Source organism: Acidovorax sp. 100, from assembly GCF_003688355.1.
GTDB classification, from domain to species: domain Bacteria; phylum Pseudomonadota; class Gammaproteobacteria; order Burkholderiales; family Burkholderiaceae_C; genus Acidovorax; species Acidovorax delafieldii.
This window is the reverse complement of the sequence record NZ_REFD01000001.1, coordinates 286,643-397,947: the sequence shown is the minus strand read 5'-3', so window position 1 is coordinate 397,947 and position 111,305 is coordinate 286,643. Positions and strand designations below refer to the sequence as shown.

The following is a 111,305-nucleotide window of genomic DNA, read 5'->3' as shown; positions in this document are numbered from 1 at the left end:
TGATTTCTTGAAAGGCTTGGGTGCTCAATGCGCGCATCCGCCTTCAAGCATCAGGACAAGGTATGCCTGCTGTCAATCTGCCCGCGCCTCGCGCAGCTGCCAGGCGGCCACCAGCGCCAGCCCGCACAGAAAAGTCAGCATCAAAAAGGTTTCACCGAATGCTGCGATGCGCGCCGGGTTGCTTGCTCCGGCCGTCAACGAGGCACCATGTGCGCCGAGTCGCCATTCGAGCACGATGCCGCACAGGCTGACCCCGGCGGCACCGCCCAGCATGCGCAAGAAACCGATGGCGCTGGAGCCTTGCGAGATCAGCGACTTGTCCAGCGGGCGCATGGAGCCCAGATTCAGCGAGGGCAGAATGAAGCCGAGTCCGATGCGTCCCAGGATCGCAAAAGCGACGAGCATCCACAGCGACGAGCCAAGGCCCACAAATACCATCAGCCCGAACGACAGGGCCAGCAAACCGAGCCCGGTGCTGACCAACAAATGGGTGGGCTGCCGGTCCGCCAATCGGCCCACCATGGCGATGGTGGCGGCCAGAACGAACCCTGCCGGCAGCATGAGGGTGCCCACGTGCGATGCCGACAGCTCCAGCCCCAGTTGCATGAACACCGGCAACAGATAGGTAGAGCCGAACAAGGCGGTGCCGTAGATGAATGCCACCACACTGCCCATGGCGAACTGCCGGTATTGGAAGAGGCGCAGGTCCATGAGCGGCTTGCGCCCGGTGCGCAGCAGCCTGCGCTGCCAGGCAATGAAACAGGCGACGGCCACCACAGCACCCATCAGCAAGCCCATCGCCTCTACGTGAGAGCCGCCATGCAGCGACACCAGGCCGTTCAGCAGGCACAGCGTTCCCACCGTGCCCAGCAGAAGGCCTCGCCAGTCCAGCGCCTGGCCTTGCCGATTGGCCTCAACCCCTCCAGGGGCGGTGACCGGTACAAACTTGTACGCCAGCCAGATGGAGGCCAGGCAGAGTGGCACCACCATGAAAAAAATGGAGCGCCAGCCAAACCAATCCACCAGCAAACCGCCCATGCTCGGACCGATGGCCGGCGCCAGCACGACACCCATGCCAAAGATGCCGCTGGCGCGCCCCTGCTCGTGGGGCTGGAAGGCATACAGGATGATGACGGCCGGGATGGGCTGCACCACACCCGCTGCCAGCCCCTCGGCGACGCGTGCTGCCAGCACCAGGCCAAAGTCGCGCGCCAGACCGCCCCCCACGCCGCCAACGAGCAGCAGCAACATCGCGCCCACATAGGTCGCGCGGTAACCGTACCGCGACAACAGCCAGGGGGTGGTGAGCATGGACACGGTGGTGGCCACCATGAACCCGGAGGTGACCCACTGGGCGCGCTCCTGGCCCAGTGCAAAGTAGTGGCTCATGTCCGGTATCGCCACGTTGACGATGGTGGAGGACATGATGGAGGCCATGGTGCCGACCATCACGGACAGCAACAACAGCCACCGGTAGCGCTCGCCATAACGCTCGCGCAATACGGCCAGAGACCCCGAAGCGGTGCTCATAAAGCGATCCAGCAGAGAGGCGATACCACGGGGTCAGTGACGGAGGGAGGCTGCACCACTCAGGATGTGCGCTCCAGCCAGAGCTTGCCGCCTGTGGCCCAGTTTTCGCGCTTCACGTCCGTAATCAGGATGTCCACCGACTCGGGCGAGCCGCCCAGGATCTCGACGGATACGCGGGTGATCTCTTCCACCAGCTTCTTCTTTTGCTCGACCGTGCGGCCTTCCATCATTTCGATGTGGTACGTGGGCATGTCTTGTTCCTTCGCGCGCTGTAAAGACAGCGAAAAACGCAAATCATATCGGCGAAGGTGGGTGGCCTGCGGCGGAGGGTTGCTGTGCGTCTGGTGCCGGCGCGCCGCAAGCCGCGCAGATACACACCTTGCCGCGTGCCTCCTGTGGCAAAGCGGCCAAGGCCGCAGGGTCGATGGTCTGCGTCATGCACCAGCAGCTTTCTGCTGGGCGACCCGCTGCGATAGCGCACTGATTGGGCTGCCCGCACAGCGGGCAGGCAGACGGAGCGGGGTGGGTAGGTGGTGCTGCAGGCATAGGAGTGAGCGCGTGGGCGTCGGTGCCAGTGTACGGCGCAGCTTGCCCCAAACGCGGTCGCCGCTTCTCACACAAGTGAACAAGGTGAGCCGGAGTACTGCCTGACATAAAAATAGCTGCTAGCGCACATGTTGATTGCGCTAGCAGCTATCAAAAGTGGAGCGGTCAGCGCCGTGAATACGGCACTGCCTGCAATCGGGAATCAGGCCGCTTGTGCTGCCTTCAGCTTCAGGCGCCAGGCGTGCAGCAGTGGCTCGGTGTAGCCGCTGGGCTGTTCCATGCCCTTGAAGACCAGGTCACACGCTGCCTTGTAGGCCATGCTGGTGTCAAAGTGTCCGGCCATGGGCTGGTACAGCGGGTCACCCGCGTTTTGCTGGTCAACCACGGCGGCCATGCGCTCGAAGGTCTCGCGCACCTGGGCTTCGGTCACCACGCCATGGTGCAGCCAGTTGGCCATGTGCTGGCTGCTGATGCGCAGCGTGGCGCGGTCTTCCATCAGGCCCACGTTGTGGATGTCAGGCACCTTGGAGCAGCCCACGCCCTGGTCCACCCAGCGCACCACGTAGCCCAGAATGCCCTGGGCGTTGTTGTCCAGCTCCTGCTGCTTCTCGGCGTCGCTCCAGTTCGGGGCGGCGGCCACGGGCACGGTGAGCAGGCCGGTCAGCAGGTTGTCACGCTCGGCGTTCACATCGGTCTTTTCCAGCTCGATCTGGATGTCGCTCACCTTCACCTGGTGGTAGTGCAGCGCGTGCAGCGTAGCGCCCGTGGGGCTGGGCACCCAGGCGGTGTTGGCACCGGCCTTGGGGTGGGCGATCTTCTGCTTGAGCATCTCGGCCATCAGGTCGGGCATGGCCCACATGCCCTTGCCGATCTGCGCCTTGCCGCGCAGGCCGCACGACAGGCCCACGAGCACGTTGTTCTTCTCGTACGACTGGATCCAGGCGCTGGTCTTCATGTCGCCCTTGCGCACCATAGGACCAGCGTGCATGGCGGTGTGCATTTCGTCGCCGGTGCGGTCCAGAAAGCCGGTGTTGATGAACGCCACGCGGCTCGATGCAGCGGCAATACAGGCCTTGAGGTTGACGGACGTGCGGCGCTCCTCGTCCATGATGCCCAGCTTCACGGTGCTGTCGGGAAGGCCCAGCAGCTTCTCGACGCGGCCGAAGAGTTCAGCGGCAAAGCCGACTTCGGCCGGGCCGTGCATCTTGGGCTTGACGATGTAGACGCTGCCCTTGCGGGAGTTGCGGATGCCGTTGGCGCCGTGCCCTTGCAGATCGTGCAGCGCGATGGCCGTGGTCACTACCGCGTCCATGATGCCTTCGGGGATCTCGCGCTGTGTGCCCTGCGCGTCGGTCCACAGGATGGCCGGGTTGGTCATCAGGTGGCCCACATTGCGCAGGAACATCAGCGAGCGGCCATGCAGGCGCACTTCGCCGCCTTGGGGGGCCGTGTAAACACGGTCAGGGTTCAGCCCGCGCGTGAAGGTCTTGCCGCCCTTGGCGACCTGCTCGGTCAGCGTGGCCTGGATGATGCCCAGCCAGTTGCTGTAGCCCAGCACCTTGTCTTCGGCGTCCACGGCGGCCACGGAGTCTTCCAGGTCCAGGATGGTGGACAGGGCCGCTTCCAGCACCAGATCGCTCACGCCTGCGGCATCGGACTGGCCGATGGGCGTGCTGCGGTCGATCTGGATATCGAGGTGCAGGCCGTTGTGCTGCAGCAGCACCGACGACGGCGCGGCGGCATTGCCCTGGTAGCCCTTGAACTGCGACGCGTCCTTCAGGCTTGTGGTGCTGCCGTTGGCGAGTGACACCACCAGCTGGCCGCCTTCCACTTTGTAGCCCGTCGAATCCTTGTGCGAGCCCGAGGCCAAAGGCGCCGTGTCGTCCAGCACCTGGCGCGCAAAGGCGATCACCTTGGCGCCGCGCACGGGGTTGTAGCCCTTGCCCTTTTCGGCGCCATCGGTTTCGGGGATGGCGTCCGTGCCATACAGCGCGTCATACAGGCTGCCCCAGCGCGCGTTGGCGGCGTTGAGTGCATAACGTGCGTTCAGGATGGGCACCACCAGTTGCGGGCCGGCCTGCGTGGCCAGCTCGTCGTCCACGTTGGTGGTGGTGGCCTCCACGTCGGCAGGCTGGGGCACCAGGTAGCCGATCTTTTCGAGAAAGCCGCGGTAGGCCACCATGTTCTGGATGGGGCCGGGGTTGGCCTTGTGCCAGGTGTCCAGCTCGGTCTGCAGGCGGTCGCGCTCGGCCAGCAGGGCGATGTTGCGCGGGGCCAGGTCGGACACGATGGCGTCAAAACCTTTCCAGAAGGCGGTGGCGTCCACCCCCGTGCCGGGCAGCACCTTGTCTTCGACAAAGCGGTACAGGGAAGTGGCCACTTGCAGGCCGTGGACTTGGGTGCGTTCGGTCATGGGGTGCCTCAAGAAGAGTGGTGAAAACGGAGATCAATGAAAAACGGTGCCCGCAACAGCAGGCCATGGACAGACTGTATTGCAAATGTTTGCCCACATAAATACGCTGAAAATCTCTAAACCAGTGACTTTTACGCAAAACTGGTGACAGTCCGTAGTCACCCTGAATGGTGCTTTCGCCCGTTACCCACTACGCTGCGCGCACAACAAACCCACCGGGAGACAAACCCATGCAGGCACCCCTGGACGCCAGCGCGCTCAACGCGGCCCACAAGAACAAGATCGTGAGCGCCGCCGATGCCGTGCAGCTCATCCACGATGGCGACACCGTGGCCACGGGCGGCTTTGTGGGCATCGGCTTTGCCGAGAGCATTGCCGTGGCGCTGGCCCAGCGCTGGGAAACGACCCAAACCCCGCGCGACCTCACGCTGGTCTACGCCGCAGGCCAGGGCGACGGCAAGCAGCGGGGCCTCAACCACCTGGGCCACGCCGGCCTGCTCAAGCGCGTGATCGGCGGGCACTGGAGCCTGGTGCCCCGCATCCAGAAGCTGGCGGTGGACAACCAGATCGAGGCCTGGAACCTGCCCCAGGGCGTGATCACGCATTTGTTCCGCGACATCGCTGCGGGCAAGCCCGGCACGCTCACGCGCGTGGGCCTGGACACCTTTGTGGACCCGCGCCACGGCGGCGGCAAGCTCAATGCGCGCACCACCGAAGACCTGGTGCGCATCCTGCCCATCGACGGGCAGGACTACCTGTTCTACAAGGCCTTTCCGATCCACGTGGGCATCATCCGCGCGACCACGGCCGACGCCGACGGCAACCTCACCATGGAGCGCGAGGCGCTCACGCTCGAAGCGCTGGCGATTGCCATGGCCGCGCGCAACTCGGGCGGCGTGGTCATCGCGCAGGTCGAGCGCATTGCCGAGCGCGGCACGCTCAACCCCCGGCAGGTGAAGGTGCCCGGCGTGCTGGTCGACGCCGTGGTGCTGGCCACCGAGCCCGCGCACCACCACCAGACCTTTGCCGAGCCCTACAGCGCCGCGTTTGCGGGCGAGCTGCGCGTGCCCATGGACACGCTGGAGGCCATGCCGCTCACCGAGCGCAAGATCATCGCCCGCCGCGCGGCACTGGAGCTGCGCCCGCACCAGGTGGTCAACCTGGGGATAGGCATGCCCGAGGGGGTGGCCAACGTGGCGGCCGAAGAGCGCATCATCGACCTCGTCACGCTCACGGCCGAGCCCGGCGTGATCGGCGGCATCCCCGCCGGCGGGCTGAACTTTGGCGCGGCCGTGAACCCGCAGGCCATCATCGACCAGCCCAACCAGTTCGACTTCTACGACGGCGGTGGCCTCGACATCGCCATCCTGGGCCTGGCGCAGGCCGACCAGCACGGCAACCTCAACGTGAGCAAGTTCGGGCCGCGCCTGGCGGGTGCGGGCGGCTTCATCAACATCAGCCAGAACGCCAAGACCGTGGTGTTTGTCGGCACCTTCACGGCCGGCGCGCTGCAGGTGGAGGCGGTGGACGGCCACCTGCACATCCTGCACGAAGGCGGCGCGCGCAAGCTGGTGCGCGAAGTCGAGCACCGCACCTTCAGCGGCGCCGAAGCCCTGCGGCGCGGCCAGCGCGTGTTGTATGTCACCGAGCGCTGCGTGTTCCGCCTGGTGCCCTCGGGCGAGGCGGATGGCGGCGGCGCGCTGGAACTCATCGAGCTGGCGCCCGGCATCGACCTGCACCGCGACGTGCTGGCCCACATGGCATTCACGCCACGTATCAGCCCCGGCCTGCAGACCATGGACCTGCGCCTGTTCGAGCCCGGCCCGCTGGGCCTGCGCGAGCAGCTGCTCAACCGCCCGCTGGTGCAGCGCTTTGAGCTGGACGCCGCGCGCCAGCTGCTGCACATCGACTTCTCGGGGCTGCAGATCAACACCGCCAGCACCATCGACGCCATCGAGCAGGAGGTGCGCCGCCTGCTCGCCCCGCTCGCCGCACAGGGCGAGCGCGTGGGCGTGATCGTGAACTACGACCACTTCACCATCGCCCCCGACCTGGCCGACGCCTACACCGCCATGGTGCAGGGCCTCACGCGCGACCTCTACACCGAGGTCAAGCGCTATGGCACCGTGGGGTTCCTCAAGTCGCGCCTGGTGTGAAGTGGGGGTGATGCTGGTTCACTATCATTTATGTAGCTGCTCAAGCATATTCCACTAGCGCATGCGGCCTGTTTGGCTTCAAAACCGATCACAGGCCGTGCCCAAGTCCGTCACCAGGCCCTTCTCCGCTTTATCCGCATAATCAGCGCCCATGGACAAACTCAAGGCCTTCGAATCGTTTGTGTCGGTGGCAACACGCGGCAGCCTCACCGCTGCGGCCAAGGCCGAGGGCGTGGCGCCGGCCATCATGGGGCGGCGGCTCGATGCGCTGGAAGAACACCTGGGCGTGAAACTGCTGGTGCGCACCACGCGCCGCATCAGCCTCACGCACGAGGGCAGTGCGTTTCTGGAAGACTGCCAGCGCCTGCTGTCCGACGTGGCCAATGCCGAGGCCAGCGTGTCCGAAGGGGGCGTCAAGGCCACGGGCCATTTGCGCATCACCGCACCGGCCGGCTTTGGCCGCCGCCATGTGGCGCCGTTGGTGCCACGTTTTCGCACCGCCCACCCGGACGTGACCATCTCGCTCAACCTCAGCGACCGCGTGGTGGACCTGGCGGGCGAGGGTTATGACTGCGCCGTGCGCGTGGGCGACCTGCCCGACTCGTCGCTGGTGAGCGTGCGCATTGCCGACAACCGCCGTCTGTGCGTGGCCACGCCCACCTACCTGCAGCGTCACGGCACGCCGCGCCACCCCAGCGAGCTGGTGCAGCACGACTGCCTCACGCTGTCGAGCGAGGCCTCGCAAACACGGGGCTGGGCGTTCCGCATGCCGGTCGAAGGCGGTGGCACCGAGGTCATCCACCTCAAGCCCGGCGGCCCTCTCGATTGCTCGGACGGGCAGGTGCTGCACGACTGGTGCCTGGCGGGCTACGGCATTGCCTGGCGCAGCACCTGGGAGGTGGAGGCCGAGATCGCGGCAGGCCGGCTGGTGGAGGTGCTGCACGATTTTGCGGCGCCGCCCAACGGCATCTATGTGGTGTTTCCGCAGCGCAAGCACATGCCGCTGCGGGTGCGGCTGTGGATCGAACACCTCAAGCACCAGTACGCACAGCCCGCGTTCTGGAAAGGCCCGCAGGCCGGCGGCTGATGGCCCCCGTGGCAGACTGCACAACACTCCATGTCCACCGCGCCCACACTCCTCGTTGCTGACGACCACCCGCTGTTCCGTGCGGCTGTGCTGCACGTGCTGCGCGAGCGGCTGCCGCAGTTCCGCACGCTGGAGGCGGCCAGCGCCGCCACGCTGGGCCAGGCGCTGCAGGACCACCCCGAAGTCGAGCTGGTGCTGCTGGACCTGAGCATGCCCGGCACGCGCGGCTTCTCGGCCCTGCTGCATGTGCGCGGCGAATACCCCGAGCTGCCCGTGGTCATCATCTCGTCCAACGACCACCCCCGCGTCATCCGCCGCGCCCAGCAGTTTGGTGCTGCGGGCTTCATCCCCAAGTCCGCGCCCGCCGACGCCATGGGCGACGCCATCCAGGCCGTGCTCGACGGCGGCAGCTGGTTCCCGCCCATGGCGGCCGAACGCTCCGAGGCCGACGCCGAGCTGGCCGCGCGGCTCGCGCAGCTCACGCCCCAGCAATTCCGCGTGCTGCTGTGTTTGGCCGATGGCCTGCTGAACAAGCAGATTGCGAGCGCGCTGGGCCTGGCCGAGAACACGGTGAAGGTGCATGTCACCGCCATCCTGAAAAAGCTCGCGTGCTACAGCCGCACGCAGGCGGCGGTGCTGGTGAAAAGCCTGGAGACGGAAGACGGCGTGTCTTCCTGAGGTGGAGCTCAGCATCAAAACGGCCGCTGTCGCTTATTCAACAAGCCCTGGCAGCTGCTAAAAGCGTAGCGACGAGCGCAGCCTCTCCAACCGGGCGCAGCACCCTGCGCGAGGCGCCGTGCAAGGGCCGCCCCGCCGCCCCGCCGCGCAGCGGCTCAGGGGGATGCTCCCTGTCTCAGCAGCGTCTGGCTCACCAGCGCCCGCAGCGCAGGGGCGCGCACCGGCTTGGCCAGAAAGCCCCAGCCGCGTTCGGCGGCCTGGCGGCGCAGGGTGGCATCGCGTTCGGCGGTGACCAGGATCACGGCGGGTGTCTGGCCCCAGCGCTGGCACAGCTGCGCGAACACTTCAGGGCCGTGGAGGCCGGCGCCCAGGTGCACGTCCAGCAGCACCAGCTGCGGCGCCTGGCCGGGCTGGGCGGCGGCCAGGGCCTCGGGCGCGCCAGCGGCCAGTGGCACCGTGCAGCCCCAGCGCTGCAGCAGGGCCTGCGTGGCGGCGCAGGTAGGGCCGTCGTCATCAATGACCCAGGCGCTGCTGCCTTGCAGGGGGGCGTCGTCGGCGGGTTGCTGCGTGGTGGCGGGGGGCGCAGCCTGCTGCGCGGCGACGGGGTTGCCCAGCGGCACACACACCCAGAACAGGCTGCCGCGCCCCAGTTGCGAGCGCAGGCCAATCTCGTGCCCCAGCAAGCGGCCCAGGCGTTCGACGATGGCCAGGCCCAGGCCTGCGCCCCGGTCGTCGGCGCGGCCTTCGTCCAGGCGGCGGAATTCTTCAAAGATCTCGCGCTGCAATGCCTCGGGGATGCCGGGGCCCTGGTCGTGCACCTCGATGCGCAGGTGGTGGTCGCCCACCCTGCGGCAGCCCACCACGATGCGCCCGCGCCGGCTGTAGCGGATGGCGTTGGAGACAAAGTTCTGCAAGATGCGGCGCAGCAGGTTGTCGTCGGTGCGGACCACGGCGCGCGTGGGCACGCAGCGCAGTTGCAGGCCCTGGCTTTCGGCCAGCACGCCAAAGTTGTGGCCCAGCACCTGTAGCAGCGGGCCCAGCGCCACGTCGTGGATGTGCACGTCGAACTGGCCCGACTCCATGCGCGAGATGTCGAGCAGGCTGTTGAGGATGGCGTCCTGCGCTGCCAGGGCGCCGTCGATGCTGTCCACGGCGTGCCGTTCGGCGTCGCCCGGCAGATGGCTGCGCAGCAGCGAGGTGAACATGCGCGCGGCGTTCAGGGGCTGCAGCAGGTCGTGCACGGCGGCGGCCACAAAGCGGGTTTTGGAGCGGTTGGCCTGCTCGGCCTCGCGCCGCGCGGCATCCAGGTCGCGGGTGCGGTCGGCCACGCGCTGCTCCAGCGCGTCGGCCAGCGATCGCAGCTCGCGTGCGGCGTTCTTGTAGCTGGTGATGTCGGCGTAGCTGGTCACAAAGCCGCCCTCGGGCAGCGGGTTTCCCCGGATCTCCAGCACCGTGCCGTCGTCCTTGGCGCTTTCGTGCAGATGGGGGGTGCCACTGCGCAGGTGGGCCAGGCGGCGTTCGATGGCTTCTTCCACCGGGCCCGGGCCCAGCAGGCCCCGGCGTGCGTTGTGGCGCATCAGGTCTTCAATGGGGCGGCCCACCTGCATCAGGTCGGCGGGGTAGCGGAACAGCTGCACATAGCGCGAGTTCCACGCCACCAGCTTCAGGTCGGCGTCGATGATGACCACCCCCTGGGGCAGGTGTTCCAGACTGCGGGAGAGGCCCATGTCGGCCTGCTGCGCCGCCTGCACGATGCCGTCCTGCGCGGTGCGCAACTCCTGCGCGTGCTGTTGCAGCACGGTCTCCAGCTCCTGGCGGCTGCGCTGGCGCAGGCGGGCCAGGCGCTGGCGCTGCCGCACAAACAGCACCAGCAGCGACAGAGCCAGCCAGCCGCCGCCCCCGGCTGCGGCCGCCCAGCGGCTGTCGGCAATGCTGCTGTGGGTGGTGTGCACCAGGTGCAGTTGCCAGGGCGTGCCGGGCAGGGGCTGGGTCAGCCACAGCATGCGGCCGGGCGGGGCGGGCATGTCGGCGGACGGTTGCACGCGCACCAGCCGCCCGCCGTTGTCCAGGCGGTCGTCCACGCGGACGTCGAGCGGGCGCAGCGGCTGGTCGGAGTACTGCCGGGTGGCGTTCAGCTCGCGGCGCTCTTCGTCGTCGAGCGGCTCCAGCAGGCGGTAGCGCCAGGCGTCCTGGCTGGCGAGAAAGACCACACCATGCGCGTCCGACGCGAGCACGATGTCGGGTGTCTGCAGCCATTCGCGCTCCAGCTCCTGCAGCGCAATCTTGATGGCCACCAGCCCCAGGATGTGGCCGCTGTCGTCACGGATGGCCTGCGACAGGAAGTAGCCCGGCTCGCCCGTGGTCACGCCAATGCCGTAGAAGCTGCCGCGCCCCTGGGCCAGCGCCTGCTGCACGTAGGGGCGAAAACTGTAGTCCACGCCCACGTTGCTGGTGACCGTGCGCCAGTTGCTGGCGGCCACGGCTAGGCCGTCGCGGTTGAGCAAGGTGAGGGTGGAGGACTGGCTGGCGCCGTTGGCCTGCTCCAGCTTGCGGTTGAGTTGTGCTACCTCGTCGGTGCTCAGGGTGCGGCGCAGGGCGTCCTGCAGTTGCGCGTCCAGGGCCAGCACCTCGGGCAGGGTGCGGTAGCGGTCGATGCGCTGGGCCAGCGTCTGCCCGTACAGGGCCAGCTGGCGCTGCACGCTCTCGCTTTCGTCCAGCAAGGACCGGTGCCAGGCCCACTGGCCGGCCGCGAACATGCTGGCCACCGTGCCTGCTAGCAGGATGAGCAGCGTCCAGAACTGGCGAAGGCGGGGTGTGGGCATGGGAATCCAGTGGGGTGGTTGTGCGGCACCAAGGCCAATTGGGTGCGGGTGGGAGTGTGCTGCACCAGGCTGGGGACTAAGTAGTTACCCTGATTTGGTGCACGCGTTCTCCTATGAAGCCGCTCTCGACTAATACCAATAGGTTATCGGCTGAAACAAAGTGCAGCGGTACAAACGGCACCCTTGACGCGCGCCGGAGGCACCCCGGTGGTGCAGACCCGTGACCCCAGGAGACCCGTTCCATGCACAACCATTCCGCTCCCGCAGCCTCGACCTTGAAGCTGCCTTTCTATCGGCAACTGTACTTCCAGGTGGTGTTCGCCATCGTCCTGGGCGTTCTGCTGGGCCATTTCGAGCCGTCCTACGGCGAGGCGCTCAAGCCGCTGGGTGACGCGTTCATCAAGCTGGTCAAGATGATCATCGCTCCGGTGATCTTCCTGACCATCGTGACCGGCATCGCTGGCATGTCGCAGCTCTCCACCGTGGGCCGCGTGTTCGGCAAGGCCATGGCGTACTTCCTGTTCTTCTCAACGCTGGCCCTGGTGGTCGGCCTGGTGGTGGCCAACGTGGTGCAGCCCGGCGCGGGCATGAACATCAATGTGGCCGACCTGGACCAGACGGCTGTGAAGGGCTACGTGGCCAAGTCGCATGAGATGACGCTCACGGGCTTTGCGATGGACATCATCCCCAAGACGCTGGTGAGCCCGTTCGTGGGCGACAACATCTTGCAGGTGCTGCTGGTGGCCGTGCTGTTCGGCATTGGCCTGGCGATGGTGGGTGAGGCAGGCCGTCCGGTGCTGAACTTTCTGGACGCGCTGACTACGCCCGTGTTCAAGGTGGTGGGCATCGTGATGAAGGCCGCGCCCCTGGGGGCGTTTGGCGCCATGGCGTTCACCATTGGCAAGTTTGGTCTGGGCTCGCTGGTCAATCTGGCGTGGCTGGTGGGCTCGTTCTATGTCACCTCGCTGCTGTTTGTGGTGGTGATCCTGGGCTTGGTGGCGCGCCTGTGTGGCTTCTCGGTGTTCAAGCTGATCCGCTACCTCAAGGCCGAGCTGATGCTGGTGCTGGGCACTTCGTCGTCCGAATCCGCCCTGCCATCGCTGATGGAAAAGATGGAAAAGGCCGGTTGCAGCAAGTCGGTGGTGGGCCTTGTGGTGCCCACGGGCTACTCGTTCAACCTGGACGGCACCAACATCTATATGACGCTGGCCGCACTGTTCATTGCCCAGGCTACGAACACCGAACTGACGCTGGGCCACCAGGTGGCGCTGCTGCTCGTCGCCATGCTGTCGTCCAAGGGCGCGGCGGGTGTTACGGGCGCGGGCTTCATCACCTTGGCCGCCACCCTGGCGGTGGTGCCCGAAGTGCCCGTGGCTGGCATGGCGCTGATTCTGGGTGTGGACCGTTTCATGAGCGAATGCCGTTCGCTGACCAACTTCATCGGCAATGCCGTGGCCACCGTGGTGGTGTCCCGCTGGGAGAACGCGCTGGACCAGGACCGCCTGGACGCGGCGATGAACGGCCATCCGCTGCCGCTCGCAGCGCCTGCGGCCTCGGCCCCCGTGGTGCCGGTGGATGTGCCTGTGGCGACGGTGGCGCGCACCGTGGCCTGATCGCTGGCACCTGCTGCAACAGCGCTCTCTGCGGCGCGGGCTTTCGGGCCCGCGCCGTTTTTCTTTGAGCGCGTTGAGCCCACGCCATCGCGCACAATGGTGGCCCTGCCGGACGGCACTGTGAGCGCTTGGCGCGGCGCAGTGGCCTCGGGCGCTACAAGGAATCCTCACCATGACCCTCGAAGCCATCCTGGCTGCCTTTCACCTTCTGGCCATCCTGACCTTTGTGGTTTTTCTGTCCAGCCAGGCGGCGCTGTGCCGTATCGAGTGGCTCAACGCCGCCGTGGTCGAGCGCCTGGCCCGACTGGATGTGATCTACGGTGTGGCCGGTGCGGTCATGATTGGGAGCGGTGTGGCCCGGTTGATCTGGGGCGTGAAGGGCGCTTCTTGGTACCTGTCGCAGCCCCTTTTTCACATCAAGATCACCCTGGTGCTGGCCATGGTCCTGCTGTCGTTTGTGCCCTCGGCCGCGTTCCGCCGCTGGCGCCAGAACCTGCGCAGCACCGGTGCGCTGCCGCCCGCCGCAGAGGTCGCGCGGGTCCGCCGCCTGGTGATGATCCAGTCGCATGTGCTGCCCGTGGTGGCTGTGATTGCGGTGTTCTGGGCGCGCGGCTGGTAAGCGCAAATACCCCCCCGATAAAAAAAGCCCGCCCGGCTTGATGCCGGCGGGCTTTTCTTTGTCTGAGCCGGTGGCGCTGCACCGGGTATGAACTTACTTCACTTCTTCAGGCAATCGCTCATGAAGGCCTTGCGCTCGTCGCCCTTGAGGGTCTTGGCCTTGGCATCGGCGTTGCAGGTTTTCATCTTGTCTTGCTGGGTGGCGGGCTTGTTGCTCAGACAGGTCTTCATGAAGGCTTTGCGCTCGTCGCCCTTCATGTCTCCAGCGTCCTTGTTGCAGGTCGCCATTTTCGATTGCTGTTTGGTAGGGGCCTTGGCGTCTTCGGCGGCGTGGGCACCAAAGCCCAGTGTCAGCGCCAGGCCGAGTGCAGTCAGGGAAAGAAGCTTTTTCATGGAATCTCCTGGTGTGAATGCGTTATGGGGGGTCCCGGTGGCATTGCACCATAGAACATGGCCTGCGACAACGCGAACAAGTCATGACAACCCTGCGCGTGGCCTGGTGGCCGCGGCTGCATGAAAGGCTTTCAGTGCCTTGTGGATCTGCCGGGGGTCGTGCGCCAGGCCACCCAGGGCAAACACCACATCCCCCCGTTGCTGCCAGCGTTTGAGTGCCTTGACGATCACACCCCGTGCGGAGTCCCGGTGGCCGGGGCGCAACTTGACCAGGATCACGCCTTCGTAGTCGTCCAGGTGCACACGTTCCATGGCCTCCCAGGTCACGGTGTGCGGGTCGTCCTGGCGCAGATCGGTGATGCCGGTGGCGTCAATGACCACCGCCGGGTCTTGCTCCCGGTAGGCCTCCAGGGCGGACCGGCCCAGGGTTCCGCCCACACAGAACGAGACGAATGCGGCGCACAGGCAGAGGGCTGTGAGCAGCCGGTCGTTCGATACAGACGCCCAGTACAGCGAGAAGGCCAGGCATACCGCCATCAGCAGCACAAAAGGCACCTGAAACACCAGGGTCCAGCGGCGCCGATAGAGCAGGATGGGCTGGGGTTGCACGCGCAATCTCCGGTTGAAAGGGCATTGCGGCCCATTGTGCCTTTGGCTGCGGGATGCCTCCTGGCGGCGCGTCTGGCGCCCTGCTGCTGGCAGACCCGTAAAATCCACCGATGCTCACAGCCAAAAATGAATTGCTCGCTGCGCTCGCAGCCGAGCTGGAAAACCTGTCCCCCGGCGCTGGCGCCAAGGCGGCCTTTGAATCTCCCAAGGTGGCGACCCATGGCGACTTCGCCTGCACCGCGGCCATGCAACTGGCCAAGCCCCTCAAGCTCAACCCGCGCGCACTGGGGGAACAGCTCAAGACCGCACTCGAAGCCACGCCCGCCTTTCAGCGCTGGGTGTCCGCCATTGAAATCGCGGGCCCGGGCTTTCTGAACATCCGCCTCCAACCCGCCGCCAAGCAGGAAGTGGTGCGTGAGGTGCTGGCTGCGGGCGAGCGCTTTGGTTACCAAGCCAGCAACGGCCAGCAGGTGCTGGTCGAGTTCGTGTCGGCCAACCCCACGGGCCCGCTGCATGTGGGCCACGGCCGCCAGGCCGCTTTAGGCGATGCCATCTGCAACCTGTTCAGCACCCAGGGCTGGAAGGTGCACCGCGAGTTCTATTACAACGACGCAGGCGTACAGATCGACACGCTGACCAAGAGCACGCAGCTGCGCGCCAAGGGCTTCAAACCCGGCGACGACTGCTGGCCCACCGACAGCGAGAACCCGCTGGCCAAGAACTTCTACAACGGCGACTACATCGCCGACATCGCCGAGGCCTTCAAGGCCAAGGCCACCGTGAAGGCCGACGACCGCGAGTTCACGGCCAACGGCGATGTGGAGGACTACGACAACATCCGCCAGTTTGCCGTGGCCTACCTGCGCAACGAGCAGGACAAGGACCTGCAGGCGTTCAACCTCCAGTTCGACGAGTACTACCTCGAATCCAGCCTGTACACCAGCGGCCGCGTCGAGGCCACGGTGAACAAGCTCGTAGCCAACGGCAAGACCTACGAGCAGGACGGTGCGCTGTGGCTCAAGTCCACCGATTACGGCGACGACAAGGACCGCGTCATGCGCAAGCAGGACGGCACCTTCACCTATTTCGTGCCCGACGTGGCGTACCACATTGCCAAGTGGGAGCGCGGCTTCACCAAGGTCGTCAACATCCAGGGCACGGACCACCACGGCACCATCGCCCGCGTGCGCGCCGGCCTGCAGGCGGCCGATGTAGGGATCCCCAAGGGGTACCCCGACTACGTGCTGCACACCATGGTGCGGGTGGTCAAGGGCGGCGAAGAGGTCAAGATCAGCAAGCGTGCCGGCAGCTACGTCACGCTGCGCGATCTGATCGAGTGGACCAGCAAGGATGCGGTGCGCTTCTTCCTGCTCAGCCGCAAGCCCGACACCGAGTACACCTTCGACGTGGACCTGGCCGTGGCACAGAACAACGACAACCCCGTGTACTACGTGCAGTACGCGCATGCCCGCATCCAGTCGGTGCTGCGTGCGTGGCAAGAGGCGGGCGGTGGTGGTGTGGCTTCGCTCAAGGATGTGGACCTGTCCGCCCTCGAAGGCCCGCAGGCCCAGGCGCTGATGCTGCAACTGGCCAAGTACCCCGAGATGCTCACCGCCGCAGCCGAAGGCGAGGCGCCGCACGACGTGACCTTCTACCTGCGCGACCTGGCCGCCAGCTACCACAGCTATTACGATGCCGAGCGCATCCTCGTGGACGACGAGGCTGTGAAGAAGGCGCGCCTGGCGCTGGTCGCTGCCACCGCCCAGGTATTGCACAATGGCCTGGCCGTGCTGGGCGTGTCGGCCCCGGCCAGAATGTAAGCAGTTACTACCAATATGAAAAAGCAACAGACGGGCGGGACCATTGTCGGCTTCATCGTCGGGGTCATCGTGGGCCTGGGCGCGGCGCTGGCCGTGGCCGTGTACGTGACCAAGGTGCCGGTGCCCTTCCTGAACAAGGGCAATGGCCGCGGTGCCGACCTGGACGCAGCGGAGTCCCAGAAAAACAAGAACTGGGACCCGAACTCGCCGCTGTATGGCAAGAACCCGGCCCGCCCTGCGGCACCAGCGGTGGCGGCAGCCGCGTCAGCCCCTGCATCGGCACCAGCGCCTGAGGTGCGCGCCGCCGCATCGGCCGCCAAGCCTGCCGCGAGCAAGCCAGACGCGAAAGCCGAGGCCAAGGCCGAGAGCAAGCCGGGTGCAGACCCGCTGGGCGACTTGGCCGTGGCCAAGGCAGCCGCCAAGGGCAGCGTGGACCCGTTTGACTACTTTGTGCAGGCGGGTGCCTTCCGCACCCAGGCCGACGCAGACGCCCAGCGCGCCAAGCTGGCCATGCTGGGCTGGGAGGCCCGCGTGAGCGAGCGTGAGCAAAATGGCCGGGCGGTCTTCCGGGTGCGCATCGGTCCCTTCACCAAGCGTGACGATGCCGAAGTGCTTAAAGAGAAACTCGATGGCGCCGGGCTGGAATCGGCGCTGGTGCGTGTGCAGCGCTGATCGGCCTGTGGCTGTGAACAGGGGCCTGCGCATACAGCGCCACCACCACGGCTGAACTTTTTGTAAAGGGATGTCTCACATCCCGCATACCTGAACCAGGAGAGTCTTTGTCATGAAACGCCGTGAGTTTTCTTTGTCCGCCGCCTCGGCGGTTGCCGCTTCTGCCCTGACGCTGCCAGTGGCCAACCCCGCGATGGCGCAAGCCCGCCAGTTCAAGGAGGGCAAGGACTTCAAGCGGCTGGACAAGCCCGTCGCCCCCGATGCGCCGGCCGGCAAGGTCGATGTGATCGAGTTCTTCTGGTACAGCTGCCCCCACTGCAACGCCTTCGAGCCCACGCTGGACGCCTGGGTCAAGGCTGCGCCCAAGGATCTCTCCATCCGCCGCGTGCCCGTGGCGTTCAACGCCAGCTTCGTGCCCCAGCAAAAGCTGTACTACACGCTCGAAGGCATGGGCAAGCTCGAAGCCCTGCACGCCAAGGTCTTCCGTGCCATCCACGTGGAAAAGGCCAAGCTCGCCAAGGACGACGAAATCCTGGCCTGGGTGACCCAGCAGGGCGTGGATGCGGCCAAGTTCAAGGAGGTCTACGGCTCCTTCAGCGTGGCCAACCAGGTGCGTCGCGCCTCGCAGCTGCAAGATTCGTACGGTGTTGAGGGCGTGCCTTCCATGGGTGTGGCAGGCAAGTACTACACCGACGGCACAATGGCCGGCAGCATGCAAACCGTGTTGCAGGTGGTCGAATACCTGGCGGCCACGGCACGCAAAGCCTGACGATGTGCCGACCCTGTCGGCAAGTTGTCCCAAAGGCCCGCTGACGCGGGCTTTTTTTTCGGGGTGGGTACCATCGGGTGGCTACAATCATTGCAAGATTCGTGCCCTATGACCCACCGCCTACTTCCCCTCCTTGTGCTCGCAGCCCTGACCGGCCTCGCGGGCATGGCACATGCCGAAAAGGCTGACCGTGCCAAGCCCATGAACATCGAGGCCGACGCCCTGCGCCACGATGAACTCAAGCAGACCAGCGTGTTCTCGGGCCGCGTGGTGATGACCAAGGGCACCATCGTGCTGCGCGGCGCGCGGCTGGATGTGCGCCAGGACGCCGACGGCTACCAGTACGGCGTGGTCACGGCCGAGGCGGGCAAACGGGCGTTCTTCCGCCAAAAGCGCGACACCGTGGCGGGGGCGCCTGACGAGTTCATCGAAGGCGAAAGCGAAGTCATCGAATACGACGGCAAGGCCGATAACGTGCGCTTCATCACCCGCGCCGAACTCCGCCGCTACCGTGGCTCGGTGCTGAACGATGAGATCACCGGCGCCGTGATCGTCTACAACAACCTCACCGACGTGTTCACCGTCGATGGCCAGAAGGCACCAGCCTCTTCTGTCGCGGCGGGCGACACACCAGCGCCCGGTGGTCGCGTGCGCGCCGTGCTGGCGCCCAAAGACCCTCCGCCTGGCGCGGCAGCCCCGGCCCCAGTGCCTGACGCGCCCGCACCGGCGCTGCGCCCCAGCAACAGCCTTGGCGGCGGCGCCAAGTGAGCGGGCCTGCTGTGAGTCCCGGTCCTGACTCCCAGGCGGGTAGCCGCCTGGAGGTACAGCATCTGGCCAAATCCTATGGCAGCCGCAAGGTCGTCAAGGATGTGTCGCTGGTGGTGCAAAAAGGTGAGGTTGTGGGGTTGCTCGGCCCCAACGGCGCGGGCAAGACCACATCCTTTTACATGATCGTGGGCCTGGTGCGCAGCGATGCAGGCGATATTCGCATCGACGGCCACTCGGTGGCCCACATGCCCATCCACCGCCGCTCGCGGCTGGGTCTGTCGTACCTGCCGCAAGAAGCCTCGATCTTCCGCAAGCTCACTGTCGAAGAAAACGTGCGTGCGGTGCTGGAACTGCAGCGCGCCGATGACGGCCAGCCGCTATCGCGCGACGCCATCGAAGAACGCCTGACGGCACTGCTGCAAGAGCTGCGTGTGGACCACCTGCGTGCCTCGCCCGCGCTGGCGCTGTCCGGTGGCGAGCGCCGCCGCGTCGAGATCGCTCGCGCCCTGGCCACCCAGCCGCGTTTCATCCTGCTGGACGAGCCTTTTGCCGGCATCGACCCCATCGCAGTGATCGAGATCCAGCGCATCATCGGCTTCCTCAAGGCACGCGGTATTGGTGTGCTCATCACCGACCACAACGTGCGCGAGACGCTGGGCATCTGCGACCACGCCTTCATCATCAGCGACGGCCGCGTGCTGGCGCAGGGCACGCCCTCCGAGATCGTGGACAACGCCGAAGTACGCCGCGTGTACCTGGGCGAGCATTTCCGCATGTGATGAAGCCTGGACTGTCGCTGCGCGTCTCGCAGCACCTTGCATTGACCCCCCAGCTCCAGCAGTCCATCCGGCTGCTGCAGTTGTCCACGCTCGAACTCTCGCAGGAAGTCGAGCAGATGCTCGACGAAAACCCGTTCCTCGAACGCAATGCCGACGAAGCACCGCGCGAGGAGTTTGGCCTGGAAGCCGCCGACACGCCCGCGCAGGCCGACGACTACAGTGCTGATGATGCTATGTTTTCAGGAGCTCTCAGCGCAAGCAGTACTAGCGCTGAGAGCCAAAACGAGGCTGAAATCCCCGGTGGAGGCGCCGACGAGCCCGACTGGAGCGGTGACGGCACCGTCGAGATGGCGCCCAACGACGCCGAGTGGGGTGGCGACGCCCCGGCGCGCACCCGCAACGATGCGGAAGGCGACGAGGCCGACGCCACCGAGCTGGCCCGTTCGCACGAATCGCTCACCGCCTTTTTGCACCGCCAGGCACTGTCGCTGCGGCTGTCTGAAGTGGACACGGCCGCGCTGCGTTTTCTCATCGAATCGCTGAACGACGACGGCTACCTGGAAGAGTCGCTTGAAGAGCTGGCCATCAGCCTGGCCGGGCCCGACGACCTGGAGCAGATCGAAGAACTGGTGCACCGCTTCACCATGGCCCAACGTCTGCTGCAGAGCCTGGAGCCCGTGGGCGTGGGCGCGCGCAACCTGGCTGAATGCCTGACGCTGCAGCTCACCGCGCTGGCGGCCGACGAAGACAGCGACGCCGACCCCGAGACCGTGCAGACCGCGCTGCGCATCTGTCAGCAGCCGCTGGAGATGCTGGCCCGCCGCGACATCCGCCGCCTGACGCAGCTGTGCAGCGAAGGTGGCGTGGCCGGAGAAGAACGCACCCGGTCTGCCATGGCACTCATCGCCCGCCTGGAGCCTCGCCCTGGCCGCCGTTTTGCCGACGTAGAGCGCAACATCATCATCCCCGACGTCATCGTGCGCAAAGCCGGCCGCGCCAACGGGCGGGACGGCCAGCACAATTTCATCGTGCAGCTCAACCCCGACGTGATGCCCCGTCTGCGCGTGCACGACATCTACGCTGGCGCGCTGCGTGGCCACAAGGGCGGCGAAGGCCACCAGGGCATGCAGCAGCGCCTGCAGGAGGCGCGCTGGTTTATCAAGAACATCCAGCAGCGCTTTGACACCATCCTGCGCGTCTCGCGCGCCATCGTCGAGCGCCAGAAGAACTTCTTCACCCACGGCGAGCTGGCCATGCGCCCCCTGGTGCTGCGCGACATCGCCGACGAACTGGGCCTGCACGAGTCCACCATCAGCCGCGTGACCACGGCCAAGTACATGGCCACGCCGATCGGCACCTACGAGCTGAAGTACTTCTTTGGCTCTGGCCTGGGCACCGAGACCGGTGGCAATGCGTCCAGCACGGCCGTGCGCGCACTGATCAAGCAGTTCGTGTCCGCCGAAAGCCCGGCCAAGCCGCTGTCCGACAGCCAGATCGCCGAGATGCTCAAGGAGCAGGGCATCGAATGCGCACGCCGCACCGTTGCCAAGTACCGCGAGGCGCTCAAGATCGCGCCGGCGAATTTGCGCAAGGCGTTGTAGTCACTCCGGCAGATGGCGCGCTGCGCGCCTGCGCTGCCGCAGCCTTTTTTGTTGTTTCCGTATTAGCCACCGCAGCCCACCATGGCCCGCATCGTCTTCGACCTCCCACCGCACTTCGGCTTTGCCACCGAACTGCAGATATACATCAGCCACGTGAACCAGGGCGGGCACCTGGACAACGCGCAGTTGCTCAGCCTGGTGTCCGAAGCGCGGGTGCGCTTCTTTCAGTCACTCGGCTACCCCGAGGCGGATGTGGGCGGGCTGTCCATCGTGGTGGGCGATATCCTGGCGCAGTACAAGTCCGAAGGTTTCCATGGCGAAACCATGCGGGTGGAGATGGCGTCTGCGGACTTCAATCGCTACGGTTTTGACTTGGTTTTTTGCATGACCGAGAAGGCCACGGGCCGTGAGGTGGCGCGCGGCAAGATCGGCATCGTCTTCATCGGCAAGGCCAGCCGCAAGGTTGCTCCCATCCCAGACTCCATCCGTCAGCTGCTGCTGGCCCGCGCGGGAACGCCGGATTCCCACGCATTGTCCGAGCGCGTATCCTCCCCATCGACATGAACCAACTCCAACTTTTTCTCCCCTGCGCCGCCGGTGTGGAGGGCTTTCTGGCCGACGAGGTGCATGGCATCACCGGCCTCACGGGGCAAGACCTGCTGGTGGGCCGGGGCGGCGTGCTGCTGCGCGCCTCATGGCGCCAGGCCATGCAGCTCAACCTGCACAGCCGCCTGGCCCAGCGCGTGCTGGTGCAGCTGGCGCACCGCCCGTACCGGTCTGAGAACGACCTCTATGCCATGGCCAGCGATGTGGCCTGGGAGATCTGGTTCACCACGCGCCAGACCTTCAAGGTCGAGGTGACGGCCCAGCACAGCCCGCTGCAGAGCCTGAACTTCGCGGGCCTCAAGGTCAAGGACGCGGTGGCCGACCGCTTCCGCCACAAGAGCGGCGTACGCCCCGATGTGAACACCCAGTGGCCCGATGTGCGCATTCATCTGCACCTGACCACCGACGAGGCCACGATCTACATCGACACCTCGGGCGAGCCGCTGTTCAAGCGCGGCTGGCGCGAGGACAAGGGCGACGCGCCGCTCAAGGAAACCCTGGCCGCCGCCATGATCGCCGCCAGCGGCTGGGACCCGCATGGCGACAACCCACAGCCCCTGTACGACCCCTGCTGCGGTAGCGGCACCATCGTGGTCGAGGCCGCACAGATCGCCTGCCGCATCCCGGCGGGCATGCTGCGGCGCTTTGCGTTCGAGAAACTGCTGCCGTTCCAGGCCCATGTCTGGAGTGCTATAAAAAACGAAGCTGAAAGTGCAATATGCACTAGCGCTGTCCCCCTGTTTGGCAGTGATGTCGCCTTCCGCATGGTTGATTTTGCGCAGCGCAACGCCGAGCGCGCGGGCGTGGCCGACGCCGTGCAGCTGCGCGGCGGCGACGCCCTGCAGCGCATGCCGCCCTGTGAGCAACCCGGTGTGATGCTGCTCAACCCACCCTACGGCGAGCGCATTGCCGCCGCCGGCACTGCCGGCCGCAACGCCAGCGAACGCGCGGCTGACCGCGCCCAGGGCATGGCCGTGGGCCGCGAAGAGGCACAGACCGAAGACGGTGGCGAGTTCTTCAGCCAGCTGGCCACGCACTGGAAGAAGAACTACAGCGGCTGGACGGCCTGGATGCTCACGCCCGACCTGAAACTGCCCGGCAAGATGCGCCTGAAGGAATCGCGCCGCGTGCCCATGTGGAACGGGCCCATTGAATGCCGCATGTTCCGCTTCGACATGATCAAGGGTGCTGTGCGCGACCGGGCTACCAAGCCTGCCCCCGACGGCGGCCCAGGCCATGAAGGTTGAACTGCCCCTGCCCGCCGAGGCCCCGGCGGACGAGCCTGCGCGCCCTGTGGTGGTGGATACCAACGTGGCGCTGGATCTGCTGATCTTCAGCGACCCGCGCACCGTCCCCCTTCGCACGCTGCTGGCCCGGGGGCGTCTGGCCTGGATTGCCACGCAGGTCATGCGTGATGAGCTGGAGCGTGTGCTGGCCTACCCGCACATCGCAGAGCGCATGGACTATTACCGCGTGAATGCCGTACAGGTGCTGGCAGCGTTTGATGCGCAGGCACGTCTGGTAGGCATCGCACCCAAGGTGGCCTACGTATGCAAGGACGCGGACGACCAGAAGTTCATCGACCTGGCGGCGGCGCACCGGGCAATTTTGTTGAGCAAGGACAAGGCGGTGATCTGCATGCGCAAGCGGTTGGTGAACCTGGGGGCGGATGTGGCGACGGAGGTGGTGCTGGATGCTGTGTGCGAAACCTCCACCGCAATAGCCTGAGCGGTATTGATTCGCCCGGTCTTTAGCATGCGCGAAGGTACTGCGGGGGACTCATGACACGTCAAGTAACGCGACGCCAACACCATGTTTGGCGGCACTACCTTGAAGCTTGGACGAATGGGGGCCAACTCTACTGCCGTGATCCAGAGAGAATCTTCAAGTTGAATCCGAGGCATGCGGCGGTTGAGACAGATTTCTACAAGCTCAACACATTGACGGCTGGAGATATCGCACTGCTTGAGCGCTTGATCGAATCGTCACCCCAGCAATCAAGAGCAGCACTTGAGAACTTTGTTCGAATGTTCTCAGTTGAGCATCGCCCTCGTTCCACGAGTGATGGTATCGCCAGTGGTATCGGCTCCGAGGCAGCAGTACGTAAGGACCAGATACAGGCAGAGGAGGACTACCACGCACGTGTCGAAGCGAGAGCGCTGAAAACACTCAACGCGCTACGAAGCGGCGACATTCAGATACTGCCAGATGGCTCGGAACTCCTTCATTTCTGCTACTTCCTCGCGGTTCAGATGTTCCGGACGAAAGGTCTTAAGGAGCGGGTGCTGTCTCGCATGAAAATGATGGATGAGAGCGAGTACCTCACCTCGAATTCTTGGAATATCCAAAGCCACATCTACGCTGCGAATGTGGGGTTTTCTATTTATGCCGCCCGAGCAAGCGCCCCAGTACGAGTGGTTCGGAACAACACTGACCGCCCCTTCATCACGGGCGATCAACCCGTTGTAAACCTCTACGGAAAAGGTGATGGTTTGCCGCCTATACACATGGCGATCTACTATCCCATTTCTCCTAGATTCGCCGTCTTTATTGACGATATAGATCAACCGCTGAATCTTCACACGGATGAGCTTCGGGAAGCGCAAGTTTTGCAGCTGAACGCCCACATTAAAAGGGTCGCGCACAGGCAAATCTATGGTGCGACCCACTCATGTTTGGATAGCCTCTAGCCTCGCAGGTCGGGTGAGCACAGCGTAATCCGACCTTTTCTCTACGGGCGTTGCCTGTCGGGTTACGCCTGCGGCTCACCTGGTAGCACCTTGGATGCATCAGGCCAGCAAGTCATACGCCGCCCGCACCCGCTGCAAATCCCGCCCCAGCTTGCGACTCGTTGGCAGATGCCGCATCCATCCCATGCGGCGAACGCTGGTCGCCAATACCTCCCGCATCTCCGTGCTGCCCTGCGCTACCCATGCCGCCCAGCGCTTGCGCCCCTCGGCCAGCGTACCGCTGGCATGCAGGTAAATCGCGGTGGAATGTGCGTAACACAGCGCATCGCGCACATGGCACACCGCCAGGGGCAGCACGGCGGCGGGGTCGTCCTCAAAGTCGATGCAGGCCACCTCGCCATCGGGGCAGCGCACCAGGTTGCGCGCAAAGGCCTGGCTCAGGCAGGTGCCCTGGCGATGCACCTGGGCCATGGTGTCCAGCCCCTGCTGCCACAGCGCCAGCACAGCGGCCGTATCGCCCGCCTGCACGGCGTGGTCGATCTCGTTGCCCAGCGAATGGGTTTCCTCACCCACGTTGCCCAGGTGGCGCATGGCAAAACCATTCGGCAACGCGGCCAGCACCACGGGCACGCGGATGCCGCGCGCGGCCAGGTCGCGCAGGCGTTGCACTTCGGTGGCAATGGCCGTGGGGCCGCCGGGGTTGGGCACGGGGCGCAGGGCGTCCAGCCGCAGCACGGTGGCCAGCACGGCCATGGCGCGGTAGCGGCCCATGCCGTGGGGAGCGCCTGCGCGCTTGATCCAGATCTGTTCGTTGCCCAGCACATGGGCCATCACGTTGTGCGGCTGGGTGGCGAGTTGTTGCTGGAAGAAGGCGGCGTAGTCCGGGGTGGTGGAGTGGGTGGGGGCGGATGCGTCCATCGTCAGATTCATACAGCAGCGTCCCCTGCCACCGCCGCTGCGGTGCCCACGGCTGCAGCATGCACCAGCTCGACATGGTGGGGGATGGAGGGCTCCAGTGCAGGCTCGCTGGCCTGAAAACTGTGGGCATTGGCCAGCGGCCAGTACAGGCGGAACACGTTGTGCTGCGCCTCGAGCGGGCCGAGCAGCGCGCCCGGCAGCATGCGGGTGATCAGGTTGGACAGCAGGCGCACCTCGGTGTCGGTGATGCGGCGCACGATGTGGTGCGCGGTGATGTCCTTGGGGTGCCTGAGGCCGGCGGCCTGCACCAGCTCCTGCAGCGCGTGCAGCGTGCTGCGGTGGAACTGCGCCACGCGCGTGGCCTTGTCGGGCACCACCAGGGCCTGTTGGCGCAGCGGATCTTGCGTGGTCACCCCCGTGGGGCAGTGGCCGGTGTGGCAGCTTTGCGCCTGGATGCAGCCCAGCGCCATCATGAAGCCGCGCCCCGCGTTGCACCAGTCGGCGCCCAGCGCCATCATGCGCGCGATGTCGAAAGCGCTGATGACCTTGCCCGCGCAGCCAATGCGCACACGGTCGCGCAGGTTCACGCCCACCAGCGTGTTGTGCACCAGCAGCAGGCCCTCCTGCAGCGGCGCGCCCACGTGGTCGCTGAACTCCACGGGCGCCGCGCCCGTGCCGCCCTCGGCGCCATCGACCACGATGAAGTCGGGCGTGATGCCGGTGACCAGCATGGCCTTGACGATGGCAAACCACTCCCACGGGTGGCCCAGGCAGAACTTGAAGCCCGTGGGCTTGCCGCCAGAAAGCGTACGCAGCTTGGCGATGAACTGCATCATCTCGACCGGCGTGCGGAAGGCGCTGTGGCTGGCGGGCGAAATGCAGGCCTCGCCGGCCTTCACGCCGCGCGCGGCCGCGATCTCGGCCGTCACCTTGGCGCCGGGCAGCACGCCGCCGTGGCCCGGCTTGGCGCCCTGGCTCAGCTTCAGCTCGATCATCTTGACCTGCGGGTCGGTGGCGTTGGCCGCAAAACGCTCTTCGCTGAACGTGCCATCGGGGTTGCGGCAGCCAAAGTAGCCCGAGCCGATCTCCCAGATCAAGTCGCCGCCGTGCACGCGGTGGTGCTGGCTGATGCTGCCCTCGCCCGTGTCGTGCGCAAAGCCACCTTTCTTCGCGCCCTGGTTGAGCGCCAGGATGGCGTTGGCCGACAGCGCACCAAAGCTCATGGCCGAAATGTTGAACACGCTCGCATGGTAGGGCTGCGTGCAGGGCGATACGGACGGCGACGGCGCATCGGGGCGGCCACCGATCCACACGCGGAAGTCGTGCGACGGCAGCTGCGTGGGCGCGAGCGAGTGGTTCACCCATTCATACCCATGCGCGCCCACGTCCAGGTGCGTGCCAAACGGCCGGTTGTCCGGGTCACCCTTGGCGCGCTGGTACACCAGCGAGCGCTGCGCGCGCGAGAACGGCGCGGCCTCGCTGTCGCTTTCGATGAAATACTGGCGCACCTCGGGCCGTACATATTCGAGCATGAAGCGGATATGGCCGATGACCGGGTAGTTGCGCAGGATGGCGTGGCGCGACTGCTGCAAGTCGTACACGCCCAGGGCCACCAGCGCCGCAAACACCAGCACCACGGGCAACCCCACGCCAAAGGCCACCAGCGCAAACAGCGACAGCAGCAGCCCGAACACGCACAGCGCAAAGGCCGTGTAGCGCACCGGGTAGAGGGAGTTGAGCTGGTGGATCATGGGGCGTCCTGGTTGGGGTCGGTGGCGCGAGCGGAGGGCGCAGGGGCTACACTGGCCGCCTTTTTGTGGGGTTGCCGGATGGCGCGCGGCGCTTTTTTCTGTCCTGGCACCACCCCTGGCCGCCGTGGCCCGCGCCACGGCACAAGGCCTGCGCATCATAAAAGTAAAACATTGTTTTGCCGCCCCCGCTTTCTCCCTTGACGACCGGAGTCCTCCCATGACCGAACCTGCATCGCCCACCCCCGCCACCGACGATCTCGACCCCACCACCGCCCCGGCCGCTGCGCTGGGCCCGGATGAGCTGGAGGAGATGGACAACATCCTCGACGACCTGCGCGCGCGCGGCGAGGAAATCCCGCAGTGGGAGTTCTGCGACGGCTTCATGACCGCGCTGATCTGCAGCCGCCGCCCCATCGGCCCGGCCGAGTACCTGCCCATGCTGCTGGGCGATGGCGCCGAGCTGGATGTGGCCGGAGGCGACCCGCTGCCGCAGTTGCCTGCGTTTGCCGATGCCGCGCAGCAAGCCCGCTTCATGGACCTGTGGATGCGCCGCTGGGCCGAGATCGTCACCCAGCTCGACACCGATGTGAAGACGCTGGACGACGACCGCACCTTCCAGCCCGAAGCCATGGACATGCGCGGCGCCGTGGCCAGCCTGACCGACGAGCAGCGCGCTGAAATGGGCGACGACCAGGAGATCCCGTCCTTCGGCCAGGTCTGGGCGCTGGGCTTCATGTTTGCGGTGGAAAACTGGCCCGAAGACTGGGCCGCCCCGCGCGACAAGGAAGCCGCCAAGTGGCTGGACGATGCGCTGGACCGCATCGTGGCCCTGACCGAAGACGACACCGGCAAGCCCGAAGTCTGCATGTACGACGAAGACGGCCCCCCCAGCACCAGCCAGGCGCGCGTGGAAGCCTTCGGCGAAGCCATCTGGGCCGTGTACGACCTGCGCCAGCTGTGGAAGAGCATGGGCCCGCGCGTGGAGACGGTGCGCAAGGCGCCCGAGCCGGGGCGCAACGACCCTTGCCACTGTGGCAGCGGCAAGAAGTACAAGAAGTGCCACGGCGCGTAAGCGCAACCTCTGGCACTACTTTTTTGTTATCTGGTCGTGCTTGCAGAAAAAGCGCGAAAGGCTGATAGCCCCGCAGCTTTTGCTGCAAGCCCCTGCGACCGTGGGGCGCTACGGCTGTCCGTCGAACGCGTCGATGTCTTTTGGCAAGGTGACCCACGCTAGGCGGCGCCGCGTCCAGATCTGGCGCTGCGGCGTGCCCAGCTCGTGCCTTTGCGTGATGGTTCCGAGCCGCAGGGAATAGGTCTGCGGATTGTCGGCCGCGCAGGCATACAGCGAGCTTCCGCAGACGTCGCAGAAGGCCAGCACACGCCGGTTGCCGCTGGCCGCCGTCTTGATGTATGTGCGGGGTGTGCCGCGGGTGAGCCGAAAGCCTGCCGCCGGGGCCGGGATGTTGGTACGGAAGGCGGAGCCGGAATGCGCCTGGCAGTCCGTGCAATGGCACACCGTCGCAGTGCCGGGCTCCACCTGCGCTTCGTAGGCGATTGCACCGCAATAGCATTGGCCTTGTACCTGCATGGCGTTTCCTTGTGCTTGGGTGGTGTCCGCCAGCCGGTGCGGGGTCAACCCTGCGCCAGAAACTTCTTCAAATTCCCCGCTGCCGTGCTCCTCACCTTGCGCTTGAGCGAAGGCGACCAGCCCAGCAGCAGGCCCGGCGCGCCCAGCGCCTGCCGCGCCCAGCGCCAGAAGTTGAAGCGGTCGCGGTGGGTGGCAATCAGCCCGTCGGGCGTGAAGGTGAAGGTGCCGTCGATGATGTTGTGCACTTTGCGCCCCGTGGCGCTGAAGAGGTAGTGCGCCTCCCAGTGCGCCTTGCCGCCCTGCGCGTCGGCGTCGATGCCGCTGAACTCCAGCTTCCAGTGCTCGGCGGCGCCGGGCTTTTTGGTCGCAGTGCACAGCATGCGCCACATGCCTGCCACCTGCTCACGGCCTTTCAGGGAAAAGGCTTCGTCGTCAAACGTGGCGTCAGGCGCATAGCAGGCGGCCATGGTGGCGTGGTCCAGTTGCGCAAACGCGGTGTAGAAGCGTTGCAGGGTCTGGGCGTTGGGGTGCATGGGTTCTCCTCCTCAAGGGCGTCCATGCTACACCCCGGCCGGAACGCTGCATGCCACCTGGGGGACCGGCACGGCGATGTGCGCTCAGCCGGTGCGCAACCCACCGATGCGCCGCCGCTTGGTGTCGTCCAATGCGTCCAGTACCTGGATGCCGTGCGCATACCCCTGCTGCACGATCTGCTCGAACCGGTTCCACTGCAGCATGCCCACGCGGTCCATGGGGGGGTTGAAGTACAGGTCGGTGAGCTGCTGCGACTGGCGCTGGCGCGACATGCTGTACAGGATGGTGACCTGCATGAGGTAGCTGGCCAGCGAGGGCAGCTTGTAGCGCCGCTGGGCGCGCGGGCGCAGTTTGTCGCGCAGCAGGGCCCAGCTGCTGGGGATGTCGTCCAGCTCGATGCGGCGGGGCTTGCGGAAGTTCAGGTCCACACCAATCACCGTGCCCACGCCGCGCATGCTGCTGCGCATCACATCCACTGGGAAGTTGTTGAACGTTCCACCATCGCACAGCAGGTCGCCCTCGTGCACCACGGGTGGCAGCGCGCCGGGGATGGAGATGCTGGCCAGCAGCGACTTCACCAGGCTGCCACGGCGCACCACCTGTTCGCTGGCGCGCGAGTAGTTGGTGGCCACGCAGTAGTAGTTCTTCCACAGGTCTTCCACTTGGGCCGGGAAGCCCACCAAGCTCCCCACGGCCTCGTGCAGGATGTGGCGCAGGCGGCGGCCCTTGATGAGCGACATCAGCGGCAGCAGGCTCCAGTCGCCCGTGGGGTTGGTGCGAAACGCCTCGCGGGCGTTGGCCATCACCGTCGCCAGCGGCCGGTCGGATGCCACATACGCGGCCATGACCGATCCGATGCTGGTGCCGCCCACGCAGTCGATCTCCACGCCTTCCTCCTGCAGCGCGCGGTAGATGCCCAGGTGCGCAAAGCCGCGCGCACCGCCGCCCGCCAGCACCAGGCCGACGGCCGTGCGGCTCTGGATGCGGGCTAGGCGCGCCATGTCGCGGTCGAGGGTGGGGCGCACATGCACGTGGTCGGCCACGGGGCGGCGGTCCAGCCATTGCTGGGTGCCACGTGGGCACTGCGTGCCTTCCGGGTGCAGCAGCACCAGGATCTCGGCGGCCTCGGCCAGGGGCGCGCGGCGCAGCAGGCAGTTTTCCTCGATGGGGTGGATGGCGGGCTCGACCTGCGCGTCGGCCAGCAGCAGCAACTCGTCGCAGTGGCGGCTCACGCGGCGCGTCCAGGGGGTGGGCTCGGGGTCGGCCAGCAACAGCACAAAGTCGTTGCGGGCCTCGATCTCGTCGAGCAGTATGGCAATGCGGCGGTTGGCCGTGGCGTCGGCGCCTTCGCGCTGCGCAATGCCGGGCTCCTGCAATTCGGCGTCCACGGTGGTCGAGTCCACCACCCGTACGCGGCCCACCGTGCCGAGGTGGCGCGCCAGACGCTGGCCAAAAGCCTGCAGGTCTACGCCGCTGCTCACTGGCAGCAGGCCCATGGCCACCGGGCGCTCCTGCGCGGCCGTATGGGCGGCGGTGCCGGACTGCAGGCGCTGGATGATCTGGCGCGTGAGCGCAATCGACACCTGGGCGCTGCTGGCCAGCAGGGTCTTGAACACGTCCTTGGTCAGGCGCACCAGCACCGAGTCGCGCACGGCGACCACGGTGGCGGCACGGGGTGCGTTGGTGAAAAGGCTGATCTCGCCAATCACCTGGCCCCGGCCCATGTCGGCCACGCGGCGCTGCGTGCCGCTGTGGCCGTCGTCACTGCGCACATAGGCGCGCAGGCGGCCGCTGACGGTGAGGTACATCGATTCGCCGGGCTCGCCCTGGGTCATCAGCGTGCTGCCGCCGGGCACCTCCACCCACTCCAGCTGGGCGCGCAGCAGTTCCAGCGCCTCGGGTTCGATGCCTGGCAGAAAGCTGCGCAGATGCTCGGTGAGCAGTTGGTTCTGGGTCGCGGTAAAGGGAGGCATGGTCACGCAATCGGCAAGGCACAGTGGGGGCGCTGCGGAAGGTGATGGCTTACCAGCCACCGGTGCTGGTCATGGGTTCCGCAGCGTGCGAAGCGGCGGATTTTAGGAACGCAATGTCACCTGTGCGCACTGCACGGGGCATGGTGGCCGCGCAGCGCGTGAACAAATGCACGGCAGATCTTTTCGATTGCCCTTTCGGGCCGTGTCGGACCTGGTCGTCAGCGCATGAAGGCGCTCAGCGCCTGGGCCGTGGCTTCGGGCAATTGTTCGGGGATGAAGTGCCCCGCCGGAACGGCCTGGCCAGTGACCACGCCCGCACACTGCGCCTGCCACAGCGCCAGCGGATCGAACAGCCGGTGCACCACGCCGTGCGCGCCCCAGATCACCAGGGTGTCACAGGTGATCTTCTCGCCGCGCGCGCGGCTATCACGGTCGTGGTCCAGGTCCATGCCCGCGCTGGCGCGGTAGTCCTCGCAGGCGGTGTGGATGGCTTCGGGTGTGCAAAAGCAGCGTTCGTAATCGGCCAGGGCCTGGGGCTCGATGTGGGCCAGGCCCGCGCTGCCCCAGCCGCCCAGCTTGGCGTGCAGGTAGGCGCGGGCGTTGCCGCCGATCATGGTCTCGGGCAGCGGCGCGGGCTGGATCAGGTGGAACCAGTGGTAATAGGCGCGCGCAAACTCCATGTCGGTGCGCGCGTACATGTCGAGCGTGGGGGCGATGTCGATCACGCACAGCTTCTTCACGCGCGCGGCGTGGTCCAGCGCCAGGCGGTGGGCCACACGGCCGCCCCGGTCGTGGCCGCACAGGTAGAACGTGTCGTGGCCCAGCGTGGTCATCACCTCGGCCATGTCCTGCGCCAGGGCGCGTTTGCTGTAGTTGCTGTGGTCGGGCAGGCCGGGCGCGTGGGAGGAGTCGCCATAGCCGCGCAGGTCCGGCAGCACCAGACAGTAGTCGCGTGCCAATTGCTGCGCCACGCGGTGCCACAGCGCATGGGTTTGAGGAAAGCCGTGCAACAGCAGCAGCGGGGGCGCGCCCACGGTGCCGCCGGTGCGCACAAAGATCTCCGCGCCCGAGGTGGTGATGCGCCGGGTGGCAAAGCCGTCAAACCAGGAGGGTTTCGTTGTCATGGCCGTATGGTGTGGCAAGGGGCGGGTGGAGTCCTGTCTTGTGGACGACAGCGGCTACTCAAGCCGGGGCCTGGGCGTGATGCCCCGGGTCAGTCAGGCAGGCAGCAGGCTCAGCAGACGCTTCAAGGCGTATCGCAGCGTGGCCGTGCGGACTGCGGCGCGGTCCCCGGCAAAGTGCTGCATCTCGCTGTGGGTTTCGCCGCCCACGCACCAGGCAAACCACACGGTGCCCACTGGCTTGGCCTCGGTGCCGCCTGTGGGGCCCGCGACGCCCGTCACGGCCAGGCTGACCTGCGCGCGCGAGTGGGTCAGCGCACCATCGGCCATGGCGCGTGCCACAGGCTCGCTCACCGCACCGTGCTGCTCGATCAGGCCGGGGGGTACCCCCAGCATCTCGGCCTTGGCCTCGTTGGAATAGGTCACAAAGCCGCGCTCGAACCACTGGCTCGAGCCCGACAGGTCGGTGCAGGCGGCGGCGATCATGCCGCCGGTGCAGCTCTCGGCAGTGGCCAGCATGTGGCGGCGGGCCAGCAAACGCAGCGATATTTGCGTCAAATTGGCATCAAGCGCTTGTACTTCTTGCGCTAGTAGCTCACTTTTTGATAGTGATGTGGGTGCCATCAGAACCTCCACAGTGCGATGACCAGCAAGGTACAGAAGGCTGCCACAAAGTCGTCCCACAAGATACCCCAGCCCCCGCGCCAGCCAAAGCCCTTGAACAGGCTGTCGGCCCAGCCCACCGGGCCAGGTTTGGCGGCATCAAAAAAGCGGAACAGCCCAAATGCCACCACCTGCCCCCACAGCCCCATGGGCATGGCCAGCCACAGCACCAGCCAGAAGGCCACCACCTCGTCCCACACGATGCTGCCGGGGTCGGCCACGCGCATATGGCGGGCTGTGGTGGTGCAGGCCCACCAGCCCACCACGGTGCTGACCACGATCAGCAGGCCCATCTGCCGCGGGTTCAGCCACTGCTGCAGCACCAGGTAGGCCAGCCAGGCCCACAGCGTGCCCACGGTGCCTGGCGCCTTGGGGGCCAGGCCCGCGCCAAAGCCCAGCGCCATGAAGTGGGCGGGGTGGGACAGCATGAAGCGCACGCTGGGGCGCAGGGGGGCAAGGGGTGGCAGTAGCTCGGAAGCGGTCATGTCGCGACGGAAAATTGATCAGGCGCTGGCGGCGCCGCCGTCTGCCCCGGCAGGCAGGCGCACCAGCAGTACGGGCACGGGAGCAGTGCGGGCAATCTGCTCGGCATCACTGCCCATCAGCACGCGTGCCAGGCCACGGCGCCCGTGGGTGCCCAGCACGATCAGGTCGGCGCCCCAGGCCCGCGCGTGTTCCACCACCAGGTCAGCCACCCGGGCGTCGAGGTTTTCGATCAGCACGGTGTCTACCGGCACACCGCTTTGCGCCACGCGCTCCTGGGCGCGGCGCAGCAAGGACTCGCCGGCCTGGCGCAGGCGGGGCAGCACCTCCTGGCTGTAAACCTCGGGTCGCTCAAAACCGCTGATGTGGGCCACAGGGTCCATCACGTTCAGCAGGCGAATGCGTCCGCCCGTGGCTTTGGCCAGGCCCGTGGCTTCGCTCACGGCGTGGTCGGCGGTGGGGCTGCCGTCAACGGCAACGAGGAGGTGTTGGTAACTCATGGCGGCGGGCTCCGGGGGGCTCGTTGGCGCCGTGGTAGGCGCTGTGACGGATTGTGACCGACCCGCTGTTGCGCGGGACGTTCAGAGGGCCAGTCACTGTGTCTCCAAGGTCACTGGCGTTCGATCAGCTCCACGTCCTTGGGGTAACGGATGGTGTGCTCGGCACTGAACTGCGCGGTGGTCCCTGCGGCCACGGGCTGTTGCCAGGCCACAGTGCCGGGCGTGCGGTTCCAGGCCGTGTCCGCCGGCTGGGGCTGGTAGCGCGATTCGACCTCGATCTTCTCGTTGCGCGAGACCGGTGCGGCATGCAGCACCTGCAGCGTGATGGCCGTCTTGTGGCGGTTCTCCACGCTGTAGGCCCGGCGCGTCTTGCGCTCCACGCGCGAGCCGGTAAACCCGCTGCTGCCCGTCAGATCCTGCACGGGCTCGGCCCGTACGGTGACCAGCTCATCGCGGCCAAATGACAGGCTGGTGCTGCCGGCTGGGGCGCCCGCACTGGGCGCGCCAAAGTCGATGCGGCCGTTGCCCACAAAGGCACCATCGCGGTACAGGCCCGCTGCGCCTGCCGGCCACACGCCGGGCGGCTGGGCAATGTGGGCAACCAGGTAGGCGGCTTCTTCCATGGCCGGTGCCGTGCGCGTGACCAGCGTGGCGGGGGCGCTGTGATTGCCCAGCGCCAGCGTCACGCGCTGGCCGCTGGAGGGCACGGAGATGCGCTGGGGCACGGCGAACTCGGTGGCAAACCCCTTGTCGAGGGCGCTCACGTCAAAGGTGGGCATGGCTTCCTCGGCGGCATTGCGGGACCGGGACAGGGACGCAATGGCCGGTGCGGGCGCAGGCGCCATCGCCATGGCCGGCGCGGGCGAGGCCTGCGGGGGCGGTGCCACGTTCAGCCACCAGGGGCGGGGCAGTTGCCCTTGAGTGGCGCGGCCCGGCTGGCCGGTGGATAGGGTCAGCTGCACATTGCCCCAGTCTTCACCGCTGTTCTGGGCCACCAGCGCCTGGCGTTCGATCAGCACCGTGGATTTGTTCGCATCCAGCGTGGCGCGGTAACTGGGCTGCCAGCCGGGGCCGCGCACCTGGTAGGACAGGCGCAGCTCAGACTCGCGCTCGGTAGCCAGGTTGATGGTGACTGACACCACCCGCGCACGCTGGCTGGCCGCGCGGTCGCGCTCTGTCACGAGCGGCTTGAGGGCCAGCTCCAGTGCCTCCTGCTTGCGCTGGAGCTGGTGCGCGCGCGCAAAGCTGTCCTGCCCGGATTTGCGCAGGACCTCGGCGGTGGCGGTGATCTGTGCGGGCGTCGGTGTGGCAGCACGGGGGGCGGAAGTGGCAGGCGCTGCCGACTCCGGGCCCGCGCCGGTTTGCGCCACGCTGCGCAGATAGCCGTCCACCAGCTGCAGGGCCGAGGCCTCCGCCTTCACCCCCGCGATCTGGTCCTCCAGCTCGCGGATGCGGCCGTCCAGCGGACTGGCGCAGCCTGCCGCCACATCACGGTCCTCGGTGAGCACATTGAACTCGCCCACGCGCACGGCGGGGTCGGCGTTGATCTGCAGGCTTTGCACATCCAGCGACGCGGGCAGGCAGGCCAGCGTGAGGCTGCGCGCGCCAGCGGCCACCTTGGCCACGCGCTCTACCGTGGCGCTGCCGGGGTAGACGGTGACACGGGCGATGCGGGAGGTGTCTTGGGCGGCTGCAGACAGCGGGGCCAGGACGGCCAGGCCCAGTACCAGCAGTGCGGGGCGCGCTGGAAGGTGAAGGAAGGGGAATGGGGGGCTCACGGGGCGCATGGGGCTCCTTGGGCGCAATGGACAAAGGGACTGGGATGCTAGCAGCCAGGCAGCGAGCTGCCCGTGGTCTACAGCACCAAGGGCACCTCTGCCGCCAGAAAGTCATACACCGCCCGAATCTTGCGGCTGGTGCGGATCTCGCGGTGCACCGTGAGCCAGATGGGCAGCTCGGGCAATGGCAGCTGGGGAAGCACGGCCACCACGTTCGGGTCGGTGCGGGCCAGGTAGTTGCCCACAAAGCCGATGCCCAGCCCCGCCCGCACAGCCTCCCAGTAGGCCATGAGGTCGTCGGTGCGGAACGCGAAGTGCTGGCGCTCCACCGGGTAGCCCATCGCGGCAAAGCCTTGCTGGATGTCTTCGTGCCGGTCGTTGCCCACCAGCTCGTGCTGCAGCAGGTCGGGCGGTTGGCGGGGTGTGCCCTTGCGGCGCAGGTAGTCGCGGTGGGCGTAGGCGCCCAGCGTCACCGCGCCGATGCGCTTGGCCACCAGGCTGGCCTGGTCGGGGCGCACCATGCGCAGCGCAATGTCGGCCTCGCGGCGCAGCAGGTTGGTGACCTGGTTGCTGGCCACCAGCTCCACCTGCACCTCGGGCAGCGCCTGGCGCATGCGCGCCAGCACGGGCGGCAGCAGCACGCAGGCCACGGGCTGGCTGGCGGTGATGCGCACGGTGCCGCTCACGCCTTCCTCCGCGCCCGACACGCTGCGTGCCAGCTGGTGGGCACCCATCTCCATGGCGCGGGCCGATTCGGCCAGCCGCAGCGCCGTGGCCGTGGGCAGCAGGCCGCGCCCGGTGCGCTCAAACAGCACCACGCCCAGCTGCGATTCCAGCTCGGCAATGTGGCGGCCGATGGTGGGCTGGCTGGCGTTGAGCGCACGGGCGGCGCCCAGCAGGCTGCCCTGGTCGAGTGCGGCCAGGAAGGACTGCACGAGGCTCCAGTCAAAGGTCTGGTTCATGGCAATAGCGTGCCCGCAATGGGTCAGCAGGAGGGTGGTTGGAGGTATTCATATTTGCATTGCTGATATGAACACTTAGCCAATTGTGTAACGGTGCCGGCGTTTTCACAATCGCCCCATCCCTTGTGAATGGAGCCCTCAGATGATCACCCACACTCGTTTTCCACACTCCACGGACAATCCCTCCACCGTGTTGATCCTGGGCGCCCGGGGGCGGCTGGGACTGGCGGCCACCCGCGCCTTTGCACAGGCAGGCTGGCAGGTGCTGGCCCAGGTGCGCCCCAGTGCGCAGAGCGCTGCATTGCCCGCCATTCCTGGCGTGTGGTGGATGCCGGTGGCAGTGGAAGACACTGCCGCGCTGGCGGCCCAGGCACAGAGCGCGCAGGTGGTGGTGCATGCGCTCAACCCTGCCTACACCCACAAGGCCTGGCGCGAGCAGGCACCGGTGCTGATGGAGGCGGCCATCGCCGTCACCCGCCAGCTGCGTGCCACGCTGATGCTGCCGGGCAACGTCTACAACTTTGGCGAAGCCATGCCGCCCGTACTGCGCGAAGACACATCCCAGGCCGCCACCGGTTTCAAGGGCCGCATGCGGGTGCAGCTGGAGCAGCGACTGCAGGCCGCCACGCGACAGGGCGAGATACGTGCTGTGGTGTTGCGCGCCGGGGATTTTTTTGGCAGCGGCACGGGCAGCTGGATCGACCAGGCCATTGCCAAGGACCTGCCCCGGGGCCGCATCACCTGGCCCGGCCCGCTGGACGTAGCCACGCCCTGGGCCTACCTGCCCGACCTGGCCCGCACCTTCGTGCGCGTGGCGCAAGAGCGTGACCGGCTGGCCGCCTTCGAGTGCCTGCATTTCGCTGGGCACCACGTTACCGCGCAGCAGTGGCTGCACAGCTTCACGGCCATTGCAGCAGAGCAGGGCTGGTTGCCCGATGCGGGCGCGCTGCGGGTGGGCCAGTTACCGTGGCCGCTGCTGCGCGTGATGGGGCTGGTGGCCCCCACGTTCGCTGCGCTGGCGGACATGCGCTATCTGTGGCGCACGCCCCACCGTCTGGACAACACCCGCCTGCGCGCGCTCATCGGCGACGAGCCCCACACCCCCTTCGATCAGGCCGTGCGCCAGGCGCTGGTCGATTTGGGGCTGGTGTCCATCTGTTCAATCCGTGCCGCGCTGGCCTGACCGCATCACCTTTTGAACCACCGGAGCATTCTCATGAACCGTCGCAACTTCATCCGTTTGGCAGGGGGTGGCACCATCGCCGCCGCTACTGCGGGCACGCTGGTCGCCTGTGGTGCCGTGGGCTCGCACTATCCCGCCGAGGCGGTGGAGGCCTGGAAAGGTCCGGTGGGCGAGACCGATCTGCGCCGCCGTGCCGTGGCCTATGCCATCACCGCACCCAATTCGCACAACCTGCAGCCCTGGCTGGTGGACTTGCGCGAGAGCGGTGTCATCACCCTGCGCACCGACCCTGCGCGGGTGCTGCCACAGACGGATCCGTGGGGGCGCCAGATCCTGATCGGCCATGGCGCCTTTCTGGAGCTGCTGGTGATGGCGCTGGCTCAGCAAGGCGTGGCCAGCGAGGTGTTGCTGTGGCCACAGGGCGAGATGCCTGCGGCCCTGAAGGACTGGGACGACCGTCCCGTGGCGCGCATCACCCTCAAGCCTGGTGGCCAGCCCGACCCGCTGTTTGCGCAGGTGCTGCTGCGCCGCACGCCCAAGACGGATTTCGATACCACCCGGGCCATCGCGCCCGGGGTGCTGGCCCAGTTGCTGGGCAGCGCCCCGGCTGAAGCCCCGCTGCGCGTGGGCGGCACCGTCAGCGCCGAACAGTTGCCCGCGCTGCGCACGCTGTGCTGGGAATCTGCCCGGGTAGAGCTGCTCACGCCGCGCACCATGATGGAAAGCATCCAGCTCACCCGCGTGGGCCCGGCCGAGATCCTGCAGCACCGCGATGGCATCTCGATCAACTCGCCCTTTGTGCGCGCGGTGTCGGCCCTGGACATGTTCGACCGCACCCAGCCCCCGGCCGAAGGCAGCGCCGCCTACAAAAGCGCCATGGGGCGTTTTGAGGGCCATAGCCGCACGGCCATGGGTTTTGTGTGGATCACCGGCCCCAACACCCGCAGCGACCAGATCCGTACCGGGCGCCTGTATGTGCGCCAGCAGTTGCAGGCCACGGCGCTGGGTGTGGGCATGCACCCCATGAGCCAGGCGGTGCAGGAGTTTGCCGAAATGGCCCCGCACTTCGAGCGCGTGCACCAGCTTTTGCTGGGGCGGCCCGCGCCGCGCACGCCCCAGGAGTCCACCGTGCAGATGTTCTGCCGCATGGGCTACCCGCAGGGCGAGGTGCCTGCCACGCCGCGCAGGCCGCTCGCGCGTTTTGTGCGGACTTGATTGCGGGGCGGCCGGCCCCCGCGCAGCGGGCTGATGCAGATCAACCTCCGGCCACAAGCTGCAGCGCTTTGCCGCTGCTTCACACACCGTTCAGGTGGCGTTCATCGCAGGTTTCTATATTTGCTGCATTGCAACAAATAGTGGGAACTGGTGATGTGGAAGAAGGTCTTGGGGGGCTCCCTGGTGCTGGCATGTACGGCGTGGCTGCTGGCACTGTGGGTGCCCCAGCCTGCGCCGCCCGCGTGGGGCGATGTCTGGTGGTGGCGCAACCAGCTGATCCTGCTTACCGGGGTGGGGGCCTGGGCGCTGATGTCGCTGATCATGGTGCTGGCCGTGCGCCCCGCGTGGCTGGAAAAGCCGTTGGACGGCCTGGACAAGAGCTACCGCCTACACAAGTGGGCGGGCATTGGCGCGATTGTGCTGGGGTTGGCGCACTACGGGCTGCAACTCTCGCGCAGCCTGCTGGCCGCCTGGGTGGGTCGCCCGGTGCGCACGCCGCGCGCAGACTGGTGGCTGAACACCTTCCGCCACCTGGCCGAGGAGATGGGGGAGTGGGCTGTGTGGTTCCTCGCGGCCATGCTGGTCATCACGCTGTGGCAGCGGTTCCCGTACCACGTGTGGCGCTACCTGCACAAGCTGCTGGCCTTGGTGTACCTGGTGCTGGCCTTCCATGCCGTGGTGCTCACGCCGCCCGCCTGGTGGCAACAGCCTGCAGGCGTTCTGGTGGGCCTGTGCACGCTGGTGGGGGCGCTGTGCGCCGTGCGCTCGCTGGCCGGGGCCATCGGGCGCCGCCGCCGCCATGCAGCCCGTGTGGTGGGCGTGTCGTCCCAAGGGGGTGGGGTGCTGGAAGTGACCTGCCAGGTCAGCCCCGCCAGTGGCTGGAAGCATGCGGCCGGTCAGTTTGCGTTTGTCACCTTTGGCCGTGCCGAGGGGGCGCACCCTTTCACCCTGCTCAACGCCGACCAGGGCGATGGCGTGCTGCGCTTTGCGATCAAGGCGCTGGGCGACTACACGAGCCAGTTGCCCCTGCATGTCCGTCCCGGGCAGCAGGTGAGCATCGAGGGGCCGTACGGCTGCTTTGACTTTCGCAGCGACAGCGCCACCGTGCAGGTGTGGGTCGCCGCAGGCATTGGCGCCACGCCGTTCATGGCCTGGCTGGAGTCGATGCAGTCCACGCCCGCGCTGGCGCCCCGGGTGCACCTGCACTACTGTGTGCGCCATGCGGGCGAGGCGGTGTTTGCCGAGCGCATGGCTGCACTGTGTGCCCGCTTGCCCAGCGTGACGCTGGAGATCCACTACAGCAACGACACCGGGCCCGTGACACCCGCAGCGTTGCTCGCGGGCACCAGCCCGGCGGCGAGTGTGTGGTTCTGCGGACCGCAGGGTTTTGCCGAGGCGGTGCGCCAGGGCATGGAGCAGCTGGGGCGCTCGCCTGCGCGCTTTCACCAGGAGCTGTTCCAGATGCGCTGAGGCGGTTCTCCGCGCCGCAGCGCTACGTGGTGCCGGTGCGGTCCATGGGTGCCAGGTACTCCCGCACCAGGGCCCGCGCGCGGTGCAGGCGGCTTTTGGCCGCCTCGCGCGTCACACCCAGCCGCTGCGCCATCTCCTCGATGGTCAGCTCCTCGAAGTCGCGCATCAGCAGGGCCTCGCGGTACAGGGGCGGCAGCGAGTCGATGGCCAGGGCAAGGTCATGGCGCAGTTCGTGGTCGGGGCGGTGCGACCAGGCGAGGTTGTCTTCCACCTGTGCCAGCGGCTCGCCCTTGAGCCAGGCCAGCATGGGCTGCATGCACAGCCGCTGCACGATGCGCACCACCCACCCGCCGAACGCCGCCACCTCGCGCAGCGCGCCCACGCGGCGGTACACGATGATGAGCGCCTCCTGAACCACGTCGTCCGTCGCCGTGGTGGCGGCGCAGTGGCGCAGCGCATAGCGGCGGATGTCGGGACGGGTGAGGCGCAGCAGCTGCTCCATGGCCGCCGCGTCACCGCTGCGTGCGGCGGGGAGCAGCTGGGCCACGGTGGGGGCTGGGTGGGTGGTGGCCATGGGCGGTCACTCGACAGGCTTGCGGCCCACCATGGCACAGGCGGGGCAGTAGCCAAACGCGCCGCTCAGGATGCTGCCAACACCCGAGGCGGCCAATGCCAGGCCCAGGGGCGATGCGGACATCCACCACAGGCCTGCAGCGATGAGGGCGACGCCCCCTGCAACGCGCAGCAGGCTTTCGGGGCGGGTGATGTTCTTGCGGTACAGCATTGTGAAAAACTCCTTGGTGGGGAAATGAAGGCGCCGGCACAGGGCACCTTCCCTACCAAGAGCGGCTGGTTGCGCAAAAGGATTCATGGGTTGCAAAAAATTTTTGCCTGCCACCACCCGTCACCGGAAATGGTCGAACGAGGCGTAACGGTTCTCCACCGCCTGCCCCTGCGCGTCCACCAGCCTCAGGCCTGGCTCAGCCAGCACGGTGCCGATGCGGGTGACGGGTGTGCCGCTTGCCTGCGCCGAGGCGGCCACCGCGTCACGCCGCGCGCGCGGGGCGGTGAAGGCCAGCTCGTAGTCGTCACCGCCCGCCAAAGTGCATTGGTGGACCAGTTCAGGGTCCAATGGGCTGGTTGCGCTAGTCGAATATGCCTTTGCTGCTATCAAATGTATAGTTTTTGAGGTGTCGATACAGGCCCCTGCCCCCGAGGCTTGGAGGATGTGCGACAGGTCGCCCAGCAGCCCGTCGCTCACATCCATGGCGCTGGTGGCCACGCCGCGCAGGGCCAGGCCCAGGGCCACGCGCGGGGTGGGGCGCTCCAGCCGCTGGCGGGCGCGGGCCAGCGCCTCGGCGGGCAGGGCGATGTGGCCGAGCAGCGCCTCCAGCGCCAGCCGGGCGTCGCCCAGCGTGCCACTCACATAGATGTCGTCGCCGGGCTGTGCGCGGCTGCGCAGCAGGGCCTGGCCGGTGGGTACCTCGCCAAACACGGTGATGCAGATGTTGAGCGGGCCCTGCGTGGTGTCGCCGCCCACCAGCTCGCAGCCGTGGGCATCGGCCAGGGCCAGCAGCCCGCGCGAGAAGCCCGCCAGCCAGGCCTCATCGACCCGGGGCAGCGACAGGGCCAGCGTGAACGCGAGCGGCCTGGCACCACACGCCGCCAGGTCGGACAGGTTCACGGCCAGCGCCTTGTGACCCAGGGCTTCGGGGTCCACGTCGGCAAAGAAGTGGCGGCCCTCCACCAGCATGTCGCTGCTGATGGCCAGCTGCATGCCGGGTGCGGGCGCCAGCAGCGCGCAGTCGTCGCCCACGCCCAGGGCTGCCTTGTGGACGGGGCGGGTGAAGTAGCGGGCGATCAGGTCGAACTCACCCATGGCGCTGCCTGGTGGTCCAAGAAAAAAAGGTCAAAAAGGTCAAAGGCATCAGGTGCTGCTTTCTGTCTGAGAAAACCAGGCCGCCCAGTGGTCGATGCAGGCCTGGATCTTGGGCAACCGGTGCCTGCGCGTGAGGGTGATGGCGTGAATGGTGCTGGGCTGCAGGTCCACGCAGTCGGCCAGCACCGGGGCCAGCAGGCCCTGGCGCACCAGGGGCTCCGCCACCACCGTGGCCAGGCGCGCAATGCCCAGGCCCTGCAGCGCCAGGCGCGCGGTGATGGCCGTGCTGCCCGAGCGCCAGTGGCCCTCGGCCACCAGCACCTCGGGCACGCCATCGACCCGAAAGGGCCAGTGGTTCAGAAACGCCACCGCGCTGTTGGTGATAAGCCGGTGCTGGCGCAGATCGTCGATGTGCTGTGGCACGCCGTGCGCCTGCAGGTAGCCGGGTGTGGCGTACAGCGCGCGGGCCAGCGTGCCCAGGGGGCGCGCCACCACGGTGTCGGTCAGCGGCGGGCCAGTGCGGATGGCAATGTCGATCCCATCGCGTGCCATATCGGCCATGCGGTCGTCCACCACCAGTTCCACGCGCAGTTGCGGGTGCTTGTGCTGCAGGCTGTCAAAGCTGGGGATCAGCAGGTGCTCGGCCACCACCGAACTGGACGCCACGCGCACCCAGCCGCTGGGCTGGCCGCTTTGTTGGGCGAACTCACCTTCCAGCTCGTCGAGCGTACCGTTGATGCGGCGGCAGTAGTCCAGAAAGGTCTGCCCTTCTGCCGTGAGCGTGAGGCCATGGGTGGTGCGGTGCAGCAGCCGTGCGCCACAGGCTTTCTCAATGCGCGCCAGGGTGCGCGAGACCTGGCTCACCGGTGCATCGCGCTCGCGCGCCACGGCCGACAGCGAGCCCAGGTCGGCCACGCGGGCGAACAGGTGCATGTCTTCAAAGCGGATGTCGCGCATCGGCCGATGGTAACGGCGGGGCTGTGCGCTGGGTGCAAAACGGTCTTGCGCGGGATGCGCTTTCGGCCTTGCGCGGTGCTGCCTACAGTGGCCTCACCCCGAAAGGAATGCCATGGACCCCCACCTACACCCCGACGAGTACCAGCGCCTGCGCGATGCGGCCCAGCGCCATGCCATGCAGTTGCGCCGGGAGGCGATTCGCGAAGCCCATGCCTGGGTGGCGCGGGGGCTTGTGCGCATGACCCGCTGGGTTTTCCTCTTCCTGCGGACCCCGTCCGCGCCCACGACCCCATCCACCCAGGAGGCCCCAACACCATGCCAACCCTTGTTCTGAAACTGACCCCGCTGCAAAACCCTGAGCGTTACCAGGCGCTGGCCAGCGCCCTCACCGACCTCACGGTCCAGCGGTTGGGCAAACGCCGCGAGGTGACTGCTGTGGTCATCGACGACCTGCCCCCTGCCCGCTGGCATATCGGTGGTGCACCGGTGGCGCAGCCCACGGCCTTGCTGGAGATCAGCATCACCGAGGGCACGAACTCCGAGGAGGAGAAGGCCGCTTTCATCGCTGCCGCGTTTGCCGAGCTGCAGCGCCAGCTGGCGGGGGATGGCGCCCTGGCCGCTGCGAGCTACGTGGTGGTGCGGGAGCTGCCCGCCAGCGACTGGGGCTATGGCGGGCGTACGCAGCAGGCGCGCAGATTGGCGGTCGCTGCTTGAGGTCAGAGTCGCGTGAAGTGGCCGGCGCCTGGCGTGCGGGTCAGGCCGCCGCGCCGCGAAAGCGCTGCGCTGCCTGGCGGCTTACCTCGGCCAGCAGCTGCTCTTCGCTCTGGCGCTGGCGCAGCCAGCGGGCATCGTTCTGCCCCGCCTCGACCTCGGTGCGCAGCATGTGCATGGCGCTTGATGCGCCCTGTACGGCCGCGTGACCTGCGATCTTGTCCATGGTGCGCAGGATGTGCTCGCGCAGCGGCATGTGGTCGCCCGTGGCCGGGTCCACATACACCGCGTCCATGCCAAACCGGCAGGCCTGGAAGCGGTTGTAGGTGTACACGAGGTAGTCGTCCTCTTCGGGCATGAAGGGCTGGTCGGCCAGAAACCACGCGCCCAGCGACTGCACGTAGCCTGCGAGGGCCGCAGCGCGCTCGATGGTGAGCGGCGTGTCGAACACGCGGATCTCGATGGTGCCGAACTCGGGCTTGGGGCGGATGTCCCAGTAGAAGTCCTTCATGCTCTTGACCACGCCCGTGCGGGTCATCTTGTTGAAGTAGGTCGTGAAGTCGTCCCAGGTCAGCGCCATCGGGGCGCGCCCCGACAAGGGGAACGCAAACACCGAGTTGAGCCGGGCCGAGTCGAACGCCGTGTCCTGCCCTTGCACGTAGGGGCTGGACGCCGACAGCGCAATGAAGTGCGGGATGTAGCGCGACATGCGGTGCAGCATCAGCAGCGCCGCATCGGCATCCGGGCAGCCAATGTGCACGTGCTGTCCGAAGATGGTGAACTGCTTGGACAGGTAGCCGTACAGCTCGGACAGCTCGCGAAAGCGCGGCTTGTCGTAGATGCGTCGCTCGTGCCACTGCTGGAACGGGTGCGTGCCGCCACCCACCACGGCAATGTTGAGCTTGTCGGCGCTTTTGACCAGCGCATCGCGGATGGGCGTGAGCTGGCCCAGCACCTCGCTGGCCGAGTGGCAGATGCCGGTGGAGATTTCGATCATGCTGTTCGTCATCTCGGGCACTACGCTACCGGGCAGCGGGGTTTTCTTCATGAGGCGCAGCATGTCCTCAGCGTAGGGCGCCAGGTCGTAGTCGTTGGTGTTGACCAGCTGCAGCTCCAGCTCGACGCCCAGCGTCAGCGGCTCGGAATGGGTGAAGGCTTCAAGACTCACGGGGGGACTCTCCGTTGTTGTTGCTGCGGGTCAGGGGTGCCCAGGGTTTGGAGCTTTCGCCCGCACGGTAAATGGCCACGGTGGCAATGACGGCACCAAATACCTCCATCAGCAAGATGGCGGGCAGCGCCACACCCGCGATCACATGGCCGGTGGAAGGCGACGCGAGTACAAACTGCGAGGCGATCAGCAGGGCGATGGAGGACATGGGGGTCATCGCGCAGCCCACCCACAGCGCCTGCTTCCAGCTGGCGCCGCTGCCCACATTGCCCAGCGCCACGCCGGTGGCCTTGGCCAGCAGGCGCACGGCAATCAGGGCCAGCACCACACCGGCCACGGGCGCGCTCCAGTCGGCCTGGGCCGCCACGGTGGAAACCAGCACGAACATCAGCATGGTGAGCAGCGACGATGCATTGCCCAGCTGCCGTGGCCAGGCCCAGGGGCGCGGGTTGAGCTGCTTGAGCAGCATGCCCCCCAGCAGCGCGGCCAGTGGTGCCGAGCCCCCCATGTGAGCGGCCACTGCCGTGCCTGCAGCCACCAGGGCCAGGAACAGCATGGAGGTGTTTTCGCTGGTGGGGCTCATGAAGCGCAGCGCCATGCGCAGCACCAGGGCCAGCACGGCGGCCACCACGATCGATACGCCCAGCACCACCACCACGGGCGACACGGCCTCCAGCACGGTGAGGCTCTGGCGGTTGATGAGTTCTGCCTTGGCGCTGCCCAGAGTCAGGGCATACAGCGTGGAGAGGGTGGTGAGCACAATGGCGCGTTCGGTCACCGGGCCGGCGGCACGGGTGTCGGCCACCACCCGGGTCAGCACTGCAGGAGATGCCGCCAGCGCCACCAGGGCCAGCGGGCCAGCCGCCTGGGGCGGCAGCTGCAGCCACACCAGCACCCAGTACACCGCGAAATAGGTCAGCACCGATTCGGCAATGCTCTGCACCAGCACCATGGGGTTGTGGCGGAACCAGCGCAGCGGGATACGGCCGCCACATTCGAACAGCACAATGGCCACGCCCAGCTCCAGCAGGAACAGGCCAATGCCCTGCAGCGGCCAGACTGCACCGCTGAAGCCTGCCAGGCCGGCTGCCGTGCCCACCAGCGAATAGCCCACCACCTTGGGCAGGCCGGTGTGGCGTTGGGTGAGATAGCCTGCCATGGCGGCTACCGCCAGCAGCAGTGACCATTGCACCGTGGGCAGCCCGGCCGAGGGGCGCAGCCACTGCGCCCAAAAGCTCAGGATTTCATTCATTTCATCGGACCTCTGCGTCAGACGGGCGCTGCCCGTTGGAGTGGAGGCCCCGGCGCACAGGCCCTCCGCAGATGGGACGGGGTGCGCTGGGGCGTTGGGCCCTTGAATTTACAGGCGGAAACACTCCGCCCTTGTAGGACAGAGGCGGCGGTTTCGCCTCAGCCCTGTGCCGTTGTCGCCAGTGGCCCCCGCCGCTCGGGCACAAAAAAGCTCAGCGGCGCGGTGCGCAGGCGGGCGCGGATGGCGGCATAGATGCGCGAGCGGTCCACGCCGCTCACGTTCTGTGCACGCAGCGCCAGACTGAAGGCCAGATAAAAGCTCACCGACACATTCAGTGCGCCCAGGAACGGGAGCGAGGCTACTGCCCACCAGAACGCGGGCAACTGCAGCACCTGCAGACCCAGCGTGGCGCCGGCGGCCGCCACCTGCCCGGTGGAGAGGGTGACGTGCCGTACATCCAGCCCCAAGCCGAAAAACGCAGCGAAAGCAGGCACCAGGCTCAGCATGAAACCCAGCGAGATGTTGGCCGCAAAACCCGACAGGTTCTCGCGCAGGAAGCGCGCCCAGCGCGCGGCGCGCTCGGCTCCCAAAAGCCCGGTGATGCGCGGGTTGTAGTGCAAGGCCGAGTCCATGCGGTGCAGCACAAACCAATTCTCTGTCCAGCCCGCGATGATGCTGGAGGCAAACAGCAGCACCCCGGTAAAGGCGGCAAAGAACAGCGACGGCCCCAGCAGGTGCAGGGACTCGAACACATGCTCGGCCTGCTTCTCGCTGATGGCCGGGTGGCCCGTGGCCAGTGCAATCAGTGCAGCCAGCGCCAGCACGGCCGGGAACACCACCAGCACATTGCCCAGCACAGCAGCCACCTGCGAGCGCACCAGGTGCGTGATCTCGTCCACGAACGACTCGATCGCATCGCCGGTGCCCAGCTCCTTGAGCTTGGCCGCCATGGCAGGCGCGGTCATGGCAGGTTGTTTGGTGGCCACCGTGAAGTGCAGCAACTGGATCAATACAAAGCTCACGGCATAGTTGATGCCCGCCATGAAGCCGCCCCAGAAGGCCGAGAGCGCGAGCGCATACAGGCCAAACTTGATCAGTGTGGTGAAGGCCATCAGCGCACCGCCCCCTGCCGCCTTGCGCAGCATGGAGCGGTATTCGGCACTGGTGCGGGTGATGTAGTGCTCGCCCGTTTCGGCGCTGCGCTCGGCCACCTTGGCCGCCAGCAGCGAGGAGTTGGAGGCCAGCAGCGCGCGCAGGCTGCGCCGCTCCTGTCCCACCATCACCAGCTGTGCCATGAGTTGCGCCGCAGTGACTGCGGGCTGCGCGGACAACAGGCAGTCGAGCAACACGCGCACGCGCAAGATGCGCTCGCGCAGCTGCCGCAGCCGGAACACCAGCCCCACCGAAATGCCGTTGTCCTCGAAATGCGTATAGACGGTGGCAGCCGCCGCGCGGCAGGCCTCCAGGCGTTCGCGCAGGCGCTGGGCGGATGCGTCCAGCCGGTCGGGGGTGCGCAGTGCGTGCAGCACCTCGACCCGCAGGCTTTCCACGTCGCGGATGAGGGCGTGGAAGGGTTGTGCCTCCCGTGCAGATTCGCTCATGCGCAGCCGCAGTTCGGGTGCAAAGCCGGTCGAGAGGATTTGCCCTGCACAGTAGGTGATGGCGTCCAGCAAGGCGCGGTGCCAGAGTGTCGCGCCGCCTGCGCGCTCATCGGCGTTGTCCTGGGCCAGCAACATCACCAGGCGGTTCAGGGTGGCTTCATCCAGCGCGGCCAGCCATTGCGCGTCGAACGCACTGGGCAAGGCCAGCATGAACAGTTCGGACGCATCGATGGTCTCTGGGCTGCCCGGCAGCAGCTTGGTGCGCAGGCGTTCGGCCATCTCGCTGACCAGGGCGGTGCGGGGTGCAAAGCCAAAGTCCGCCAGCAAGGTGGTGATGTCTACCTGGTCCACCAGCGTCGCCCACCAGGCCTGCAGCCGTTGCTGAATATCGGGCCGCGCCGCGACTGCATCGATGAAAAGCTGCACCCGGCCCACCGCGGCAGGCACCGAATCACGCTTGCCGCGCACCCAGTCCAGCAGGTGGATGAGCCAGAGGTGGCGATGGGCCAGGTCGGCGGCAGGGTCCAGCGCCGCCAGCAGGTGGGCCAGGTCTTTGGGCTCGGCGCTATTTTTCATGGGTGGCCTGCTCCCACAGGAAAAGCCGCCCATCCGATGGATAGCGGTCCCATGGAGGGGTGGGCATGGGGGCTGTGGGAATGGTTCTTCAATGCAGCACCCGGCCGCTCAGGGGCTCACCCGACGGGCCGTGGCTGATCGCCTCCAGCACAAACAAGGGCACCGGGGTGTTGAAAGGCTCGCCATCTTCGGCCACGCAATGGAAGGTGCCGTGCATGGTGCCACTGGAGGTGCGCAGTCGACAGCCGCTGGTGTACTGGAACGACTCACCCGGCTTGAGCAGCGGCTGCTGTCCCACCACGCCCAGGCCCTTGACCTCTTCGGTGTGGCCGCGCGCGTCGCTGATGATCCAGTGTCGCGAGATCAGCTGGGCGGGCGCGTCCCCTGCGTTGGTGATGGTGATGGTGTAGGCGAAGCTGAACACCCCGGTGTCCGGCGCAGACTGCTCGGGCAGGTATTCGGGCAGCACTTCCACGTCAAACTGGTACTTTGGCATGGGCCGCATGGTAACCGTGCCGCCCCGTGTGTGGGCAACTCCCACGTGCCAAAACCCCAGTGGTTCTGCGCTTTGCGACAATCGGGGGATGAGCCGCACATTCCAAATCGCCCCCTCTATCCTTTCCGCCGACTTTGCCCGCCTGGGCGAGGAAGTGCGCAATGTCATTGCCGCTGGCGCCGACTGGATTCACTTTGACGTGATGGACAACCATTACGTGCCCAACCTGACGTTTGGCCCCATGGTCTGCCAGGCCTTGAAGCCCCACGCCAAAACGCCTGCGGGCGTGGCCGTGCCGATTGACGTGCACCTGATGATCCAGCCTGTGGATGCCTTGGCCGCTGCCTTTGCCGACGCGGGTGCTGACTACATCAGCTTCCACCCCGATGCCTCGGGCCATGTGCACCGTAGCATCCAGGCCATCCGGTCCAAAGGCGTCAAGCCTGGCCTGGTGTTCAATCCTGCCGAACCTCTGGACGTGCTGGACTGGGTGATCGACGACATCGACCTCATCCTCATCATGAGCGTGAACCCCGGCTTTGGCGGCCAGAGCTTTATCGACTCCGCGCTGCGCAAGATCGAAGCTGTGCGCAAGCGCATTGATGCTTCTGGCAAGGACATTCGTCTGGAAGTCGATGGCGGCATCAAGACCGACAACATCCGCCGCGTGGCTGACGCGGGCGCTGACACCTTTGTCGCAGGCAGCGCCATCTTTGGCAAGCCGGACTACCGGGGCGTGATCGACGCGATGCGTGTGGCCTTGGGCTGATCGCCTCGGTCGCTGCGAAGATTGGGCGCGGATGCCTTTGTGACAGACCACACCTAATAGGAGGTCAGGTTACTGTTGCGCAGGCACGGTGATGGTGGTCGTGGTCGATTCGCGCAGCACGCCGCCGCCGGAGACCGAGCCACTCGCTGGGCTGCTTTGCATGCGGCGCATGCAATCCGCCTGGTCAGCAGCCGTCTGGAACGCTGCACAACGCTGGGTGGCGTTGTCGGTGGCGGCGGCTCCAGGGTTGCTGAGATCGCCCTTGCGGGAAGCGTCCAGTGCGTTGTTGGCCTCGCGCAGGCAGGTGGCCAGGCTGTCCTGGGTGTTGTTGGTCATGCATTTTTCCCGCTCCTGCTCGTAGCGTGCCCGCGCGTCCTGCGGCGGCGTTTGAGCGGATGCGCCCGCACAGGCCAGCAGCAAGGCCGCAGTGAATACAGAGGTGGCAAAGCGAAGGCGTTTCATGGAGGGCTCCTGAGGCAATGGCAGACGAAGGTCTGAACCTATGCCTGCAGGGTAGGCGCCGGGGCCATGTGCCCCTGTCGGACAGAGCCGCCCTTGCCCGTGCGCGCGCTTCGCGTCTTGGGCTGGGTCAGCCCAGTCGCTGAAAGGTCAGGATGAAGGCCACGCCATCAGACGTGTTGCGCGCATTGATGGTGCCGCCCATCTTGGCCATGTAGGTTTTGGCCACAAACAGCCCCTGGCCCCGGTGCTCGCCCTCGCCCAGCGGGGTGGGGCTGGCAGGGTCGGAAACGCCCAGCTCAAAAATCCGCTCCAGCAGTGCGTCTGCAATGGTGGAGCCCTGGTTGTGCAGCGTAGCGCTGGCGGTGGATTCCGACGCCGTGAGCGTCAGCCTGATGGGGCTGCCTGTGGGGCGATAGCGGTCGGCATTGCGCAAGATGTGGGTCACCACGTCTTCGAGCGCAAACTCATCGGCCCGCACGATGACCGGGCCAGGGTGGCTTGGGCCCAGGTCGTACACCACATCCAGAATGCCCGCAAAGTGGGCGTTGTCGGCCACGTTGCGCAAGAAGGCATCCAGGTCCAGCCGCCCCTCGGGCACATCGGCGGCCTGCAGCGCTTCGGCGGGCGATGCCGTGCCATACAACACATGGATGGCCTGCTGCATGCGCTGCACATAGCGGTGGCCGGGGTCTTGCGGGCCGTTCAGCGCCATCAGCGACTGCAGGGGCGACATGATCTCGTGCCCTACGGCGTGCCACATGTCGCGCTCTTGTTGGGCGCGCAGCTGCTCGCGCTGCAGGTCGTCCTTCACGCGCTGCAGCAGGTCGGCCAAGCCACCGGCCAGGATGCCCAGCTCGTCCGAGCCGCGCAGGTCCGACACATCCAGGTCGCCCAGCCGGGGGCCGGTGTGGCCAGGCTGCACGTTGTACGACACGGCGGCGGCGCGGCGGGTCAGGGCTGTCACGCGGCGGATCAGGCCCACCTCGACCACCAGCCAGGCCAGCGCAATGGCGCCCAGCATGGCACCCAGGTACCACGACAGGCGCGTGGCCACAGCGGCCAGGCCTTGCTCCACGCCGCGCAGGTGGCCGGTGAAGTTGACCACGTAGTTTCCCGTGGGCGTGTCCAGAATGTCCAGGGCCGTAGGGGCGGCGGGCGTGGCTGCTGCCGGGCCCACGCCTGCGGCCTCCAGCGGCAGCCAGCGGATCAGGCGCAGCAGCCAGGGGGCAGATGGATCGGCCTGCACTTCGACGCCCTTGAGGGTGATGGCGCTGGCTTCGTCGCTGCCCATTTTGCGGATCTGCACACGCTCACCCGGCAGCAGGCTGCGCGAGAGGTCGCCCAGCGATGCGGCCAGCTGCGCGCCGGGTGCGTCGCTGTCGAACAGCGGTTTGGTGTCCTCGCCCGGCGCCAGCATCTCCACCCGCACACGCATCTGCCCCAGGTCTTCCGGCGGCCAGACCAGGCGCTCGTCCTTGCGGAACAGGGCTTCGCGGAACAGTTCGACCGGCAGGCGGATGGAGTAGTGGGTGCGGCGCAGGCAGTCGGAGGTGATGGCGGCCCCGCCAGTGGGTGGTTGCACCGATGGGGGCGGCAGGTCGCGGCACTGGCCGTTTTGCCACAGCCAGCCGCGAAAGTCGCGCACGGGCCGTGCGCGGGCGTCGAGCTGCGGCGTGCCGTTGTCCACAAACCCCGTCAGGCGCCCGCGCACGGCCGCGCTGCCCTGTGGGGTCATGGCCTCATACGGCGCAATCCAGCGGTAGGTGGCACCCCGCATGTCCAGGGTGATGCGCGCACGGTGTGCCTCGGCGGGCACCAAGGCGCCGCGTTCGCGGGGCGTCAGTTCGCCGGCATAGAAGCTGCCCACCAGGTAGATGAAGCCGCCTGCATAGGGGTTGTTACCAATCGCCGCGCACACTGAGGCGCCATCGGGGTAGTGCACAGAGCAGCCCGCCATCTCCACGGCCTGTTGCGATTTTTGGGGGTCGTCAAAGTCGATGGCCGCATAGGGCAGCAGCAGCGGCGCCAGCGGCGTCACGCCCTGGCCGAGGTGGCTGGCATTGAGCAGCGCCAACTGGCCGGAGGGGTGGCGCAGCCGCGCCATGACCTCGGCCTGGCTGCGCACAAACCCATGCTGGTAGGCCTGCCAGGCGCGCTCCTTTTCGTCCTTGAGCACCACCACGCTCAGCACCACCGTGGCCAGTGCCAGCAGCACGAACACCCCGCGCACGAGGATGCGCAGGCGGAACGCTGGCAGGCCCAGGCGGGGCATTTCTAGGCGCGATATTTCAAGTGCGGGGTGCAGTAGGCGTTTCACTCCATTCCTCTCGCGTGAAAGTACCGTGCAGGGCGGTAAAAACTGGCATGGCCCAGGCCAGGGCCGCCGCGCAAGGGCCGCCCCGCCGCGCTGGCGGCGTCCCCCTGCCCGCATTGCGCAGCAATGCGAGAGCGGGGGGAAGGCCTGCAGGGCCTCAGGGGGGTGTTCACTTTACCGTCCAGCGGAACCCGCGCATGGGCACGTTTTCTATTCCCTCAAATCCGGGGTCCACTTCGCGCAGCGCCTCGCGAATGGTGCTCACATGCTTGCGCACGTTGTCGCGGTTGCGGCCGCTTTTCACCACCTCGAACAGTTCGTCGTAAGACACCACCTCGCCGCTGCGCTGGTGCAGCGTGGCCAGGATGCGCTGGGCCGTCAGCGGCAGGTTGATGCGCTCGCCGCGCCAGGTGGGCGTGCGCTGCCACAGCGGGTCCAGCACCAGCGCATCGCTCACCGGGGCAGCGGCTGCGCTGGCCGGGGCCTGCGCCTGCGTGGTGCGCAGGATGTCGAGAAAAGTCTCGATGAAATCGGCCTCTTCAAACGTGGTTTTCTGCAGGTAGTCCCACGCATCGAGCGCCTTCATGATGCTGCGGTAAATGGCTGCTGGCATGGCCGACACCACCAGCACCGGCGTGCCCTGGCGCAGCTTGTTGATGGCGTTGATGAGGGCCACGCCCGCATGGCGCTCGCGGCCCAGTTCAATGTCCAGCACCACCGCGTCGTAGTGCTCGCGGGCCAGCGCGGCCTCGGCCTCGTCGCGGGTGAACCACTGGTCGATGACGATGCCGCTTTTGGCGCTGCGTATCCACCCGGCCAACTGGTTGCTGGTGGGCAGGTCGTCTTCGATCACGGCAATGCGGGTCATGGGCAGGGCGGGGCAGTAGAGGGGTGGGTGGATTATCCCGGCGCCCCGTTCTGGGCGGTGTGAGTTTTTCTTCCGGGACCGGAAGGTTCGTGCGACCGGCGTGAGCGCATTGGGGGCTGCACTGCGTTGTTGCTTCCGGGGTGGATCCGAACAATCGGTCCTCAATGAGCCAGCCACGGCGACGGCTCAGAAACGACAACAACACCGAACCAACCTGAGAGAGAAACACCATGAAAGCCACCTGGAATCGCATCGTGCAGACCCTGAAGGGCCGCCGCTCTACCCCTTTGTCCGAAGCAGGCACGGAGCCCTTGCTGGAGGCTGAATTGCAAAGCCCTGTGGCAGCCGATGCACGCGGCGCCGAAGCCCCTCACCTGAACTGGGCCTACCTGCTGCCCACCGCCCGCACCGTGCGCTGGCTGACCGCTGGCGCTGTGGTGGCCGCCGCAGGCCTGATGGTGTACCGCAATCCGCCGGTGCAACACTTGGCGCAAGGCGACCTCGGTGTGCGCCTGAATCAGTTCACCGGTGCCGTGAGTCTCTGGCGCGATGGCAGCGTGTGGGTGGTGCCCGGCCTGCACACGGTGCGCGTGTTCTCGCTGCGTGACCAGAGTTACCGCCCCGAAGCCATGCGCCAGGCCACGGGCAGCGCGCCGCTGCAGTCAGTGGAAGGCCTGTCGCTGGGCCTTGACCTGAGCGTGCGCTATGCCCTGGACCCCAACTCGCCCGCCGTCAAGGCCGGCAACCTGCCCGACAACGTGGGCGTCGACATCGTGGAGCCCGCCGTGCAGGGCCTGGTCTACAAGGTTTTTGCCCGCTACACCGTGCGCGAAATCTTCTCGTCCAAGCGCGCCGAAATTGCACAGATCATCGAAACCGAACTGCGTGCCCGCCTAGCTGCCGATGGCGTGACGCTGCGCAGCCTCCAGATCGGCAAGGTGGACCTGCCCGCGGAGTACCGCCGCGGCATGGACAGCCTGCTGGCCGAAGAGCTGGCGTCCGAAAAAATGCGCTACACGCTGGAGCTGAAAGACAAGCGTGTGAAGGAAACCGAGCTGGACGCCAACGCCGACAAGGTGCGTCGCGAAGTGGCCGCCGAAGCCGCCGCGCGTGAGCAGGTCATCGCTGCCAAGGCCCAGGAAGAGGCCATGAAGCACGTGCTGCCCTTCAAGCAACGCCAGATCGAACAGCGCCAGCTCGAAGCTGAAGCTGAACGCGTGGCCCGCGTCAAAGCCGCAGAGGGCAGTGCCCAGGCTCGCCGCATCGAAGCCAACGGCGAGGCCGACGCCCGCCAGAAGCTGGCCGAGGCCGAAGCCTACCGCATGGACCGCGTGGGCAAGGTCAACGCCGAGCAAATGGCCCGCGAAGGCGCACTGGTGACCAAACACCCGCTGCTCATTCAGAAGACGCTGGCCGACAAGCTCTCGGACAAGATCCAGGTCATCATCGCGCCCCCGCCCGCCAATGGCGACTTCATCGGTGCCGCACTGCTGGGCGGTAACCGCAACGCCCAGGCCGGGGCCGCACAGGCTGCAGCCGTGGCCGACGACGCCACCACCACCCAAGCCGTGGAGCAGTGAACATGAACGCGACCTTCGCAACTTTGTTGGCAGCCGTGGCCAGCGCCGCAGTGACCGTGGTGGCCGAGGCCGCCCCCCAGCCATCGCCTGGCGCTCAGGGCAGCGCCATCGTGGTGCAAGACCAGGCCAACCTGCGCGCTGCACCGCGCGATGGTGCCCAGCAGCAGGCCAGCCTGTGGCAGGGCGAAGTGCTCGAAGTGCGCGGCGAACGCCTCGACTATTTGCAGGTGTGGGACCACAAGCGTGAGCGCGGTGGCTTCATCCGCGCCAGCGATGTGCGCCGCGTGGCCCTGACCGAGGCAGAAGGCCCCGCGCTGCTGGCTGTGATGCGCTTTGTGCAGGAAACGCCGGGCGCCGAAGCGCTGGGCATTGGTCTCACCGCCGCTTACCTGCAGGCCGCGCCCGCGAAGGCCCTGGCGGGTGTGGAGGGCGCCCAGGCTTTCGATGCCCTGGGCACCTTTGCCGACCGCTTGGCGCGCCGTGCCTCGGTGGCCGTGCCGGGCAAGGCCTCGGGCGCTACGTTGTCGGCCCACCTGGATGTGGCCAATGGCTACGGCGTGCGCTTTGCCACCTACGAGGTCGAAGGCCGCATGCAGGTCTGCTACGAGGGCGAGGCCTTTCGCCGCCTGCTGGCCATGCCCGTGGCCGATGCCGAGCAGCGCGCCCGTGCTGTCCTGGCGCTGACCCGCCCCGAATGCATCAACCCCGACCTGCCCGCACACGAGCGTGCCAAGGTCACCACCTGGCAGGCGGAGGTGCTGGAGCGCGTGGACGTGGCGGGCCTTCCCGGCTACCTGCGCAACCGGGTGCAGATGCGCCGCGCCAGCGTGTGGGGTGCTGCAGCCTTCCAGCAGGCGCGCAAGAACGTGGCCGACCCTGCGGTGGCCGCCGCCGCTGCACGTGCATTGACGGAACTCAGTGGCGTGAGCAAGGCCGATCTGCCCGACGAAGACCAGAGCGCCTACAACGACGCTGCTATGCGCGTGAGCGCCGTACGCTGGGCGCTGGTGCCTGCTGCGGCGCCTGTCGCTACCGCCGCCGGAGCCCGCCCCACACTGTTGACCGAGCCCGGCGCCCCCGGCGAAACCTGCGTGCTGCTGGTGGACGCGCAGCACAGCGTCAAGGCGCCACTGCTGCGCCGCTGCACCTACGGCGTGGTGTGGACTGCATCGGCCAGCACCAACCGCGAAGGCACAGCCTGGGCCCTGGCCGTGCAGCCCATGGAAGGCTGGCGCGAGCTGTGGGTGCTGCGCAAAACGGAAGGTGGCTGGCTGGCCGATGTGCTGCCGCCCGCCGCCGCCACGCCCGAGACCGGCGTGGCCGAATGGGCGGGCTGGGTGCCCGGCGGCCAGCAGATGCTGGTGGCGCGCGAAGCCCGAGGCCAGGGCCGCTACCGCAAGAGTTTTGAGGTGGTGCGGCTGGAGGGCTTGACCACCGAGCGCGTGACGGGCGATGTGGCAGCGCTGCCCCTGTTCCAGCGTTGGCAAGACCCAGCATGGAAGCGCGAGACGCTCAGTCTGCGGTGAACGAAGCAAGGCAGACCAGGGGAGGATTTGACGGGTTCCGTAAACTTGGTCCCGTCTTCTCTTTCCGAATGCTTGCCCAATGCCTCTCGCCGTTACCCCCTCGCTGTCCACATTGCTCACCGGCGTGGACGCCGCCATCATCGACCTGGACGGAACCATGGTGGACACCATGGGTGATTTCAACGAGGCGCTGAACCGCATGCTGCGCGAACTGGAGCTGCCGTCGATTGCGGCACAGACCATCGAACACATGGTGGGCAAGGGGTCGGAGCATTTGCTGCGTTCAGTGCTCCACCACGTGCTGGCGCAGATAAATCATGCCTCTGTTGCTACTGAAATTGAAGCGTTGTATCCATCGGCCTGGGCCAGCTACCAACGCCACTATCTCGCCATCAATGGCCAGTATGCCGGGGTGTATGACGGTGTGGAGGCGGGGCTCCAGGCTTTGCGCGCCCGGGGTTTGCGTCTCGCCTGTCTGACCAACAAGCCCCGGGACTTTGCGCTGCCCTTGCTGCAGTCTAAGGGGCTTGACGGCTATTTCGAGAAGGTCTTCGGTGGCGACTCGTTCGAGCGCAAGAAGCCCGATCCGTTGCCGTTGCTCAAGACCTGCGAAGCCTTGGGTACCGACCCTGCGCGCACGCTCATGGTGGGCGACTCCAGCAACGATGCGCAGGCCGCGCGGGCTGCGGGCTGCCCGGTGGTGCTGGTCACCTATGGCTACAACCACGGCCAGCCCGTGCGGGCCGTGGATGCCGATGGTTTTGTGGATGCGCTGGCGCAGCTCGCCTGAGCTGGCCGAGCCTGCCTGTTCAGGCAGTCAGCTGGCGTGGCGCCACGCTGCGGTAGTCCAGACGTGATGACGCGGGGGAATTGCTGCGCACGGGGGCGGGCACGGTGCGGTTGGGGCGGGTGGCGTTGTCCGAGAGGCGGAACACCGCCACGGCATCCACCAGCTGGCCGGCCTGGGTCTTGAGGCTGTCGGCGGCGGCCGCACTTTGTTCCACCAGGGCGGCGTTTTGCTGGGTGGCCTGGTCCATCTGCGTGATGGCCTCGCCGACCTGTGAGACGCCCTGGCTTTGTTCGCTGCTGGCGGCACTGATTTCGCCCATGATGTCGGTCACGCGCCGGATCGCGCTGACCACTTCGGTCATCGTGGCGCCTGCCTTGTCCACCAGGGCCGTGCCGCGCTCCACGCGTTCCACACTGGTTCCAATCAGACCCTTGATCTCCTTGGCGGCCTCGGCGCTGCGTTGTGCCAGGCTGCGCACCTCGCCCGCCACCACCGCAAAGCCCCGACCCTGTTCGCCCGCGCGTGCGGCCTCCACAGCCGCGTTCAGCGCCAGGATGTTGGTCTGGAAGGCGATGCCGTCGATGACGCTGATGATGTCTGCGATCTTGCGGCTGCTGTCGTTGATGCCCTTCATGGTGTCCACCACCTCGGCCACCACATCCCCGCCCTGCACGGCCACGGTGCTGGCGCTCATGGCCAGTTGGTTGGCGGTGCGGGCGTTGTCGGCGTTCTGGCGCACGGTGGAGCCCAGCTCTTCCATGGAGGCTGCGGTTTCCTCCAGTGCGCTGGCCTGCTGTTCTGTGCGGGCACTCAGGTCGTTGTTGCCGGATGCAATCTCGGCACTGGCCGTGGCCACGCCCTCGGCGCTGTTGCGCACGTTGCCCACGATGGTGGCCAGGCGCGATTGCATGGTGGACAGTGCTTGGAGCAACTGGCCGGTTTCGTCATTGCCACTGGTGGTGATGGGGTGGGTCAGATCGCCATCTGCAATGCTTTCGGCGGCTTGTTGGCCTTGCTGTAACGGGCGCACGATGGAGCGCGTGACGGTCAGGCCCATCAATGCGCCGAGCGCGACGGCCACCAGCGTGCCTACGCCCAACAGCACCTGGCTGGCTTTGGCCAGGGTGGATGTGTCTGCCTGGCTTTCGGCCAGCTGGGCGGCCATGGTTTTGCGCAGGTCGTCGAGGGATTGAAGGTATTTGTCGGCCAGCGGGCGCAGGTCTTTGTCCACGAGGGCGGGCACGTTGGGTTCGCCACCGCGGTGCAGTTCCCGGATTTCGTTGAGCTTGTCGTTGTAGGCCTGCCGGGCCGTCGCAATTGCGGCCAGAAGCCCCTTGGCCTGGTCGCCTTGCACCAGTGCCTCAATGCGCTTGACCTTGGCTTCCATGCCCTTCGCCGTCGCCTGGGTATCGGCGGTGAGCTTGTCCATGTAGTCGCGGTCGATGGCCTTGAGGAAGGCCTCGGTGCGTACCCAGTTCAGCCGGATGTCTGACGCCCAGTCCTCCACAAGGGTTTGCTGCTCGATCTCCTGCGTGGCGACGCGCTCGCTGGCACTTTGCAGGCTGGCAATGCGCCACATCCCTGTGGCCGCAATGAGAGCCGTGATGAGAAGAATGGCGCCGAAGGATGCGCCCAGGCGCAGGCCGACGGAAAGGTTGCTGAGTTTCATGGTGGTGTCTGGCGCGTAAGGGGGCTGGGGGCAGAAGGGGCGTTACAGACGGCTCGTTGCGGGGCGCGGATAGCGCACAAAGCTCGGTTCAGGCCGTGGCCTCGGGCGCTGCGGGTGCACGCAGCGGGAGACCGGTTGTCGCGTTGTCAAAAAGGGCTGGAAAGGTTGGGCGATGGCTGGAGCGGGGACTGAGGCACAGGCTACTCCCGGGTAGGGGGCGCGTCTGTCGGGCGCGCGACAGCCTTTGCCGGGAGGGCGTGGGTGTTTGCCCTAGGAGGACTAGGACGATGACTGGGCGGTCTTGCCCAGCAACGCGTCCTTGAGCTTCCAGTCAGCTGGCGCATTGCCCAGCCAGATACCCAGCAACGCGTTGAAGAACTCGGGTTCCTTGAAGGGCTCTCCCTGCGGCTTGCCCTTGACGGTGATGATGGTGCCGGTACCCGGAATCCAGTCGATCTGGAACTGGTCTCCCGCCACCAGCTTCTTGTGGTCCGAGAAGATCTGGCTCATGCGGAGCACGCCAGGAATGAGCTTGGAGAATGCCGCGCGGTCCATGTTGTCCTCCATGCCGCGCGAGAACAGCTTGCCCAGCTCGGTGGAGTCGATGTCGCGCAGCATGGTGATGCTCATGCGCTTGGGGCCCTTCTGGGCCATGACGTCGGCGGGTGTGCCGGCTTTCTTTTCGAGATAGAGCCCTGCCGTGTATACCTTGAACACTGCCTTGTAGCGCACCCCTGCGCCGTTGAGCTGCAGGGTGCTGCCGCTCAGGCTGGCGGTTTCTTCGTACTTCACGTCGGCCACGGTAATGGGCTGGGCAATGGCACTGGCTGCCAACAGGCAAGCACCCGCCATCACAGCGCATCGCGTCAGGAATTTCATGCGCAGCTCCTAAAAAAAGAACGGTCGTTCGTTTCAAATTGTTGCAGCGCTCCTGTCGGGCCGCAACAGGGTTTTCGAGCGGTTGTGCGATCTCGCTGTGAGGGCTGTCAAATCAGCCCGCTAAAAAAGCTTTGCTACACTTTGGCCCATGTTCATTCACCACGTGTTCATCACAGGTTGCAGCGACCGGGGAGCCTGGCCCTGGCGTCAGCCTGTCGCTTTGAACGCCTGATGGCACCTGGGCAGCAGCCCCAGCGTGCACCCGTGGCCTCCACCCGGATGCGGTGAGGCCGATTGAATGGACCGCAGCGCCCCTTTTCCATTGCACAGGGACACGCGCTGCGACAGCTGGGAGCCCTCCCCGTGATCACAGAACTTGAATTCAAAAGCCTGGCCAGCGAAGGCTATAACCGCATTCCGCTCATGGCCGAGGCCTTTGCGGACCTGGAAACTCCGCTCTCGCTCTACCTGAAGCTGGCGCACACCAAAGACGGCGGCAAGCACAGCTTCCTGCTCGAATCCGTGGTGGGCGGCGAGCGCTTCGGGCGCTACAGCTTCATTGGCCTGCCCGCCCGCACCCTGCTGCGCGCCAGCGGCTTTGGCGACCAGGCCAGGACCGAGGTGGTGACCGACGGTCAGGTGGTCGAGACCGCGCAAGGCAACCCGCTCGATTTCATCGAGGCCTACCAAAAGCGTTTCAAAGTGGCTTTGCGCCCCGGCCTGCCGCGTTTTTGTGGCGGCCTGGCCGGTTACTTCGGCTACGACGCGGTGCGCTATATCGAAAAGAAGCTGGAGACCACCTGCCCGCCCGACACCCTGGGCTGCCCCGACATCCTGCTGTTGCAGTGCGAGGAGCTGGCCGTCATCGACAACCTCTCGGGCAAGCTGTACCTTATTGTCTACGCCGACCCGGCCCAGCCGGAGGCGTATGCCAAGGCCAAGAAGCGCCTGCGCGAGCTGAAAGAGCAGCTCAAGTATTCGGTGAGCGCCCCCGTGGTCAAGGCCACCGAAAGCCACCCCGCCCAGCGCGACTTTGCCAAGGCCGACTACCTGGCCGCCGTGGAGCGCGCCAAGGAGCTGATTGCCGCAGGCGACTTCATGCAAGTGCAGGTGGGCCAGCGCATCCACAAGCGCTACACCGAATCGCCCCTGTCGCTGTACCGTGCGCTGCGTTCGCTGAACCCTTCGCCGTACATGTACTTCTACGACTTTGGCGACTTCCATGTGGTGGGCGCCAGCCCCGAGATCCTGGTGCGCCAGGAGAAGACCGACGAAGGCACCAAGGTCACCATCCGCCCCCTGGCGGGCACCCGCCCGCGTGGCGCCACGCCCGAGAAGGACAAGGCCACCGAGGTCGAACTCATCAACGACCCCAAGGAACGTGCCGAGCACGTGATGCTGATCGACCTGGCGCGCAACGACATCGGCCGCATCGCCAAAACCGGCACCGTGAAGGTGACCGAGGCCTTTGCCGTGGAGCGCTACAGCCACGTGATGCACATCGTGAGCAACGTGGAAGGGATCCTGCACGACGGCATGACCAGCATGGACGTGCTCAAGGCCACCTTCCCCGCCGGCACACTCACCGGCGCGCCCAAGGTGCACGCCATGGAACTCATCGACCAGCTGGAACCCACCAAACGCGGCCTGTACGGCGGCGCCTGCGGCTACCTGAGCTACGCGGGCGATATGGACGTGGCGATTGCGATCCGAACCGGCATTATCAAGAACGGCACGCTGTACGTGCAGGCCGCCGCCGGTGTGGTGGCTGACTCGGTGCCCGAGCTGGAATGGAAAGAAACCGAACACAAGGCCCGTGCGCTGCTGCGTGCCGCAGAGCTGGTCGAGGAGGGGCTGGAATGACCCTCGCTATCACCCGAGTCAAACCCTGCGCCACCATGCAGGACGTGCGCCGCGAAGTGAACGCGCTGGACGACGTCCTGGTGCCCTTGCTGGTGGAGCGCGTGGGCTACATGACCCAGGCCGCCCGCATCAAGCAAGGTGTGGAACAGGTGCGCGATGAAGCGCGCATTGAGGCCATCGTGGCCCGCGTGCGCGAGCGCGCCCAAACCGAAGGCGGCGACGCCGACGTGATGGAAGCCATCTACCGCAGCCTCATGGAAGCCTGCATTGCCTATGAACACCGCGAGTTCGCCCGTCTGCGCGAGCCCGCCCTTGCCGGGAGCGCCGCATGAAACTCTTGATGGTCGACAACTACGACAGCTTCACCTACAACATCGTCCAGTACTTTGGTGAACTGGGCGCCGAGGTCGAGGTGTTCCGCAACGACGAGATCACCGTGGCCGAGATCGAGGCGCGTCTCAACGCGGGCCAGCTCGACCGCCTCGTCATCTCGCCCGGCCCTTGCTCGCCCGCAGAGGCGGGCATCTCCGTGGCCGCGATCAAGCACTTTGCCGGCAAGCTGCCCATCCTGGGCGTGTGCCTGGGCCACCAGAGCATTGGCGCGGCCTTCGGCGGCAACATCATCCGCGCGCAGGAGCTGATGCACGGCAAGACCAGCGTCATCACCACCACGCAAAAGGGCGTGTTTGCCGGGCTACCCGAGCAGTTCACCGTCAACCGCTACCACTCGCTGGCCATCGAGCGGGCCACCTGCCCCGATGTGCTGGAGGTGACGGCCTGGACGGAGGACGGCGAGATCATGGGCGTACGCCACAAGACGTTGGCGATCGAAGGCGTGCAGTTTCACCCCGAAAGCATCCTCACCGAACACGGCCACGCCATGCTCAAGAACTTTCTGGAGCAGCGCACATGAGCTTCATCGACGCCCACCAGCTGGTGATGTTTATCGCCGCAGGCTGGCTGCTCAACCTCACGCCAGGCCCCGATGTGCTTTACATCGTGACCAACGCGCTCAAGTCCGGCACCCGCGCGGGCATCGTGGCGGGCCTGGGCATCACGGCTGGGTGTTTTGTGCACATCTTTGCGGCCGCCGTGGGCGTGGGTGCGCTGCTGGCCGCATCGGCCACGGCGTTCACCGTGCTCAAGTGGATCGGTGCTGCGTACCTGATGTGGATGGGTGTGCGCATGCTGTTGTCCAAGCCCGGTGCCGATGGGGGCAACAGCGCAGCGCTGGCGGCGGCGCAGGCGGCCCCTGCGCAGCACACACCGCTGCGCAAGGTGTTCCTCGGTGGCTTCTGGACCAATGTGCTCAACCCCAAGGTCGCGATCTTCTTCCTGGCCTTTGTGCCGCAGTTCATCGCGCCGGGCGCGGACAACAAGGCGCTGGCCTTTGTGCTGTTGGGCGTGCTGTTCAACCTCAACGCCATCCCCGTCAATGTGGGCTGGGCGCTGGCGGCATCGTGGATGGCACGGCGCGCCGGGGTGATCCAGCGCGGCATGCACTGGCTGGACCGCGTGGCCGGTGCCATGTTCATCGGCTTCGGGCTCAAGCTGGCCTTCACAGACCAGCCCTCTGCATAAATACCAGGAGACATTCCATGCCCATTACCCCCCAGGAAGCGTTGCAGCGCACCATCGAACACCGCGAAATCTTCCACGACGAGATGCTGCACCTGATGCGGCTCATCATGAACGGCGAACTCTCGCCCGTCATGACCGCGTCCATCATCACCGGCCTGCGCGTGAAGAAGGAAACCATCGGCGAGATCACCGCAGCCGCGCAGGTGATGCGCGAGTTCAGCACCAAGGTGCACGTCAAGGATGCGACCCACATGGTGGACATCGTGGGCACGGGCGGCGACGGTGCCAACACCTTCAACATCTCCACCTGCTCGATGTTCGTGGCCGCCGCCTCAGGCGCCAAGGTCAGCAAACATGGCGGGCGCGGTGTGTCGAGCAAAAGCGGCAGCGCCGACGTGATGGAGGCCCTGGGCATCCACATCAACCTGAAGCCCGAGCAGATCGCCCAGTGCATCGCTGAAGTGGGCATCGGCTTCATGTTTGCGCCCAACCACCACCCGGCCATGAAGAACGTGGCCCCGTTGCGCAAGGAACTGGGCGTGCGCACCATCTTCAACATCCTGGGCCCGCTGACCAACCCGGCCGGTGCGCCCAACATCCTGATGGGCGTGTTCCACCCCGACCTCGTCGGTATCCAGGTGCGCGCGCTGCAGCGCCTGGGCGCCGAACACGCGCTGGTGGTGTACGGCCGTGATGGCATGGACGAAGTGAGCCTGGGCGCCGCCACGCTGGTTGGCGAGCTGAAGAACGGCCAGATCACCGAATACGAGATCCACCCTGAAGACTTCGGCCTGCCCATGGCCAGCAACCGGGCGCTCAAGGTCGAAACACCCGAGCAGTCGCGTGAGATGCTGATCGGCGTGCTGAAGGGCGAACCCGGTGCCGCGCAGGACATCGTCTGCCTGAATGCAGGCGTGGCCCTCTATGCCGCCAACGTGGCCGAGTCCATCCAGACGGGCATTGTCAAGGCACGCGCTGCGATTGCCTCCGGCGCCGCGCTGGCCAAGCTGGAGCAGGTGGTCACGCGCACGCATGCGCTGGCCACAGCGGTCTGAAACGGCGGCCTGACCCAGCCATGTGGCACGACCCGGGCACCTGGATCGCACTGGGCGTCTCTGCCCTGTTCATCGTGGCCGGGGTCGTGATGCACCGCGTGTTCACCCGCATTCTGAAACAGGGCTCCGCTGAGCCCACTGAAACCGACAAGGCAGCCAACCATGAGTAGTGACATCCTCAACAAGATCGTGGCCGTCAAGCACGAAGAAGTGGCCGCCGCCAAAAAGCGCCTGCCGTTCGATGCCATGCGCGCCGATGCCGAGAGCCGCGTGCTCACGCGCGACTTTGAAGGCGCGCTGCGGGCCAAGATCGCCAAGGGCCAGGCGGCGGTGATTGCCGAGGTCAAGAAGGCCAGCCCCAGCAAGGGCGTGCTGCGCGCTGACTTCGAGCCCGCTGACATTGCGCAAAGCTATATGGAAGGCGATGGCAAGGTCAGCGCGGCCTGCCTGTCGGTGCTGACCGACCGGCAGTTCTTTCAGGGCCAGCCCGACTACCTGAAGCAGGCCCGCGCCAGCACCTTGTTGCCCGTGCTGCGCAAGGACTTCATGGTGGATGCGTACCAGATCTACGAATCCCGCGCCATGGGCGCCGATGCCATCCTGCTGATCGCCGCGAGCCTGGATGACGCGCAGATGGCTGACTTCGAGGCCATTGCCCGCAGCCTGGACATGGCCGTGCTGGTGGAGGTGCACGACCGCGCCGAACTGGAGCGGGCGCTCAAGCTCAAGACCCCGCTGGTCGGCATCAACAACCGCAACCTGCGCACGTTTGAAGTCACGCTGGATACCACCCTGGGCATGCTCAAGGACGTGCCCGCTGACCGCCTGCTGGTCACCGAATCCGGCATCCTGAAACCCCAGGACGTGAAGACCATGCGCGACGCGGGTGTGCACGCCTTTCTGGTGGGCGAGGCCTTCATGCGGGCGGATGACCCCGGCCTGGCGCTGGCCAAGCTGTTCGCTTGACAGTGATCGATCACTATGTTTTTGATAGCTGCTGGAGCATGTGTAACTAGCGCTACCAGCCCATTTCGCCATGAATTCCTCTGAAATGCCCGCCACGCAACTCCAGACGGCCCAACCCGCCGACTGGCCGGTGGCCCCTGGCTGGCAACCCTTGGTGGACGCCTTTTTTGCAGGCGCGCGTGGGCAGGCGTTGCTCGCTCACTTGCAGGCGCGGCTGCAGGCCGGGGCTGCGATCTTTCCGCCCCAGCCGTTGCGCGCGCTGGACCTGACGCCACCCGAAGATGTGCGCGTGGTCATCCTGGGGCAGGACCCGTACCACGGCCGGGGCCAGGCCGAGGGGCTGGCGTTTTCCGTCGCGCCGGGCGTGCGCCTGCCGCCCTCGCTGCAGAACATCTTCAAGGAGATGCAGCGCGACCTGGGAGTGGCCTTTCCCCCGTTCCCGAACCCCGGCGGGAGCCTGGTCAAGTGGGCAAAAAATGGCGTGCTGCTGCTCAACACCTGCCTCACGGTGGAAGAGGGCCAGGCCGCCAGCCATGCGGGCAAGGGCTGGGAAGAGCTGACCGACACCGTCATCCGCCACGTGGCCGAGGGCCCGCGTCCGGTGGTGTTCATGCTCTGGGGCTCGCACGCACAGGGAAAGCGCGCGTGGATTCCCGCAGACCGGGGGCACCTGGTGCTCACGTCCAACCACCCCTCGCCGTTGTCGGCGCTGCGCCCGCCCGTGCCCTTCATTGGCAACGGGCACTTTGGCAAGGCGCGGGATTTTCGCGCGCAGCACGGTTACTGAGCCCTTGCAGGGCGGCCCCCAGGGGTCATGGGCCGCCCTTTCGGTTTTCAAACCCTTCGCGTGCGGGTCTGGGCAGGTGACTCGCCATAGCGCTCACGGTAGAACGCTGAAAAGCTGCTGGCGCTGGCAAACCCGCAATCCATGGCAATCTGCGCGATGCTGTCCGCGCTGTCTTGAAGCAGGTGCTGGCGCGCGGTCGCCAGCCGCTGGTCGCGCAGCCACTGCATGGGGGACTGCCCAAACCGGTGCTGAAACGCGTATTGCAGCGCCCGGACCGACAGGCAGCCCAGCTGGGCCAGCTCGCTGAGGGTGAAGCGAGCCCCGGGCTCGGCCAGCATCGCATCGCACACCTTGTCCACGGCCACGCGTTCGCGCAGGCTGCCCGGGCGGGGTGGGCGGGTCTCCGCAGTCAGCCAGTCCGGCCGGAACAGCAGCACCAGCTGGCGGTAGACAAAGTCCTGAAAACCCAGCCGGTGCAGCAGCTCCGGCTGGTCCAGGTGCAGGTGGATGGTGGCCCCGATGTGCCGCGCCAGGGCCTCCAGAGAAGGGCCCATTTGCGAAGTCAGAAAGCGGACCCGCCCATGGTCCAGGTCGACCGGGCACCCCGCTTCCAGACCCCGCAATGCGCGCGCCGCCATGTGCAGCCCCTGGGGGTCCAGTTGCAGCATGAGCACGTTCTGGCCCTGGCCAACGGCTTCCTGCGGGCCAGAGCCCGCCGGAATGAACACGCAGCGGGGGCCGGTCAGCTCCAGCTTCTGGTTCTGCACCCGCAACTCGTTGTGGCCTTGCAGTTTGAAGGACACGGAGGCGCGCGTGTTGTCTTCCACCGCAACACGCAGCGACGTGAACGACGCGGCTATGGCGGATATTCCGGGCAGCACCACGGAGGCCGACTGGCCCGCAAAGGCTTTGTCCCGTGGCTGTGCATCGCAATCCTGGAGCTTGGGCCACAGGGGCAGGACCGATTCTCCGAACGCTGCGGGGGTGGAGAAGGTGGCGCAACGGTCGTTGCCGAACAGCAAAGGGGACGGGACGGACGTTGGGTTCAGAGCGCGATACCGCTGAATGCAGGAAGAAAACCAGAGGTGGCCGGGTGTGAGCCTTGGGCTCTGCATCGAGTTCCCGGGTGGCGCAGTGTACAAGCAGACCTTGCGGCCAATGGCTGTCAAATAAACGCCTGGAGGTTACTTTTGCGTTAAACATGCACACAACTGCGCGAATCGTGTAGACGGTGGCCAGGCTGTGTTTGGACAATCCCGCTGAGTCGGGGGGAGGTCTGCGGGCCCGGCGGCGCATGCCGCCGCCGGGTGGCTGTGGCGCGGAGCATCCACGGTGTCTTGCCATCGACAAGAACACAGCAAAGGAAATGACATCGTGGAATGGTTCAAGAAGCTTTCGGTAGGGAGCAAGCTGATTGGCGGGTTTCTCGCCGTCGCGGCCGTGGGGGCGGTGATCGGGATCAACGGAGTCCAGAAATCGTCCCAGATCAATGATTTGGCCCAGCTGATGTATGAGCGCGAGATCGCTGGCATGTTGCATGCCACCGAAGCCAACATCAACCTTGTCGTCGCCGGGCGGGCCATGCGCAGTGCGCTGCTGGCGGTGTCGGAGCAGGAGCGCGCCACCCAATTGCAGGCCGCCGGCGAGAGCGTGTCGCAGGCACAGAGCGAACTGGAGCGCTCCGCCCAGTACTTCGTCACCGACAGCGGCAAGGCCCTGGCACGAGACGCTGGCGCTGCCTTGCGCGATTACGCAGCCGGGCTGGACCAGGTGGCGGCCTTGCTCAAGGAGGAGGAGCTGGCCAACGTGCGCGCCTCCACCGACAAGATGCGCACAGTGCGCACCCTGGCCGACAAGGCCGACGACCTGCTGGGCAAGCTGGTCGAGCGCAAGCGCAGCGACGCCAAGGCGCTCAACGATGAGACGGACGCGATCTACGGCCGCATCCGCGTGCTGCTGATCTCCTTGACGGCCGGTGGTGCCCTGGTGGGGCTCGCGATTGGCGTGGCCCTCACCCGCAGCCTCACGCGCGCGCTGGGCGGCGAGCCGGCCGCCGTGGCGCAGGCTGCCAATGCCATCGCTGCCGGGGACCTGTCCCTGCCCATCGATACATCGCGTGCCGGGGCGGGCAGTGTGGTGGCCGCGATGCACGACATGCAGCGCTCGCTGCGCAGCGTGGTGGGCACGGTGCGCGAGGCCAGCGACAGCATTGCCACGGGCGCCGGTCAGATCTCGGTGGGCAATGCCGACCTGTCCCAGCGCACCGAGGAGCAGGCCAGCAACCTGGAGGAGACGGCGGCCTCGATGGAAGAGCTGACCAGCACCGTGCAAAGCAGTGCCGACGTGTCGCGCCAGGCGGCCGAGCTTGCGCGCAGCGCCAGCGCGGCGGCCCACGATGGCGGCCGCGTGGTGGGGCAGGTGGTGGCAACGATGGCAGAGATCAACACATCGTCCCAGCGCATCTCCGACATCATCGGCGTGATCGACGGCATCGCGTTCCAGACCAACATCCTGGCGCTGAACGCTGCGGTGGAGGCGGCGCGTGCAGGCGAGCAGGGCCGTGGTTTTGCCGTGGTGGCGAGCGAAGTGCGCAGCCTGGCCCAGCGCAGCGCAGCGGCGGCGAAAGAGATCAAGGGCCTGATCGAGGACAGCGTGGGCCGGGTCGAGAAAGGCAGCCAGCTGGTCAACGATGCCGGCCAGGTGATGGACACCCTGGTGGCCCAGGTGCGCAGCGTGGCCGACCTGATTGGCGACATCACCACCGCCACGCAGGAGCAAACCGCAGGCATCAGCCAGATCAACGAAGCCGTGACCCAGCTGGACACGGTGACCCAGCAAAACGCCGCCCTGGTCGAAGAGGCGGCCGCCGCCGCCGACAGCCTGAACAGCCAGGCCCAGCAACTGGTGCAGGCGGTGGCCGTGTTTCGCCTGGGGCCGGATGCGCAGCGACCCGCCCCCGCGACCGGTCTTGCCGCGCCAGGGGCGCAGCAGCGGCTGGCCCCTGCACTGCCACGCGCGGTACAGAAGGCGGTACCGGGCGCCGGTACTACCGCCCGACAGGCGGCCCCGGCAGGCAATGGGGATGCCTGGACGCGTTACTGAACAAGGTGGTTGGTGGCATGGGCTGAACCCCGCCGGGTTCCCCATGCCAGGTAGGTCGCAATGGATGGTGCCCCTGTGTTGAAAAGGATTCCGGTCGATCAGGCCCTGCCGGGCATGTTCGTGCACGCGCTGGATGCGTCGTGGATGGCCCATCCCTTCTGGCGCAGCCGGTTTGCCCTGCAGGGGCAGGACGATGTGCTGGCCCTGCGCAGCAGTGGGGTGGCGCATTGCTGGATCGATGTCTCGCGCGGCGCGGATGTGGCTGCCGGGGCTGCATCTTTGCGCGAGAGCGGTGCATACACCCCGGCGGACCCGCCAGCCGCCCCTGCCACGCAGGCTGCATCCCTGCAGCACCGCGTCCCGGCCCGGGGCGATGCGGTGGCCCCGCCCCACCGCGCCGAACGGCTGGCAGTGAAGGCGCGCGAGGTGGTCCGGGCACTGTTCTGCCAGGCCCGTGCGGGGCAGGCGATATCCCTGGACCACAGCTTGGCCATCGTGGATGAGCTGACGGCCGCGGTGGCGACGCAGCCCGGAGCGCTGATCGGGCTGGTGCGCCTCAAAAGCAAGGACAACTACACCTTCGCGCATTCCGTGGCGGTGTGCACCTTGATGATCGCGCTGGCGCGCCAACTGGGTTTGGCGCCCGACCAGGTGCGGGAGGCGGGCATGTGCGGGTTGCTGCACGACGTGGGCAAGCTGCGGGTGCCAGGCCACATCCTGGACAAGCCGGGCAAGCTCACGCCCGAAGAGTTCCGGGTGATGCAGATGCACCCGCAGCACGGGGTGGAGATCCTGCGCCGTGGTGGCCAGGTACCGGACTCCGTGATCGACGTCTGTCTGCACCACCATGAAAAGATGGACGGCAGCGGCTACCCGCATGGCTTGCCACAGGGACAGATCAGCCTGTTGGCACGCATGGCGGCTGTCTGCGATGTGTATGACGCGGTGACCTCCGAGCGGGCCTACAAGAGCGCCTGGGACCCGGCCGTGGCCCTGGCGCGGATGGCGCAGTGGGAGGGGCATTTCGACCCGTCGATCCTGCACGCCTTCGTGCGGATGGTGGGTATCTACCCGGTGGGGTCGCTGGTGCGTCTGGCCTCGCACAGACTCGCCGTGGTGGTGGAGCACAACCCCGAGGCCCTGACGGCGCCCCGGGTGCGCGTGTTCTTCTCGCTGCGCTCTGGCTCGCACATCGAACAGCGGGTGGTGGACTTGTCCCGCACCGGCGAGGCAGACCACATCGTCGCGCGGGAGGACCCGCACACCCACGGGTTCATGCGGCTGGCCCACCTCTGGCAGCCGCAGTGACCGGAGTGCCTCAGCGGCTGTTCACGATCTCGCCGGGGACCGATTGTCAGCAGGCTCTGAGCCCGGCAGCTGTTCCTTGAGCAGTTCCAGAAACGCCTGCGCCGCCACCGGCAAGCTGCGCCCGGCCAGGGTCTGGATCTCGATGTCGCGCAGGTCCATGCCGGGGTCGCTGATGGGCAGGGCCACGATGGCGCCTTCGGCCACCAGGTGGCGCACGGCGATCTCGCTGGCCACCGACAGCCCGCCGCCCAGCTGCACAAAGTTGACCACCGTCTTGGCGTGGTTGCTGATGAGCACGGCCTCCAGCTGCAGGCCCTGGCGGCTGCAGACGATGTCGATCATCTGGCGCACCGTGGTTTCAGGAGGGGGCAGCGCGAGGGGGTACCCGGCCATCTGCGCCAGGGTCACGCTGCCTGCGCTGGCCAGCGGGTGGCCCGGGGGCAGCAGGGCCAGCACCGGCGCGCTCTGGCGGTAGGCCACGTCGATGTCCTTGTGCGGTGCGCGGCTGAAGCACAGGCCGATGTCGGCTGCGCCGCTGCGCACGGCGTCGGGCACCTGTGCCGTGGGCAAGGCGATCACGCTGAACTGCACCCCTGCGTACGTGCGCTGGAACTCCACGCACAGGCGCGGCACCAGCTCGTTTGCGAACGCATCCGATGTGGCCAGACGCACCTGCCCCGCACGCAGGCCCTGCAGCGCGCCGATCTCGCCCAGCGCGCGCTCGGCGTCCAGCAACGTGCGGCGCGCGTGCACCGCCAGGATCTCGCCCGCCGCTGTCAGCACCATGCCGCGCGGGTGGCGCTCAAAGAGGGGCGTGCCCAGCTGGGCCTCCAGCCCCGCGATCTGGCGGCTCAGTGCCGAGGCGGCCACATGCAGCCGGGCCGAAGCCTCGGTGAGCGATCCACTCTGCGCCACGGCCAGAAAGTAGCGCAGGGTGGTGTCTTGCAGCAGGTGGGGACGCATGGAGGAAGGGGCGGAGAGGGAGGTGTTCAGTATGCGCCGGTTTGCCGTGGTGGCAAAGCAGCTTGCTGAAATGCTGGTGGTCAAGCAAGGCGCAGCTTCCTAAGATGGTTCCATCCTCTGTTGTGTCCGATTTCTTTGCGGGAGTGCTCTGTATGCGTCTACTTTCCTGGGGCCGTGGTGTCTGGGGCCTGGCCGGCCTGCTGGTGCTGGCATCTGCCGCGCAGGCACAAGCCAACTGGCCGGACCGCCCTGTGCGGGTGATCGTGCCCTTCCCGGCCAGCGGCGCGACCGACCTGGTGGCGCGCGTGGTCACGCAGCGTGTGGCGGCCGACCTGGGCCAGCAGCTGGTGGTGGACAACAAGCCCGGCGCTGGCGGCACCCTGGGCACGGCCGAGGCGGCCAAGGCCGCACCCGACGGCTATACCCTGCTGCTGACCACGAGCAGCACACATGCCATCTCGCCCCACCTCATGCCCAAGCTGGCTTATGACCCGCGCAAGGACTTCACGCCGGTGGCCCATGTAGCCGACGCACCCAGCGTGCTGCTGGTCACCAACAGCCTGCCGGTCAAGACCGTGGGCGAACTGATTGCCTACGCCAAGGCCCACCCCGGCAAGCTCAACTACGCCACCAGCGGCAATGGCACCATCGTGCACCTGAACACGGCCGCCTTCAGCGCCCAGGCGGGTGTGGAGATGACGCACATCCCCTACAAGGGAACGGCCCTGGCCATCCCGGACCTGATTGCCGGGCAGACGCATGTGCTGTTTGACTCGCTGCCCACCGGCATGCCGCACGCCAAGGCCGGCCGCCTGCGCGCGCTGGCCGTGACCAGCGAAAAGCGCAGCACCCTGGCGCCCGAGCTGCCCACGCTGGCCGAATCTGGCCTGCCCGGCTATTCGTCGGTGACCTGGTTTGGTGTGTACCTGCCTGCCGGGGCATCCCCCGCGCTGGTGGAGAAGGTGCACAAGGCCTTCGCCAAAGCCGTGCAGGCGCCCGAAGTGGCCGAGAGCCTGGCCAAGCTGGGCGTGGAGCCCGCCGCACCGCGCACGCCCGCGCAGTTCGCCAGCATGGTGCAGGCCGATAGCAATCGCTGGGCGACGGTGATTCGCCAACACAAAATAACCCTGGAGTGACATCCCCCTGAGGGTTGCCACTCGGTGCGTCCGCCAGAGGCGGCCGCTCTTCGATGCCGTCCAAGCCTACGAAAGTAGGCTTGGAGCCGCGGCTCTCAGCCCCTTCTCTTGAATGGCGTTGCCAGTCGGGAAGGGGGACGACGCCCTCGGTGCGGGGCGGCCCTTCCTCGGCGTCCCTCGCTTTGCGCCGCGCCGGTTTCATGCAGCCCGCCCTGTGCGGGGCAACAGAGTCAGAACGCTATGAGTACCCCATCCCTCGACTGGTCCCTTCCCTACGCCTCAAACCGCAGCGCGGTCATGGGCCGCAACGTGGTTTCCACCTCGCAGCCGCTGGCCGCGCAGGCGGGCCTGCGCATGCTGCTGGCGGGTGGCAACGCGGTGGACGCCGCCATTGCCGCTGCCATGGCGCTCACGGTGGTGGAGCCCACGGGCTGCGGCCTGGGCAGCGACGGGTTTGCCATCGTGTGGGATGGCAAGGAGCTGCACGGCCTCAATGCCTCGGGCCGCTCGCCTGCGGCATGGACGCCTGAATACTTCGAGAAGCTGGGCGGCATTCCTGAAACGGGCTGGAACGCCGTCACCGTGCCGGGCGCCGTGTCGGCCTGGGTGGCCCTGTCCAAGCGCCTGGGCAAGCTGCCGTTTGCACAACTGGCCCAGCCCGCCATCGACTACGCGCGCAACGGCTTTCCGGTGTCGCCCACCATCGCCCGCCTGTGGGCGCTGGGCGCGGCCAAGCTGGGCACGCAGCCCGGGTTTGCCGAGTGCTTCATGCCGAATGGTCGCGTGCCCCAGGCGGGCGAAATCTTCCGCAGCGACGCCCATGCGCGCACGTTGGAGCTGATTGCCGAGACCGAGGGCGAGGCCTTCTACCGGGGCGTGATTGCCGAACGCATTGCCGCCCATGCGCAAGCCAACGGCGGCGCCATGACGATGGCCGACCTGGCCGCGCACCAGGCCGACTGGGTGGGCACCATCCAGCAGCGGTTTGGGGACTCGGTCATCCACGAGATCCCGCCCAACGGCCAGGGCATTGCCGCACTGATGGCGCTGGGCATGCTCGACGCGCACGGCATTGGCGCGCACCCGGTGGACGATGTGGAGACCGTGCACGCCAGCATCGAGGCCATGAAGCTCGCGTTTGCCGACCTGCACCAGTACAACGCCGACATCGACGCCATGCCGGTGAAACCGGATGCGCTGCTGAACCCCGACTACCTGCGCAGCCGCGCTGCGCTGATCGACACCACGCGCGCTGGCGACCCCGGCTACGGCGCGCCGCGCCCCGGCGGCACGGTGTATCTGGCGGCAGCCGACGCGTCCGGCATGATGGTCTCGTTCATCCAGTCCAACTACATGGGCTTTGGCTCGGGCGTGGTGGTGCCGGGCACGGGCATTAGCTTGCAGAACCGGGGCCATGGCTTCAACCTGGTCCCGGGCCACGCCAACCAGGTGGCGTCGCGCAAGCGCCCCTCGCACACCATCATCCCGGCCTTTGCGATGCATGTCGACGGCACGCCGCAGATGGCTTTCGGCGTGATGGGCGGCCCCATGCAAAGCCAGGGCCACACCCAGATGGCGCTGCGCGTGCTGCGCTACGGCCAGAACCCACAGGCAGCCGCCGATGCACCCCGCTGGCGCATCACCGGCGGCAAGGGTGTGGCGGTGGAGCCAGGGTTCGACCCCGCCGTGGTCGCCGCGCTGCGTGCACGTGGGCACGAGGTGACGGTGGAAGAGGGCAACGGCGTGTTCGCCTTTGGCGGCGCCCAGCTGGTGCTGAAGAACGGCAACAGCTACATCACAGGTTCGGACCCGCGCAAGGACGGGCACGCGGTGGCGTTCTGATCCCTGCCCAGACGGCGGGCTTGATGCTATTGAATATATAGCTGTTCGGGCATATTGCACTGGCGCTACCGGCTGTTTTGGTGCTTAACGTGTCTCGCGCACGGTCAGCCAGGCGCTGGCCGCGCCGCTGAGCACGATGGCCGCAATGCCCGCCATCGACCACGCATCGGGCACATGGCGGTACACCAGCCAGCCCGCCAGCATGGCAAACCCGATCTGTGAATACAGGAACGGCGCAATCGTCACTGGCGTGGTGCGCGCATAGGCGTTGAGCAGCAGCATGTGGCCCACCGCGCTCGACAGGCCCATGGTGAACATGCCGGCCCACAGCCACGGGTCGCTCACCGGCTGCCAGAAGAACGGCACGCCCAGCGACACCAGCGCGGTGGCGATCCAGCTGGTGTAGAGCTGCGTGGTAGCGGGGCTCTCGTGCCCAGCCATCTTGCTGCTCAGCACCTGGTAGCCCGTGCCCGCAGCCAGCATGCACAGCGGCCACAGCAGCGCCCAGGTGAAGGCATCACCGCCGGGCCGGATGATGGCCAGCGTGCCCGCCAGGCCCGTCACCACCAGCAGCCAGCGCAAAGGGCTCACCGGCTGGTGAAGCCACAGGGCCGCTACCACCGTCACACACAGCGGCACCGTGGCCACGATGGCCGTGAACTCCGCCAGCGGCAGGGCCGTGAGGCTGATGAAGCCGAACAGGCTGGTCATGGCGAACAGCGCGCCGCGCAAGGCCTGGAAGCGGGGCTGTGTGGTGCGCAGCGCCGTGCGCCCCGCGCGCTGCAGCACGAAGGCCGTGGTCAGCAGCGACTGGAATACATAGCGCATCCACAGCGCCATGACGATGGGCACACCCACACTGACCAGCTTGCTCGCGGTGTCCAGCAGCGCAAAGAACGCGCAGGCCGTGACGGCGAGCGCGATGCCCGCCAGCGCCGCACGCCGGCGGGCTGCAGGACTGGTCGACGGCGCAGGGCCGGGGGGACTCACGGCGTGCCGCGCGCACGCTCCAGCAGCATGGCGTCGCCATAGCTGAAGAAGCGGTACTGATGCGCAATGGCGTGCCGGTACAGGCCCATGATGTGGGCGTAGCCCGCAAACGCGCTCACCAGCATCATCAGCGTGCTCTTGGGCAGGTGGAAGTTGGTGATCAGCACATCCACCACCTGGAATGCAAAGCCCGGTGTGATGAAGATGTTGGTGTCGCCAGAGGCCTGGCCCGTCTTCGCCCAGGATTCGAGTGTGCGCACGGTGGTGGTGCCCACGGCCACCACGCGGCCGCCGCGCTGGCGGCAGCGCTCCAGCGCGGCCAGCGTGGCCAGCGGAATCTCGTACCACTCGCTGTGCATCTGGTGCTCGGCCAGGTTCTCGGTCTTGCAGGGTTGGAAGGTGCCTGCGCCCACGTGCAACGTGACGCTGGCGCGTTCGATGCCGCGTGCGGCCAGGTCGGCCAGCACGCCTTCGTCAAAATGCAGCGCGGCCGTGGGCGCGGCCACGGCGCCGGGGTTGCGGGCAAACACGGTCTGGTAGCGCTGGCTGTCCTCGGCCTCGTCGGGGTCGTGGTCGGTGTTTTGCTGGCGCTCGATGTAGGGCGGCAGCGGCAGGTGGCCGTGGCGGTCCATCAGCTCCCAGGGCGACTCGCCTGCGGGGCCGTGCAGCGCAAAGCGGAACAGCGGGCCGTCCTCGGTGGGCCAGCGGCCCAGCAACTGCGCGTCAAAGCCGCCCGCCTTGCGGCCACCGGCCATGTGCACCACGCTGCCGGGCAGGGGCTTCTTGCTGACCTTCATGTGGGCCACGACTTCGTTACCCGGGTTGCCAGCCTCGACGGGCAGCACGCGTTCGATCAGCAGCTCCAGCTTGCCGCCGCTGGCCTTCTCGCCAAAGATGCGCGCCTTGACCACGCGCGTGTCGTTGAATACGAGCAGGTCGCCTTCGCGCAGCAGTCCGGGCAGCTCGCGAAAGATGCGGTCTGCCGGCTGCATGGCGCGGCCATCGAGCAGGCGCGAGGCGCTGCGCTCGGGCGCGGGGTGCTGGGCAATGAGTTCGGGGGGCAGCGAGAAGTCGAAGTCGCTGAGGGTGAACACGCGGGGCGTGGAAGGGCCGCCGGAGGCGAGGGGCGCACTGGTTGCGCCGCTGGAGAGATCAGTCATCGTGCTTGAGGGCCGAACGGGCCCGTGCCAAGGTAAAAATTGCGGAAGGCGCGATTGTCCCACGGGGCAGCAGCCCCTGCAGGCGCGGTGCTAGGGCGAGGTGGTGAATGCCACCGGCGCCGGTACGCTGTGCACCAGCCGTTGCACGTCATCGGCCTGGGCCAGGGTGGTGCCCGGATGCAGCAAGGCGCCAGCGCCTGCGGCCACGCCCCAGCGCAGCGCCTCGGCGGGCGCATCGCCCCGGTCCAGCGCCCAGACCAGTGCCGCCAAAAAGCAGTCCCCAGCGCCCGTGGTGCCGGTCGTAGCGGGCACGTTCAGCGCTGGCGCCTGCCATACCCCCTCCCGCGTGGCCAGCACAGCGCCTTGCTCGCCCACCGAAAGGGCCACGGTGTCGGCGGCGCCGCTGCGCACCAGCGACTGGGCGGCAGTGCACCAGTCGGCCGCCTGTTCCAGGGGCTGTTGCAACAGGTCGCGCAGCTCGCGCAGGCTGGGTTTGACCAGCGCCACCCCGGCCTGCAATGCCGCCGCCAGCGGCGGCCCCGAGGTGTCGACGGCCACCCGCACGCCCCGGCCGGATGCGGCGCGTGCCAGCTGGGCGTAGAAGTCGTCCGGCGTGCCAGGCGGCAGGCTGCCGCTGGCAATCAGCCAGCGGGGTGGCGGTGTGTGGGTAGCCAGCGCATCCAGGCAGGCCTGCCACTCGCTGGCCTGCAGCATGGGGCCGGGCAGCACAAACCGAAACTCCTGGCCCGTGCTGGTCTCGACCACCGAAAAGTTCTCGCGCGTGTCGCCCGCAATGCGCTGCAGCCGCGTGGGCACGCCCTCGCCGGCCAGCAACTGCTGCACCTGGGCGCCCGCCGCGCCGCCCGCCAGTGCCCACGCGCTCACGTCCGCGCCCAGGCGGTGCAGCACCCGCGCCACGTTGATGCCGCCGCCCCCCGCAAACCGCCGCACCGGGCCGCAGCGCAGCTTGTGTGTGGGGGCCACGTGGTCGGTGGTGGTCGCCAGGTCGAGGGCGGGGTTGAGCGTCAGGGTGAGGATCAGTGCAGGCATGGGCTACCAGACCTTGTCGGAGAAGCCGGACCACAGCTCGTCCAGGTCGGGAAAGCGCCACTTCTCGGGGTCTTCGCGTGCCACGATCTTCTCATTGCAGTCCGGGGCGGCCAGGTTCACCACCTCGGGCGGAATGCGCAGGTCGGACTTGGTCGAGAAAAACACCTTGACGATGGGGGTGGTCAGCGCGGTGGGCGATTGCTCAGTCACGATGCCGATGCGGCCCGAGGTCAGCCGCACCAGCGAGCCCACGGGGTAGATGCCGATGCTTTTGACAAACGCCTGAAAGATGCGTGCGTCAAAGTGGTCCCTGGTCCACTCGGCCATGCGGCGCAGCGACTCGGCCGGGTCCCAGCCGCGCTTGTAGGGCCGGTCGGAGGTAATGGCGTCGTACACGTCGCAGATGGCCGTCATGCGGGCGATCACGCTGATGCCTTCGCCCTGCAGCTTGTCAGGGTAGCCCGAGCCGTCCACCTTTTCATGGTGGTGCAGGCAGGCGTCCAGCACGGCGTCGGGCACGTTGCCGCCCTCCTTGAGCATGTGGTAGCCCTCCACCGGGTGGCTGCGCACCACGGTGAACTCCTGGTCAGTGAGCTTGCCGGGCTTGTTGAGCACTGCCAGCGGGATGGCCGCCTTGCCCAGGTCGTGCAGCAGGCCTGCCATGCCAGCGAGCCGCTGCTGGTCGTCCTTGAGCTTGAGCTGCTTGGCCAGGGCCACCATGAGCGCGCACACCGCCACCGAATGCATGTAGGTGTAGTCGTCGGCCGTCTTCAGCCGCGCGAGGCTGATGAGTGCGCCGGGGTTGCGGGTGACGGAGTCGGAGATTTCTTCCACCAGGCTCTGTGCACTGGCCGAGTCCACTGCGCGGCCCATGCGGGCCTCGTTGAACATCGAGACTACCGCTTCCTTGGACTTGACGCAGATGGCGGCGGCCATCCTCAGTTCGCTGTGCATGTCCGCCGGTTGGCGGTCCCGCTTGGGGGGAGGAGGGGGTGAAGGCAGCGTCACCTTGATGGGGGGCAGGTCCTCCAGGCGGCTGAAGTCGGTCTCGATCTGCGCATCCACCTCTTCGCGCGACATCGACGCCGTGCCTGCGGCCACATCCAGGCCCTTGTCGGTGTCGATCCAGATTTCCTGAATGGCAGTGGCCTGGATGCGGGCGAGATCCTTGGGGTCCTTGAGCAGGAACTTGGCCCGCCAGAAGGGGTGCTCCATCCACGAGCCGCAAAACTCATGCAGGTACATGCCCAGGGTCAGGTGTTGGATTTGAATGCGCTTGAGCATGACGGGGCCCCGGACTCGAAAACACGCCGTGATCAGGCGTTAGCAATGGTAACCATGGTAGCCTTTTCAGGCTGCGATCTCCGCTCGTTTTCCCTAGCAAATTGCTCCCCATGCCCGCTGCCGCTCCTGCTCCCGCCAAACCCGCAGCGCGCTCCGCCGTCCCGGCCGCGCGTGGCCAGGGTGCGGCCTCGGTGGCGCAGAAGGCATTGCAAAAACTGGGCCTGCGCCGCGATATCGACCTGGCCCTGCACCTGCCCTTGCGCTATGAGGATGAAACCCGCATCACCCCGCTGGCCAACGCGCGCGACGGGCAAACGGTGCAGATCGAGGCCACGGTCACTGCCAGCGAGGTGCAGCTGCGCCCCCGCCGCCAGCTGCTGGTGCAGGTAGAGGATGACACCGGCAGCTGTGAGCTGCGCTTTTTCAGCTTCTACCCGTCGCACCAGAAGACCCTGGCCGTGGGCGCGCGCCTGCGCATTCGGGGCGAGGTCAAAGGCGGCTTCTGGGGGCGGCAGATGCTGCACCCGGCCTTCCGCGTGGCGGGTGGCGAGTTGCCCGCCGCTCTCACGCCCGTCTACCCCACCACCGCCGGACTGCCCCAGCCCTACCTGCGCCGGGCCGTCGTCAGTGCGCTGACGCGGGTGGATTTGTCGGACACCCTGCCACCCGGCACAGAGCCACCGATGGCCCGGGTTTATGGCCCCAATGGCCTGCAGCGCAGGTTCAGCTTGCGCGAGGCGCTCACTTTTTTGCACCATCCCACGCCCGATGTGGCGCTGTCCACGCTGGAGGACCAGAGCCACCCCGCCTGGCAGCGGTTGAAGGCGGAGGAGTTGCTGGCCCAGCAGCTGTCGCAGCAGCAGTCGCGGCGTGAACGCGACATGCTGCGCGCGCCGGTGCTGCGGCCCCGGCGCAGTGCCGACGGCGCCTTGCCATTGCACGAACAGTTGATGGGCGTATTGCCGTTTGACCTGACGGCGGCCCAGCGCCGCGTGGGCGAAGAGATCGCGGCCGATCTGGCCCGCCAGGTGCCCATGCACCGTCTGCTGCAGGGCGATGTGGGTTCGGGCAAAACCGTGGTGTCGGCCCTGGCCGCCTGCCTGGCCATGGACGCGGGCTGGCAGTGCGCGCTGATGGCACCCACCGAAATCCTGGCCGAGCAGCACTTTGCCAAGATGATCGGCTGGCTCGAACCGCTGCTGGCCGCACACGGCCGCAAGGTGGCCTGGCTGGTGGGCGGGCAAAAGAAGAAGGACCGTACTGCCATGCTGGCGCTGGTGGCCAGCGGCGAGGCGGCGCTGGTGGTGGGCACGCACGCCGTGATCCAGGACCAGGTGCAGTTCAAGAACCTGGCGCTGGCCATCATCGACGAGCAACACCGCTTTGGCGTGGCCCAGCGGCTGGCCTTGCGGCAAAAGTTGGCGGCCCACGGCATGGAGCCGCACATGCTCATGATGAGCGCCACGCCCATCCCGCGCACTTTGGCCATGAGCTACTACGCCGACCTGGATGTGTCGGTGATCGACGAGCTGCCGCCAGGCCGCACGCCCATCGTCACCAAACTGATTGCCGACAGCCGCAAGGACGAGGTGATCGAACGCATCGGCGCGCAGGTGGAGGCCGGACGGCAGGTGTACTGGGTGTGCCCGCTGATTGAAGAGAGCGAGGCGCTGGACCTCTCCAACGCCACCGCCACCCATGCCGACCTGAGCGAGGCCTTGCCGGGCTGCATGGTCGGCCTGCTGCACTCGCGCATGCCCACCGCCGAAAAAAAGGCCGTGATGGCGCTGTTCACCAGCGGCCAGATGGGCGTGCTGGTCAGCACCACCGTGATCGAGGTGGGCGTGGATGTGCCCAACGCCTCGCTCATGGTCATCGAACATGCCGAGCGTTTTGGGCTGAGCCAGCTGCACCAGCTGCGCGGCCGGGTAGGGCGCGGCGCGGCGGCATCGGCCTGCGTGCTGCTGTACGCCACCAACGACAGCGGCCGCGTGGGCGAAACCGCCAAGGAGCGCCTGCGCGCCATGGCCGAGACCAACGACGGCTTCGAGATCGCCCGGCGCGACCTGGAGATCCGGGGGCCCGGAGAGTTCCTGGGCGCCCGCCAGTCAGGCGACGCGTTGCTGCGGTTTGCCGACCTGGCCACCGATACCCACCTGCTGGAATGGGCGCGCGAGCTGGCGCCGCAGATGCTGGACCGGTATCCTGAGCTGGCCGCAAAACACGTGGCGCGCTGGTTGGGTGGAAAATCGGACTATCTCAAGGCATGAGACGCTCAGAACGACACTGACGTGGCCCGCAGGAACACACCATGACCCTCACCGAACTCAAGTACATCGTTGCGGTGGCCCGCGAGAAGCACTTTGGCCATGCGGCCGACGCCTGCTATGTGTCGCAACCCACGCTCTCGGTGGCCATCAAGAAGCTGGAAGAAGAGCTGGACGTGAAGCTGTTCGAGCGCAGCGCGGGCGAAGTCACGGTGACCCCGCTGGGCGAGGACATTGTTCGCCAGGCGCAAAGCGTGCTGGAGCAGGCCGCGGCCATCAAGGAAATCGCCAAGCGTGGCAAGGACCCGCTGGCCGGACCGCTCACGCTGGGCGTGATCTACACCATCGGGCCCTATCTGCTGCCCGAGCTGGTGCGCCAGTCCATCACGCGCACGCCGCAGATGCCGCTGATGCTGCAGGAGAACTTCACCGTCAAGCTGCTGGAGATGCTGCGCACGGGCGAGATCGACTGCGCCATCCTGGCCGAGCCTTTCCCCGACACCGGCCTGGCCATGGCGCCGCTGTATGACGAGCCCTTCATGGCGGCCGTGCCCAGCACGCACCCCTTGGCGGTTAAGAAGTCGGTCACGGCTGCCGAGTTGAAAAACGAGACCATGCTCCTGCTGGGGGCGGGCCATTGCTTCCGGGACCATGTGCTGGAGGTGTGTCCCGAGTTCGCGCGCTTTGCGAGCAATGCCGAGGGCATCCGCAAGTCGTTTGAGGGCTCGTCGCTGGAGACCATCAAGCACATGGTGGCCGCCGGCATGGGGGTGACGCTGGTGCCACGCCTGTCGGTGCCGCGCGACGCGTTGCTCACGGTGTCGCGCCGCCGCAAGAGCGACGAGACCTACATCCGCTACCTGCCCATCCGTGAGGAAGACGGTGGCCCGCCGCCCGTGCGCCGCGTGGTGCTGGCGTGGCGCCGCAGCTTCACGCGCTACGAAGCCATTGCCGCCCTGCGCAACGCCATCTATGCGTGCGAGCTGCCAGGCGTGACGCGACTGTCCTGAACGGCTGCTGGGCACTGATTCGCTTCCTGGAATCGGCGCTACACTCCCGCCGCCCCTGCACAGGTCTACCCGGCCCGGGCAGGCCCTGCTCCACGGCGCCCTCTGCCCATCGGCGGTCGGTGCCTTTGCCCCCACAAGAGGTTCCTATGAAGACGCTTTGGCTCACCGCCACGCTGGTTGCCGCCCTGACGGCTTGCTCCACCCCAACCCCCCCACCCGCAGCCCAGACGCTGAAGAAGCCTGCGCTCGACCGCATTGCAGCCGCGCCTGCCGCCGCTGCCGCAGCGGACTTCCGCCAGTTCCTGGCGCTGGCTGCACAGATGCAGCCACAGCTGCAGACCGCCGTGTCGGGTTATCTGGCGCACAAGCCTTTGGTGGGTGATGACCTGGTCAACATCAGCCGCTTGCTGGGGCTGCACAACCGCTTGCGCAACCAGGCGGCGGTGATCGACGCCACGGCGAAGATGGTGGCCATTCCCACGGTGCGGGCCGACAAGGTGCAGCCGCACGAGGACAAGCACATCATCGCGTTCGGTGCCTTGGTCGAAGGGATGGCCAAGGACTTTGGCCTGCAGTACCGCAATGTGGACAACCGTATCTTTGAAGTGAAGCTGCCCGGCAGTGGCCCCGAAGAATTCGGCATCCTCACCCATGCCGACGTGGTGCCCGTGGTGGCCGACGAATGGGTGCTGGACGATGGCACGAAGCTTGACCCCTTCCAGCTGACCCGCGTGGGCGGCAACTTGTATGGCCGGGGCTCCATTGACGACAAGGGCTCCATCGCCACCGTGCTGTTTGCGATGAAGGCCGTCAAGGACAGCGGCCTGCCGCTGGCGCGCACCATCCGACTCATGATCGAAACCACCGAAGAAACCGGTGGCGACGCGATGAAGTACTACCGCGCCAAGACCTCGCTGCCTGAGTACAACATCGTGCTCGATAGCAAATATCCTGCGGTGGTGGCCGAGAAGGGCTCGGGTGCGCTGCGCACCACCTTTGCCTTGGGCGCCGCTGCAGGCAACCAGCCCACCATCGTGGCCATGGCGGGCGCCGCATCGGCCAACGCCGTGCCCCAGACGGCCACGGCCCGCCTGCGTGGCGGCAACGCCGATGCCACCACCCGCCAGCTCAGTGCTGGCAAGGACGCCTTTATCGGCAAATACACCAGCCAGGGCGGCAAGTTCAGCATCGATGTGGCGCGTGAAGGCGCAGACGTCTTGGTCAAGGTCACGGGCGCATCGGCTCACGGCTCGCGCCCCGAAGAAGGCGTGAATCCGCTGCCGCGCCTGGCGCTGTTCATCAAGGAGTCGGGCCTAGTGCTGGCCCCCAACGGCTACGCGCAGGCCGTGCGTTACCTCACAGACCTGTATGGCACCGACTACCTGGGTCGTACGATGGGGCTGGCCTACAGCGATGACTTCATGGGCCCGCTCACGATGTCTCCCAACCTCATCCGCGAAAAGGATGGCAAGGTCGATGTGCTGGTGAACGTGCGCATGCCCCGTGGCAACACGCCCGAAGCACTGGCCAAAGCCACCACCGAACGCATCAAGGCCTGGGGCACCCAGGCCGGCGTGGCGGTGGAGGTGGACCACAACCAAGGCAACTGGATGGCCCGCGACCCCAAGGGCGCCTGGCTGGCCACGTTGCTCAACACCTTTGGCGACACCACCGGCCTCGAAGCCAAGCCCGTGCCCACGGCCGGCAGCACCACCGCCAAGCTGATGCCCAACGCCATCAACTTTGGCCCTGCCATGCCTGGCAAGAAGTACACCGCCCACAATGCCAAGGAGTTCAAGGAAGTGGCGGACCTGGATGCCGACATGCAGATGTTCACCGAGATGCTGGTGCGCATTGGCAACTTGCCGCACATGCAATAAGCCTGTGGGGCTTGGCTCCGCTTGCGCTTTCTTGACCCAGGTGCAAGGCATCGGCCTTGGCTGACACTGGGGGCCAGGCGCTTGCGCTACAGTATTTGAGGACCCCGCACAGCGCGGGGTGTTTCATGTTCTCCGCACGGAAGGAACCTCCCCATGGCCAAAGCTCCTGGCAAAGCCGCATCCGGCAAAACCTCTGCCCCCAGCATCAACATCGGCATCAGCGACAAGGATCGCGCTGCCATCGCTCAGGGCCTGTCGCGCCTGCTGGCCGACACCTACACGTTGTACCTCACCACCCACAACTTCCACTGGAACGTGACCGGCCCCATGTTCAACACCCTGCACACCATGTTCATGGCGCAGTACACAGAGCTGTGGAACGCGGTGGATCCGATTGCCGAGCGCATCCGCTCGCTGGGCCATGTGGCCCCGGGTTCGTACGCCGAGTTCGGCAAGCTGGCCACCGTGCCTGACGCACCTGCCAAGCCGCCCAAGGCGCTGGACATGGTGCGTGTGCTGGTCGAAGGCCACGAAGCCGTGGCCCGCACGGCGCGCAGCCTGTTCCCTCTGGCCGACAAGGCCAGCGACGAGCCCACGGCCGACCTGCTGACCCAGCGCCTCACGGTGCACGAACAGACGGCGTGGATGCTGCGCTCGCTGCTGGAAGAATAAAAGGGCTCTCCTTCCCCTGCGCGCGTCGGCCGACGCACGGCCCGGCTGCGCGCGGGTAGATGGCACAGGCGCGCAGAATAGCGCCTTGTCCTACACGGCGCAGCACGGTCGCCTGCGCATGATGCGGGTTTTGGTCATGCTCCCTTCCCGCAGGACGGCATGGCGGATCAACTCCCTGTGATGTATGCGAATCCTGTACGTTGAAGACAACCCGGAGCTGCGCGAGACCATCGGCATGCTCATGGAAGGTGAAGGCCGGACGGTCACGCCCTGCGCCTCTGCCGAAGAGGCGCTGGCGCTGGATGCTGGCGACCCCTTTGACGTGCTGGTGACCGATGTCAGCCTGCCCGGCCTCTCGGGCACGGATCTGGCCCGCCTGCTGCTGGCAGATGATCCGCAGCGCTGGGTGGTGCTGTGCTCCGGGTATGAACTGGGCAGCCATCCGAGCAGTTGGGGGCCGAACGTGCGCGCCTTGCTCAAACCCTTCGAACTGGAAGAGCTGGAGCAGCTGCTCGATTCCATCCAAAGCGCCCTGGCCTCGGCCGCCGGCTGACGCTTGCGGGCACGACCCGCTCGCGGTTTGTCTCCCCCCCCCGTCATATCACCCTGGTAGCGCCTTCACGGCTTCCGGCGGTCGGCTTGTCTGCTGGTGGGCACGCTGGCTGCGCGCGCTTGGCATGGTCAACTGCGGTGCAGGCGCGCTGGCGAATGGCGTGGCAGCGTTACCTCAAAGGTCGTGACATTGTCTTGCGACCTGGCTTCGATGGTTCCACGGTGGGCCCGCACGATCTGGTGTGCAATAAAAAGCCCCAGCCCCAGACCCTGGTGGCGGCCAGGCTCGCGTTCTCCTCCCCGGAAAGGGTCGAACAAATGCGGTAACAGCTCGGGGGGGATGGTGCCGCCGTTGGCCACCGTGATGCTCACCTGCTCGGCGCGGGTCCCGTCCACCGCAATCCGTACGGGGTGGTCGGCGCTGCCGTGGTGCAGTGCATTGCCGACCAGATTGGTGACCACCTGGCACAGGCGCTCCGCATCCCAGGTGCCTGCCACGTCTCCCTGCAGGGTGGAATCGATGGGGCGTTCCGGGTGGCTGGTGGCCACCTCCTCCAGCGTGCGCTGCACCAGCGCCTGCATGTGGGCAGGGCCCAGCTGAAGGGCCAGCCCACCCGCCTGGCGGATGCGGGTCACGTCCAGCAGGTCTTCGATCATGTGACCCATGCGCTGGCTGGCGCCCAGCACCCGGTCGGCCATGAGTACCGCCTTGTCGGGGGGCGGCTGGCGCTTGAGCACGGTGGCCGCCGCGACGATGGACTGCAGCGGTGTGCGCAGGTCGTGGCTCAGCACTGCCATGAACATTTCGTTGATGCGCAAGGCCTCGGTGCGCGCGCGCAGCTCGTGCGCCAGCGCCTGCTTGCGCCGGTGCAGTTCAAAGAACACGCTCGCCTTGTTGGTGAGCATGTGCGGGTCGATGGGTTTGTAGAGAAAGTCCACCGCCCCGCTCTCGTACCCCCGGAACTGCCAGTTCTGCTCGCGTGAGCCCGCCGTCATGAAGATGAGCGGGATGTGCCGGGTGCGCTCGCTGCCCCGGATCAGTTCCGCCAGCTCGAAGCCGTTCATGTCGGGCATCTGCACGTCCAGCAAGGCCAGGGCCACGTCGTCATGCGCCAGCAGCAGTTCCAGGGCCTCGGGGCCCGACTGGGCCTTGAGGATGTCCAGCCCGTCGCGTTGCAGCAGCGCCTCCAGGGCGATCAGGTTTTCCTCGACATCGTCAACGAGCAGGCATTTGGTGCGGTCGGTCTGGGGCATGGGCGGTGGGGAGGGTGGTTGGGGTTCTCAAGGAAGGACGCATATGCCCGTATCAAAGCTGCTGGCGGCGGTGCAGGTCCACCAGCAGCCTGGCAATGCCTTCGGGGGGCAGGATGTGGTCAACCGCCAAGGCCGCGATGGCCGCCTGCGGCATGGTGGGCATGCTGGCGCTGGCGGGGTCTTGCACGATCGTGAGGCCGCCCGCCGCCTGAATGGCTTGCAGGCCGTGCACACCGTCTTCGTTGGCGCCCGACAGCAGGATGCCCACCAGCCGGGGGCCGTAGTGGTCTGCCGCCGATTCGAACAGCACGTCGATGGAGGGGCGGGAAAAATGCAGAGGGGCGTCCAGCGACAGCCCCACATGCGAGCCCCGGGGCCCGGCATCGACCAGCAGGTGGTAGTCCGGGGGCGCAAAGCTGACCGAGCCTGGCGTGATGGCGTCCTTGTCCTGCGCCTCGCGCAGCGCCAGGGCGCAGCGGGGCTGGAAGATGTCCACCAGCAGGCTGCGCCGGTCCCGGGGCAGGTGCAGCACGACCAGAACCGCGGCCTGCAGTGTGGCGGGCAGCGCGGGCAGCAGCTGCAAGAGGGCATCAATACCGCCCGAAGAGCCACCCACCACGACGGCGTGGTAGCCCCCCGGTGGCGATGGCCTTGGCGCCAGGGCGGGGCTGGTCATAGTCCGGCCCTTTTTCGGTAGATGCGGTCCTCCAGCACGAAGTCCTCGAAGGCATCGGTGTGCCCAGAAAACCGCAGTGACTCCTTGGAGCCCAGGCCCAGGAAGCCCCGGTGGCACAGCGACTCGCGGAACAGACCGAGTGCACGGTTCTGCAGGTCGCGCTCGAAGTAAATGAGCACATTGCGGCAGGACACCAGATGGACCTCGGCAAACACGCTGTCGGTGGCCAGGCTGTGGTCAGAGAACACCATGTGCTCGCGCAAGCTCTTGTCGAACACCACGCGGCCATAGCCGGCAGCGTAGTAGTCCGACAACGAGCTGCGAGCGCCGGAGCGCGCATGGTTCTCGGTGAAGGCAGGCACCCGGGACAGGTCGAACACACCCGCCTCGGCGGCGCGCAGCGCGTGTGGGTTGATGTCCGTGGCGTAGATCAGCGTGCGGTCCAGCAGGCCTTCTTCCTGCAGCAAGATGGCCAGCGAATACACCTCTTCTCCCGCGCTGCACCCGGCCACCCAGACCTTGAGCGACGGGTAGGTGCGCAGCAGTGGCACCACCTCCTGGCGCAGCGCCTGGAAGTAGCTGGGGTCGCGGAACATGTCGCTCACCTGCACGGTGAGGTATTCGAGCAGCGCAGGGAACACGGCGGTCTCGTGCAGCACGCGGTCCTGCAGCTGTGACAGCGTCTTGCAGTCGAACTGCACCAGCGCCGACGCCAGCCGCCGCTTGAGCGACGCCTGTGCGTAGCCCCGGAAGTCGTAGTGGTAGCGGTGGTAGATGGCATCGATCAGCAGGCGCTGCTCGATGTCTGCGGTGCGGGCCTTGCGATGGGGCATGGCGGGGCCTACTTGGGCATCCACACCCGCACCAGGGACAGCAGCTTCTCCACGTCCAGCGGCTTGGCGATGTAGTCATTGGCCCCGGCGGCCAGGCATTTTTCCTGATCGTCCTTCATGGCCTTGGCGGTCAGCGCGATGATGGGCAGGCGGCGCCACTCAGGGCGGTTGCGGATCTCGCGCATGGCGGTGTAGCCGTCCATCTCCGGCATCATGATGTCCATCAGCACCAGGTCAATCGCGGGGTGGCCGCCGCTGCCGGCGCGCTCCAGCGCCTGCAGGGCCTCCCGGCCGTTGCGCGCGATCTCCACGTGGATGCCGGTGGGCTCCAGGATGCTGGAGAGCGCAAACACGTTGCGCACATCGTCTTCCACCACCAGCACGTTGCGGCCTTCCAGGGCAGTCTCGCGGTTGCGGGCCACCTGCAACATCTGGCGGTGCTCTGCCGACAGCTCCGACTCCACCTGGTGCAGGAACAGCGTGACCTCGTCGAGCAGCCGCTCGGGGGAGCGGGCGTCCTTGATGATGATGGACTTGGAAAACCGGCGCAGCTGCTGCTCCTCGTCGCGCGACAGGGCGCGGCCTGTGTACACGATGACGGGCGGGAAGGAGACGCCGTCCTGCTCCGTCATCTGCTGCAGCAATTCGTAGCCGCTCAGGTCGGGCAGGTTCAGGTCCATCACCATGCAGTCAAAGGTGGAGCCGCGCAGGTGCGCCAGCGCCTCGGCCGCCGTGCCGGCGCCCACGATCTCCACGTCGTCGTTGGTGAGCAGGTGGCGCACGCTCTCGCGCTGGCGTTCGTCGTCTTCCACCACCAGCACGCGCCGCAGGTTCTGGGTGAACTTGGCTTCCAGCCGCTGCAGGGCATGCACCAGTTCGTCGCGCTTGACGGGCTTGAGGGCGTAGCCCACGGCGCCCCGGCCCAAGGCCTCTTGCGAGTAATCGGCCACCGAGACCACGTGCACCGGAATGTGGCGCGTGGCCGGGTTGCGCTTGAGCTGGTCGAGCACGCCCAGGCCCGAGAAGTCGGGCAGGTTCACGTCCAGCACGATGGCGCTGGGCAGGCTGTGTACCGCATAGGCCAGGCCGTCGGCCGCGTTGTGGGCCAGGTGGCAGTCAAAGTCCATCTCACCGGCCAGGTCGCTCAGGATCTGCGCAAAGCGCACGTCGTCCTCAATCACCAGAATGCTGCGCGCGCTCGCGCGGCGCGGGGCTACGGGTGCGGTGGGGGCCGCCACGGATGGCAACGCGTGGGCCGAAGGAGCCGGTGCGACGACCGGTGCCGTCGCGTGGGCTGGCGCAGGCGCCGCCAGCGGCATTGCGGATTCAGCTTCAGGCGACGAAGGCACCAGCTTCTGGGGCAGGACCAGGGTGAAGACGCTGCCCTCGCCCGGCGTGCTGTGCACGTGGATGGACCCACCCAGCAGCTGCGCCAGATCGCGCGAGATCGACAGGCCCAGGCCCGTGCCGCCGTACTTGCGGTGGGTGCTGCCATCGGCCTGGCGGAAGGCTTCGAAAATCAGCTCCTGCTGGTGCGCCGGAATGCCGATACCCGTGTCCTTGACGGCAAACGACAGCGTGTCGTCCGGGTTGCGCGACACATGCAGCGCCACCGAGCCTTTCTCGGTGAACTTGAGCGCGTTGGACAGCAGGTTCTTGAGCACCTGCCCCAGGCGCTGCGGGTCGGTGTCCAGCGTGGCGGGTGCGTCGGGCCCGACGGTGGCCGTGAGTGTCAGGCCCTTTTCTTGCGCCAGCGGGCGCAGCGGGTCGATCAGGGTTTGCAGTGCCTTGGACAGCGTCACCGTTTCCACCGACACGGTGGCCTGGCCGGCTTCGATCTTGGACAGGTCGAGGATGTCGTTGATGAGTGCCAGCAGGTCGTTGCCCGCCGCGTAGATGGTCTGCGCGTACTTCACCTGCTCGGCGCTCAGGTTGCCTGGCTTGTTGTCGGACAGCAGTTTGGCGAGGATCAGGGTGGAGTTGAGCGGTGTGCGCAGCTCGTGGCTCATGTTGGCCAGGAACTCGCTCTTGTACTGGCTGGCCAGCTCCAGTTCGCGCGCCTTGTCCGTCATGGCGCTTTGGGCGCGCAGCAGTTGCTCGCGCTGGTATTCCAGTTGCTGGGTCTGCGCCTCCAGGTGGGCGTTGGTCTGCTCCAGCTCGGTCTGCTGCACCTCCATCTGGGCCTGCGACTCTTGCAGGATGCGGCTTTGCTGCTCCAGCTCCTCGTTGCTCACGCGCAGCTCTTCTTGCTGGGTCTGCAGCTCTTCGGACTGGCGCTGGGTTTCTTCCAGCAAGGCTTCCAGGCGGTTGCGGTCAATCCCAGCGCGGATCGCCACCGCCAGAATGCCCGAGGCGCGTTCCATCAGGGTGTGTTCGGGCTCTGTCAGCGGGCGATGAAAGCCCAGTTCGATCACGGCAAACACTTCGCCGTTCTCGATGGCGGGGGCCAGCAGCAGCTCGGTCGGTGCGGACTGGCCGGTGCTGGACGACACCATCAGGTGCCCGGCGGGCACATCGCGCACATGCAGCATCTGGCGCGAGCGCGCGACCTGGCCCACCAGGCCTTCGCCGGGCAGCAGGCGCTGCTCCAGCCGTTCGCGGGGCAGGGCGTAGCCACCAAACAGGGTGAGCGCGCCGTTACAGTCGGCCACATAGCCGGCCCCCACGGCCGCGCGCAGGTATTGCGCCAGGTATTCGAGCGTGAGCTGGCCCAGGTCCTCCAGCCGGTGGTCGCCCTGGATGCGCTGGCTCAGCCCGTTGAGGCCGGCCGCCACCCAGGACTGCTGCGCCTTGAGGCGGTACTCCCGTGCATTGGCGGCAGCCGACAGGCAGATGAGCACCAGCAGCACGAACGAGCCGCCCCAGGAGTAGTAGGTGGACATCGAGGCGGCCTCTACCCACTGCTTGCGGTCACTTTCCAGCTGCTGGTTCAGCAGCGTGGACAGGTCCGATGCCAGGTCGCGGATGCGGTCCATCAGCACCCTGCCGGCATCACTGCGGGTCACGGCCACGGCGGCCTCCTGACCCTTGGAACGGCGCAGTTCAATGGTCTCGCCCAGCTCGCGCAGTTTTTCGTGGCGCAGGTCGTCGATCTGCACGACGAGGCGGCGCTGCACGGCGCTGTCATTCGTCAGCTCCTTGAGGCGCGCCATGTTGCGCTCCATGGCGCCCAGGGACAGGTTGTAGGGCTGCAGATAGGTGTCGTCCCCCGTGAGCAGATAGCCGCGTTGCCCGGTCTCGGCGTCTTTCAGCGAGGACACGAACAGGTTGAGGTGGCGCATGGTCACCGTGGTTTCGTCCATGGCTTCCACCGCTTGCGCGCGCACCTGGGCGGTGCGGAAGTTCACCAGCGCGATCAGCACCGTGGCGAGGGCAGCAATCACAAATCCCACCAGCATTCCGCGGGGGACAGCAAAACGCGTGGCGGCCTGGGAGGTCGATGTATGGGGCATGCGTTGGTGCCCCAGGGGGCGGTGCGTTGGGGGAACGAGCGGAGACTTTAACGGGTTTTGTGCTCGCGCTGGGGCTGTTACCTGGCCCCGGTGATGCGTGCCCCAGTCGCGGCGCTGCTGCTACATTCTGTGCGCCCGTGGCCCGCCACCCGCCGCAGCGTCTTGCTGCGGAGCCTGCTCTTGTAATGGTCCCATCATGTCGTCGTCCCCTGTTTCCCCCCGCAGCCGTTTTTCGCTCTATCTCGACCTGATCCGCTGGGACCGCCCCGCTGGCTGGCTGGTGTGCCTGTGGCCCACTCTGAGCGCGCTGTGGATTGCGGCCGACGGCTTCCCGGGCTGGCACCTGCTGGCGGTGTTTGTGCTGGGCACCATCCTCATGCGCAGCGCGGGCTGCTGTGTGAACGACGTGGCCGACCGCGACTTTGACAAACACGTCAAGCGCACGGCGCAGCGCCCGGTCACCACCGGTGCGGTGTCGGTGAAGGAGGCGCTGGGCCTGGGCGCGGTGCTGGCGCTGGTGTCGTTTGGCCTGGTGCTCACCACCAACACCTCCGCCATCGCCTGGTCGGTGCCCGCCGTGCTGGTGGCCATTGCCTACCCGTTCACCAAGCGCATCATCTCCATGCCCCAGGCGGTGCTGGGTATTGCGTTCAACTTCGGCATCGTCATCGCGTTTGCCGCCGTGCAGGGCAGCGTGCCCGCGGTGGCGTGGTGGATGTGGCTGGGCAATATGTTCTGGGTGCTGGCCTACGACACCGAATACGCCATGGTGGACCGGGACGACGACCTGAAGATCGGCATCAAGACCTCGGCCATCACCCTGGGGCGACTGGATGTGGCCGCCATCGTGGTGTTTTATCTGCTTTTCTTGGGTATTTGGGCGGTAGCGCTACAACCGTATGCCTTGGGTGCTATATTTTATGTAGCGCTTGCGGTGGCGCTGGCCCAGGCCGTGTGGCACTTCACCCTGATCCGCGCCCGCACCCGTGAGGGCTGCTTCAAGGCGTTCCGCATCAACCACTGGCTGGGCGCCACGGTGTTTGCGGGCATTGCGGGCAGCTATCTGGTGCGGGCGGTGCTCACAAATTGATAGCGGTCGGCGCTTGATCGACTAGCGCTACCGCCCCAAAACATCAAGATCCGAACTCGTTGCCCAATTCGTTGGCACGTTTTTCGGCCGCGCGCATGGCGGCCTCGAACGCCTGCGACACGCCGCTGGCTTCCATCGACTGCAGGGCGGCATAGGTGGTGCCGCCCTTGGAGGTGACGCGTTCACGCAGCACGGCCGGGGGCTCGTCCGAGCGGCGGGCCAGCTCCGAGGCGCCCACAAAGGTGCCCACGGCCAGCTGGTGCGCCTGCGCTTCGGTCAGGCCCATGCCCACACCGGCGCGCGTCATGGCTTCGAGGAAATAGAACACATAGGCCGGGCCCGAGCCCGAGAGGGCGGTGACAGCGTCCAGCTGGGTCTCGCTCTCTACCCACAAGAATTCGCCGGTGGACGCCATGATGGACTCCACGCTCTGGCGTTCGGCGCTGGTCACGGCGGGGCGTGCGTAGATCGCGCTCATGCCCTTGCCCACCAGCGCGGGCGTGTTGGGCATGGTGCGCACGATGCGCTCGGTGCCCAGCCACTGGGCGATGCTGTCCGAGCGGATGCCCGCCGCCACGCTCAGGTGCAGGGCCTGCTGGGTGTGCGCCTTGGCCTGCGCGGCGGCGTCCTTGAAGGTCTGGGGCTTGACGGCCCAGACCACGATGCTGGCGCGCTGCAGTGCGGCGCCCGCCTCGGGCTGCGCCGTGAGTCCAAAGTTCTTGAGCAACGCCTCGCGCGTGGGGGCGTAGGGCTCGACCACCTCGATCTGGCTGGCCGGGTGGCCCTGGCGGATCAGCCCGCCGATGATGGCGCTGGCCATGTTGCCGCCGCCGATGAAGGCGATGGTGGGGAGTTGGGAGTTTGCTGCGGCGGAAGCGGAGGAGGTCATGCTACGGTCAGGCGAGAAAGGGAGGCGCCATGGTAGCGCCGGAGACCTGTGATTGTCCGAATGGCCTGCGCAACTGGCGCGGCCCCCATGCCAGTGCTCCCGCGCAAGGGCTGCCAGCATTCCCAGGTAGGGGCGCTGGGAGCGTCCCCCCGCCCGCAACGCGCAGCGATGCGAGAGCGGGGGGGGACGGCGCCGAAGGCGACTCAGGGGGGGCTACTCTGCGACAGTTTGGCGCACGGCGTGTTCCCAGTTCGCCATCAGCTCCTGCGCACGCGCGCTGCCGAGCGTGGGCACAAAGCGGCGGTCGGCGCGCCACAGCCGCGAGAGTTCATCCGTGCTGCGGTACACGCCGCTCGACAGCCCTGCCAGGTAGGCTGCGCCCAAAGCGGTGGTCTCGATGACTGCAGGCCGCACCACCGGGATGCCCAGCAGGTCGGCCTGGAACTGCATCAGCAAGTCGTTGATGCAGGCGCCGCCGTCCACACGCAGCTCGCTCACCGGGGCGCCGCCGGCGGCCACGGCGTCGCGGCTCATGGCCAGCAGCAGGGCGGCGCTCTGGTAGGCAATGCTTTCGAGCGCCGCGCGCGCGATGTGGCCCAGCGTGGTGCCACGCGTGAGGCCCGTGATGGTGCCGCGTGCGTCAGGCTTCCAGTAGGGCGCGCCCAGGCCGGTGAAGGCGGGCACCATCATCACGCCGCCCGAATCGGGCACGCTTTGGGCCAGTGACTCCACCTCGTTGCTGGTGGAGATGGCGCGCAGCCCGTCGCGCAGCCACTGCACCACCGCGCCGCCGACAAACACACTGCCTTCCATCGCAAATTCAGGTTGCGCCGTCGCCTGCGCTGCGCTGGTGGTGAGCAGGCCGTTCTGCGAGGTCTGGAACGTGCCGCCCGTGTGCATGAGCATGAAGCAGCCCGTGCCATAGGTGTTCTTGGCCATGCCAGCGGTGAAACAGGCCTGTCCGAACAGCGCGCTTTGCTGGTCGCCCGCCACGCCGCCAATGCGGATGGCGTGGCCCAGCAGGTCGGCCGCGATGTCGCCAAAGTGGGCGCTGGACGGCAGCACCTCGGGCATCAGCGCCTTGGGAATGCGCAGCAGCGCCAGCAGCTCGTCGTCCCACTGGTTGGTGTGCACATTGAACAGCATGGTGCGCGAGGCGTTGCTCACATCCGTCACGTGCACTTTGCCGTGGGTGAGCTTCCACATCAGCCAGCTGTCCACCGTGCCGAAGGCCAGCTCGCCGCGCTCGGCCGCTTGCCGCGCGCCAGGCACATGGTCCAGCATCCACTGCAGTTTGGTGCCGGAGAAGTAGGCGTCCACCAGCAGGCCCGTCTTGGCCTGGATGGTGGCGGCATGGCCTTGTTCGCGCAGCTGGGCGCAGGCGGGTTCGGCGCGCCGGTCCTGCCACACGATGGCGTGGTGCACGGGCTGCCCGGTCTGGCGGTTCCACAGCACGGTGGTTTCGCGCTGGTTGGTGATGCCGACAGCGCGTATGTCGCTGGCCGCAATGCCCGCCTTGGCCAGCGCATCGCGTGCGGTGGCGAGCTGGGTGCGCCAGATCTCCAGCGGGTCGTGCTCCACCCAGCCGGGCTGGGGGTAGATCTGCGGCAGCTCCAGCTGCGCCTGCGCCACGATGTGGCCGCCTTCGTCAAAAACGATGCTGCGGGAGCTGGAGGTGCCTTGGTCGAGAGCGAGCAGGTAGGTCATGAGGGCAAAGGATAGGTGAAGCTACGCAGCTACCGTGCAGATGACTTCAGCATCTTGCAGAAGGGCCGGGAAGGGCTCGGGCGGCGGTGCGTCGGTGAACAGGCGGTCGATCTGCGCCAGCGTGGCCAGTTGCACCATCGCCGGGCGGTTGAACTTGCTGAAGTCGGCCGCCAGCCAGACCTCCCGCGCGTGCTCGATGATGGTTTGCGCCACCTTCACCTCGCGGTAGTCGAAGTCGCGCAGCGACCCGTCCGGCTCGATGCCCGAAATGCCGATGAGCGCAATGTCCACCTTGAACTGGCGGATGAAGTCCACCGCCGCTTCGCCCACGATGCCCCGGTCACGGGCGCGCACCACGCCGCCGGCCACGATGACCTCGCACTCGGGGTTGCCGCTCAGGATCGCGGCCACGTTGAGGTTGTTGGTGATCACGCGCAGGCCCCGGTGGTGCAGCAGCGCCTTGGCAATGGCCTCGGTGGTGGTGCCGATGTTCAGGATCAGCGAGCAGTCGTTGGGTACCTGTTCGGCCACGGCGCGGGCAATGCGCGCTTTGCCTTCGGCATGCAGGTTTTCGCGCTGGGTGTGCGCCAGGTTCTCCACCGTGGAGCTGGGCACGCGCACGCCGCCATGAAAGCGCGTGAGCAGTCCCGACTCCGCCAGGCGCTGCACATCGCGGCGCACCGTCTGCAGCGTGACCCCCAGGGTGTCGGCAAGTTGTTCCACCGTGGCGGACTTGCGCGCGCGCACTTCTTCGAGGAGTTGGAGTTGGCGGGGATTGGTGTTCACGGTGGGGTGTTGTGCGCAGTGTTATGTCACCGAATCGTAACGAATCTGAAACATTCGCTTTGGTGCCCGGTGGCACGCTAAAGACTGTAAATCGAACAAAAACGAATTGATTAAGGGTAAACCTTGATTCGATTCGAACAAAAAGGAACAAAAATGAAAAAGATCGAAATTTGAGGGCTGCCGTGCGTGTGTGCAGCCCTTTCACACAGGCCTCAGGGCCGGAAGAGGATGCTTCATGCAGCTGGCGTTGGACAGCATCAGCAAAAAAGTCGGGGCGCAGACCTGGCTGTACGACATGAACCTGTCGCTGCAGCCCAATGCCGTGACGGTATTGCTGGGAGCGACCCAGGCGGGCAAGACCAGCCTGATGCGCATCATGGCCGGGCTGGATACGCCCACGTCGGGCACCGTCAAGGTCGATGGTGTGGATGTGACTGGCATGCCCGTGCGCGACCGCAATGTGGCCATGGTCTACCAGCAGTTCATCAACTACCCCTCGATGAAGGTGGCGGCCAACATTGCGTCGCCCCTGAAGCTGCGCGGTGAAAAGAACATCGACGCCAGGGTGCGCGAGATCGCGAGCCGCCTGCACATCGACATGTTTCTGGATCGTTACCCGGCCGAACTCTCCGGCGGGCAGCAGCAGCGTGTGGCGCTGGCGCGTGCGCTGGCCAAGGGTGCGCCGCTGATGCTGCTGGACGAGCCGCTGGTGAACCTGGACTACAAGCTGCGCGAAGAACTGCGCGAGGAGTTGACCCAGCTGTTTGCCGCCGGCCAGTCCACCGTGGTCTATGCAACCACCGAGCCGGGCGAGGCCCTGCTGTTGGGTGGCTACACCGCAGTGCTCGACGAAGGTCAGTTGCTGCAGTATGGCCCCACCGCCGAGGTGTTTCATTCCCCCAATTCGCTGCGTGTGGCGCGCGCTTTCAGCGACCCGCCCATGAACCTCATTGCTGCCTCGGCGGCCCCTTCCGGGGTGCGTCTGCAGGGTGGGGTGGAGCTGGCCGTGCATCTGCCGCAAGGGGTGGCCACGGCGGCAGGGCTCACGGCAGGCGTGCGCGCCAGTGCGCTGCGCGTGGTGGCCCGCCCGGGTGACATCAGCGTGGGCGGAGTGGTCGAGCTGGCCGAAATTTCGGGCTCCGACACCTTTGTGCACGCGGCCACACCCTGGGGTGACTTGGTGGCGCAGTTGACCGGTGTGCATTACTTTGAACTCGGCACGCCCATCACGCTGCACCTGGACCCTGCCCAGGTCTATGTGTTTGGTGCCGACGGCCGACTGGCATGGGCGCCCGCACGGCCCGCTACTGCACAAGGAGGGCGCTGAAATGGCCCGCATCAGCCTGGACTTGGCGCATTCGTACAAGCCCAACCCGCAGCAGGACGGCGACTACGCGCTGCTGCCTTTGAAGATGGAGTTCGAGGACGGTGGTGCCTATGCGCTGCTCGGCCCCTCGGGCTGTGGCAAGACCACCATGCTCAACATCATGTCGGGCCTGCTCGTACCGTCGCACGGCAAGGTGCTGTTTGACGGGCGTGACGTGACGCGCGCCAGCCCCCAGGAGCGCAACATTGCCCAGGTGTTCCAGTTCCCGGTGATCTACGACACTATGACGGTGGCCGAGAACCTGGCCTTCCCGCTGCGCAACCGCAAGGTGCCCGAGGACCAGATCAAGCAGCGTGTGGGCGTGATCGCCGAGATGCTGGAAATGAGCGGCCAGCTCAACCAGCGCGCGGCAGGCCTCGCGGCCGACGCCAAGCAGAAGATCTCTCTGGGCCGTGGACTGGTGCGTGCCGATGTGGCGGCCGTGCTGTTCGACGAACCGCTCACGGTGATCGACCCGCACCTCAAGTGGCAGCTGCGCCGCAAGCTCAAGCAGATCCACCACGAACTCAAGCTCACGCTGATCTACGTGACCCACGACCAGGTGGAGGCGCTGACCTTTGCCGACCAGGTGGTGGTGATGACGCGCGGCAAAGCCGTGCAGGTGGGGTCGGCCGATGCCTTGTTCGAGCGGCCTGCGCACACTTTTGTGGGGCACTTCATTGGCTCGCCGGGCATGAACTTTTTGCCTGCGCACAGCGAGGGCGACAGCCTCACCGTGGCCGGGCACCGCCTGGCCAGCCCCGTGGGCCGTGCGCTGCCAAACGGGGCCCTTCAGGTCGGCATCCGGCCCGAATACCTGGCGCTGGCCCAGCCGCAGCAGCCGGGCGCATTGCCTTGCAAGGTGGTGCAAGTGCAGGACATCGGCACCTACCAGATGCTGACCGCCAAGGTGGGCGAGCACACCGTCAAGGCGCGCTTCACGCCCGAGACGCGGCTGCCATCGGCCGGTCACACGGCATGGCTGCAGGTGCTGGGAACCCACACCTGCTTCTACCAGAACGAGCAGTTGCTGACCGCGGAGGTCGCCCCATGAGCGCCGCCCGGCCGCCCGAAAGCACTCAGCACCGCAGTGCGCAGCACGGAGGTTTCCAATGAGTACCACGACCAAACCTGTGAACCAGAAGGCCTGGTTCCTGATCCTGCCCGTGATTTTGTGTGTGGCCTTCTCGGCCATCCTGCCGCTGATGACGGTGGTGAACTACTCGGTGCAGGACATCATCAGCCCCGAGCGCCGCGTCTTCGTGGGCACGGAATGGTTCGTACAGGTGATGCGCGACGAGGAACTGCACGCCGCGCTGCTGCGCCAGCTCACCTTCTCGCTGGCTGTGCTGGCGGTGGAGATTCCGCTGGGCATCCTGCTGGCACTGTCCATGCCTGCGCAGGGCTGGAAGTCGTCCGCCGTACTGGTGGTGGTGGCGCTGTCGTTGCTGATTCCCTGGAACGTGGTGGGCACCATCTGGCAGATCTATGGCCGTGCCGATATCGGCCTTATGGGCAGGCTGCTGCAAGAGGTGGGCATCGAATACAGCTACACCGGCAACGCCACGCAGGCCTGGCTCACGGTGTTGCTGATGGATGTGTGGCACTGGACGCCGCTGGTCGCGCTGCTGGCCTTTGCCGGGTTGCGCTCCATCCCCGACGCGTACTACCAGGCGGCACGCATCGATGGCGCCAGCAAGTTCGCGGTGTTCCGCTACATCCAGCTGCCCAAGATGCGTGGCGTGCTGATGATTGCGGTGCTGCTGCGCTTCATGGACAGCTTCATGATCTACACCGAGCCGTTCGTGCTGACCGGCGGCGGGCCGGGCAATGCCACCACGTTCCTGAGCCAGTACTTGACGACCAAGGCCGTGGGCCAGTTCGACCTGGGCCCTGCCGCAGCGTTCTCGCTGATCTATTTCTTCATCATCCTGCTGCTGTGCTTCATCCTCTACAACTGGATGCAGCGCGTGGGTACCGCCAGCAACGAAGGAGCCGGCCATGAATGAAAAGCGCTTCCAGAAGCGGTCGATTTTTCTCGTTGCCTACCTAGTCTTCGCCGTGTTGCCCATCTACTGGATGGTCAACATGAGCTTCAAGACCAACGCGGAGATTCTCTCGACGTTCTCGTTTTTTCCCCAGCATTTCACGTGGGACAACTACAAGACCATCTTCACCGACGAGTCCTGGTATTCAGGCTACATCAACAGCCTGATCTATGTGGGCATCAACACGGTCATCTCGCTCACCGTGGCGCTGCCCGCTGCTTATGCCTTCAGCCGTTACCAGTTTCTGGGCGACAAGCATGTGTTCTTCTGGCTGCTGACCAACCGTATGACACCGCCCGCCGTGTTCCTGCTGCCGTTCTTTCAGCTCTACACCACCGTGGGGTTGATGGACACGCACATTGCCGTGGCACTGGCACACCTGCTGTTCAACGTACCGCTGGCGGTGTGGATTCTGGAAGGCTTCATGAGCGGTATTCCGCGCGAGATCGATGAGACGGCCTATATCGATGGCTACAGCTTTCCACGCTTTTTCATGACCATTTTCCTGCCGCTCATCAAGGCTGGTGTGGGCGTGGCGGCGTTCTTCTGCTTCATGTTCAGCTGGGTGGAACTGCTGCTGGCGCGCACGCTGACCAGCGTGAATGCCAAGCCCATCGTGGCCACCATGACGCGCACCGTGAGCGCCTCGGGCATGGACTGGGCTACGCTGGCCGCCGCTGGCGTGCTGACCATCGTGCCGGGTGCGATCGTGATCTGGTTTGTTCGCCACTACATCGCAAAAGGCTTTGCGATGGGGCGGGTTTGAGGAGGCAGCGACATGTTTGATTGGATGGCCTGGACGCTGCCCGTGGCGGTGTTCTTCATTTGCATCGTGCTGATGCTGATCGGCATGACGATGTGGGAGATCAAGTCGCCCACGACGATGCGCAAGGGTTTTTTGCCGCTGGAGACGACGCGCGGTGATCGGCTGTTCATTGGGTTGTTGTCGGCGGCCTACGTGAATCTGATTTTTGTCGGCGTCAGCGGCAAGCTGGCCCAGTGGTTCAGCCTGCAGGGCGACCCGTCGATCTGGATCAGCTTTGTGTTGTCGATGGCGCTGCTGCTGCTCATCCTGCGCAAGGGGTGAGGTGTTTGCAGGCAGCTTTGGTTTCAATGGTTCCCGTCGCGCGGCTCAACCCTTCCCCGGAGCCGCGTGACCCTTGCATCCAAAGGGGAGATGACTATGAGGAGACAGGCACTATGAAGACGCGGTACACAGCGCTGGCACTGGCAGTGGCGGTCATGACGGGTCAGGCCGCCATGGCGGGCGAGGCGGAGGCCAAAAAATGGATCGACACCGAGTTCCAGCCCTCCACGCTGAGTAAAGACCAGCAGATGGCCGAAATGAAGTGGTTCATGGACGCGGCCAAGAAGCTGCAGGCCAAGGGTGTGAAGGAAATCTCGGTGGTGTCCGAGACCATCACCACCCACGAATACGAATCCAAGACGCTCGCCAAGGCGTTTGAGGAAATCACCGGCATCAAGGTCAAGCACGACCTGATCCAGGAGGGTGACGTGGTCGAGAAGCTGCAGACCTCCATGCAGTCGGGCAAGTCCATCTATGACGGCTGGATCTCGGACTCGGACCTGATCGGAACGCACTACCGCTACGGCAAGATCATGAACCTGACCGACTACATGGGCGGTGCAGGCAAGGAGTGGACCAACCCCGGCATCGACATCAAGGACTACATCGGCACCAAGTTCACGACCGGGCCAGACGGCAAGCTGTACCAGTTGCCCGACCAGCAGTTCGCCAACCTGTACTGGTTCCGCGCCGACCTGTTCGACCGCAAGGACATCAAGGACAAGTTCAAGGCCAAGTATGGCTACGACCTGGGTGTGCCGCTCAACTGGAGCGCCTATGAGGACATCGCCGAGTTCTTCACCAACGACGTGAAGAACATCGATGGCAAGCCTATCTATGGCCACATGGACTACGGCAAGAAGGACCCCTCCCTGGGCTGGCGTTTCACCGACGCATGGCTGTCCATGGCGGGCTCTGCCGACATCGGCGCGCCCAACGGCCTGCCGATCGACGAATGGGGCATCCGCGTGGCGGACGACAAGTGCACGCCCGTGGGCGCCAGCGTGGCCCGTGGCGGTGCGACCAACTCGCCCGCAGCCGTGTATGCGCTGACCAAGTACGTGGACTGGATGAAGAAGTACGCGCCCAAGGAAGCCACAGGCATGACCTTCGGCGAAGCCGGCCCCGTGCCCGCACAAGGTCAGATCGCGCAGCAGATCTTCTGGTACACCGCCTTCACGGCCGACATGACCAAGCCCGGCCTGCCCGTGGTGAACGCCGACGGCACCCCCAAATGGCGCATGGCCCCCGGCCCCAACGGCCCCTACTGGAAGCAGGGCATGCAGAACGGCTACCAGGACGTGGGCTCCTGGACCTTCTTCAAGGACCATGACGCCAACAAGACGGCTGCCGCCTGGCTGTACGCCCAGTTCGTGACGGCCAAGACCACGTCGCTCAAGAAAACGCTGACGGGCCTGACCCCGATCCGCGAGAGCGACATCCAGTCCAAGGCCATGACGGACGCCGCGCCCAAGCTCGGTGGCCTGGTCGAGTTCTACCGCAGCCCGGCGCGCGTGGCATGGTCGCCTACCGGCACCAATGTGCCCGACTACCCCAAGCTGGCCCAGTTGTGGTGGAAGAACGTGGCGCAGGCGGTCACGGGCGAGAAGACTCCCCAGGGCGCCATGGACACCCTGGCCGACGAGATGGACCAGGTGATGGCCCGTCTGGAACGCGCAGGCATGGCCCACTGCGCGCCCAAGCTCAACCCCAAGAGCGACCCCAACAAGTGGCTGAGCGACAAGCAGGCGCCCTGGAAGAAGCTGGCGAATGAGAAGCCAAAGGGCGAAACCATTGCCTACGACAAACTGCTGCAGGCATGGAAGGACGGCAAGACGCGCTGATCCACAGATCAAGGTGTGGTTGTAACCACCATTGATCGGCAGCCAGGGCTCACAAGGTCTCTGGCTGCCTTTTTTGCTCGATACCGCCCTCGGCGCCTGTGCGGCTGCGGGGCGGGTTCTCACCCCGGGAGTGTCAGGAATTCAAGGGTAAACCCTTGGTTTCTACTCCGCCCATGGACAATCACCCCATGACCATTGCCACCGCACCCCTTCCTACACGGCGCGCCGACCTCCTGGCCCGCCTCGCCCAGCCGCACCAGTATGACCTCGCCGTGATCGGTGGTGGCGCGACGGGCCTGGGGGTGGCGCTGGATGCCGCGGCGCGCGGCTTTAGCGTCGTGCTGGTGGATTCACACGATTTCGCCAAAGGAACCTCGTCCCGTGCGACCAAGCTGGTGCATGGCGGGGTCCGTTACCTGGCCCAGGGCAACATCGCGTTGGTGCGCGAGGCGCTGCATGAACGCACCACGCTGCTGCACAACGCGCCCCATCTGGCGCAACCGCTGCCTTTTGTGATGCCGTCGTACCGTTTCTGGGAAACACCCTTTTATGGCATCGGTCTGATGATGTATGACGCGCTTGCAGGCAAGGCTGGCCTGGGCGCCACGGAGTTTCTGGGGCGCGCTCGCACCCTGCAATGTCTGCCCACCGCCCGTACCGAGGGGCTCAAGGGCAGTGTCAAATATTGGGACGGCCAATTCGATGACGCTCGCCTGGCCTTGGCGCTGGCGCGCACGGCCGCCAGCCTGGGCGCTTTGGTTGTCAATTACTGTCCCGCACGGTCGCTGGTTCATGAGGCTGGCAAGGTTGTGGGTTTTGTCTGCGAGGACGCGGACAGTGGCCAGCAATTCACGGTGCGCGCTCGGTCGGTCGTCAACGCCACGGGCGTGTGGGTGGACACCCTGCGCCAGATGGACGGCGAAGCCATCGGTCGGCCTGTCAAGCCCATGGTGGCGCCCAGCCAGGGGGTGCACATTGTGGTGGACCGGGAGTTCTTGCCGTCCGACCACGCGCTGATGGTGCCCAAGACGGCCGATGGCCGCGTGCTGTTTGCGGTGCCTTGGCTGGGCAAACTCATTCTGGGCACCACCGACAGCCCGCGCCAGGATGTGGTGCGCGAGCCTGAGCCATTCCGGGAGGAAGTGCGGTTCATCCTGGAGGAATCCGCGCGCTACCTGACCCGCGCGCCCCGCGTCGAGGACATCCGTAGCATCTGGGTGGGCTTGCGTCCGCTGGTCAAGCCGCAGGACGACGACGGTGACAACACCAAGAAGATCAGCCGGGAGCACACCGTGCTGGCCAGCCGCAGTGGCCTGATCACCGTGACGGGTGGAAAGTGGACCACCTACCGGGCAATGGCCGAAGATGTGTTGCAAAAATGCTTCACCACGGGGCTGTTGCCTGAAAAACCAGCTGGGGTGACCAATCATCTGCCGTTGGTGGGAACTCCTCGGGAGCCCGTACAGCACCGCATCAGCGATGCCCAAGGACTGCACTCTTACGGCACGGAAGCGGCTGAGGTGCGGGCAATGCCCGGAGCGCAGACGGATCTCGGGGGCGGCCTGACGGAGGCAATGGTGCGCTTTGCGGCCCGCTACGAATACGCCTGTACGGTGGAAGATGTGCTGGCGCGGCGTTCGCGTCTGCTGTTCCTGGATGCCCGCAAGGCGATTGAGCTGGCGCCGGTTGTCGCAGGCCTTCTGCGCGAGGAGCTAGGCGCCGATCCGCAACTGGAGGCCTTTCTGGCCCTGGCGCAACAGTATCTGCATGTGCCCACATAACACGCGCTTGACTTCCTAAAAGTCTTTTGCAATAATCGAGGGCTTCGCGTTTCATACGTGAAGTTTCTGCCCAGCGGGAAGTGCTGCAAATGGTTTGCGGTGCGGACGACGGGCCCAAGACTGACTGGCTGATTTGCAGCCCTTGAGAAGTTCTCTGGGGCTGTTGTCTTCTGGTGCAAGTTGGGAATATTGAAATGATCCAGACAGAATCTCGGTTAGAGGTTGCCGACAATACCGGCGCCAAGTCCGTCCTTTGCATCAAGGTGCTGGGTGGCTCGAAGCGTCGCTATGCAAGCGTTGGCGACATCATCAAGGTGAGCATCAAAGAAGCCGCTCCACGTGGCCGCGTCAAAAAAGGCGAGGTTTACAGCGCAGTGGTGGTTCGCACGGCGAAGGGTATTCGTCGCGGCGACGGTTCGCTCGTCAAATTCGACGGCAACGCAGCAGTGTTGCTGAATGCAAAGTTGGAGCCCATTGGCACCCGCATCTTTGGACCCGTGACGCGTGAACTGCGTACCGAGAAGTTCATGAAGATCGTGTCCCTGGCTCCTGAAGTTCTCTAAGGACGCGCCATGAACAAGATTCGCAAGGGCGACGAAGTCATCGTGCTGACCGGCCGTGACAAGGGCAAGCGTGGCACTGTGTCGCTGCGCAAGGATGACTCTCACCTCGTCATCGACGGTATCAACCTGGTCAAGAAGCACGCCAAGCCAAACCCTATGAAGGGTACGACGGGCGGCATCATCGAAAAGGCCATGCCGATTCACCAGTCCAACGTGGCTATCTTCAATGCCGCTACTGGCAAGGCTGATCGCGTGGGCATCAAGGTGCAGGCTGACGGCACGCGCGTTCGCGTGTTCAAGTCCAGCGGCGCTGAAATCAAGGCGGCCTAAGGGGTAAACATGGCACGACTCCAAGAAATTTACCGCGACAAGATCGCTCCCGAGCTGACCAAGCAGTTCGGTTACACCTCGCCGATGCAGGTTCCCCGTCTGACCAAGATCACCCTGAACATGGGCGTGAGCGAAGCAGTCTCGGACAAGAAGGTGATGGACAACGCTGTGGCCGACCTGACCAAGATTGCTGGTCAGAAGCCTGTGGTGACCAAGGCCAAGAAGGCTATCGCTGGTTTCAAGATCCGCGAAGGTCAGGCCATTGGTTGCATGGTCACGCTGCGTGGCGTGCAGATGTATGAGTTCCTGGATCGTTTCGTGACCGTGGCGCTGCCCCGCGTTCGTGACTTCCGTGGTATCTCCGGTCGCGCCTTCGATGGCCGTGGCAACTACAACATCGGCGTCAAAGAACAGATCATCTTCCCTGAAATTGAGTACGACAAGGTTGACGCCCTGCGCGGTCTCAATATCAGCATCACCACGACGGCCAAGTCCGACGAAGAAGCCAAGGCGCTTCTCGCTGGTTTCCGTTTCCCGTTCAAGAACTGAGGCGAAGCATGGCTAAAGTAGCTTTGATCCAGCGCGAACTGAAGCGCGAAAAACTGGCAGCCAAGTACGCAACCAAGTATGCGGAACTGAAGGCAATCGCTGGCGATGCCAAGCGCAGCGACGAAGAGCGTGATGCAGCCCGTCTGGGCCTGCAAAAGCTCCCGCGCAACGCAAACCCCACACGTCAGCGTAACCGTTGCGAAATCACCGGTCGTCCACGTGGCACCTTCCGTCAATTCGGTCTGGCTCGCGCCAAGATCCGCGAACTGGCTTTCAATGGCGACATCCCAGGTGTCACCAAGGCCAGCTGGTAAGCAGGCAGGAGAGATTAAACATGAGCATGAGTGATCCCATCGCTGACTTGCTGACCCGCATCCGTAATGCACAGATGGTCTCCAAGGCCACGGTTCTGGTGCCATCTTCCAAAGTGAAGATCGCCATCGCCCAGGTGCTGAAGGACGAAGGTTATATCGACGGCTTCCAGGTCAAGACCGAAGCTGGCAAGTCCGAACTCGAAATTGCCCTGAAGTATTACGCAGGCCGTCCAGTGATTGAGCGCATCGAGCGCGTCAGCCGCCCTGGTCTGCGTGTCTACAAAGGCCGTGATTCCATTCCACAAGTCATGAACGGTCTGGGTGTGGCAATTGTCACAACGCCCAAGGGCGTGATGACCGATCGCAAGGCGCGCGCTACCGGTGTCGGTGGCGAAGTGCTCTGCTACGTGGCCTAACCCGCGGCATTGAGGAGAAACTGAAATGTCCCGAGTAGGAAAAATGCCCGTGACCATCCCCGCAGGTGTGGATGTGTCCGTGAAGAGTGACCAGATCTCCGTGAAGGGTTCTGGCGGCACCCTGTCGCTGGCGCAAAACGCGCTGGTGAAGGTGTCCAGCAATGAAGGCAAGCTCAGCTTTGAGCCTGCCAATGATTCCCGCGAAGCCAATGCCATGAGCGGCACGATTCGCCAGTTGGTCAACAACATGGTGGTCGGCGTCAGCAAGGGTTTCGAAAAGAAGCTGAGCTTGGTAGGCGTGGGTTACAAGGCTGCTGCAGCCGGTTCCAAGCTGAACCTGGCCGTCGGCTATTCGCACCCGGTCAACATCGAGATGCCCGCTGGTATCACGGTTGCCACCCCTACCCCCACTGAAGTGGTGATCAAGGGTGCTGATCGTCAACGCGTCGGTCAGATCGCCGCTGAGATCCGTGCTGTTCGTCCACCCGAGCCCTACAAGGGCAAGGGCATTCGCTACGCGGACGAAAAGATCACGATCAAAGAGACCAAGAAGAAATAAGGAGCTGCAACATGTTGACCAAGAAAGAGCAGCGTCTTCGTCGTTCGCGCCAGACCCGCATCCGCATTGCACAGCAAGGCGTGGCGCGTCTGACCGTGAACCGTACGAACCTCCATATCTACGCCAGTGTGATCTCCGGCGACGGCAGCAAGGTGCTGGCAAGCGCTTCGACGGCAGAAGCCGACGTGCGCAAGTCGCTCGGCGGTTCGGGCAAGGGTGGCAATGCCGCTGCAGCCCAGATCATCGGCAAGCGTATCGCTGAAAAGGCGAAAGCTGCAGGTGTCGAGAAGGTTGCATTTGATCGCGCAGGCTTTGCTTACCACGGTCGCGTCAAGGCTTTGGCCGACGCAGCCCGTGAAGCCGGCCTGCAGTTCTAAGCGGAGCGGAATAAAAAATGGCTAAATTTCAACCCAAAGTGCAAGACGAAGGTCGTGACGACGGTCTGCGCGAAAAAATGATCGCGGTCAACCGCGTGACCAAAGTCGTGAAGGGTGGCCGTATTCTCGGTTTCGCCGCACTGACTGTGGTTGGCGACGGTGATGGCCGCGTGGGCATGGGTAAGGGCAAGTCCAAGGAAGTGCCTGCTGCTGTGCAAAAGGCGATGGAAGAAGCCCGCCGCAACATGGTCAAGGTGTCCCTGAAGAACGGCACCATCTATCACAACGTGACCGGCCACCATGGCGCGGCGGTGGTGATGATGGCTCCCGCACCCAAGGGTACCGGTATCATCGCTGGCGGTCCTATGCGCGCAGTCTTTGAAGTACTGGGTGTGACCGACATCGTGGCCAAGAGCCATGGTTCGTCCAACCCCTACAACATGGTCCGTGCTACCTTTGACGCGCTCGTCAATTCGACGACTCCGTCGAACGTTGCAGCCAAGCGCGGCAAGACAGTCGAAGACATCTTCGCCTGAACCGGAGCCTGAATATGACAACGCAACAAACCGTCAAGATTCAACTGGTGCGCAGCCCGATCGGCACCAAGGAATCGCACCGCGCCACCGTCCGTGGCCTGGGTCTGCGCAAGCTGAACAGCGTCAGCGAATTGAAGGATTCGCCCGAAGTTCGCGGCATGATTAACAAGATCAGCTACCTGGTCAAAATCGTCTGAGAGATAGATCATGGAACTCAATAGCATCAAGCCCGCAGACGGCGCCAAGCATGCCAAGCGCCGCGTAGGCCGTGGTATCGGCTCCGGCCTGGGCAAGACCGCTGGCCGTGGTCACAAGGGCCAAAAGTCCCGCTCTGGTGGCTACCACAAGGTGGGCTTCGAAGGCGGTCAAATGCCGCTGCAACGCCGCTTGCCCAAGCGCGGCTTCAAGTCGCACCTGCTCAAGTTCAATGCAGAAGTTACGCTGACGGCGCTGGACCAACTGGGCCTGGCCGAAGTGGATGTGCTGGCGCTGAAGCAAGCTGGTCTGGTGGGCGAGCTGGCCAAGGTGGTCAAGGTCATCAAGAGCGGTTCCCTGAGCAAGGCAGTCAAGCTGTCTGGCGTGGGTGCTACGGCTGGTGCCAAGGCAGCCATCGAAGCTGCTGGCGGCAGCGTCGCCTGAGTGTGGCACTGAAGGAAGGCATCTGTGGCTACTAGCGCGGCTCAAATTGCAAAGACCGGAAAATTCGGCGACCTGCGTCGTCGTCTGGTTTTTCTGTTGCTGGCGCTGGTCGTATACCGCATCGGGGCTCATATCCCTGTGCCTGGTATCGATCCAGCCCAACTTCAGCAGCTGTTCAGTGGCCAGCAGGGCGGCATCCTGAACCTGTTCAACATGTTTTCGGGTGGCGCGCTGTCGCGTTTCACAGTGTTCGCACTGGGGATCATGCCGTACATCTCGGCATCGATCATCATGCAGCTGATGACCTACGTGCTGCCCGCGTTTGAGCAGTTGAAGAAGGAAGGCGAAGCTGGTCGCCGGAAGATCACGCAATACACCCGTTACGGAACCCTGGGCCTGGCCCTGTTCCAGTCTCTGGGTATTGCCGTGGCTCTCGAAAGCTCTGCTGGCTTGGTTCTGAGCCCCGGTTTTGGCTTCCGCCTGACTGCGGTGGTCAGTTTGACGGCCGGAACCATGTTTCTGATGTGGTTGGGTGAGCAGATCACCGAGCGTGGTCTGGGCAACGGGATTTCGATCCTGATCTTCGGTGGTATCGCCGCCGGGTTACCCAGTTCGATCGGTGGTCTTCTGGAGCTGGTTCGTACTGGCGCGATGAGCATCCTGGCAGCCATCTTCATCGTTATCGTGGTGGGTCTGGTGACTTACTTCGTGGTGTTTGTGGAGCGTGGTCAGCGCAAGATCCTGGTGAACTATGCACGGCGACAAGTTGGCAACAAGGTGTATGGCGGTCAGTCATCGCACTTGCCCTTGAAGCTGAACATGGCTGGTGTGATTCCTCCGATCTTCGCGTCGTCGATCATCTTGCTGCCTGCGACTGTGGTGAACTGGTTCAGTGCTGGTGAATCGATGCGTTGGCTCAAGGACATCTCGGGTGCACTGACTCCAGGTCAGCCGATCTATGTGATGTTCTATGCCGCTGCGATCATCTTCTTCTGCTTCTTCTACACGGCGTTGGTGTTCAACAGCCGCGAGACAGCAGACAACCTGAAGAAGAGTGGCGCGTTCATCCCAGGCATTCGTCCCGGTGAACAGACTGCCCGTTACATCGACAAGATCCTGGTTCGCCTGACCTTGGCCGGTGCCGTGTACATCACCTTCGTGTGTCTGTTGCCGGAGTTTTTGATCCTGAAGTACAACGTACCGTTTTACTTTGGCGGAACTTCACTGCTGATCATCGTGGTGGTGACCATGGACTTCATGGCCCAGGTCCAGAACTACATGATGTCGCAACAGTACGAATCGCTGCTCAAGAAGGCGAACTTCAAAGGCAGTGCAGGCGGTTGACATCACGAGGGCAGCGCCCAGCGCTGCCTGCAAAGAGTTGGATATCGGTTGAGTTGGCGCCCCACGATTTTTCGCGGGCACAAATTGTGTTCCGTGCGAAGCAGCCGGGACGGATGGAAAAGTTTTAGGAGAATGCAATGAGAGTTTCGGCTTCGGTCAAAAAAATCTGCCGCAACTGCAAGATCATCCGCCGCAAGGGTGTGGTGCGCGTGATCTGCACGGATCTGCGTCACAAGCAGCGCCAAGGTTGATTGGAAAGTATTAGAGGACGCATATGGCACGTATCGCTGGCATTAACATTCCGCCGCACAAGCACGCGGAAATCGGTTTGACCGCCATTTTTGGCATTGGTCGCACCCGCGCTCGCAAGATCTGCGAAGCAACTGGTATCGCTTACTCCAAGAAGATCAAGGATCTGACGGACGGCGATCTGGAAAAAATTCGCGAGCAAATCGAGCAGTTCACCATTGAAGGTGACCTGCGCCGCGAAACCACGATGAACATCAAGCGTTTGATGGACATCGGCTGCTATCGTGGCTTCCGCCATCGCCGCGGTCTGCCAATGCGTGGTCAGCGCACCCGTACCAATGCTCGCACTCGCAAGGGTCCGCGCAAGGGTGCAGCTGCACTGAAGAAATAAAGATTGAAAGATCATCATGGCTAAGTCTCCTGCCAATAACGCAGCTCAGCGCGTTCGCAAGAAGGTCCGGAAGAATGTTTCGGACGGCATTGCACACGTGCACGCCTCGTTCAACAACACCATCATCACGATCACCGACCGTCAGGGCAATGCTCTGTCGTGGGCTTCGTCCGGTGGCCAAGGTTTCAAGGGTTCGCGCAAGTCCACCCCATTCGCAGCCCAGGTGGCTTCGGAAGTGGCCGGTCGCGCTGCCATCGATCAAGGTATCAAGAACCTTGACGTTGAAATCAAGGGCCCAGGTCCTGGTCGTGAGTCTTCGGTGCGCGCATTGGGCGCACTGGGCATCCGTATCACATCGATCTCCGATGTGACCCCGGTGCCACACAACGGCTGCCGCCCTCAAAAGCGCCGTCGTATCTAATCTCTCTAAGCCCACCGCCGCCTGTGAACGCGCAAGCGCCTCAGGCGGCTCCCGCAATGGTTTGCGGTAGATGACACAAAGGAAGCTCAAGTGGCACGTTACCTCGGCCCCAAGGCCAAACTCTCCCGCCGTGAAGGCACTGACCTGTTCCTGAAGAGCGCACGCCGCTCTATCGCTGACAAGTCCAAGTTCGACTCCAAGCCTGGTCAGCACGGCCGCACCTCGGGTGCCCGCACCTCTGACTACGGTCTGCAACTGCGTGAAAAGCAGAAGGTCAAGCGCATGTACGGCGTGCTGGAAAAGCAATTCCGCCGTTACTTCGAAGCCGCCGAAGGCAAGAAGGGCAACACTGGCGCCAATCTGTTGTTCCTGTTGGAATCTCGTCTCGACAACGTCGTGTACCGCATGGGTTTCGGCTCCACTCGCGCTGAAGCGCGCCAGCTGGTGTCGCACAAGGCGATCACCGTGAACGGCAAGTCCGTGAACATCGCTTCGTACCTCGTGAAGACGGGTGACGTGGTGGCTGTGCG

At 66.0% G+C, this 111,305-nt stretch carries 109 protein-coding genes (1 of these 109 cut by a window edge); 65 read left to right on the top strand and 44 right to left on the bottom strand.

Going from position 1 to position 111,305, the window contains the following annotated elements; translation table 11 throughout:
• Window positions 1–72: 72 nt before the first annotated feature.
• The 4 genes from C8C96_RS01910 to C8C96_RS01895 all read right to left on the bottom strand — a co-directional run bounded on the left by C8C96_RS01910 (window position 73) and on the right by C8C96_RS01895 (window position 4,489).
• Window positions 73–1,530, bottom strand: a complete 1,458-nt coding sequence (locus tag C8C96_RS01910) for a DHA2 family efflux MFS transporter permease subunit (RefSeq protein WP_121941246.1) — start codon at window positions 1,528–1,530, stop codon at window positions 73–75.
• Window positions 1,531–1,589: 59 nt separating this feature from the next.
• A complete protein-coding gene (locus C8C96_RS01905; protein WP_015016108.1) occupies window positions 1,590–1,781 on the bottom strand; it encodes a 4-oxalocrotonate tautomerase in 192 nt (63 codons plus the stop codon).
• 43 nt (window positions 1,782–1,824) lie between these two features.
• Window positions 1,825–2,076 (bottom strand): cysteine-rich CWC family protein, encoded by a 252-nt coding sequence (locus C8C96_RS01900; RefSeq protein WP_121941244.1) that lies wholly within the window; start codon window positions 2,074–2,076, stop codon window positions 1,825–1,827.
• Between the two features lie 202 nt (window positions 2,077–2,278).
• On the bottom strand, window positions 2,279–4,489 hold the full coding sequence (locus C8C96_RS01895; RefSeq protein WP_121941243.1) for a malate synthase G: 2,211 nt from the start codon (window positions 4,487–4,489) through the stop codon (window positions 2,279–2,281).
• A 230-nt stretch (window positions 4,490–4,719) separates the two neighbouring features.
• Here C8C96_RS01895 and C8C96_RS01890 point away from each other — a divergent pair, with 230 nt between their 5' ends.
• The 3 genes from C8C96_RS01890 (at window position 4,720) to C8C96_RS01880 (ending at window position 8,410) form a co-directional block, all read left to right on the top strand.
• On the top strand, window positions 4,720–6,645 hold the full coding sequence (locus C8C96_RS01890; protein ID WP_121941242.1) for an acyl CoA:acetate/3-ketoacid CoA transferase: 1,926 nt from the start codon (window positions 4,720–4,722) through the stop codon (window positions 6,643–6,645).
• A 151-nt stretch (window positions 6,646–6,796) separates the two neighbouring features.
• Complete coding sequence (locus tag C8C96_RS01885; RefSeq protein WP_121941241.1) at window positions 6,797–7,732, top strand: LysR family transcriptional regulator; 936 nt, start codon at window positions 6,797–6,799, stop codon at window positions 7,730–7,732.
• Between the two features lie 30 nt (window positions 7,733–7,762).
• Window positions 7,763–8,410: a response regulator transcription factor gene (locus tag C8C96_RS01880; RefSeq protein WP_056065207.1), complete on the top strand. Its 648-nt coding sequence runs from the start codon at window positions 7,763–7,765 to the stop codon at window positions 8,408–8,410.
• Window positions 8,411–8,565: 155 nt separating this feature from the next.
• On the opposite strand, the gene C8C96_RS01875 is transcribed toward C8C96_RS01880, so the two are convergent.
• Window positions 8,566–11,232, bottom strand: a complete 2,667-nt coding sequence (locus C8C96_RS01875) for a PAS-domain containing protein (protein ID WP_121941240.1) — start codon at window positions 11,230–11,232, stop codon at window positions 8,566–8,568.
• A gap of 242 nt (window positions 11,233–11,474) precedes the next feature.
• Here C8C96_RS01875 and C8C96_RS01870 point away from each other — a divergent pair, with 242 nt between their 5' ends.
• Both C8C96_RS01870 and C8C96_RS01865 read left to right on the top strand, forming a co-directional pair.
• On the top strand, window positions 11,475–12,845 hold the full coding sequence (locus C8C96_RS01870; protein ID WP_121941239.1) for a dicarboxylate/amino acid:cation symporter: 1,371 nt from the start codon (window positions 11,475–11,477) through the stop codon (window positions 12,843–12,845).
• Between the two features lie 172 nt (window positions 12,846–13,017).
• Window positions 13,018–13,464 (top strand): DUF2214 family protein, encoded by a 447-nt coding sequence (locus tag C8C96_RS01865; RefSeq protein WP_121941238.1) that lies wholly within the window; start codon window positions 13,018–13,020, stop codon window positions 13,462–13,464.
• A gap of 98 nt (window positions 13,465–13,562) precedes the next feature.
• On the opposite strand, the gene C8C96_RS01860 is transcribed toward C8C96_RS01865, so the two are convergent.
• Window positions 13,563–13,856: a PsiF family protein gene (locus C8C96_RS01860; protein WP_056065216.1), complete on the bottom strand. Its 294-nt coding sequence runs from the start codon at window positions 13,854–13,856 to the stop codon at window positions 13,563–13,565.
• Between the two features lie 81 nt (window positions 13,857–13,937).
• A complete protein-coding gene (locus tag C8C96_RS01855) occupies window positions 13,938–14,465 on the bottom strand; it encodes a hypothetical protein (RefSeq protein ID WP_108498289.1) in 528 nt (175 codons plus the stop codon).
• Between the two features lie 110 nt (window positions 14,466–14,575).
• Between C8C96_RS01855 and argS the strand changes: the two genes are divergently transcribed.
• From argS to C8C96_RS01805, 10 genes are all read left to right on the top strand, one after another.
• Complete coding sequence (argS, locus tag C8C96_RS01850) at window positions 14,576–16,285, top strand: arginine--tRNA ligase (protein ID WP_121941237.1); 1,710 nt, start codon at window positions 14,576–14,578, stop codon at window positions 16,283–16,285.
• 15 nt (window positions 16,286–16,300) lie between these two features.
• A complete protein-coding gene (locus C8C96_RS01845) occupies window positions 16,301–16,957 on the top strand; it encodes an SPOR domain-containing protein (protein ID WP_056747785.1) in 657 nt (218 codons plus the stop codon).
• Between the two features lie 112 nt (window positions 16,958–17,069).
• Complete coding sequence (locus C8C96_RS01840) at window positions 17,070–17,726, top strand: thiol:disulfide interchange protein DsbA/DsbL (RefSeq protein ID WP_056747786.1); 657 nt, start codon at window positions 17,070–17,072, stop codon at window positions 17,724–17,726.
• Window positions 17,727–17,834: 108 nt separating this feature from the next.
• The gene (lptA, locus tag C8C96_RS01835) at window positions 17,835–18,494 is read left to right on the top strand and encodes a lipopolysaccharide transport periplasmic protein LptA (protein WP_121941236.1); all 660 of its coding nucleotides are present in this window, start codon (window positions 17,835–17,837) and stop codon (window positions 18,492–18,494) included.
• On the top strand, window positions 18,491–19,273 hold the full coding sequence (gene lptB, locus C8C96_RS01830) for an LPS export ABC transporter ATP-binding protein (RefSeq protein WP_121941235.1): 783 nt from the start codon (window positions 18,491–18,493) through the stop codon (window positions 19,271–19,273). The genes lptA and lptB overlap by 4 nt, the downstream gene beginning before the upstream one ends.
• Window positions 19,273–20,874, top strand: coding sequence for an RNA polymerase factor sigma-54 (locus C8C96_RS01825; protein ID WP_121941234.1), 1,602 nt, complete (start codon window positions 19,273–19,275; stop codon window positions 20,872–20,874). The genes lptB and C8C96_RS01825 overlap by 1 nt, the downstream gene beginning before the upstream one ends.
• 81 nt (window positions 20,875–20,955) lie before the next feature.
• On the top strand, window positions 20,956–21,438 hold the full coding sequence (locus C8C96_RS01820) for a thioesterase family protein (protein WP_121941233.1): 483 nt from the start codon (window positions 20,956–20,958) through the stop codon (window positions 21,436–21,438).
• Entirely contained in the window at window positions 21,435–22,727 is a 1,293-nt protein-coding gene (locus tag C8C96_RS01815) for a class I SAM-dependent RNA methyltransferase (protein WP_121941232.1), read from the top strand. The genes C8C96_RS01820 and C8C96_RS01815 overlap by 4 nt, the downstream gene beginning before the upstream one ends.
• On the top strand, window positions 22,717–23,208 hold the full coding sequence (locus C8C96_RS01810; protein ID WP_121941231.1) for a putative toxin-antitoxin system toxin component, PIN family: 492 nt from the start codon (window positions 22,717–22,719) through the stop codon (window positions 23,206–23,208). The genes C8C96_RS01815 and C8C96_RS01810 overlap by 11 nt, the downstream gene beginning before the upstream one ends.
• Window positions 23,209–23,261: 53 nt before the next feature.
• Entirely contained in the window at window positions 23,262–24,170 is a 909-nt protein-coding gene (locus tag C8C96_RS01805; RefSeq protein ID WP_121941230.1) for a DUF4238 domain-containing protein, read from the top strand.
• 99 nt (window positions 24,171–24,269) lie between these two features.
• Here the strand turns inward: C8C96_RS01805 and C8C96_RS01800 are convergent, their stop codons facing one another.
• Window positions 24,270–25,088 carry a hypothetical protein gene (locus C8C96_RS01800; RefSeq protein WP_121941229.1) on the bottom strand — a complete coding sequence of 273 codons (819 nt, stop codon included), beginning with the start codon at window positions 25,086–25,088 and terminating at the stop codon, window positions 24,270–24,272.
• 8 nt (window positions 25,089–25,096) lie between these two features.
• Window positions 25,097–26,839, bottom strand: a complete 1,743-nt coding sequence (locus C8C96_RS01795; RefSeq protein ID WP_121941228.1) for an FMN-binding glutamate synthase family protein — start codon at window positions 26,837–26,839, stop codon at window positions 25,097–25,099.
• Window positions 26,840–27,056: 217 nt separating this feature from the next.
• On the opposite strand from C8C96_RS01795, the gene C8C96_RS01790 reads away from it, so the two are divergent.
• Complete coding sequence (locus C8C96_RS01790; protein ID WP_121941227.1) at window positions 27,057–27,911, top strand: YecA family protein; 855 nt, start codon at window positions 27,057–27,059, stop codon at window positions 27,909–27,911.
• 108 nt (window positions 27,912–28,019) lie between these two features.
• Here C8C96_RS01790 and C8C96_RS01785 read toward each other — a convergent pair whose 3' ends face one another.
• The 9 genes from C8C96_RS01785 to C8C96_RS01745 all read right to left on the bottom strand — a co-directional run bounded on the left by C8C96_RS01785 (window position 28,020) and on the right by C8C96_RS01745 (window position 36,441).
• On the bottom strand, window positions 28,020–28,427 hold the full coding sequence (locus C8C96_RS01785) for a GFA family protein (RefSeq protein WP_121941226.1): 408 nt from the start codon (window positions 28,425–28,427) through the stop codon (window positions 28,020–28,022).
• 44 nt (window positions 28,428–28,471) lie between these two features.
• Window positions 28,472–28,960, bottom strand: a complete 489-nt coding sequence (locus C8C96_RS01780) for a nuclear transport factor 2 family protein (protein WP_121941225.1) — start codon at window positions 28,958–28,960, stop codon at window positions 28,472–28,474.
• 84 nt (window positions 28,961–29,044) lie between these two features.
• Entirely contained in the window at window positions 29,045–30,934 is a 1,890-nt protein-coding gene (locus tag C8C96_RS01775) for a cyclic nucleotide-binding and patatin-like phospholipase domain-containing protein (protein ID WP_121941224.1), read from the bottom strand.
• 218 nt (window positions 30,935–31,152) lie between these two features.
• Complete coding sequence (locus C8C96_RS01770) at window positions 31,153–32,058, bottom strand: alpha/beta fold hydrolase (protein ID WP_121941223.1); 906 nt, start codon at window positions 32,056–32,058, stop codon at window positions 31,153–31,155.
• Window positions 32,059–32,151: 93 nt separating this feature from the next.
• Window positions 32,152–32,679 (bottom strand): CinA family protein, encoded by a 528-nt coding sequence (locus tag C8C96_RS01765; protein ID WP_121941222.1) that lies wholly within the window; start codon window positions 32,677–32,679, stop codon window positions 32,152–32,154.
• Complete coding sequence (locus C8C96_RS01760) at window positions 32,679–33,203, bottom strand: phosphatidylglycerophosphatase A (protein WP_121941221.1); 525 nt, start codon at window positions 33,201–33,203, stop codon at window positions 32,679–32,681. The genes C8C96_RS01765 and C8C96_RS01760 overlap by 1 nt, the downstream gene beginning before the upstream one ends.
• An 18-nt stretch (window positions 33,204–33,221) precedes the next feature.
• A complete protein-coding gene (locus C8C96_RS01755) occupies window positions 33,222–33,701 on the bottom strand; it encodes a universal stress protein (protein WP_121941220.1) in 480 nt (159 codons plus the stop codon).
• Window positions 33,702–33,811: 110 nt separating this feature from the next.
• Entirely contained in the window at window positions 33,812–35,488 is a 1,677-nt protein-coding gene (locus C8C96_RS01750; protein ID WP_121941219.1) for a DUF4139 domain-containing protein, read from the bottom strand.
• Window positions 35,489–35,556: 68 nt separating this feature from the next.
• Window positions 35,557–36,441, bottom strand: a complete 885-nt coding sequence (locus C8C96_RS01745; protein WP_121941218.1) for a LysR family transcriptional regulator — start codon at window positions 36,439–36,441, stop codon at window positions 35,557–35,559.
• Window positions 36,442–36,583: 142 nt separating this feature from the next.
• Here C8C96_RS01745 and C8C96_RS01740 point away from each other — a divergent pair, with 142 nt between their 5' ends.
• The 3 genes from C8C96_RS01740 (at window position 36,584) to C8C96_RS01730 (ending at window position 40,309) form a co-directional block, all read left to right on the top strand.
• Window positions 36,584–37,624 carry an NAD-dependent epimerase/dehydratase family protein gene (locus C8C96_RS01740; RefSeq protein WP_121941217.1) on the top strand — a complete coding sequence of 347 codons (1,041 nt, stop codon included), beginning with the start codon at window positions 36,584–36,586 and terminating at the stop codon, window positions 37,622–37,624.
• Between the two features lie 33 nt (window positions 37,625–37,657).
• On the top strand, window positions 37,658–38,839 hold the full coding sequence (locus C8C96_RS01735) for a twin-arginine translocation pathway signal protein (RefSeq protein WP_121941216.1): 1,182 nt from the start codon (window positions 37,658–37,660) through the stop codon (window positions 38,837–38,839).
• Window positions 38,840–38,992: 153 nt separating this feature from the next.
• Window positions 38,993–40,309: a ferric reductase-like transmembrane domain-containing protein gene (locus C8C96_RS01730; protein WP_121941215.1), complete on the top strand. Its 1,317-nt coding sequence runs from the start codon at window positions 38,993–38,995 to the stop codon at window positions 40,307–40,309.
• Window positions 40,310–40,331: 22 nt separating this feature from the next.
• Here C8C96_RS01730 and C8C96_RS01725 read toward each other — a convergent pair whose 3' ends face one another.
• The 4 genes from C8C96_RS01725 to C8C96_RS01710 all read right to left on the bottom strand — a co-directional run bounded on the left by C8C96_RS01725 (window position 40,332) and on the right by C8C96_RS01710 (window position 43,145).
• On the bottom strand, window positions 40,332–40,883 hold the full coding sequence (locus C8C96_RS01725; RefSeq protein ID WP_121941214.1) for an RNA polymerase sigma factor: 552 nt from the start codon (window positions 40,881–40,883) through the stop codon (window positions 40,332–40,334).
• Window positions 40,884–40,889: 6 nt separating this feature from the next.
• A complete protein-coding gene (locus C8C96_RS01720) occupies window positions 40,890–41,093 on the bottom strand; it encodes a DUF2892 domain-containing protein (protein ID WP_056065267.1) in 204 nt (67 codons plus the stop codon).
• 120 nt (window positions 41,094–41,213) lie between these two features.
• The gene (gene thiL / locus C8C96_RS01715) at window positions 41,214–42,188 is read right to left on the bottom strand and encodes a thiamine-phosphate kinase (protein WP_121941213.1); all 975 of its coding nucleotides are present in this window, start codon (window positions 42,186–42,188) and stop codon (window positions 41,214–41,216) included.
• A gap of 48 nt (window positions 42,189–42,236) precedes the next feature.
• Window positions 42,237–43,145 (bottom strand): LysR family transcriptional regulator, encoded by a 909-nt coding sequence (locus tag C8C96_RS01710; RefSeq protein ID WP_121941212.1) that lies wholly within the window; start codon window positions 43,143–43,145, stop codon window positions 42,237–42,239.
• Between the two features lie 112 nt (window positions 43,146–43,257).
• On the opposite strand from C8C96_RS01710, the gene C8C96_RS24830 reads away from it, so the two are divergent.
• Window positions 43,258–43,479, top strand: a complete 222-nt coding sequence (locus C8C96_RS24830) for a hypothetical protein (protein WP_158605740.1) — start codon at window positions 43,258–43,260, stop codon at window positions 43,477–43,479.
• On the top strand, window positions 43,461–43,859 hold the full coding sequence (locus C8C96_RS24825; protein ID WP_158605739.1) for a tautomerase family protein: 399 nt from the start codon (window positions 43,461–43,463) through the stop codon (window positions 43,857–43,859). The genes C8C96_RS24830 and C8C96_RS24825 overlap by 19 nt, the downstream gene beginning before the upstream one ends.
• A gap of 40 nt (window positions 43,860–43,899) precedes the next feature.
• On the opposite strand, the gene C8C96_RS01700 is transcribed toward C8C96_RS24825, so the two are convergent.
• The 4 genes from C8C96_RS01700 to apaG form a co-directional block, all read right to left on the bottom strand.
• Window positions 43,900–45,024 (bottom strand): YbdK family carboxylate-amine ligase, encoded by a 1,125-nt coding sequence (locus C8C96_RS01700; RefSeq protein ID WP_056747835.1) that lies wholly within the window; start codon window positions 45,022–45,024, stop codon window positions 43,900–43,902.
• Complete coding sequence (locus C8C96_RS01695; protein ID WP_056065273.1) at window positions 45,014–46,276, bottom strand: cation:proton antiporter; 1,263 nt, start codon at window positions 46,274–46,276, stop codon at window positions 45,014–45,016. Before C8C96_RS01695 ends, C8C96_RS01700 begins: the two co-directional genes overlap by 11 nt.
• A gap of 158 nt (window positions 46,277–46,434) precedes the next feature.
• Window positions 46,435–48,453: a site-specific recombinase gene (locus tag C8C96_RS01690; protein WP_121941210.1), complete on the bottom strand. Its 2,019-nt coding sequence runs from the start codon at window positions 48,451–48,453 to the stop codon at window positions 46,435–46,437.
• A gap of 88 nt (window positions 48,454–48,541) precedes the next feature.
• Entirely contained in the window at window positions 48,542–48,949 is a 408-nt protein-coding gene (gene apaG / locus C8C96_RS01685; protein ID WP_056748068.1) for a Co2+/Mg2+ efflux protein ApaG, read from the bottom strand.
• A gap of 88 nt (window positions 48,950–49,037) precedes the next feature.
• Here apaG and rpe point away from each other — a divergent pair, with 88 nt between their 5' ends.
• Window positions 49,038–49,718 carry a ribulose-phosphate 3-epimerase gene (rpe, locus tag C8C96_RS01680; protein ID WP_099731931.1) on the top strand — a complete coding sequence of 227 codons (681 nt, stop codon included), beginning with the start codon at window positions 49,038–49,040 and terminating at the stop codon, window positions 49,716–49,718.
• A gap of 69 nt (window positions 49,719–49,787) precedes the next feature.
• Here rpe and C8C96_RS01675 read toward each other — a convergent pair whose 3' ends face one another.
• The 3 genes from C8C96_RS01675 to C8C96_RS01665 form a co-directional block, all read right to left on the bottom strand.
• On the bottom strand, window positions 49,788–50,180 hold the full coding sequence (locus tag C8C96_RS01675; RefSeq protein WP_121941209.1) for a hypothetical protein: 393 nt from the start codon (window positions 50,178–50,180) through the stop codon (window positions 49,788–49,790).
• 127 nt (window positions 50,181–50,307) lie between these two features.
• On the bottom strand, window positions 50,308–52,497 hold the full coding sequence (locus tag C8C96_RS01670; protein WP_121941208.1) for a HAMP domain-containing sensor histidine kinase: 2,190 nt from the start codon (window positions 52,495–52,497) through the stop codon (window positions 50,308–50,310).
• Between the two features lie 166 nt (window positions 52,498–52,663).
• Complete coding sequence (locus C8C96_RS01665) at window positions 52,664–53,362, bottom strand: response regulator transcription factor (protein ID WP_121941207.1); 699 nt, start codon at window positions 53,360–53,362, stop codon at window positions 52,664–52,666.
• 230 nt (window positions 53,363–53,592) lie between these two features.
• On the opposite strand from C8C96_RS01665, the gene C8C96_RS01660 reads away from it, so the two are divergent.
• From C8C96_RS01660 to gph, 3 genes are all read left to right on the top strand, one after another.
• On the top strand, window positions 53,593–54,942 hold the full coding sequence (locus tag C8C96_RS01660; protein WP_121941206.1) for an SPFH domain-containing protein: 1,350 nt from the start codon (window positions 53,593–53,595) through the stop codon (window positions 54,940–54,942).
• 2 nt (window positions 54,943–54,944) lie between these two features.
• On the top strand, window positions 54,945–56,468 hold the full coding sequence (locus C8C96_RS01655; protein ID WP_233584129.1) for a hypothetical protein: 1,524 nt from the start codon (window positions 54,945–54,947) through the stop codon (window positions 56,466–56,468).
• A gap of 79 nt (window positions 56,469–56,547) precedes the next feature.
• Window positions 56,548–57,258 (top strand): phosphoglycolate phosphatase, encoded by a 711-nt coding sequence (gene gph / locus C8C96_RS01650; RefSeq protein WP_121941205.1) that lies wholly within the window; start codon window positions 56,548–56,550, stop codon window positions 57,256–57,258.
• A gap of 19 nt (window positions 57,259–57,277) precedes the next feature.
• On the opposite strand, the gene C8C96_RS01645 is transcribed toward gph, so the two are convergent.
• Together C8C96_RS01645 and C8C96_RS01640 are read right to left on the bottom strand one after the other, a co-directional pair.
• Window positions 57,278–58,927: a methyl-accepting chemotaxis protein gene (locus tag C8C96_RS01645; RefSeq protein WP_121941204.1), complete on the bottom strand. Its 1,650-nt coding sequence runs from the start codon at window positions 58,925–58,927 to the stop codon at window positions 57,278–57,280.
• Window positions 58,928–59,206: 279 nt separating this feature from the next.
• Entirely contained in the window at window positions 59,207–59,806 is a 600-nt protein-coding gene (locus tag C8C96_RS01640; RefSeq protein WP_015016056.1) for a chalcone isomerase family protein, read from the bottom strand.
• 363 nt (window positions 59,807–60,169) lie between these two features.
• Here C8C96_RS01640 and trpE point away from each other — a divergent pair, with 363 nt between their 5' ends.
• The 8 genes from trpE to C8C96_RS01605 all read left to right on the top strand — a co-directional run bounded on the left by trpE (window position 60,170) and on the right by C8C96_RS01605 (window position 66,058).
• Window positions 60,170–61,669, top strand: coding sequence for an anthranilate synthase component I (gene trpE, locus C8C96_RS01635; protein ID WP_099732322.1), 1,500 nt, complete (start codon window positions 60,170–60,172; stop codon window positions 61,667–61,669).
• Window positions 61,666–62,001 carry a chorismate mutase gene (locus C8C96_RS01630; RefSeq protein ID WP_121941203.1) on the top strand — a complete coding sequence of 112 codons (336 nt, stop codon included), beginning with the start codon at window positions 61,666–61,668 and terminating at the stop codon, window positions 61,999–62,001. The genes trpE and C8C96_RS01630 overlap by 4 nt, the downstream gene beginning before the upstream one ends.
• Complete coding sequence (locus C8C96_RS01625) at window positions 61,998–62,582, top strand: aminodeoxychorismate/anthranilate synthase component II (RefSeq protein ID WP_121941202.1); 585 nt, start codon at window positions 61,998–62,000, stop codon at window positions 62,580–62,582. Before C8C96_RS01630 ends, C8C96_RS01625 begins: the two co-directional genes overlap by 4 nt.
• Window positions 62,579–63,250: a LysE family translocator gene (locus C8C96_RS01620; protein ID WP_121941201.1), complete on the top strand. Its 672-nt coding sequence runs from the start codon at window positions 62,579–62,581 to the stop codon at window positions 63,248–63,250. The genes C8C96_RS01625 and C8C96_RS01620 overlap by 4 nt, the downstream gene beginning before the upstream one ends.
• Window positions 63,251–63,267: 17 nt before the next feature.
• Window positions 63,268–64,305 (top strand): anthranilate phosphoribosyltransferase, encoded by a 1,038-nt coding sequence (gene trpD / locus C8C96_RS01615; RefSeq protein ID WP_121941200.1) that lies wholly within the window; start codon window positions 63,268–63,270, stop codon window positions 64,303–64,305.
• A gap of 20 nt (window positions 64,306–64,325) precedes the next feature.
• Window positions 64,326–64,475 (top strand): hypothetical protein, encoded by a 150-nt coding sequence (locus tag C8C96_RS24970; RefSeq protein ID WP_192421952.1) that lies wholly within the window; start codon window positions 64,326–64,328, stop codon window positions 64,473–64,475.
• Window positions 64,468–65,271 (top strand): indole-3-glycerol phosphate synthase TrpC, encoded by an 804-nt coding sequence (trpC, locus tag C8C96_RS01610; protein WP_121941199.1) that lies wholly within the window; start codon window positions 64,468–64,470, stop codon window positions 65,269–65,271. Before C8C96_RS24970 ends, trpC begins: the two co-directional genes overlap by 8 nt.
• A 70-nt stretch (window positions 65,272–65,341) precedes the next feature.
• Window positions 65,342–66,058, top strand: a complete 717-nt coding sequence (locus tag C8C96_RS01605; RefSeq protein ID WP_121941198.1) for a uracil-DNA glycosylase — start codon at window positions 65,342–65,344, stop codon at window positions 66,056–66,058.
• 47 nt (window positions 66,059–66,105) lie between these two features.
• Here C8C96_RS01605 and C8C96_RS01600 read toward each other — a convergent pair whose 3' ends face one another.
• A complete protein-coding gene (locus C8C96_RS01600; protein WP_158236095.1) occupies window positions 66,106–67,080 on the bottom strand; it encodes a helix-turn-helix domain-containing protein in 975 nt (324 codons plus the stop codon).
• A gap of 352 nt (window positions 67,081–67,432) precedes the next feature.
• Here C8C96_RS01600 and C8C96_RS25340 point away from each other — a divergent pair, with 352 nt between their 5' ends.
• Both C8C96_RS25340 and C8C96_RS01590 read left to right on the top strand, forming a co-directional pair.
• Entirely contained in the window at window positions 67,433–69,160 is a 1,728-nt protein-coding gene (locus tag C8C96_RS25340) for a methyl-accepting chemotaxis protein (RefSeq protein ID WP_121941196.1), read from the top strand.
• 75 nt (window positions 69,161–69,235) lie between these two features.
• Entirely contained in the window at window positions 69,236–70,468 is a 1,233-nt protein-coding gene (locus tag C8C96_RS01590) for an HD-GYP domain-containing protein (RefSeq protein ID WP_121943826.1), read from the top strand.
• 21 nt (window positions 70,469–70,489) lie between these two features.
• Here the strand turns inward: C8C96_RS01590 and C8C96_RS01585 are convergent, their stop codons facing one another.
• The gene (locus C8C96_RS01585) at window positions 70,490–71,431 is read right to left on the bottom strand and encodes a LysR substrate-binding domain-containing protein (protein WP_121941195.1); all 942 of its coding nucleotides are present in this window, start codon (window positions 71,429–71,431) and stop codon (window positions 70,490–70,492) included.
• 152 nt (window positions 71,432–71,583) lie between these two features.
• On the opposite strand from C8C96_RS01585, the gene C8C96_RS01580 reads away from it, so the two are divergent.
• A complete protein-coding gene (locus tag C8C96_RS01580; RefSeq protein WP_121941194.1) occupies window positions 71,584–72,567 on the top strand; it encodes a tripartite tricarboxylate transporter substrate binding protein in 984 nt (327 codons plus the stop codon).
• Window positions 72,568–72,807: 240 nt separating this feature from the next.
• Window positions 72,808–74,409: a gamma-glutamyltransferase family protein gene (locus C8C96_RS01575; RefSeq protein WP_121941193.1), complete on the top strand. Its 1,602-nt coding sequence runs from the start codon at window positions 72,808–72,810 to the stop codon at window positions 74,407–74,409.
• Window positions 74,410–74,493: 84 nt separating this feature from the next.
• On the opposite strand, the gene C8C96_RS01570 is transcribed toward C8C96_RS01575, so the two are convergent.
• The 4 genes from C8C96_RS01570 to C8C96_RS01555 all read right to left on the bottom strand — a co-directional run bounded on the left by C8C96_RS01570 (window position 74,494) and on the right by C8C96_RS01555 (window position 78,893).
• Entirely contained in the window at window positions 74,494–75,399 is a 906-nt protein-coding gene (locus tag C8C96_RS01570; RefSeq protein WP_121941192.1) for a DMT family transporter, read from the bottom strand.
• The gene (queA, locus tag C8C96_RS01565) at window positions 75,396–76,559 is read right to left on the bottom strand and encodes a tRNA preQ1(34) S-adenosylmethionine ribosyltransferase-isomerase QueA (protein WP_121941191.1); all 1,164 of its coding nucleotides are present in this window, start codon (window positions 76,557–76,559) and stop codon (window positions 75,396–75,398) included. Before queA ends, C8C96_RS01570 begins: the two co-directional genes overlap by 4 nt.
• A gap of 90 nt (window positions 76,560–76,649) precedes the next feature.
• Complete coding sequence (locus C8C96_RS01560; protein WP_121941190.1) at window positions 76,650–77,609, bottom strand: 1-phosphofructokinase family hexose kinase; 960 nt, start codon at window positions 77,607–77,609, stop codon at window positions 76,650–76,652.
• A 3-nt stretch (window positions 77,610–77,612) separates the two neighbouring features.
• Window positions 77,613–78,893 carry an HD-GYP domain-containing protein gene (locus C8C96_RS01555; protein ID WP_056065324.1) on the bottom strand — a complete coding sequence of 427 codons (1,281 nt, stop codon included), beginning with the start codon at window positions 78,891–78,893 and terminating at the stop codon, window positions 77,613–77,615.
• A 110-nt stretch (window positions 78,894–79,003) separates the two neighbouring features.
• On the opposite strand from C8C96_RS01555, the gene recG reads away from it, so the two are divergent.
• The 5 genes from recG to C8C96_RS01530 all read left to right on the top strand — a co-directional run bounded on the left by recG (window position 79,004) and on the right by C8C96_RS01530 (window position 85,275).
• Window positions 79,004–81,163: an ATP-dependent DNA helicase RecG gene (recG, locus tag C8C96_RS01550; RefSeq protein WP_121941189.1), complete on the top strand. Its 2,160-nt coding sequence runs from the start codon at window positions 79,004–79,006 to the stop codon at window positions 81,161–81,163.
• A 41-nt stretch (window positions 81,164–81,204) separates the two neighbouring features.
• The gene (locus C8C96_RS01545) at window positions 81,205–82,170 is read left to right on the top strand and encodes a LysR substrate-binding domain-containing protein (protein WP_056065331.1); all 966 of its coding nucleotides are present in this window, start codon (window positions 81,205–81,207) and stop codon (window positions 82,168–82,170) included.
• 146 nt (window positions 82,171–82,316) lie between these two features.
• A complete protein-coding gene (locus C8C96_RS01540) occupies window positions 82,317–84,050 on the top strand; it encodes a dipeptidase (protein ID WP_121941188.1) in 1,734 nt (577 codons plus the stop codon).
• A gap of 153 nt (window positions 84,051–84,203) precedes the next feature.
• Entirely contained in the window at window positions 84,204–84,722 is a 519-nt protein-coding gene (locus C8C96_RS01535; protein ID WP_056065336.1) for a Dps family protein, read from the top strand.
• 184 nt (window positions 84,723–84,906) lie between these two features.
• On the top strand, window positions 84,907–85,275 hold the full coding sequence (locus C8C96_RS01530) for a response regulator (protein ID WP_121941187.1): 369 nt from the start codon (window positions 84,907–84,909) through the stop codon (window positions 85,273–85,275).
• Window positions 85,276–85,403: 128 nt separating this feature from the next.
• On the opposite strand, the gene C8C96_RS01525 is transcribed toward C8C96_RS01530, so the two are convergent.
• From C8C96_RS01525 to C8C96_RS01510, 4 genes are read right to left on the bottom strand one after another with little or no spacing between them, the layout of a single operon-like run.
• Complete coding sequence (locus tag C8C96_RS01525) at window positions 85,404–86,528, bottom strand: hybrid sensor histidine kinase/response regulator (protein ID WP_121941186.1); 1,125 nt, start codon at window positions 86,526–86,528, stop codon at window positions 85,404–85,406.
• A 52-nt stretch (window positions 86,529–86,580) separates the two neighbouring features.
• Window positions 86,581–87,204: a chemotaxis protein CheB gene (locus C8C96_RS01520; protein ID WP_121941185.1), complete on the bottom strand. Its 624-nt coding sequence runs from the start codon at window positions 87,202–87,204 to the stop codon at window positions 86,581–86,583.
• Window positions 87,201–88,037, bottom strand: a complete 837-nt coding sequence (locus tag C8C96_RS01515; protein WP_121943825.1) for a protein-glutamate O-methyltransferase CheR — start codon at window positions 88,035–88,037, stop codon at window positions 87,201–87,203. The genes C8C96_RS01520 and C8C96_RS01515 overlap by 4 nt, the downstream gene beginning before the upstream one ends.
• Window positions 88,038–88,045: 8 nt before the next feature.
• Window positions 88,046–91,489 (bottom strand): response regulator, encoded by a 3,444-nt coding sequence (locus tag C8C96_RS01510; RefSeq protein WP_121941184.1) that lies wholly within the window; start codon window positions 91,487–91,489, stop codon window positions 88,046–88,048.
• Between the two features lie 196 nt (window positions 91,490–91,685).
• On the opposite strand from C8C96_RS01510, the gene ubiA reads away from it, so the two are divergent.
• On the top strand, window positions 91,686–92,579 hold the full coding sequence (gene ubiA, locus C8C96_RS01505) for a 4-hydroxybenzoate octaprenyltransferase (protein ID WP_121941183.1): 894 nt from the start codon (window positions 91,686–91,688) through the stop codon (window positions 92,577–92,579).
• A 43-nt stretch (window positions 92,580–92,622) separates the two neighbouring features.
• Here ubiA and proC read toward each other — a convergent pair whose 3' ends face one another.
• The 3 genes from proC to C8C96_RS01490 form a co-directional block, all read right to left on the bottom strand.
• Window positions 92,623–93,468, bottom strand: a complete 846-nt coding sequence (proC, locus tag C8C96_RS01500; RefSeq protein WP_121941182.1) for a pyrroline-5-carboxylate reductase — start codon at window positions 93,466–93,468, stop codon at window positions 92,623–92,625.
• Between the two features lie 213 nt (window positions 93,469–93,681).
• The gene (gene glpK, locus C8C96_RS01495) at window positions 93,682–95,175 is read right to left on the bottom strand and encodes a glycerol kinase GlpK (protein WP_121941181.1); all 1,494 of its coding nucleotides are present in this window, start codon (window positions 95,173–95,175) and stop codon (window positions 93,682–93,684) included.
• 21 nt (window positions 95,176–95,196) lie between these two features.
• Entirely contained in the window at window positions 95,197–95,961 is a 765-nt protein-coding gene (locus C8C96_RS01490; protein ID WP_056065359.1) for a DeoR/GlpR family DNA-binding transcription regulator, read from the bottom strand.
• A gap of 235 nt (window positions 95,962–96,196) precedes the next feature.
• Here C8C96_RS01490 and C8C96_RS01485 point away from each other — a divergent pair, with 235 nt between their 5' ends.
• The 22 genes from C8C96_RS01485 to rpsD all read left to right on the top strand — a co-directional run.
• Window positions 96,197–97,288 carry an ABC transporter ATP-binding protein gene (locus tag C8C96_RS01485; RefSeq protein ID WP_056065364.1) on the top strand — a complete coding sequence of 364 codons (1,092 nt, stop codon included), beginning with the start codon at window positions 96,197–96,199 and terminating at the stop codon, window positions 97,286–97,288.
• A 1-nt stretch (window position 97,289) separates the two neighbouring features.
• Entirely contained in the window at window positions 97,290–98,381 is a 1,092-nt protein-coding gene (locus C8C96_RS01480) for an ABC transporter ATP-binding protein (protein ID WP_121941180.1), read from the top strand.
• Window positions 98,382–98,439: 58 nt separating this feature from the next.
• Window positions 98,440–99,336, top strand: a complete 897-nt coding sequence (locus C8C96_RS01475) for a carbohydrate ABC transporter permease (RefSeq protein ID WP_056065369.1) — start codon at window positions 98,440–98,442, stop codon at window positions 99,334–99,336.
• Complete coding sequence (locus C8C96_RS01470) at window positions 99,329–100,141, top strand: carbohydrate ABC transporter permease (RefSeq protein ID WP_121941179.1); 813 nt, start codon at window positions 99,329–99,331, stop codon at window positions 100,139–100,141. Before C8C96_RS01475 ends, C8C96_RS01470 begins: the two co-directional genes overlap by 8 nt.
• Window positions 100,142–100,153: 12 nt before the next feature.
• A complete protein-coding gene (locus tag C8C96_RS01465; protein WP_121941178.1) occupies window positions 100,154–100,462 on the top strand; it encodes a DUF2160 domain-containing protein in 309 nt (102 codons plus the stop codon).
• A 113-nt stretch (window positions 100,463–100,575) separates the two neighbouring features.
• Entirely contained in the window at window positions 100,576–102,306 is a 1,731-nt protein-coding gene (locus C8C96_RS01460; RefSeq protein WP_056065378.1) for an ABC transporter substrate-binding protein, read from the top strand.
• A gap of 188 nt (window positions 102,307–102,494) precedes the next feature.
• On the top strand, window positions 102,495–104,087 hold the full coding sequence (locus tag C8C96_RS01455; RefSeq protein ID WP_121943824.1) for a glycerol-3-phosphate dehydrogenase/oxidase: 1,593 nt from the start codon (window positions 102,495–102,497) through the stop codon (window positions 104,085–104,087).
• A gap of 194 nt (window positions 104,088–104,281) precedes the next feature.
• Window positions 104,282–104,650, top strand: a complete 369-nt coding sequence (gene rplN / locus C8C96_RS01450) for a 50S ribosomal protein L14 (RefSeq protein WP_007861702.1) — start codon at window positions 104,282–104,284, stop codon at window positions 104,648–104,650.
• A gap of 9 nt (window positions 104,651–104,659) precedes the next feature.
• Window positions 104,660–104,980: a 50S ribosomal protein L24 gene (gene rplX, locus C8C96_RS01445; RefSeq protein ID WP_008906524.1), complete on the top strand. Its 321-nt coding sequence runs from the start codon at window positions 104,660–104,662 to the stop codon at window positions 104,978–104,980.
• 9 nt (window positions 104,981–104,989) lie between these two features.
• Entirely contained in the window at window positions 104,990–105,529 is a 540-nt protein-coding gene (gene rplE / locus C8C96_RS01440; RefSeq protein ID WP_005793632.1) for a 50S ribosomal protein L5, read from the top strand.
• An 8-nt stretch (window positions 105,530–105,537) separates the two neighbouring features.
• Window positions 105,538–105,843, top strand: a complete 306-nt coding sequence (gene rpsN, locus C8C96_RS01435; RefSeq protein ID WP_015016017.1) for a 30S ribosomal protein S14 — start codon at window positions 105,538–105,540, stop codon at window positions 105,841–105,843.
• A 20-nt stretch (window positions 105,844–105,863) separates the two neighbouring features.
• Window positions 105,864–106,259: a 30S ribosomal protein S8 gene (gene rpsH, locus C8C96_RS01430; protein ID WP_005793636.1), complete on the top strand. Its 396-nt coding sequence runs from the start codon at window positions 105,864–105,866 to the stop codon at window positions 106,257–106,259.
• Window positions 106,260–106,284: 25 nt separating this feature from the next.
• Window positions 106,285–106,818, top strand: a complete 534-nt coding sequence (rplF, locus tag C8C96_RS01425) for a 50S ribosomal protein L6 (RefSeq protein WP_056065384.1) — start codon at window positions 106,285–106,287, stop codon at window positions 106,816–106,818.
• A gap of 11 nt (window positions 106,819–106,829) precedes the next feature.
• The gene (gene rplR / locus C8C96_RS01420; protein ID WP_005793639.1) at window positions 106,830–107,195 is read left to right on the top strand and encodes a 50S ribosomal protein L18; all 366 of its coding nucleotides are present in this window, start codon (window positions 106,830–106,832) and stop codon (window positions 107,193–107,195) included.
• Between the two features lie 17 nt (window positions 107,196–107,212).
• Window positions 107,213–107,731, top strand: a complete 519-nt coding sequence (gene rpsE / locus C8C96_RS01415; RefSeq protein WP_015016014.1) for a 30S ribosomal protein S5 — start codon at window positions 107,213–107,215, stop codon at window positions 107,729–107,731.
• A gap of 14 nt (window positions 107,732–107,745) precedes the next feature.
• Complete coding sequence (rpmD, locus tag C8C96_RS01410) at window positions 107,746–107,928, top strand: 50S ribosomal protein L30 (RefSeq protein ID WP_005793644.1); 183 nt, start codon at window positions 107,746–107,748, stop codon at window positions 107,926–107,928.
• Window positions 107,929–107,938: 10 nt separating this feature from the next.
• Window positions 107,939–108,370 (top strand): 50S ribosomal protein L15, encoded by a 432-nt coding sequence (rplO, locus tag C8C96_RS01405; RefSeq protein ID WP_056065387.1) that lies wholly within the window; start codon window positions 107,939–107,941, stop codon window positions 108,368–108,370.
• A 24-nt stretch (window positions 108,371–108,394) separates the two neighbouring features.
• Window positions 108,395–109,714 carry a preprotein translocase subunit SecY gene (gene secY / locus C8C96_RS01400; protein ID WP_056065391.1) on the top strand — a complete coding sequence of 440 codons (1,320 nt, stop codon included), beginning with the start codon at window positions 108,395–108,397 and terminating at the stop codon, window positions 109,712–109,714.
• A gap of 137 nt (window positions 109,715–109,851) precedes the next feature.
• Entirely contained in the window at window positions 109,852–109,965 is a 114-nt protein-coding gene (rpmJ, locus tag C8C96_RS01395; RefSeq protein ID WP_005793651.1) for a 50S ribosomal protein L36, read from the top strand.
• 23 nt (window positions 109,966–109,988) lie between these two features.
• Window positions 109,989–110,354 (top strand): 30S ribosomal protein S13, encoded by a 366-nt coding sequence (rpsM, locus tag C8C96_RS01390; protein WP_008906516.1) that lies wholly within the window; start codon window positions 109,989–109,991, stop codon window positions 110,352–110,354.
• A 16-nt stretch (window positions 110,355–110,370) separates the two neighbouring features.
• Window positions 110,371–110,775, top strand: a complete 405-nt coding sequence (gene rpsK, locus C8C96_RS01385) for a 30S ribosomal protein S11 (RefSeq protein WP_005793662.1) — start codon at window positions 110,371–110,373, stop codon at window positions 110,773–110,775.
• Window positions 110,776–110,865: 90 nt separating this feature from the next.
• Window positions 110,866–111,305: the 5' portion of a 30S ribosomal protein S4 gene (rpsD, locus tag C8C96_RS01380; RefSeq protein ID WP_055395681.1), read on the top strand. The gene runs 184 nt beyond the window's last position; the window shows 440 of its 624 coding nt (coding positions 1–440); the start codon lies at window positions 110,866–110,868; its stop codon lies beyond the right edge, outside the window.

Excerpts from the sequence above, each read along its gene's own strand:
- C8C96_RS01640 (WP_015016056.1), bottom strand. The coding sequence starts at position 59,806 with ATGAAATTCCTGACGCGATGCGCTGTGATGGCGGGTGCTTGCCTGTTG.
- C8C96_RS01780 (WP_121941225.1), bottom strand. The coding sequence starts at position 28,960 with ATGCACCCCAACGCCCAGACCCTGCAACGCTTCTACACCGCGTTTGCG.
- ubiA (WP_121941183.1), top strand. The coding sequence starts at position 91,686 with ATGTCGTCGTCCCCTGTTTCCCCCCGCAGCCGTTTTTCGCTCTATCTC.
- rpsN (WP_015016017.1), top strand. The coding sequence starts at position 105,538 with ATGGCTAAAGTAGCTTTGATCCAGCGCGAACTGAAGCGCGAAAAACTG.
- C8C96_RS24825 (WP_158605739.1), top strand. The coding sequence starts at position 43,461 with ATGCCAACCCTTGTTCTGAAACTGACCCCGCTGCAAAACCCTGAGCGT.
- C8C96_RS01740 (WP_121941217.1), top strand. The coding sequence starts at position 36,584 with ATGATCACCCACACTCGTTTTCCACACTCCACGGACAATCCCTCCACC.
- C8C96_RS01910 (WP_121941246.1), bottom strand. The coding sequence starts at position 1,530 with ATGAGCACCGCTTCGGGGTCTCTGGCCGTATTGCGCGAGCGTTATGGC.
- C8C96_RS01900 (WP_121941244.1), bottom strand. The coding sequence starts at position 2,076 with ATGCCTGCAGCACCACCTACCCACCCCGCTCCGTCTGCCTGCCCGCTG.
- rpmJ (WP_005793651.1), top strand. The coding sequence starts at position 109,852 with ATGAGAGTTTCGGCTTCGGTCAAAAAAATCTGCCGCAACTGCAAGATC.
- rpsH (WP_005793636.1), top strand. The coding sequence starts at position 105,864 with ATGAGCATGAGTGATCCCATCGCTGACTTGCTGACCCGCATCCGTAAT.
- rpsK (WP_005793662.1), top strand. The coding sequence starts at position 110,371 with ATGGCTAAGTCTCCTGCCAATAACGCAGCTCAGCGCGTTCGCAAGAAG.
- C8C96_RS01510 (WP_121941184.1), bottom strand. The coding sequence starts at position 91,489 with ATGCCCCATACATCGACCTCCCAGGCCGCCACGCGTTTTGCTGTCCCC.
- C8C96_RS01905 (WP_015016108.1), bottom strand. The coding sequence starts at position 1,781 with ATGCCCACGTACCACATCGAAATGATGGAAGGCCGCACGGTCGAGCAA.
- rpmD (WP_005793644.1), top strand. The coding sequence starts at position 107,746 with ATGACAACGCAACAAACCGTCAAGATTCAACTGGTGCGCAGCCCGATC.
- recG (WP_121941189.1), top strand. The coding sequence starts at position 79,004 with ATGCCCGCTGCCGCTCCTGCTCCCGCCAAACCCGCAGCGCGCTCCGCC.
- C8C96_RS01760 (WP_121941221.1), bottom strand. The coding sequence starts at position 33,203 with ATGACCGCTTCCGAGCTACTGCCACCCCTTGCCCCCCTGCGCCCCAGC.
- C8C96_RS01540 (WP_121941188.1), top strand. The coding sequence starts at position 82,317 with ATGAAGACGCTTTGGCTCACCGCCACGCTGGTTGCCGCCCTGACGGCT.
- C8C96_RS01460 (WP_056065378.1), top strand. The coding sequence starts at position 100,576 with ATGAAGACGCGGTACACAGCGCTGGCACTGGCAGTGGCGGTCATGACG.
- C8C96_RS01805 (WP_121941230.1), top strand. The coding sequence starts at position 23,262 with ATGACACGTCAAGTAACGCGACGCCAACACCATGTTTGGCGGCACTAC.
- rpsM (WP_008906516.1), top strand. The coding sequence starts at position 109,989 with ATGGCACGTATCGCTGGCATTAACATTCCGCCGCACAAGCACGCGGAA.
- C8C96_RS01665 (WP_121941207.1), bottom strand. The coding sequence starts at position 53,362 with ATGACCCGCATTGCCGTGATCGAAGACGACCTGCCCACCAGCAACCAG.
- C8C96_RS01895 (WP_121941243.1), bottom strand. The coding sequence starts at position 4,489 with ATGACCGAACGCACCCAAGTCCACGGCCTGCAAGTGGCCACTTCCCTG.
- C8C96_RS01745 (WP_121941218.1), bottom strand. The coding sequence starts at position 36,441 with ATGAACCAGACCTTTGACTGGAGCCTCGTGCAGTCCTTCCTGGCCGCA.
- C8C96_RS01790 (WP_121941227.1), top strand. The coding sequence starts at position 27,057 with ATGACCGAACCTGCATCGCCCACCCCCGCCACCGACGATCTCGACCCC.
- C8C96_RS01620 (WP_121941201.1), top strand. The coding sequence starts at position 62,579 with ATGAGCTTCATCGACGCCCACCAGCTGGTGATGTTTATCGCCGCAGGC.
- C8C96_RS01870 (WP_121941239.1), top strand. The coding sequence starts at position 11,475 with ATGCACAACCATTCCGCTCCCGCAGCCTCGACCTTGAAGCTGCCTTTC.
- trpD (WP_121941200.1), top strand. The coding sequence starts at position 63,268 with ATGCCCATTACCCCCCAGGAAGCGTTGCAGCGCACCATCGAACACCGC.
- C8C96_RS01730 (WP_121941215.1), top strand. The coding sequence starts at position 38,993 with ATGTGGAAGAAGGTCTTGGGGGGCTCCCTGGTGCTGGCATGTACGGCG.
- glpK (WP_121941181.1), bottom strand. The coding sequence starts at position 95,175 with ATGACCTACCTGCTCGCTCTCGACCAAGGCACCTCCAGCTCCCGCAGC.
- C8C96_RS01720 (WP_056065267.1), bottom strand. The coding sequence starts at position 41,093 with ATGCTGTACCGCAAGAACATCACCCGCCCCGAAAGCCTGCTGCGCGTT.
- queA (WP_121941191.1), bottom strand. The coding sequence starts at position 76,559 with ATGACTGATCTCTCCAGCGGCGCAACCAGTGCGCCCCTCGCCTCCGGC.
- C8C96_RS01545 (WP_056065331.1), top strand. The coding sequence starts at position 81,205 with ATGACCCTCACCGAACTCAAGTACATCGTTGCGGTGGCCCGCGAGAAG.
- C8C96_RS01690 (WP_121941210.1), bottom strand. The coding sequence starts at position 48,453 with ATGAAAAATAGCGCCGAGCCCAAAGACCTGGCCCACCTGCTGGCGGCG.
- C8C96_RS01825 (WP_121941234.1), top strand. The coding sequence starts at position 19,273 with ATGAAGCCTGGACTGTCGCTGCGCGTCTCGCAGCACCTTGCATTGACC.
- C8C96_RS01645 (WP_121941204.1), bottom strand. The coding sequence starts at position 58,927 with ATGAAACTCAGCAACCTTTCCGTCGGCCTGCGCCTGGGCGCATCCTTC.
- C8C96_RS01725 (WP_121941214.1), bottom strand. The coding sequence starts at position 40,883 with ATGGCCACCACCCACCCAGCCCCCACCGTGGCCCAGCTGCTCCCCGCC.
- C8C96_RS01785 (WP_121941226.1), bottom strand. The coding sequence starts at position 28,427 with ATGCAGGTACAAGGCCAATGCTATTGCGGTGCAATCGCCTACGAAGCG.
- C8C96_RS01885 (WP_121941241.1), top strand. The coding sequence starts at position 6,797 with ATGGACAAACTCAAGGCCTTCGAATCGTTTGTGTCGGTGGCAACACGC.
- C8C96_RS01765 (WP_121941222.1), bottom strand. The coding sequence starts at position 32,679 with ATGGCACCCACATCACTATCAAAAAGTGAGCTACTAGCGCAAGAAGTA.
- C8C96_RS01800 (WP_121941229.1), bottom strand. The coding sequence starts at position 25,088 with ATGGACGCATCCGCCCCCACCCACTCCACCACCCCGGACTACGCCGCC.
- C8C96_RS01485 (WP_056065364.1), top strand. The coding sequence starts at position 96,197 with ATGCAGCTGGCGTTGGACAGCATCAGCAAAAAAGTCGGGGCGCAGACC.
- apaG (WP_056748068.1), bottom strand. The coding sequence starts at position 48,949 with ATGCCAAAGTACCAGTTTGACGTGGAAGTGCTGCCCGAATACCTGCCC.
- C8C96_RS01630 (WP_121941203.1), top strand. The coding sequence starts at position 61,666 with ATGACCCTCGCTATCACCCGAGTCAAACCCTGCGCCACCATGCAGGAC.
- C8C96_RS01755 (WP_121941220.1), bottom strand. The coding sequence starts at position 33,701 with ATGAGTTACCAACACCTCCTCGTTGCCGTTGACGGCAGCCCCACCGCC.
- C8C96_RS24970 (WP_192421952.1), top strand. The coding sequence starts at position 64,326 with ATGTGGCACGACCCGGGCACCTGGATCGCACTGGGCGTCTCTGCCCTG.
- lptA (WP_121941236.1), top strand. The coding sequence starts at position 17,835 with ATGACCCACCGCCTACTTCCCCTCCTTGTGCTCGCAGCCCTGACCGGC.
- C8C96_RS01625 (WP_121941202.1), top strand. The coding sequence starts at position 61,998 with ATGAAACTCTTGATGGTCGACAACTACGACAGCTTCACCTACAACATC.
- proC (WP_121941182.1), bottom strand. The coding sequence starts at position 93,468 with ATGACCTCCTCCGCTTCCGCCGCAGCAAACTCCCAACTCCCCACCATC.
- C8C96_RS01735 (WP_121941216.1), top strand. The coding sequence starts at position 37,658 with ATGAACCGTCGCAACTTCATCCGTTTGGCAGGGGGTGGCACCATCGCC.
- C8C96_RS01480 (WP_121941180.1), top strand. The coding sequence starts at position 97,290 with ATGGCCCGCATCAGCCTGGACTTGGCGCATTCGTACAAGCCCAACCCG.
- C8C96_RS01675 (WP_121941209.1), bottom strand. The coding sequence starts at position 50,180 with ATGAAACGCCTTCGCTTTGCCACCTCTGTATTCACTGCGGCCTTGCTG.
- gph (WP_121941205.1), top strand. The coding sequence starts at position 56,548 with ATGCCTCTCGCCGTTACCCCCTCGCTGTCCACATTGCTCACCGGCGTG.
- C8C96_RS01535 (WP_056065336.1), top strand. The coding sequence starts at position 84,204 with ATGGCCAAAGCTCCTGGCAAAGCCGCATCCGGCAAAACCTCTGCCCCC.
- C8C96_RS01815 (WP_121941232.1), top strand. The coding sequence starts at position 21,435 with ATGAACCAACTCCAACTTTTTCTCCCCTGCGCCGCCGGTGTGGAGGGC.
- rplR (WP_005793639.1), top strand. The coding sequence starts at position 106,830 with ATGTTGACCAAGAAAGAGCAGCGTCTTCGTCGTTCGCGCCAGACCCGC.
- rplO (WP_056065387.1), top strand. The coding sequence starts at position 107,939 with ATGGAACTCAATAGCATCAAGCCCGCAGACGGCGCCAAGCATGCCAAG.
- argS (WP_121941237.1), top strand. The coding sequence starts at position 14,576 with ATGCTCACAGCCAAAAATGAATTGCTCGCTGCGCTCGCAGCCGAGCTG.
- C8C96_RS01520 (WP_121941185.1), bottom strand. The coding sequence starts at position 87,204 with ATGACCAGCCCCGCCCTGGCGCCAAGGCCATCGCCACCGGGGGGCTAC.
- C8C96_RS01655 (WP_233584129.1), top strand. The coding sequence starts at position 54,945 with ATGAACGCGACCTTCGCAACTTTGTTGGCAGCCGTGGCCAGCGCCGCA.
- C8C96_RS01820 (WP_121941233.1), top strand. The coding sequence starts at position 20,956 with ATGGCCCGCATCGTCTTCGACCTCCCACCGCACTTCGGCTTTGCCACC.
- C8C96_RS01580 (WP_121941194.1), top strand. The coding sequence starts at position 71,584 with ATGCGTCTACTTTCCTGGGGCCGTGGTGTCTGGGGCCTGGCCGGCCTG.
- C8C96_RS01555 (WP_056065324.1), bottom strand. The coding sequence starts at position 78,893 with ATGCTCAAGCGCATTCAAATCCAACACCTGACCCTGGGCATGTACCTG.
- trpC (WP_121941199.1), top strand. The coding sequence starts at position 64,468 with ATGAGTAGTGACATCCTCAACAAGATCGTGGCCGTCAAGCACGAAGAA.
- C8C96_RS24830 (WP_158605740.1), top strand. The coding sequence starts at position 43,258 with ATGGACCCCCACCTACACCCCGACGAGTACCAGCGCCTGCGCGATGCG.
- C8C96_RS01865 (WP_121941238.1), top strand. The coding sequence starts at position 13,018 with ATGACCCTCGAAGCCATCCTGGCTGCCTTTCACCTTCTGGCCATCCTG.
- C8C96_RS01810 (WP_121941231.1), top strand. The coding sequence starts at position 22,717 with ATGAAGGTTGAACTGCCCCTGCCCGCCGAGGCCCCGGCGGACGAGCCT.
- C8C96_RS01585 (WP_121941195.1), bottom strand. The coding sequence starts at position 71,431 with ATGCGTCCCCACCTGCTGCAAGACACCACCCTGCGCTACTTTCTGGCC.
- C8C96_RS01840 (WP_056747786.1), top strand. The coding sequence starts at position 17,070 with ATGAAACGCCGTGAGTTTTCTTTGTCCGCCGCCTCGGCGGTTGCCGCT.
- C8C96_RS01775 (WP_121941224.1), bottom strand. The coding sequence starts at position 30,934 with ATGCCTCCCTTTACCGCGACCCAGAACCAACTGCTCACCGAGCATCTG.
- C8C96_RS01770 (WP_121941223.1), bottom strand. The coding sequence starts at position 32,058 with ATGACAACGAAACCCTCCTGGTTTGACGGCTTTGCCACCCGGCGCATC.
- C8C96_RS01455 (WP_121943824.1), top strand. The coding sequence starts at position 102,495 with ATGACCATTGCCACCGCACCCCTTCCTACACGGCGCGCCGACCTCCTG.
- C8C96_RS01605 (WP_121941198.1), top strand. The coding sequence starts at position 65,342 with ATGAATTCCTCTGAAATGCCCGCCACGCAACTCCAGACGGCCCAACCC.
- C8C96_RS01465 (WP_121941178.1), top strand. The coding sequence starts at position 100,154 with ATGTTTGATTGGATGGCCTGGACGCTGCCCGTGGCGGTGTTCTTCATT.
- C8C96_RS01470 (WP_121941179.1), top strand. The coding sequence starts at position 99,329 with ATGAATGAAAAGCGCTTCCAGAAGCGGTCGATTTTTCTCGTTGCCTAC.
- rplN (WP_007861702.1), top strand. The coding sequence starts at position 104,282 with ATGATCCAGACAGAATCTCGGTTAGAGGTTGCCGACAATACCGGCGCC.
- C8C96_RS01845 (WP_056747785.1), top strand. The coding sequence starts at position 16,301 with ATGAAAAAGCAACAGACGGGCGGGACCATTGTCGGCTTCATCGTCGGG.
- rplF (WP_056065384.1), top strand. The coding sequence starts at position 106,285 with ATGTCCCGAGTAGGAAAAATGCCCGTGACCATCCCCGCAGGTGTGGAT.
- C8C96_RS01710 (WP_121941212.1), bottom strand. The coding sequence starts at position 43,145 with ATGCGCGACATCCGCTTTGAAGACATGCACCTGTTCGCCCGCGTGGCC.
- C8C96_RS01890 (WP_121941242.1), top strand. The coding sequence starts at position 4,720 with ATGCAGGCACCCCTGGACGCCAGCGCGCTCAACGCGGCCCACAAGAAC.
- C8C96_RS01880 (WP_056065207.1), top strand. The coding sequence starts at position 7,763 with ATGTCCACCGCGCCCACACTCCTCGTTGCTGACGACCACCCGCTGTTC.
- rplX (WP_008906524.1), top strand. The coding sequence starts at position 104,660 with ATGAACAAGATTCGCAAGGGCGACGAAGTCATCGTGCTGACCGGCCGT.
- C8C96_RS01525 (WP_121941186.1), bottom strand. The coding sequence starts at position 86,528 with ATGCCCCAGACCGACCGCACCAAATGCCTGCTCGTTGACGATGTCGAG.
- C8C96_RS01515 (WP_121943825.1), bottom strand. The coding sequence starts at position 88,037 with ATGCCCCATCGCAAGGCCCGCACCGCAGACATCGAGCAGCGCCTGCTG.
- thiL (WP_121941213.1), bottom strand. The coding sequence starts at position 42,188 with ATGGGTGAGTTCGACCTGATCGCCCGCTACTTCACCCGCCCCGTCCAC.
- C8C96_RS01475 (WP_056065369.1), top strand. The coding sequence starts at position 98,440 with ATGAGTACCACGACCAAACCTGTGAACCAGAAGGCCTGGTTCCTGATC.
- C8C96_RS01560 (WP_121941190.1), bottom strand. The coding sequence starts at position 77,609 with ATGCCTGCACTGATCCTCACCCTGACGCTCAACCCCGCCCTCGACCTG.
- rpe (WP_099731931.1), top strand. The coding sequence starts at position 49,038 with ATGAGCCGCACATTCCAAATCGCCCCCTCTATCCTTTCCGCCGACTTT.
- C8C96_RS01860 (WP_056065216.1), bottom strand. The coding sequence starts at position 13,856 with ATGAAAAAGCTTCTTTCCCTGACTGCACTCGGCCTGGCGCTGACACTG.
- C8C96_RS01695 (WP_056065273.1), bottom strand. The coding sequence starts at position 46,276 with ATGAATGAAATCCTGAGCTTTTGGGCGCAGTGGCTGCGCCCCTCGGCC.
- rplE (WP_005793632.1), top strand. The coding sequence starts at position 104,990 with ATGGCACGACTCCAAGAAATTTACCGCGACAAGATCGCTCCCGAGCTG.
- rpsE (WP_015016014.1), top strand. The coding sequence starts at position 107,213 with ATGGCTAAATTTCAACCCAAAGTGCAAGACGAAGGTCGTGACGACGGT.
- C8C96_RS01530 (WP_121941187.1), top strand. The coding sequence starts at position 84,907 with ATGCGAATCCTGTACGTTGAAGACAACCCGGAGCTGCGCGAGACCATC.
- C8C96_RS01575 (WP_121941193.1), top strand. The coding sequence starts at position 72,808 with ATGAGTACCCCATCCCTCGACTGGTCCCTTCCCTACGCCTCAAACCGC.
- C8C96_RS01875 (WP_121941240.1), bottom strand. The coding sequence starts at position 11,232 with ATGCCCACACCCCGCCTTCGCCAGTTCTGGACGCTGCTCATCCTGCTA.
- C8C96_RS01660 (WP_121941206.1), top strand. The coding sequence starts at position 53,593 with ATGAAAGCCACCTGGAATCGCATCGTGCAGACCCTGAAGGGCCGCCGC.
- C8C96_RS01750 (WP_121941219.1), bottom strand. The coding sequence starts at position 35,488 with ATGCGCCCCGTGAGCCCCCCATTCCCCTTCCTTCACCTTCCAGCGCGC.
- C8C96_RS01795 (WP_121941228.1), bottom strand. The coding sequence starts at position 26,839 with ATGATCCACCAGCTCAACTCCCTCTACCCGGTGCGCTACACGGCCTTT.